General features: G+C 70.9%; 93 protein-coding genes, 1 pseudogene and 1 riboswitch (2 of these 95 only partly in view). Of the genes and pseudogenes, 45 read left to right on the top strand and 49 right to left on the bottom strand.

Annotated elements, in window-relative coordinates; genetic code table 11:
• On the top strand, positions 1–64 hold the 3' end of the coding sequence (locus O3597_RS04025) for a helix-turn-helix transcriptional regulator (protein ID WP_281604468.1). 164 nt of this gene lie to the left of the window's left edge; 64 of the gene's 228 nt are visible here — the last part of the coding sequence; its start codon lies beyond the left edge, outside the window; the stop codon is at positions 62–64.
• A 158-nt stretch (positions 65–222) separates the two neighbouring features.
• Here O3597_RS04025 and O3597_RS04030 read toward each other — a convergent pair whose 3' ends face one another.
• The 3 genes from O3597_RS04030 to O3597_RS04040 all read right to left on the bottom strand — a co-directional run bounded on the left by O3597_RS04030 (position 223) and on the right by O3597_RS04040 (position 2,999).
• The gene (locus O3597_RS04030) at positions 223–1,563 is read right to left on the bottom strand and encodes a hypothetical protein (RefSeq protein WP_281603283.1); all 1,341 of its coding nucleotides are present in this window, start codon (positions 1,561–1,563) and stop codon (positions 223–225) included.
• A gap of 128 nt (positions 1,564–1,691) precedes the next feature.
• The gene (locus O3597_RS04035) at positions 1,692–2,186 is read right to left on the bottom strand and encodes a hypothetical protein (protein ID WP_164449489.1); all 495 of its coding nucleotides are present in this window, start codon (positions 2,184–2,186) and stop codon (positions 1,692–1,694) included.
• A gap of 444 nt (positions 2,187–2,630) precedes the next feature.
• A complete protein-coding gene (locus O3597_RS04040) occupies positions 2,631–2,999 on the bottom strand; it encodes a hypothetical protein (RefSeq protein WP_164449490.1) in 369 nt (122 codons plus the stop codon).
• A gap of 176 nt (positions 3,000–3,175) precedes the next feature.
• Between O3597_RS04040 and O3597_RS04045 the strand changes: the two are divergent.
• Positions 3,176–3,337, top strand: a pseudogene (locus tag O3597_RS04045) (VapC toxin family PIN domain ribonuclease); the annotation flags it as partial.
• 232 nt (positions 3,338–3,569) lie between these two features.
• Here the strand turns inward: O3597_RS04045 and O3597_RS04050 are convergent.
• Both O3597_RS04050 and O3597_RS04055 read right to left on the bottom strand, forming a co-directional pair.
• Positions 3,570–4,664 (bottom strand): hypothetical protein, encoded by a 1,095-nt coding sequence (locus O3597_RS04050; protein ID WP_348650329.1) that lies wholly within the window; start codon positions 4,662–4,664, stop codon positions 3,570–3,572.
• 166 nt (positions 4,665–4,830) lie between these two features.
• A complete protein-coding gene (locus tag O3597_RS04055; protein WP_164449491.1) occupies positions 4,831–5,511 on the bottom strand; it encodes a hypothetical protein in 681 nt (226 codons plus the stop codon).
• Between the two features lie 125 nt (positions 5,512–5,636).
• On the opposite strand from O3597_RS04055, the gene O3597_RS04060 reads away from it, so the two are divergent.
• The 7 genes from O3597_RS04060 (at position 5,637) to O3597_RS04090 (ending at position 24,868) form a co-directional block, all read left to right on the top strand.
• Positions 5,637–6,125 carry a hypothetical protein gene (locus tag O3597_RS04060; RefSeq protein WP_164449492.1) on the top strand — a complete coding sequence of 163 codons (489 nt, stop codon included), beginning with the start codon at positions 5,637–5,639 and terminating at the stop codon, positions 6,123–6,125.
• Positions 6,126–6,128: 3 nt separating this feature from the next.
• Positions 6,129–14,840 (top strand): hypothetical protein, encoded by an 8,712-nt coding sequence (locus O3597_RS04065; protein ID WP_281603284.1) that lies wholly within the window; start codon positions 6,129–6,131, stop codon positions 14,838–14,840.
• 109 nt (positions 14,841–14,949) lie between these two features.
• On the top strand, positions 14,950–15,774 hold the full coding sequence (locus O3597_RS04070) for a hypothetical protein (RefSeq protein WP_164449494.1): 825 nt from the start codon (positions 14,950–14,952) through the stop codon (positions 15,772–15,774).
• A gap of 147 nt (positions 15,775–15,921) precedes the next feature.
• Positions 15,922–16,722: a hypothetical protein gene (locus O3597_RS04075; RefSeq protein WP_164449495.1), complete on the top strand. Its 801-nt coding sequence runs from the start codon at positions 15,922–15,924 to the stop codon at positions 16,720–16,722.
• Entirely contained in the window at positions 16,712–19,471 is a 2,760-nt protein-coding gene (locus O3597_RS04080; RefSeq protein ID WP_164449496.1) for a right-handed parallel beta-helix repeat-containing protein, read from the top strand. Before O3597_RS04075 ends, O3597_RS04080 begins: the two co-directional genes overlap by 11 nt.
• Positions 19,472–19,479: 8 nt before the next feature.
• Entirely contained in the window at positions 19,480–23,502 is a 4,023-nt protein-coding gene (gene eccCa, locus O3597_RS04085; RefSeq protein ID WP_281603285.1) for a type VII secretion protein EccCa, read from the top strand.
• Between the two features lie 7 nt (positions 23,503–23,509).
• Entirely contained in the window at positions 23,510–24,868 is a 1,359-nt protein-coding gene (locus tag O3597_RS04090; protein WP_281603286.1) for an EsaB/YukD family protein, read from the top strand.
• A gap of 18 nt (positions 24,869–24,886) precedes the next feature.
• Here the strand turns inward: O3597_RS04090 and O3597_RS04095 are convergent, their stop codons facing one another.
• On the bottom strand, positions 24,887–25,504 hold the full coding sequence (locus O3597_RS04095; protein ID WP_281603287.1) for a response regulator transcription factor: 618 nt from the start codon (positions 25,502–25,504) through the stop codon (positions 24,887–24,889).
• Between the two features lie 181 nt (positions 25,505–25,685).
• On the opposite strand from O3597_RS04095, the gene O3597_RS04100 reads away from it, so the two are divergent.
• The 6 genes from O3597_RS04100 (at position 25,686) to O3597_RS04125 (ending at position 40,061) form a co-directional block, all read left to right on the top strand.
• A complete protein-coding gene (locus O3597_RS04100; protein ID WP_281603288.1) occupies positions 25,686–28,919 on the top strand; it encodes a hypothetical protein in 3,234 nt (1,077 codons plus the stop codon).
• Between the two features lie 164 nt (positions 28,920–29,083).
• Complete coding sequence (locus O3597_RS04105) at positions 29,084–29,404, top strand: WXG100 family type VII secretion target (RefSeq protein ID WP_164449501.1); 321 nt, start codon at positions 29,084–29,086, stop codon at positions 29,402–29,404.
• 24 nt (positions 29,405–29,428) lie between these two features.
• The gene (locus tag O3597_RS04110) at positions 29,429–29,740 is read left to right on the top strand and encodes a WXG100 family type VII secretion target (RefSeq protein WP_164449502.1); all 312 of its coding nucleotides are present in this window, start codon (positions 29,429–29,431) and stop codon (positions 29,738–29,740) included.
• Between the two features lie 126 nt (positions 29,741–29,866).
• On the top strand, positions 29,867–30,181 hold the full coding sequence (locus O3597_RS04115; protein ID WP_164449503.1) for a YbaB/EbfC family nucleoid-associated protein: 315 nt from the start codon (positions 29,867–29,869) through the stop codon (positions 30,179–30,181).
• Positions 30,182–30,200: 19 nt separating this feature from the next.
• Positions 30,201–32,411: a hypothetical protein gene (locus O3597_RS04120; RefSeq protein WP_281603289.1), complete on the top strand. Its 2,211-nt coding sequence runs from the start codon at positions 30,201–30,203 to the stop codon at positions 32,409–32,411.
• 45 nt (positions 32,412–32,456) lie between these two features.
• Positions 32,457–40,061, top strand: coding sequence for a hypothetical protein (locus O3597_RS04125; RefSeq protein WP_281603290.1), 7,605 nt, complete (start codon positions 32,457–32,459; stop codon positions 40,059–40,061).
• 83 nt (positions 40,062–40,144) lie between these two features.
• Here O3597_RS04125 and O3597_RS04130 read toward each other — a convergent pair whose 3' ends face one another.
• Both O3597_RS04130 and O3597_RS04135 read right to left on the bottom strand, forming a co-directional pair.
• Entirely contained in the window at positions 40,145–40,588 is a 444-nt protein-coding gene (locus O3597_RS04130; RefSeq protein WP_216592951.1) for a hypothetical protein, read from the bottom strand.
• A gap of 1,117 nt (positions 40,589–41,705) precedes the next feature.
• The gene (locus tag O3597_RS04135) at positions 41,706–43,586 is read right to left on the bottom strand and encodes a S8 family serine peptidase (RefSeq protein ID WP_281603291.1); all 1,881 of its coding nucleotides are present in this window, start codon (positions 43,584–43,586) and stop codon (positions 41,706–41,708) included.
• 17 nt (positions 43,587–43,603) lie between these two features.
• Between O3597_RS04135 and O3597_RS04140 the strand changes: the two genes are divergently transcribed.
• Entirely contained in the window at positions 43,604–44,719 is a 1,116-nt protein-coding gene (locus tag O3597_RS04140; RefSeq protein ID WP_164449508.1) for a CE1758 family FMN-dependent luciferase-like monooxygenase, read from the top strand.
• Here O3597_RS04140 and O3597_RS04145 read toward each other — a convergent pair.
• A complete protein-coding gene (locus tag O3597_RS04145) occupies positions 44,671–45,408 on the bottom strand; it encodes a zf-HC2 domain-containing protein (RefSeq protein WP_281603292.1) in 738 nt (245 codons plus the stop codon). The two genes, O3597_RS04140 and O3597_RS04145, sit on opposite strands and share 49 nt — an antisense overlap.
• 69 nt (positions 45,409–45,477) lie before the next feature.
• Positions 45,478–46,092, bottom strand: a complete 615-nt coding sequence (locus O3597_RS04150; protein WP_281603293.1) for a sigma-70 family RNA polymerase sigma factor — start codon at positions 46,090–46,092, stop codon at positions 45,478–45,480.
• A gap of 495 nt (positions 46,093–46,587) precedes the next feature.
• Between O3597_RS04150 and O3597_RS04155 the strand changes: the two genes are divergently transcribed.
• From O3597_RS04155 to O3597_RS04190, 8 genes are all read left to right on the top strand, one after another.
• Entirely contained in the window at positions 46,588–48,402 is a 1,815-nt protein-coding gene (locus O3597_RS04155; RefSeq protein WP_164449511.1) for an RICIN domain-containing protein, read from the top strand.
• A gap of 237 nt (positions 48,403–48,639) precedes the next feature.
• On the top strand, positions 48,640–49,158 hold the full coding sequence (locus tag O3597_RS04160) for a 2'-5' RNA ligase family protein (protein ID WP_164449512.1): 519 nt from the start codon (positions 48,640–48,642) through the stop codon (positions 49,156–49,158).
• 281 nt (positions 49,159–49,439) lie between these two features.
• Positions 49,440–49,616: a 50S ribosomal protein L32 gene (gene rpmF / locus O3597_RS04165; protein WP_164449513.1), complete on the top strand. Its 177-nt coding sequence runs from the start codon at positions 49,440–49,442 to the stop codon at positions 49,614–49,616.
• A 267-nt stretch (positions 49,617–49,883) separates the two neighbouring features.
• Positions 49,884–50,108 (top strand): hypothetical protein, encoded by a 225-nt coding sequence (locus O3597_RS04170; RefSeq protein ID WP_235945087.1) that lies wholly within the window; start codon positions 49,884–49,886, stop codon positions 50,106–50,108.
• Positions 50,109–50,478: 370 nt separating this feature from the next.
• On the top strand, positions 50,479–50,826 hold the full coding sequence (locus O3597_RS04175) for a PadR family transcriptional regulator (RefSeq protein WP_164449514.1): 348 nt from the start codon (positions 50,479–50,481) through the stop codon (positions 50,824–50,826).
• Positions 50,827–50,828: 2 nt separating this feature from the next.
• Complete coding sequence (locus O3597_RS04180) at positions 50,829–51,209, top strand: DUF1048 domain-containing protein (RefSeq protein WP_164449515.1); 381 nt, start codon at positions 50,829–50,831, stop codon at positions 51,207–51,209.
• Positions 51,206–52,021, top strand: coding sequence for an ABC transporter ATP-binding protein (locus O3597_RS04185; protein WP_164449516.1), 816 nt, complete (start codon positions 51,206–51,208; stop codon positions 52,019–52,021). Before O3597_RS04180 ends, O3597_RS04185 begins: the two co-directional genes overlap by 4 nt.
• Positions 52,018–52,782, top strand: a complete 765-nt coding sequence (locus tag O3597_RS04190; protein WP_281603294.1) for an ABC transporter permease — start codon at positions 52,018–52,020, stop codon at positions 52,780–52,782. The genes O3597_RS04185 and O3597_RS04190 overlap by 4 nt, the downstream gene beginning before the upstream one ends.
• On the opposite strand, the gene O3597_RS04195 is transcribed toward O3597_RS04190, so the two are convergent.
• The 5 genes from O3597_RS04195 to O3597_RS04215 all read right to left on the bottom strand — a co-directional run bounded on the left by O3597_RS04195 (position 52,779) and on the right by O3597_RS04215 (position 58,486).
• Positions 52,779–55,130, bottom strand: coding sequence for a phosphotransferase (locus O3597_RS04195; RefSeq protein WP_281603295.1), 2,352 nt, complete (start codon positions 55,128–55,130; stop codon positions 52,779–52,781). The genes O3597_RS04190 and O3597_RS04195 overlap by 4 nt on opposite strands.
• A 14-nt stretch (positions 55,131–55,144) precedes the next feature.
• Positions 55,145–55,723, bottom strand: coding sequence for a LemA family protein (locus O3597_RS04200; protein WP_281603296.1), 579 nt, complete (start codon positions 55,721–55,723; stop codon positions 55,145–55,147).
• Between the two features lie 208 nt (positions 55,724–55,931).
• Positions 55,932–57,077, bottom strand: coding sequence for a DUF6596 domain-containing protein (locus O3597_RS04205; RefSeq protein WP_164449519.1), 1,146 nt, complete (start codon positions 57,075–57,077; stop codon positions 55,932–55,934).
• A 6-nt stretch (positions 57,078–57,083) separates the two neighbouring features.
• Positions 57,084–57,491, bottom strand: coding sequence for a YciI family protein (locus tag O3597_RS04210; RefSeq protein WP_164449520.1), 408 nt, complete (start codon positions 57,489–57,491; stop codon positions 57,084–57,086).
• A gap of 116 nt (positions 57,492–57,607) precedes the next feature.
• A complete protein-coding gene (locus O3597_RS04215) occupies positions 57,608–58,486 on the bottom strand; it encodes a dihydrodipicolinate synthase family protein (protein WP_281603297.1) in 879 nt (292 codons plus the stop codon).
• A 70-nt stretch (positions 58,487–58,556) separates the two neighbouring features.
• Between O3597_RS04215 and O3597_RS04220 the strand changes: the two genes are divergently transcribed.
• Positions 58,557–59,465: a LysR family transcriptional regulator gene (locus O3597_RS04220; RefSeq protein WP_281603298.1), complete on the top strand. Its 909-nt coding sequence runs from the start codon at positions 58,557–58,559 to the stop codon at positions 59,463–59,465.
• Between the two features lie 65 nt (positions 59,466–59,530).
• On the opposite strand, the gene O3597_RS04225 is transcribed toward O3597_RS04220, so the two are convergent.
• Positions 59,531–60,616: a hypothetical protein gene (locus O3597_RS04225; protein ID WP_269737695.1), complete on the bottom strand. Its 1,086-nt coding sequence runs from the start codon at positions 60,614–60,616 to the stop codon at positions 59,531–59,533.
• A 187-nt stretch (positions 60,617–60,803) separates the two neighbouring features.
• On the opposite strand from O3597_RS04225, the gene O3597_RS04230 reads away from it, so the two are divergent.
• Both O3597_RS04230 and O3597_RS04235 read left to right on the top strand, forming a co-directional pair.
• Positions 60,804–61,700: an aminoglycoside phosphotransferase family protein gene (locus O3597_RS04230; protein ID WP_281604470.1), complete on the top strand. Its 897-nt coding sequence runs from the start codon at positions 60,804–60,806 to the stop codon at positions 61,698–61,700.
• Between the two features lie 42 nt (positions 61,701–61,742).
• A complete protein-coding gene (locus O3597_RS04235) occupies positions 61,743–62,981 on the top strand; it encodes an acyl-CoA thioesterase/bile acid-CoA:amino acid N-acyltransferase family protein (protein ID WP_164449521.1) in 1,239 nt (412 codons plus the stop codon).
• Positions 62,982–63,006: 25 nt separating this feature from the next.
• Here O3597_RS04235 and O3597_RS04240 read toward each other — a convergent pair whose 3' ends face one another.
• The 3 genes from O3597_RS04240 to O3597_RS04250 all read right to left on the bottom strand — a co-directional run bounded on the left by O3597_RS04240 (position 63,007) and on the right by O3597_RS04250 (position 65,410).
• Positions 63,007–63,696, bottom strand: coding sequence for a dihydrofolate reductase family protein (locus tag O3597_RS04240; RefSeq protein ID WP_164449522.1), 690 nt, complete (start codon positions 63,694–63,696; stop codon positions 63,007–63,009).
• 77 nt (positions 63,697–63,773) lie between these two features.
• Positions 63,774–65,051 (bottom strand): DUF6596 domain-containing protein, encoded by a 1,278-nt coding sequence (locus O3597_RS04245; protein ID WP_281604471.1) that lies wholly within the window; start codon positions 65,049–65,051, stop codon positions 63,774–63,776.
• The gene (locus O3597_RS04250) at positions 65,048–65,410 is read right to left on the bottom strand and encodes a YciI family protein (protein ID WP_164449523.1); all 363 of its coding nucleotides are present in this window, start codon (positions 65,408–65,410) and stop codon (positions 65,048–65,050) included. Before O3597_RS04250 ends, O3597_RS04245 begins: the two co-directional genes overlap by 4 nt.
• 269 nt (positions 65,411–65,679) lie before the next feature.
• On the opposite strand from O3597_RS04250, the gene O3597_RS04255 reads away from it, so the two are divergent.
• Positions 65,680–65,949 (top strand): hypothetical protein, encoded by a 270-nt coding sequence (locus O3597_RS04255; protein WP_164449524.1) that lies wholly within the window; start codon positions 65,680–65,682, stop codon positions 65,947–65,949.
• A complete protein-coding gene (locus tag O3597_RS04260) occupies positions 65,949–66,986 on the top strand; it encodes a hypothetical protein (RefSeq protein WP_281603299.1) in 1,038 nt (345 codons plus the stop codon). Before O3597_RS04255 ends, O3597_RS04260 begins: the two co-directional genes overlap by 1 nt.
• A gap of 96 nt (positions 66,987–67,082) precedes the next feature.
• On the opposite strand, the gene O3597_RS04265 is transcribed toward O3597_RS04260, so the two are convergent.
• Complete coding sequence (locus O3597_RS04265; RefSeq protein ID WP_281603300.1) at positions 67,083–68,246, bottom strand: hypothetical protein; 1,164 nt, start codon at positions 68,244–68,246, stop codon at positions 67,083–67,085.
• A complete protein-coding gene (locus tag O3597_RS04270) occupies positions 68,243–68,770 on the bottom strand; it encodes a SigE family RNA polymerase sigma factor (protein ID WP_281603301.1) in 528 nt (175 codons plus the stop codon). The genes O3597_RS04265 and O3597_RS04270 overlap by 4 nt, the downstream gene beginning before the upstream one ends.
• A gap of 137 nt (positions 68,771–68,907) precedes the next feature.
• On the opposite strand from O3597_RS04270, the gene O3597_RS04275 reads away from it, so the two are divergent.
• From O3597_RS04275 to O3597_RS04290, 4 genes are all read left to right on the top strand, one after another.
• On the top strand, positions 68,908–69,282 hold the full coding sequence (locus tag O3597_RS04275) for a GntR family transcriptional regulator (protein ID WP_235945090.1): 375 nt from the start codon (positions 68,908–68,910) through the stop codon (positions 69,280–69,282).
• Positions 69,279–70,199 carry an ABC transporter ATP-binding protein gene (locus O3597_RS04280; RefSeq protein WP_164449527.1) on the top strand — a complete coding sequence of 307 codons (921 nt, stop codon included), beginning with the start codon at positions 69,279–69,281 and terminating at the stop codon, positions 70,197–70,199. Before O3597_RS04275 ends, O3597_RS04280 begins: the two co-directional genes overlap by 4 nt.
• The gene (locus tag O3597_RS04285; protein WP_164449528.1) at positions 70,196–70,891 is read left to right on the top strand and encodes a hypothetical protein; all 696 of its coding nucleotides are present in this window, start codon (positions 70,196–70,198) and stop codon (positions 70,889–70,891) included. Before O3597_RS04280 ends, O3597_RS04285 begins: the two co-directional genes overlap by 4 nt.
• A gap of 99 nt (positions 70,892–70,990) precedes the next feature.
• Positions 70,991–71,920, top strand: a complete 930-nt coding sequence (locus O3597_RS04290) for an LLM class F420-dependent oxidoreductase (protein WP_281603302.1) — start codon at positions 70,991–70,993, stop codon at positions 71,918–71,920.
• Positions 71,921–72,159: 239 nt separating this feature from the next.
• On the opposite strand, the gene O3597_RS04295 is transcribed toward O3597_RS04290, so the two are convergent.
• Positions 72,160–72,588, bottom strand: coding sequence for a hypothetical protein (locus tag O3597_RS04295; RefSeq protein WP_164449530.1), 429 nt, complete (start codon positions 72,586–72,588; stop codon positions 72,160–72,162).
• Between the two features lie 59 nt (positions 72,589–72,647).
• On the opposite strand from O3597_RS04295, the gene O3597_RS04300 reads away from it, so the two are divergent.
• Positions 72,648–73,883 carry a D-arabinono-1,4-lactone oxidase gene (locus tag O3597_RS04300; protein ID WP_164449531.1) on the top strand — a complete coding sequence of 412 codons (1,236 nt, stop codon included), beginning with the start codon at positions 72,648–72,650 and terminating at the stop codon, positions 73,881–73,883.
• 162 nt (positions 73,884–74,045) lie between these two features.
• On the opposite strand, the gene O3597_RS04305 is transcribed toward O3597_RS04300, so the two are convergent.
• Positions 74,046–75,185, bottom strand: a complete 1,140-nt coding sequence (locus O3597_RS04305; protein ID WP_164449532.1) for a site-2 protease family protein — start codon at positions 75,183–75,185, stop codon at positions 74,046–74,048.
• An 80-nt stretch (positions 75,186–75,265) separates the two neighbouring features.
• Positions 75,266–75,466, bottom strand: a complete 201-nt coding sequence (locus O3597_RS04310) for a hypothetical protein (RefSeq protein ID WP_281603303.1) — start codon at positions 75,464–75,466, stop codon at positions 75,266–75,268.
• Positions 75,467–75,539: 73 nt separating this feature from the next.
• Here O3597_RS04310 and O3597_RS04315 point away from each other — a divergent pair, with 73 nt between their 5' ends.
• Complete coding sequence (locus tag O3597_RS04315; protein ID WP_281603304.1) at positions 75,540–77,648, top strand: prolyl oligopeptidase family serine peptidase; 2,109 nt, start codon at positions 75,540–75,542, stop codon at positions 77,646–77,648.
• Between the two features lie 87 nt (positions 77,649–77,735).
• Here O3597_RS04315 and O3597_RS04320 read toward each other — a convergent pair whose 3' ends face one another.
• Both O3597_RS04320 and O3597_RS04325 read right to left on the bottom strand, forming a co-directional pair.
• Entirely contained in the window at positions 77,736–78,590 is an 855-nt protein-coding gene (locus O3597_RS04320; protein WP_281603305.1) for a L,D-transpeptidase family protein, read from the bottom strand.
• A 254-nt stretch (positions 78,591–78,844) separates the two neighbouring features.
• Positions 78,845–80,293 (bottom strand): alpha-amylase family protein, encoded by a 1,449-nt coding sequence (locus tag O3597_RS04325; RefSeq protein ID WP_164449536.1) that lies wholly within the window; start codon positions 80,291–80,293, stop codon positions 78,845–78,847.
• A gap of 254 nt (positions 80,294–80,547) precedes the next feature.
• Here O3597_RS04325 and O3597_RS04330 point away from each other — a divergent pair, with 254 nt between their 5' ends.
• The 3 genes from O3597_RS04330 (at position 80,548) to O3597_RS04340 (ending at position 84,448) form a co-directional block, all read left to right on the top strand.
• Complete coding sequence (locus tag O3597_RS04330) at positions 80,548–82,335, top strand: ferric reductase-like transmembrane domain-containing protein (RefSeq protein ID WP_281603306.1); 1,788 nt, start codon at positions 80,548–80,550, stop codon at positions 82,333–82,335.
• On the top strand, positions 82,332–83,798 hold the full coding sequence (locus O3597_RS04335; protein ID WP_281603307.1) for an NADH-quinone oxidoreductase subunit NuoF family protein: 1,467 nt from the start codon (positions 82,332–82,334) through the stop codon (positions 83,796–83,798). The genes O3597_RS04330 and O3597_RS04335 overlap by 4 nt, the downstream gene beginning before the upstream one ends.
• A gap of 62 nt (positions 83,799–83,860) precedes the next feature.
• Positions 83,861–84,448 (top strand): redoxin family protein, encoded by a 588-nt coding sequence (locus tag O3597_RS04340; protein ID WP_164449538.1) that lies wholly within the window; start codon positions 83,861–83,863, stop codon positions 84,446–84,448.
• A 125-nt stretch (positions 84,449–84,573) separates the two neighbouring features.
• Here the strand turns inward: O3597_RS04340 and serS are convergent, their stop codons facing one another.
• The 5 genes from serS to O3597_RS04365 form a co-directional block, all read right to left on the bottom strand.
• Complete coding sequence (gene serS / locus O3597_RS04345) at positions 84,574–85,851, bottom strand: serine--tRNA ligase (RefSeq protein ID WP_164449539.1); 1,278 nt, start codon at positions 85,849–85,851, stop codon at positions 84,574–84,576.
• A gap of 101 nt (positions 85,852–85,952) precedes the next feature.
• Entirely contained in the window at positions 85,953–87,044 is a 1,092-nt protein-coding gene (locus O3597_RS04350; RefSeq protein WP_281603308.1) for a MerR family DNA-binding transcriptional regulator, read from the bottom strand.
• Between the two features lie 67 nt (positions 87,045–87,111).
• A complete protein-coding gene (locus O3597_RS04355; RefSeq protein WP_269737669.1) occupies positions 87,112–88,302 on the bottom strand; it encodes a saccharopine dehydrogenase NADP-binding domain-containing protein in 1,191 nt (396 codons plus the stop codon).
• Between the two features lie 43 nt (positions 88,303–88,345).
• The gene (locus O3597_RS04360) at positions 88,346–89,500 is read right to left on the bottom strand and encodes an alcohol dehydrogenase catalytic domain-containing protein (protein ID WP_164449540.1); all 1,155 of its coding nucleotides are present in this window, start codon (positions 89,498–89,500) and stop codon (positions 88,346–88,348) included.
• Entirely contained in the window at positions 89,497–89,916 is a 420-nt protein-coding gene (locus tag O3597_RS04365) for a hypothetical protein (RefSeq protein ID WP_281604472.1), read from the bottom strand. The genes O3597_RS04360 and O3597_RS04365 overlap by 4 nt, the downstream gene beginning before the upstream one ends.
• Before the next feature lie 265 nt (positions 89,917–90,181).
• Here O3597_RS04365 and O3597_RS04370 point away from each other — a divergent pair, with 265 nt between their 5' ends.
• Positions 90,182–93,103: a LuxR C-terminal-related transcriptional regulator gene (locus tag O3597_RS04370; protein ID WP_281603309.1), complete on the top strand. Its 2,922-nt coding sequence runs from the start codon at positions 90,182–90,184 to the stop codon at positions 93,101–93,103.
• Between the two features lie 106 nt (positions 93,104–93,209).
• On the opposite strand, the gene O3597_RS04375 is transcribed toward O3597_RS04370, so the two are convergent.
• From O3597_RS04375 to O3597_RS04390, 4 genes are all read right to left on the bottom strand, one after another.
• Positions 93,210–93,758 carry a thioredoxin domain-containing protein gene (locus O3597_RS04375; protein WP_164449373.1) on the bottom strand — a complete coding sequence of 183 codons (549 nt, stop codon included), beginning with the start codon at positions 93,756–93,758 and terminating at the stop codon, positions 93,210–93,212.
• Positions 93,759–93,835: 77 nt separating this feature from the next.
• A complete protein-coding gene (locus O3597_RS04380) occupies positions 93,836–94,525 on the bottom strand; it encodes a BON domain-containing protein (RefSeq protein WP_164449347.1) in 690 nt (229 codons plus the stop codon).
• A gap of 434 nt (positions 94,526–94,959) precedes the next feature.
• Positions 94,960–95,373 (bottom strand): hypothetical protein, encoded by a 414-nt coding sequence (locus O3597_RS04385; RefSeq protein WP_164449346.1) that lies wholly within the window; start codon positions 95,371–95,373, stop codon positions 94,960–94,962.
• 196 nt (positions 95,374–95,569) lie between these two features.
• A complete protein-coding gene (locus O3597_RS04390; RefSeq protein ID WP_281581970.1) occupies positions 95,570–95,716 on the bottom strand; it encodes a hypothetical protein in 147 nt (48 codons plus the stop codon).
• 335 nt (positions 95,717–96,051) lie between these two features.
• On the opposite strand from O3597_RS04390, the gene O3597_RS04395 reads away from it, so the two are divergent.
• The gene (locus O3597_RS04395) at positions 96,052–96,417 is read left to right on the top strand and encodes an STAS domain-containing protein (protein WP_164449344.1); all 366 of its coding nucleotides are present in this window, start codon (positions 96,052–96,054) and stop codon (positions 96,415–96,417) included.
• Positions 96,418–96,445: 28 nt separating this feature from the next.
• Here the strand turns inward: O3597_RS04395 and O3597_RS04400 are convergent, their stop codons facing one another.
• The 6 genes from O3597_RS04400 to O3597_RS04425 form a co-directional block, all read right to left on the bottom strand.
• Entirely contained in the window at positions 96,446–97,270 is an 825-nt protein-coding gene (locus tag O3597_RS04400) for a 5'/3'-nucleotidase SurE (RefSeq protein WP_281581969.1), read from the bottom strand.
• Positions 97,267–98,247 carry a PfkB family carbohydrate kinase gene (locus tag O3597_RS04405; protein ID WP_208021003.1) on the bottom strand — a complete coding sequence of 327 codons (981 nt, stop codon included), beginning with the start codon at positions 98,245–98,247 and terminating at the stop codon, positions 97,267–97,269. The genes O3597_RS04400 and O3597_RS04405 overlap by 4 nt, the downstream gene beginning before the upstream one ends.
• A 216-nt stretch (positions 98,248–98,463) precedes the next feature.
• Entirely contained in the window at positions 98,464–99,567 is a 1,104-nt protein-coding gene (locus tag O3597_RS04410) for a hypothetical protein (RefSeq protein WP_164449342.1), read from the bottom strand.
• A gap of 4 nt (positions 99,568–99,571) precedes the next feature.
• Positions 99,572–99,703: riboswitch (cyclic di-AMP (ydaO/yuaA leader) on the bottom strand.
• A gap of 152 nt (positions 99,704–99,855) precedes the next feature.
• On the bottom strand, positions 99,856–100,773 hold the full coding sequence (locus tag O3597_RS04415) for a cation diffusion facilitator family transporter (protein ID WP_281603310.1): 918 nt from the start codon (positions 100,771–100,773) through the stop codon (positions 99,856–99,858).
• 80 nt (positions 100,774–100,853) lie between these two features.
• Positions 100,854–102,968: an AAA family ATPase gene (locus O3597_RS04420; protein WP_281603311.1), complete on the bottom strand. Its 2,115-nt coding sequence runs from the start codon at positions 102,966–102,968 to the stop codon at positions 100,854–100,856.
• A 97-nt stretch (positions 102,969–103,065) separates the two neighbouring features.
• Complete coding sequence (locus O3597_RS04425) at positions 103,066–103,989, bottom strand: alpha/beta hydrolase (RefSeq protein WP_164449339.1); 924 nt, start codon at positions 103,987–103,989, stop codon at positions 103,066–103,068.
• Positions 103,990–104,139: 150 nt separating this feature from the next.
• On the opposite strand from O3597_RS04425, the gene O3597_RS04430 reads away from it, so the two are divergent.
• A complete protein-coding gene (locus tag O3597_RS04430; RefSeq protein WP_281603312.1) occupies positions 104,140–104,796 on the top strand; it encodes a carbonic anhydrase in 657 nt (218 codons plus the stop codon).
• A 77-nt stretch (positions 104,797–104,873) separates the two neighbouring features.
• On the opposite strand, the gene O3597_RS04435 is transcribed toward O3597_RS04430, so the two are convergent.
• Positions 104,874–105,203, bottom strand: a complete 330-nt coding sequence (locus tag O3597_RS04435) for a hypothetical protein (RefSeq protein WP_111245442.1) — start codon at positions 105,201–105,203, stop codon at positions 104,874–104,876.
• A gap of 304 nt (positions 105,204–105,507) precedes the next feature.
• On the opposite strand from O3597_RS04435, the gene O3597_RS04440 reads away from it, so the two are divergent.
• Both O3597_RS04440 and O3597_RS04445 read left to right on the top strand, forming a co-directional pair.
• A complete protein-coding gene (locus O3597_RS04440; RefSeq protein WP_164449338.1) occupies positions 105,508–105,999 on the top strand; it encodes a DUF3145 domain-containing protein in 492 nt (163 codons plus the stop codon).
• Between the two features lie 50 nt (positions 106,000–106,049).
• On the top strand, positions 106,050–107,783 hold the full coding sequence (locus O3597_RS04445; protein ID WP_281603313.1) for a glycoside hydrolase family 3 N-terminal domain-containing protein: 1,734 nt from the start codon (positions 106,050–106,052) through the stop codon (positions 107,781–107,783).
• 7 nt (positions 107,784–107,790) lie between these two features.
• Here the strand turns inward: O3597_RS04445 and O3597_RS04450 are convergent, their stop codons facing one another.
• The 6 genes from O3597_RS04450 to O3597_RS04475 form a co-directional block, all read right to left on the bottom strand.
• Complete coding sequence (locus tag O3597_RS04450; protein WP_281603314.1) at positions 107,791–108,423, bottom strand: lipoprotein; 633 nt, start codon at positions 108,421–108,423, stop codon at positions 107,791–107,793.
• 136 nt (positions 108,424–108,559) lie between these two features.
• Positions 108,560–109,786 (bottom strand): beta-ketoacyl-ACP synthase II, encoded by a 1,227-nt coding sequence (gene fabF, locus O3597_RS04455; protein ID WP_164449335.1) that lies wholly within the window; start codon positions 109,784–109,786, stop codon positions 108,560–108,562.
• A 2-nt stretch (positions 109,787–109,788) separates the two neighbouring features.
• Positions 109,789–110,028: an acyl carrier protein gene (locus O3597_RS04460; protein WP_007072348.1), complete on the bottom strand. Its 240-nt coding sequence runs from the start codon at positions 110,026–110,028 to the stop codon at positions 109,789–109,791.
• 83 nt (positions 110,029–110,111) lie between these two features.
• Positions 110,112–111,056: a beta-ketoacyl-ACP synthase III gene (locus O3597_RS04465; RefSeq protein WP_281603315.1), complete on the bottom strand. Its 945-nt coding sequence runs from the start codon at positions 111,054–111,056 to the stop codon at positions 110,112–110,114.
• Complete coding sequence (locus O3597_RS04470; protein WP_281603316.1) at positions 111,053–112,033, bottom strand: ACP S-malonyltransferase; 981 nt, start codon at positions 112,031–112,033, stop codon at positions 111,053–111,055. Before O3597_RS04470 ends, O3597_RS04465 begins: the two co-directional genes overlap by 4 nt.
• 78 nt (positions 112,034–112,111) lie before the next feature.
• A complete protein-coding gene (locus tag O3597_RS04475; protein WP_281604473.1) occupies positions 112,112–113,446 on the bottom strand; it encodes a helix-turn-helix domain-containing protein in 1,335 nt (444 codons plus the stop codon).
• Positions 113,447–113,517: 71 nt separating this feature from the next.
• On the opposite strand from O3597_RS04475, the gene O3597_RS04480 reads away from it, so the two are divergent.
• A complete protein-coding gene (locus O3597_RS04480) occupies positions 113,518–113,883 on the top strand; it encodes a hypothetical protein (RefSeq protein ID WP_164449332.1) in 366 nt (121 codons plus the stop codon).
• A 69-nt stretch (positions 113,884–113,952) separates the two neighbouring features.
• Here O3597_RS04480 and O3597_RS04485 read toward each other — a convergent pair whose 3' ends face one another.
• Positions 113,953–114,600, bottom strand: a complete 648-nt coding sequence (locus O3597_RS04485; protein WP_281603317.1) for a hypothetical protein — start codon at positions 114,598–114,600, stop codon at positions 113,953–113,955.
• Between the two features lie 243 nt (positions 114,601–114,843).
• Here O3597_RS04485 and O3597_RS04490 point away from each other — a divergent pair, with 243 nt between their 5' ends.
• Positions 114,844–115,343 carry the 5' portion of a copper resistance CopC family protein gene (locus tag O3597_RS04490; RefSeq protein WP_281603318.1) on the top strand. Its footprint extends 91 nt past the window's final position, so 500 of the gene's 591 nt are visible here — the first part of the coding sequence; it begins with the start codon at positions 114,844–114,846; its stop codon lies beyond the right edge, outside the window.

The following is a 115,343-nucleotide window of genomic DNA, read 5'->3' on the forward strand; positions in this document are numbered from 1 at the left end:
CGAGTCGAGGGCGGGCTGGACGAAGGGTGGCCGCCCCCGCAAGGGTTCGGAACCTGCCGGTTAGGGGTAGTTTGCCCCGGGTGGATCGGGAGCATTGGCGCACGCTCGCGGCCCGGCACGGTCGGTGTGATGACGAGCCGCGCCGCTGCCGGGACTGCGCCGCACTGTGGCCTTGCGGTTACCGGCAGCGCGCGGACCGGGAACTTGACCCCGGCCGGTGGCTCACTGCCGTGCCATCGGTTTGACACCCGGCCAACGAACCTCGTGCCGTCGCTGGTCGACCGGCAGCACCCGCAGCGGACGCCCCGCCGCCGCATCCTCCGGCGCATCCTTCGCCCAGAGGGCACGCCGCCCGGGGATCGGCGGACACACCAGCAGCAGCGCCACGAACAACCACACCACCGACGACACCCTGTTCGCCGTGGTCGTGGGCAAACCCGCCGACCCGACAGTCACCACCAGCAGCAGCCCGGCGCCGAACCGCACCGCAGCCGGGTCCGCCCACCGCCGCACATCAAGCCAGCACCACACCATCACCGCCAGGATGGCGGCCTGCGCCGCCACTCCGACAATGCCAGCCATGACGAGGGCCTCCACCCATGCGCTGTCGTAGGCGACCCGCAGCCCACCCAACCCGAACCCGAACCACGGCGAGTGGGTCAAAACGATGCCGGCAGTGTCGGCGAGGGTGGACTGTTCGCCGAACCGTGACGCCGTATACAGAGACAGGAGGCCTCCGCCCCGGTCTCCCGGGTTGAGCCACGCCCCGAGCAGCACACCACCGATCGGTGAATCGGGCTGCCGGGCCTGGTGGTCGAACAACGCCATCACCCCGCCGACGGCGAGCACCGTACCGGCACGGGTGTGCCACGACGACCCCATCCACGTCTGCCACAACGCGACAGGCAACCCGATCAGCAGGAAGATTTTGGATGCAGTGAGAAGCCCACCGACGGTGAGCGCGACACCGGCGGCGGCGAGGATCATGGGTTGGCGGCGCAGCGCGTACACGGCGGCGATCAGCCCCAGCGAGTAGGCGACCCCGGCCTCGGCGGGCTGGTTGAAGATCCCCGAGTAGCGGCCCATCGTCGCGGCACGCTCCGCTGTGGATACCCCACCATCGCCGGTCCACCAGGCGGACATCAGTTGGTCATAGTCGCCGGGGCTCACCAACATCAGGTAGGACACGGCCGCGTTGACGGCGAGCGCCGCCACCAAGGTCAGTGCGGTGATCCGTAGGAGGCGCCGCCGGTCAGGGTGGCCGGCGGCGATCAGGTAGCCGGCGGTGAGAGTGACAATCGGTAGGAGCAGGTTGTCGAGGCCGGCAAGGAAGCCGACGGGTCCGTAACCGGTGGCTTGGCTGGTGGGGCCGACCGCGGCGAATGCGGCCACGGTCAGATAGGTTGCCATCGCTGCGATTGCCAGCATTGCCCGTGAGGGAGTTTCGCGGAGGTGATGTGCGCCGGCCAGCAGCGCCAGCCCTGCAACAGCACAGACGGCGGCCTGTTCGGTGCGTATGCCGGCCGCAAGGTAGGGGCCGAAGGCGGCCAGCACAAGGATCATGATGGCGGTTTCGGATGTGCGTTGGTGCGCGATTACACGATTCCTGTGCGCCGCCATGATCGACCCCCACTGTCGCCCCCCGCGCCGGGGGAATTCCCCTTTTGTACCAAATGACCGGGGTGGGATGGTTACAGATCGGCGACGGCGGCTGCGACCTTCGCCGCTCGTGACGGCTTGACCAGCCCTGACACCCGCACCAGCACCCGGCCGGCGTCGGCCCGGTAGTGGTACTCGGCCGGAAGCAGCGGCATCCCTTTCGTGACCGTCTGGATGTACTCGGCCCGCCGGTCCGCGTCGTCGGCGGTCGGGAACACCTCGACGACCAGGCCGCGGTTGATGGAGTGCACCGGCTCGTCGCGTCGCCCGCCGGGCAGGTCAGCGGACGCACGCGAGGTGTAGCCGCCGGGTCGGCCGAGCAGGTTGTTCGGGTCGGTATTCTCGTCCTGGATGGTGCCGCCGGTGACGCCGACGTCGGCGGCCTTGAGTTTCGTGAGCACCCGCCGTGCGTCGAGTGGTTTCGCGGCAGGTGTCGCCGGGGCTGGTTCGGGTGTGCTGGTGGTGTCGGGTCCGCAGCCGGCGAGCAGCATCAGCACGGCGGCGGCGAGAATGTGTCGGGTCCGCATCCGGCGATGGTGACGACCGTAGCCGGCCGGTTGCGGGACGTAATGGTGTCGGGTCGGCGACATCCATGCCCGGGGTACGACGAAACTCCCCGCCCACCTGTGAAGGTGGACGGGGAGTCCGGCTGCTCTCTGCCCGAGCAGCGGGGCACCGATCCCACCGCCGGCACGGCTGGCGCGGGCTTGCGTGGTGGCCCTGGTGCGCCGGTGGCCCGCGTCCACGCCGGGGCCCTGCGGTGATCATTTGGGAGCTGCGGCGGATGGCCCTTCGTCGCCCGGTGCACCGGTGATGTCTCGGCATCGCACCCGCACTAACAGCGTAAACGACGGAAGCGCCCCCCTTCCCGGCATGTCCGGGAAGGGGGGCGTTGCAGGCTGGTCGGTGCCTGACCGAGACGTCACCGGCGGCACCGCGCCGACGATCCTACCGAGACGGTGCGACGTGGATCAGGGCTCGGCGTGCCGGGGCCGATCGTTGACGATGCCGCCCCGTACCGCCGCCTGCTGAACGGGGGTGCCCTTCAACAATCCGAGGTACATGGCGACGGCGAGCCCGAACGTGACGAGCGCTGAGTACAGGGTGGTGACGTGATTGAACGCCACTGCGTCGTTGACGGCGAGTAGCCACGCTTCCACGTAGCTCTTGACCGTGGCCAAGGCGAGCAGCACGAAACCCTTACGCCACGCCGACCAGGACGCCCGCATCAGCAGGGCCGCCAGGATCGGCAGGATGATCGTCAACACCAGGGACAGCAGGCCGGCGAGCGTCGGCGAGAACGCGTAGGTGGGCAGTGCAGGCAGAATGATCGGGTCCATGGACCCTCCTCAACGGGTCGAAAATCAGGATTGGTGGGGCGTACGATCGCCGGATGCCCGGTCAGCCGCAGGTCCGCGAACACGCGTGGCTGTACCTGGACGACAGCGGAATCCCGGCAGCGTCGGTGCGCGTGGAGGAACACCGGGACGGCACCGGCCGGTGGGCGGTGCTGCACCTCGGTGGGAAGCTGGGCCTTGCTCGGGCTTAGGAGGCGATCGATACCCTACCGTCGTTGGTCATCGACGAGGTTGGCGTCGCGATGCTGCTTGACCGGATATGGCAGTTGCGGGGCAGTGTCACCGCGCATGACGCAGCCTACGTCGCGGCGGCGGAGCTGAAGGCTGCCCACTCGGTGCTCGATGGCCACCTGCGGTAACCGGCTGAAAGCCCGCCGGCACTACCGCAGGATACGGACGGAACCCTGACCGGGCCGGGGCCGGCCTACGACGGCGATCTTCGTCAGATCCCTGATCCGGCGGGAAGGCTCGACCAGTGCAGGATGTGCTCCGGGCCGGAAGGCCACGGCGAGCGGCACGACAGCCCCGGTGCAGAGCCGCCGGAACGCCCCACTAACCGACGGTAGCCGGTAGGACTGCCGATGGCCTGAACAGCGCCGCGAGTGCCCGGTGTGTACCGATCTCGTCCGTCTGCGGCGGACTGAAGCTAACACTCCGCATGTGATCCAAGAGGTCTTGATCGGGAGCGACCGCGTGGGTCTGGAGGTAGTAGACGACCGCGTCGGTCCATACCCATTGGCCATCTGTCCGGTAAGACATGGGCACGACGGGCTCATCGGATCCGGTCACGATGTCGGCCGTTCGCTGGGTGATCGCCAGAACGAGTTGACCGACGGAGAGATAGGCGATCGCCTGGTCACGGATCGGACCCTCCAGTCGGGGGTGGTCTGGAGCGAACCAGGGCCCGGTCTCCGGGTCTGCGCCGTCGAAAACCCGGGCGATGGTTACCCGGCGCGGTTCCGCCGCAGTCCACAGCAGTGCACCTCCCTCCAACGCCTGCTGCTGGTACGGTGCCAGTTCCTGCCCCAGGATGAACGCCTCGACCAGCGTCTCGTCAGCGTCCGCCAGAATCAGCTTCTCTTGCAGTAGCGCCGTTGCCACGGGGAGTTCGTCCTCCGGCAGATCGGTGGCCAGAACGAAGACTCGCGCGAACAGGTCTGTCGAGCCGCCGTAGCCGCCAGCGCGCCAGGCCCGCCACAACGCAACCGCACCGGGTATCCCGTCCACCGCCGCCACCGCGCCCTCGTCGATGTCATCGGTGACGCTTTCAACGAACGCATCCGGGGCGTCGGTGAGATCGAGTATCGGCGGGGCAGGTTCAGGAGCAAAAACCTCATCCTCTTCCGGATGAGTCGGAAAGAACTCGATCGACGGCAACGGCCATTCGCCCGGTTGTATGTCGAGGAGTTCGGCGCTGGCCTCCGGCGCAGCCGTCACGAGCAATGCGATTTCCGCATCGGTAGGCCGCAGCCCGGCAGCGGAGGCAACGCGGCAGATCGCCCTAGCTGTGTCGGCTAGACGCCCCTCCGCGAGTGCCGACCGTGCTTCGGCGAACACGGCGTCCGGGGCATAGCCGACTACCCGCGACAACAATCGGTGAAATTCGGCCCCTTGGTCAACTCTGCGGAAGCCTGACATATTCGTCATTCGGGTACAATATCAGCCGATCGTAGCGGTTTCGCGTTTCGACAGTGCCACTTTCGATGACCGGCTTGCGCTGGCCGAGAGCCGCGGCGATGGGCTGGGCGGGCGCGGTCGCGCACATGCCGGCCGTCTCCGACGTGAGCCTCTGGAGGTCGGCCCGGTGAGGGGTTCAGTCGGTGGGAGGCGCGGAGTTGATGTCGGCCGCGGCGTAGATCTGCGCGGTGTTATTGAGTTTGGCGACGTACTGGCCGACCAGTTCGAGTACGCCACCCACGGATTGCAGCAGCTGATACTGGTTGTACTGAATCTGCTCGGTCTGCTCCGGGTGCGGGTCCTTGACACTCGCGTAGTACTCGTCCGGGCCGTCGCTCCACGCGGCGTAGTGGTTGCCCTGTATCCGATCACCGCTGTGTCTGGAAACCTGGGTGTCCGCATAGTTCTCGGCGTAGAAGATCCAGCTGGCCCGCTGCATGACACTGTCGCGGAAGCTTTCGAACTGGTCGATCTCGGTCTTGGTCAACGTGAGGATCCGGTCCTCGGCGTCACGGATATCACCGGTGCTGACCTTCCAGTCGCCCAGATCCGGCGCGGGGATCGAACCGTCGGCGGCGGGCAGTGGCGCGCCTTCCTCGGTGACGGGTTCGCCCTCGTGGTTGACCCAGCCGCCGTTGCCGTCGGGCTGTGGGATGTCCCGCCCGAACTCGTCAACCGGGTTGCCGTCGTTGTCGACGTAGCCACCGTGGCCGTCGGACTCAGGCGGCGTGAAGACGATCGACGAGTCCTCGCCGTCGACGTTGCGGGCCTCGTCCCAGGTTTGGGTGAGATCGACGGGCACGGCGTTGGTTTCCATAATGCACCCTTACGCGCGAGCACAGACGGCGACAACGTCCCCGAAGTGGGGGCTCGAAGCTCCACCGGTCGCCCGGCTAGTGTCCCGTCGACGAGGTGGACCGGGACCGCGGCAGGGGTGACGAGATGCCCGACTACAACCTGGCGTCGACCGAGATCTACGTGTCGCCGCAGACGATGCACCGCTACGCCGCGGAGCACATGAAGGTCATCATGACCGACCTCATCGGATGTTGGGAGACCATCGGCCAAACCTGGGAGAGCATCAAGATCGGCTGGATCGGTGAGAGCGCCGACGCCGCCGACGAGTTCAACACCCGGCTCAAGGACATCCAGGAACGGCTCTTCGGCGTGCCGACCGCCGACGGGGAGGGCGTCGAAACGCCCGGCCTGTTGGACAAGGTCCGCAGCGGTGTGGTCGTCGCCGCCGCGAACTACAACAACGCCGAGCATTCCGTTACCGACATGTGGGACGCCTTCTGCGCGCAGATGGAGCAGGAGCCCGAGGCCAGCGACGGCAGCCCGCCGCCGGCCAATGAGGACACCACCCTCGACCCGATCAAGGCGGACTACTCCGACAACCCCTATCCCTGGCACAAGCCCGAAGAGAGCTGATCCGTGGGTGCTCCGCAGGACGGCCGTCCGGATCCCGCGGCACTGCGTCAACTCGCCGCAGACTGGCGGGCCCAGGGTGATCGCCTGGAGCTGCTGGGCGACAACATGATGGCCGCCTACAACGACATCACCTGGTTCGGCCTGGCCCACCACTCGGCGGACACCGCGACGAACCTCGTCGACCTCAAGCTGCGCAAGGTGCAGCAGGCCGCCCACGAGTTCGCGAAGTTCCTAGACGACTACGCCGACAAGGTCCAGGAGGCGATCGACAAGGAGAAGGCCCGCACGATCATCGAGATCGTGCTGGCCCTCTTCGGCCTGCTCACCATCGGACTCGCTGCGGTCCTCGGCCCGATGCTGGCTGCTCTCGGCCGCCTGCTGGCCGGCCTGCTCTCCGCCATGAGCCAGCTCGCCGGCAAGATCGTCACCGCGGTCATCGACGTCGCTATCGGCATCATCGTGTGGGGCACCCTGCAGGTGGCCATGGAGTTCGGCACCACCGCGGTGGTCTCCGCCATCGTGGGCGTACCCGCCGACTACACCGCCAGCATCGCCATCAGCGTCGTCATCGCCGCTGTCATGGGTGGCCTCTTCTCCATTCGCGGCGTCAACAACGTCCCGGTCAAGGGGGTGGGCACCGGTGGCAGACCGGGTGACATACCGAACCCCGCATCCACCCCCGTCGGCGGTTCCAGCACCGACGTCACCACCAACGGCGCGTTGGTCGACAAACCCCAGCCCTACCAGGGTGGCACGGTGGAGAACGTGCCCACCGTCGGCGTCGACGGGACCGCCTTCAGCGCCACCGACGTCCCGCCGGTCCTCCCGGGCGCGGGCCGTGCCGCACCCACCAGCGCGGTGGGGGACCAGCGGGTCTACTCCGGCGCCGGGTCGGTGGGCAACGCCGGGCGTGCGGCGGAGCACGCCGCCCCGCAGACCGTCCCGCGTACCTCGGAGAACATCGTCACCCCGGCGATGCCGACGCTCCAGTCCGCCGTCGCCACCCCCGGGGGACACATCGGCGGCAAGGGCATCAGTGGGCCGCCGGGCCCGAGGGAGGTCGGTACCCTAAACGTCGACACCACCCCACCGGGCGGCACCGTCGCCAACCGGGCGCCGACGGTGCCGACCGGTGACACCCCGCCGGTCGCCAACCTCGACCGGGGCGTCGGGGTCGGCCAGCCTCCGCGCGTCTCCGCCGGCGGAGACGTCTCCCCGGTGTCGTCGGTGGGTGGCCGAGGCAGCACGGACATCGGCGACATCTCGCCGCTCACCCCCACGCCGTCCCATCGTGGCAGCTTCGACATCGCCGCCACCGTCGCGGGACGTGGCGACCTGGTCGCTCAACCGCCACCCCAGACGGCCCTCAGCGGCGCGGACACCGCCGCCTCCATGGCCAACACGCACGGAACGGGCCGCGTCGTCACCCCGGACAGCGCCTCGACGGGCACTGTCGGCGCCCGCGGAACGGTGTCCGATCTGCACGCCACCTCGACCGGCGGGCACGTCACCAACCCGGCCGTACGCCCCGGCCCCGGTGGCACCGCCGCTGCCCCGCCGTACCTGGGTGAGCACCTGCCCACGAACGTCATCCGGCCCGGCGGTGGCGCTCCGGTCACGACCGCACCGCCCGGCCTCGGTGAGCATGTCCCCACGAACGGGGTACGCCCCGGCGGTGCCACGACGGGCTCCCCGCCGAACCTGGCCGAGCACGCACCGAGCAATGTGGCCAGGCAGGGTACGCCGTCGCCGCACCTCGGCGACAACGTACCGGCCAGCACGGCGCGACCGGGCGCGGTCAACTCCGTGCCGCCTTCGGTCGAGCACGCGCCGGTGAACGCCTCCTCTGCGCACGGCACGCCGAGGGCCGAGGTACCGGCCGCCGGGCAGGGCCGCGGGATGCACCACACCGTCACGAGCGGCCCCGCGCCCGTGCCGCACGGCGTGAATCTGCCGCCCGCGATGCGTCCCGGCGGACTCGCTGATCTGCCCACCGGCGTGCACGTCACCTGGCCCCCGTCCCGGGCGGTCGGAGTCGAGCACCTGGCACCGACCGCCCCCGGTCGGGTGGTCGCCCCGGAGGTGCCGGTCACGCCGGTTCGGGCGGTCGCTCCGGAGGTGCCAACCATCGGAGCCACCACGGCTCCCACGCGTACCGTCGGCGGGATCGTGCCGTCACGGGATGCGGTGTCGTCGACGCCGGTGAGCGCCGCGGGCACGAACGCCGGTCACCCGAGCGCACCGCCGCGCGAGACCGGCGTGTCCGGGTCCGGTGCCGTGCAGCCCGGCGCAGCCCCGGTGCGCGACATCCCCAATGGTGCCGGCACGCCGCATCCGGTGCCCGTGGTGGAGACGCCCAGGCCGGTCGGGCGTCCCATCGAGCCGCCGTCGCGGACCGACACGCCCGAGGCGCGTACGGGAACAACGCGCCATCCGGCGGTGGAAACCACCCCGGTGCCGGCCAAGGTGCCGACCGACGCCTCGCAGAGCCCGGTCCTCGGGGTGCGGGATGGCCGGAACCCCGACATGAAGAGCAGCGGCAAGACCGCCGACGCAGCCCTTCAGGAGCGGCTTGACCGGTTGACCGACGGTGCCGCCGTCCGATGGAGCGACGACCTGGTCGACGGCGTCGAGACGCCACGATCGCTGTTTGACCGGATCACAGGATCCCGAGTTCCTGAATTCCCGGAGGTGCCGGCACGAGACCCTGGCGCCGGACAGGGCAGTGGTGGCAGGGACGTGTCCTCGGCGGGAAATCTGGTCGAAGGACGATCCCTCGGAGAGTTGCCGGAGCCACCGAAGGGCAAACCCGGTGCGCCGAAGCCCGAGGAGGTGGCGGAGTTCCCGGCCGTGCCGACGGGCCTGGAACGTCCCAGGGCGATGATCGAGGACTTCGGCGCTGCGGCAGGGCTGCCCCGGCGCGAGCTCGACGAGCTGCTGGACGGCCTCGGCCCCGATGCGGTGCTGGGTAAGGGCACCGAGGCGGCCGTGACCCGCGAACTGATCGAGGGCATCGGTGCGCGGGCGGGCATGGATGCGAGCGTGGCCCGTGGCTTCGCGGAACGGGTGACCTCGCCGAACACCGCGACCGCGCAGGTCGCCCGCACCGAGTTCCAGGCCGAACTCCAGGCTTTCGCCGACGACAACCGCATGATCGAGCGGTTGGTGAACCTGCGCATCGGTCACGCCGAGGACGCTGGCGTCCCGATGACGGGGAGCATCCGCAAGGAGTTGACCCAGGCCTTGCGTTCCGGCGACGCGACGAGCCTCGACAAGATCACCCGCGACCTCGACCAGGCCATCGACACCCGGGAAGCCGCGAAGAACACAGCTGGCGAGAAGTCCCTGGCCGCCATGGAGGACCAGGTGGCCCGGCTCAAGCAGTGGAAAGCGGACCGGGACGCCGTCGCCGCCTCGGACGCCGCCGCGGAGAAGGCCGCCCGCGACAAGTTCGTGCACGACTTCCGCGACGGGCCGCTCGCCGAGTTCAAGAAGCGGGTCGGCGCCGAGGACGCAGCGGGCGCGGCGAGGGCCATGGGCCTCAGGACACCCGTGGAGCCGACCCGGGTCGAGCCGCCGGCGGGGCAGCGCCACGACGACATCGTGGCCTCCGAGAAGGAGTGGGCGCACCACCAGAGTGAGACGGCCGACGCGGTGAAGCGACTCGAGGCGCTCCCGCAGCTGCGCCCGAAGGAACTCGACGAGCTGCTGGGCTCGGCGGACCATCTTGGTGGCCGTGCCGGACTCTCACCCAAGGAGATCGTCGAGATCCGGGCAGAGGTCGAGGCGCGGTGGGGCGGGACGCTCTCGCTGGACGAGGCGAAGCGGACGCTGCTGGAGAACATCGCCGTCCGGGCGGGCATGGACCCGGAGCGGGCCGCGACGCTGGCCAGCCGGGACATCAACGGCGGTATCAGCGGCCGCCACGCGCGCCAGGTCTACGGCGACGAACTGGACTCGCGGGGCCGGACCAACCGGTTGATTGATCGGCAGGTACGGCTCACCGACGACTTCGAGCGCCACGGACTGCCGTTCGACGACACGGCGCGGGAACGGCTGACGCTCGCGTACCGGCAAGGGGACGTCGCTGTCATCGACGAGATCACCGGCCCGCTGAACGAGGCGCGGGCTCTTGCGAACAGTCGGGCCGCCAGGGCCGGGTTCGAGGCTGACCAGGAACTCGCGAGGCGGCTGGCGGAGTTGCGCAAGCCGATCGACCCGCCGGGGTCGACGGTGACGGCGGCCGAGCCGACGCCTGCCCCGGCCGGGGCGCGTACGCCTGAGGAACTCGCCGCCCGGGATCGGATCCAGGAGGCTTTCCGCCGGGACGTGCTGCCCGAGCTGCACACGAAGGCCCCGCTCAAGCCCACGCCCGGGCAGCGGGTGGAGCCGTCCGTCTCGGAGCGTATGGGCCGCACCGACGACGTGGCGGATCAGTCACGGGCCGAGGAGGTCGCCCGCCGGCTCGACGAACTGGACGTCCCGAAGGGCCAGCCGCCGCACGACGAGCTACCGGCGATGCCGAACGTACCGGCGAGCACTGCGAGTTTCGACGCGCTACGGACCTTCGGCAAGGGCCTGGCCGGGGACGCGGGGCTGGACGACGCCGCCACCGCGCAACTGCTCAGGGGCATCGACGATCGCTGGGGTTCCGAGATCCTGAGCGACACCAGGGGCGTCGCGGCACGCAGGACCCTCGTCGAGGAGATGTACGCCCGGTTCGAGGTGCCGCCGAACAAGGTGCGCACCGAGGATCTCGCAGGCAGCGACGCCGAACTGCAGCAGCTGGCCCGGGCCGGTTTCCGGGCCGAGCTGAGCGAGGCGCGGCAGATGAAAGACATCGGCGGCCGGCTCGCCGATCTGACGATGCCGTCCGGCTACGACCTCGCCGACGACGTCGTCAACGGCGCCCGGAACAGGCTGGCGGAGGCGTACCGCAAGGGCGACTTCGACAGCGTCGACCAGACGCGCCTGGAGATCGGCGAGCAGATTTCCATCATCACCGCGAGGCAGCACGCCGACGAACTGGCGGTGCGGGAGGCCGAGCAGACCGCGGCGAACAGGAGCACCTTCGGCCGGGTGATGGACGACCTCGCCACCCGGATGCGGACGGATGACGCCAAGCTGTTGCCCGGCACGCAGAACCGTCCCGAGGGGATTCTGCCGGCCGGGCCGGGCGAGGCGCTGCTCATGGCGAAGCCGCAGCCGCGCGATCCGATCTCGACACCGTCCACGGTCACCCGCGCCGATCCGCTACCCGACCCGCCGCCGCGTACGGCGGCTCAGTCGACGCCGCTGGAGCAGGCCGAGAAGGACATCGCGGACCGTACCGTTGGGGCCGTTACGGCCGAGCGTGACCTGCACGCGGCCGGGTTGGACGCGGACAGCCGGTTCCGGGCCGGGATCGCCGAGTTCCGGATGTCGAGCCCGGGGACGCGCCTGGACCTGGAGGCGGTCCGGGCCGAGTACGACGCGCGCATCGCCGCGTCGTGGCGGGACCGGCCGGATAGCGCCTCGTGGCCCGCCTATGTCGCCGCCGCAGCCGCCGCCCTGCCGCAGATCATCGAGCAGGCCGTCGCCAGGGACGTCCCCGCAGCGACCACCGATGTGAACGACCCGGTCACCTCGGTGACCGACGAGGAGTTCCGGACCGAGCTGAGCCGGATGCGGGATCCGGAGTCGATCCCGCCGGTGCTCCACGACCTGCTGCGCCACCGGTGGATCGACGACTCCGTCCGGTTCGCTCAGGAGTTCGAGGCGGCCGAACTCGCCGATGACCTCTTCACCCGGGCCGTCGGCGTGGTCGACTACGACCACGGCTTGGACCTGCCCGCCGCAGTGCAGGACCGGATGCGCCGTACGTTCGTCGCGGACGTCCTGCACAACCACGACGTCATCCGCTACCAGGGGGACGAGGCGCGCTTCGCCGAGGACGGCGGCCGGGACGCGGTGTGGCGGGCGTACACGGATCGGCTTTTCCGGAGCGTCGAAGTCGACCTGAGGATGGCGCAGACGGCTTGGACGGCGGCGCAGAGCGCTGCGACGCAGTTCCACGGGCTGGTCGATGCCGGGCGGGCGGACGCGCTGGACCAGAACCTCTCCGACCTGTCGGTGCGTGTCCTCGGAGAGCTGTTCGCCGCCGAGCAGCTCGCCCTGCGGACGAAGCGCTTCTACGGTTTGGAGGACCTGCAGCGCCAGGCGTTCCAGGATCAACTGGACGCGTTGCGCCGGCCGGTGGACGAGATCGCCGCGCTCACCGATGCCGAGCGGGCGAAGGGCTGGCAGCAGCAGACGAACGTCCTGTTGGCAGACCACGCCCGTCGGCTAGAAACCGCGACGCTCGCCGAGCGGCACCGTCCCGACCTGGTTCGCGACTTCGACACCGCGGTCGCCGAGGCCACCGCGCACACCGGGCACACGGGCATCCAGACGCTCGACGGCCTGCCTGCGGCGGCGCGCGACGCGCTTCGCGCGGACTTCGTCACCACCGGCCGACGGTGGTTCGGGGAGGTGTTCGCCCCGGCGATCACGGCGGCGGTACGGGCCTACGACTCGCTCTTCGTCGACGCCGAGGCCCAGTGGCGTCACCAGTACGAGCACCTGCGCACCAGCATTCGCCGGGACGCCTTCGTCCACCTGCAGGCACACCGGCACGACGAGGCGGTGGCCGCCGCGGTGGCAGCGCACCGGCACGTGTCCGAGGAGCACGGCTGGGACGAGCCGCCAGAGTCGGCGTACGCCCTGGCTCAACAGGAGTTCTTCGCCGCCGCCGCGGAGAAGCTCCGCGCGTCGGTGAAGGAGAAGCTCGACCCGTTCGCGAAGATTCAGGCCGCGCACTGGGAAGACCTCGCCGCCGAGATCGAGCGCAGCATCACCCACTACTTCAACGACGACAGGCTGCGCGAGTACGCCGCCCGTGCCCAGGCCACCGCCGCCAGCGCCGGCACGGCCGGGGCCGAGCCGCTGGCGGAGCCGCCGACCGCGTACGAGCAGGCGGCGCGACCGATCCTCGACGCTGTCCGTGCCGAGATCTCCGTGGGCTTGCACCGCGATGGGCGTGAGGTCACCGTCGACGTGCGTAACCGCATCGCCCGGGAGGTCGAGGCGGTGCTGCGCGAGGCGGACACGGCGGCCCGGGCTCGCGCGGCGCGGGGCGGCAACACGGAGATCGCGATCGCGGCGGCCACCGCGGAACTGGCCGACCGGGTGGCCGGGCTCGCCGGATCAGTGCCTGCCCGCCTGTTGCACCAGGAGCAGCTCACCACCGAACTGCACCGCGCCGAACGCGCCTTCGAGGGCCTGCTGGCTGCCCGTGACACGCTGCCACCGACGCCGGTGGCCGGCATGCTGTCGGTCGCCTTCGCTCACGACTGGTTGGTCGGCTACGACCGGTACTTCCGGGGCAGGCCGACCGCGGCGGAGGCCGGTGCGGTCGCGACCGGTCTACGCGAGGTCGCCGACCGGGCGAGCGTCGAACTGCCCGGCCACGATGTGCTCAGCACCGATGCCCTGCGCAAGGCGCTGCACGATGCGGCGGCGACGCTGCCGGGCGGTTTCGCGGTGGTAGCTTCCGGTCTGCTGCTGCGCACGCCCGGTGCCCCGCCGACGGACGCGATGGCCACGATCGCGGACTCGTTCGTTCCGATCGCCGGGGGGCAGCGAGTCATCGTGGCACCCGGCGCGGATCTGGCCGGCTTCCTCACCGAGGTCACCAACCAGATCAGCGACCCGGTGCAGCGTTCCCGGATCGTCGTGCACGCCCCGCTGACACCGCAGCCTGTGCTCCGGACGCTGGGTGACCGCTACGGTGTCACGGTCTCCTACACCGAGCCGCCCGTCGACGCACGACAGTCTCGTCGGGCCGTGCCGGTCACCGCGGACGGCACTCCGACCCTGCGGCGCTGGGCGGAGCACTGGCTGGTGCGCCCGACCGTCGTCCGGCCGGAGACGCCGTACGGGCTGCGGCCCGGCGGCCGGGCCGGCCTGTTCGAGCTGCCGGCGGGCTGGATCATGGAGGACCTGCCGTGGGGGCTGTGGGCGCGGCCCGCCGGGACTCCCGATCTGGACCTCGCCACCCGGGTTCGTTCGGGCATCGAGGCCGGCGACGCCCTCATCGTGGTGGGCGAGCCGGGTGTGACGGTCCCGGAGGCGGTAGTAGGTGCCGGTCTCGATCTGGTGGAGCGGATGCCGGTCGAGTCGGGGCAGTCGGCATTCCACTGGCTCAGCCCGCTGCCCGAGCCGCCGAGCGAGGTCCGGCCGGCGGCCGGCCTGGACACGTCCTCAGGCGGGCTGTCCGACGTGCGGGCCGCCGAGCTGGATCCCGGCTCGGCCCGCGACGCCGTGGACACTCTCTGGTTCGCCGGGCACGGTGAAGCCGTCGCGGCGTTCCTGGCTGAGCCGGACCCGGCGGCGCGCGACCGGCTGCTGCTCGGGTTGTTCGGCGCTGGCGAGGCGGTCCGTGGTGCCCTGCCGGAGTTGTATCTCGCGCTGGAAGGCCCGGTCGGCTCCGACGCGGCGCTGGCGAGCGTTCTCCGGTATGCCCAGTCGGCGCTACGCGGCGGTCCTCTCTCGGCCACCGACGTGCTGGCGGCGGCGAAGGGCCTACTGCGGACGACGAAACCGGAGCTGATCAACGTCCTGCTGTCGTCCGTGAGCCCGTCGAACGAGAACCGGGCGGTGATGACCAGCTTCGCGGAGCTGGTCTACGACTGCTGAGGCAGGTGCCCGCCGTGTCCCCTCTTCGTGGGGGTTGGCCGTGCCCCGCGCACCGGGTGATGATGCGCGGTGTCCGGTCACCGGACCTCATCTGAGGGGAACGAGCAGCATGGACAGCACCAGCGACGACGCCTCCGTCCATCGCGCGCTGCGAGTGGACGTCCCGGATCTGGGTGATGTGATGCCGCCTGTGCTCGATCTCACCGTCGCGGACCGGCGGCTGTGGACTGCCGCCACGAACGACTACGACGAGGCAGCGCTGGCGGCGGTGCGGGCCACCGTGGGTACGCGCGCGTTGTGGCGTTCGTGGCGCTTCGCCGCCGCGACCGGCAGTTCGGCCACCCGTGTCTACGTGCTGGAGGCGGACGACCCGGAAATCGCAACCGCTGCGGTACGTGCCGCCCTGACCGAGACCGGCCCGGACGCCACCCTGGTGATCGGCGTGGCGACCGATGATCCGGCACCACCGGCGGCCGGCGCGGCGCTCGCCTCCTCGGCGCTGCTCTGGGCGCTGGACGCCACGGAGCCGGTGCGCGTGGCGCAGGTGTTCGACGGCGTCGACCGGGACGCGGGACCGTATTTCCACGAGTGGCACCCACGGCTGGCGGAGGACGAGCGCGCCGCGGTGCTCGGTTTCCTCGACGGTGGCCGGACTTTCGTGATCACCCCCCAGACACAGCAGGACGTTCTGGATCCGCAGCGCGGCCGGGCCGTGCCGATGAACTATCGCACCGACGGCTCGTGGGTGTGGACCGACACTGTCGCCTACTACCTGCGCGAGCACGGTGTCGCGCCGGACGGGCAACTGCTCGCGCACGTCCGGGCGGCCGGTTTCGTGGCGGCCGAGCCGAATCTGGTCGATCTGCACCGCGCGCTGTCGTGCCTGTTCGTGCCGGGGGACGTCGATCCGGCCTCGGACGTCGTCGCCGCCTGACGGTGCTCGCCCATATGCAGGCGGTCACGGCACGGGCCGCAGGAGCGGCGAAGGAATTCGGGCAGCCGTGAACCGCTGCGGGCTGCGGGCCGTTCTAGTGCGTCACGGACGGAGCGGGGAGCGCGGAAGACCAACATGACTGGACCTGTGAGCACGGATACCACGGCCGGGCAGCCGGTGCGCCGGCCGGTGGTGGCAGCTCCGCCGGCTCCGGAGCACCGCGCGTCGGCCGAGGTCAGCCAGCGCCGCGAGTTCGTCCGGGCGTTCGTGGAACATGCGGCGGAGCGGCCTGCGAGCGAGCGGGTGGCCGTCCGGATGCCCACCCTGATCACGGTGACCGCCGCGGTGGCGGTCGGCGCGGTGGTTGTCGGCGTGTTCTGGAACCTCATCAAGCCGATGACACCGGAACAGGAGGCTGCCGCGAAGGGCATCACGGTCGTGCCGAGCGTGCGGCCGACGGTGGTGTTCGACGCGGTCACCGGCTGGGACTGTGCGGCCGCCGCCGGTCGGGGGTTCGATGCCCGTGGTCGTACCGCACAGTGGCGGACGGCCGGCACGGGCGGCTGGCCACAGGACGGCTGCAAGGGCACCGCCGTGACGCTGCCGCAACCCGGCGACGAGGGCGGCCGTCCGGTCACCGGCCAGTCAGCGACCTGGTGGTTCACCCCGGGAGAGCAGATCAACTCCTGCTCTCTCAGCGTCTTCGTGCCAAAGACCGGATCGGAGCTGGTCGGCGCGGCGAAGTACGCGGTCACGGCAGGCACGGCCGGAACCTCGTACGCGAGCTTCACCATCGACCAGCAGGCGAACGCCGGCACCTGGTTCGACGCCGGCTCCTACCCGGTGCACCAGGGCCAGATCGCGGTCAGCCTCGATGCCTCGGCCGCCTCCGGAACCAGCCGGGCCCGCGTCGCGTTCGGTCAGGTGCGGGTGCACTGTGTCTCCTGAGTTCCTCGCCGCGGGTGCTCCCGCCGCCGCCCGTACCCCGCTCACCGGCAAGGTAGAGCGGGTGTCCACCAGGGCCTGGAGCCGGCACAAGACGATCGGCGCGGCGGCGCGTGCCGCCAAACCCGGCACGGTCGTCGTGGTCTCGCCCGGTACCTACCGGGAGTGTCTGGTGCTGGAACACGAGGTGACAATCGTTGCCGAGGACGAGTCCGGCCTGGTGGAGTTGGTTGCGCCGGACGGGCCTGCGGTGCAGGTGCGTGGCGGCTCGACAACCCTGCGCGGCATCACGGTGCGCGGCGGCGGGACCGGCGATGCCGCTGTGGTGGTCTCGGCCGGCTATCTCGAACTGGAATCCAGCCGGGTGACCGCGGGGTTCGTCCACGTCGGGGGCCGTTCGGAGGCCAGGCTCACCGGCTGTACGGTCGAGGAGACCGGGACGTGTGCACTCAGCGTGGCCGATGGCGCCCGGCTGGCGGCCGACAATTTGATCATCACGAAGATTGTCGGCGTCGCGGTGGCGGCGGGCGGCTCGTCGCACCTGACGCTTTCCGGCGCGGTGCTCAACGATGTGCGGGGGGTCGGTGTCCGGGTCGGCGACACCGCCACGGCCGTGCTCAGGACCTGTGACATCGGCTCGGCCGAGGACGCGGGCGTGGAGGTGCGCGAAACCGGCACCCTGCGCCTGCTCGACAGCCACGTCCACGACATCGGCGGCGACGGCGTACGCGTTCTCGGCAGCGCCGGCCTCGGTGCCGACTGGTGGCCCGCATTGCGCCCGGGGCGGCCCGACGACCTGGTGCCGGCAGAACCGGGCGAAACCGGCGGGGTCGTGGTGCGGCGGTGCGAGATCAGCCGCACCGGAGCCGCGGGCATCGTCACCGGTGGCGAGTCGATGACGCTGCTCGACGACAGCGTCATCGACCAGGCCGGCAGCGCGGGCATTCTGGCCGCGCACGACAGCCGGCTGGCGGTCCGCTCGACACGGGTGACCAACAGCACCCAGACCGCTGTGGCGCTGCGCGACAACACCCAGGTGCGCTGGCGTAACGGCGCACTGACCGGCTCGAAGGCCAACGGCGTCCTCGCGGTCGGCGACAGCCGGCTGCAACTGCACGACGCGGAGGTGCGCGAGAGCGGCTTCACCGCGGTCCATCTCACCGGGACCGCAGCGGTGACACTGCACGGCGTCACCATCACCGCGACCGCCGAGTTGGGCATTCGGGCCTCCGGCCGCTCGGTGCTGCACGCGAAGGACACCGTCGTCGAACACGCGGACCTCACGGGTGTGCAGGTCGACGACGCGGCCGACGCTGTCCTGCGCGAGGTGACCGTGACCAACTGCCGCAACGGGGTACGGGTGGACACCCCGCACCGGCCCTTGCTCGTCGACTGCACCGTGCGCGACATCGACCAGACCGGTGTGGAGATCGCAGCCGGCTCGGCACCCACCCTGCTCAGGAGCACCGTGGCGAGTTGCGGGGCGGCGGGTGTCTTCGTGGACTCCGACGCCGATCCGGTGCTCGACGACTGCGCGATCGAGGCGGTCGGGGGCAGCGGTCTCGCGGTGTGGACGGGCGCTCGGCCGGCGCTGCGTCGCGTGAGGATCGCCAACGTCAAGAAGAACGGCCTCTACTTCGGCCCGGGGGCGCACGGCGAGGCCGAGGAGGTGACCCTCTCCCGTACCGGGTATCCGGCGCTCTACGTCGGTGCGAAGGCGGACCCCGTGCTGCGTCGCTGCGCCGTACTCGACGCCGACGAGGATGTCAGCCTGGCAGCGGACGCCGAGCCGGTCGTCGAACAGTGTCACAGCGAGCGGGTCGGTTCGGCGATGTGGCCGGCAACCGCGGCGGTGGTGCCGGCCTCGTCGCACACCACGGCGAAGAACCCCGCGACCGGCGGTGAGGCGGAGACCGAGGCACCGGAGGACCCGCTACAGCCGCTCATCGATCAGCTGAACGGGCTCATCGGCCTGGTGAGCGTCAAACGGGACGTCGGCACGATGGTCAAACTGATGCACCTGGTGAAGCGTCGCCGGGAAGCCGGGCTGGCGCCGCCGCCCATGTCGCGCCACATGGTCTTCGCCGGCAACCCCGGCACCGGGAAGACGACCGTTGCGCGGCTCTACGGTCAACTGCTGGCGGCGCTCGGCGTGCTCGCCAGTGGGCACCTTGTCGAGGTCGACCGTGGCATGTTGGTCGGCGAGTACGTCGGTCACACCGCCCCCAAGACGCAGGCCGCGTTCCAGCGGGCGCTCGGCGGCGTCCTGTTCATCGACGAGGCGTACGCCCTCGTACCCGAGGGGCAGGGCAGCGACTTCGGCAACGAGGCCATCTCCACGCTCGTGAAGCTGATGGAGGACCACCGCGAGGAGGTCGTGGTCATCGTGGCCGGCTACCCCGACCAGATGGGCCGCTTCATCGGCGCCAACCCCGGCCTGTCCTCACGCTTCTCCCGGACGCTGACCTTCGCCGACTACAGCGCGACAGAACTTGTGCGGATCGTCGAGAAGCACGCCGAAGATCATGACTACCGGCTGTCCGAAAAGGCCAGTGCGCGACTGGCCGAATACTTCGCCACGGTCGATCGCGGCGAGGGCTTCGGCAACGGCCGCTTCGCCCGCAAGGTGTTCCAGGAGATGACCGAGAACCACGCCGGCCGCATCGCGGAGCTCGACGACCCGAGCGACGAGCAGCTGAGCACCCTGGAAGCCGTCGACCTGACCGACATCGCGTTCGACCTTCGAGGCTGAGGAGCCCGATGAGCCGTCTGGCGTTCCACCGGCCCGCGCGTCTACTGCTGCCGGAGCTTCCCTCGCAGGCGGTCACCCTCCCGAACCCGCCGGAGCCGCCCAAGGAGAACCCGTCGAACAACGCGTGGAGTGTCCTGCTTCCGTTGCTGTCCAGTGTGGGCATGGCCGCCTACATGGTGACCTTCGGTCGGCCCGCGTTGATCATCATCGGTGTGCTGTTCTTTCTGACCTCGACCGGCGCGGTCGTCGGCATGCGGATGGCGCAGCGCAGCACGAACAGCAAGCAGGCCCGCAGGGCCCGTGCCCGGTACCGCCGCCACCTCGCGCTCGCCCGCGACGAGGCGCGCGAGGTCGCGACCGCGCAGCGTACGGTCGCTGTCCTGGCGCACCCCGACCCGCACCGGCTCTGGTCGATCAGCGCCAATCGGCACCGGGTGTGGGAGCGGCGGCAGAGCGACAAGGACTTCCTCCGGGTACGGCTCGGCCACGGCGCGGTCCGGCTGGCCACCCCGCTTGGCATGGACCCAAACATGGACCCGCTCGGCGACTTCGACTGGGACTCGTTTCAGGCCGCGCACCGGCTCATCGACCGGATGGGCCACGTCGAGAAGCAGCCGATGGTCGTCGACGTGGGCCGGGCCGGCGTCATCAGCATCGTGGGCGACCCGCCGCGGACCGAAGTGCTCGCCCGTGCCCTGCTGATCCAGATCGGCGTGCTCCACGCGCCCGACGACGTCACCATCGCCGTCGAAACCTCCGGCACCGAGCAGTGGGAGTGGACCAAGTGGCTGCCGCACACCTTCGAGCCCGACGCCAAAGGTGACAGCGGCACCGTGTCGCTGGTCGCCGAGGACCCCGAGGTGCTCGGCGCGTTCCTCGCCGGTGAGTTGGCCAGACGCAACGAGCAGGTGATGAGCCGGCGCAACATGCTCAGTAGCGAGCGCCTCGCCGAGGTCAGGCAGCGCCGCCTCGTCGTCCTCTTCACCGGGTTTGCGCCGTTCTCCGACTGGGGTCGCTCCGATCTCATGAACGCGCTGCTGCAGGCCGCAGGTCACCAGCTCGGCATCACGCTGATCTTTCTCAGCGAGCAGGACCGCGACGAGCCGGGCCGCGTCGACCTGCGTATCCGTTTCGACGGCGAGGGCAACATCGTCACCGAGGGGGACCTCGATGCGATCGTCACGCCCGCGTACCGGTGCCAGCCCGACGAGATCAGCCAGCAACTCGCCGAGATCATCGCCCGCAACCTCGCCCCGCTGCGGCTCAGCGACGAGCGGGAGCAGGTGCTGACCCGCACTCGATCGCTCAGCGAGATGGTGCTGGGCAGCGATCCCGGCCGCGCCGATGTGACCAGCCGCTGGATCAGGGCGGGCGACCCGCGCCTGCTGCGCGTACCGATCGGCACCGACGGCGACGGCCAGACGGTGATCTTGGATATCAAGGAATCCGGTCAGGGCGGCTTCGGTCCCCACGGGCTCATCGTGGGCGCGACCGGCTCCGGCAAGTCGGAACTCCTGCGGACACTGGTCACCGGCCTGGCACTGACGCACTCGCCGGAACTGCTCTCCTTCGTCCTGATCGACTTCAAAGGCGGTGCGGCGTTCGCGCCGCTCAAGGACCTCCCGCACGTCGCGGGCTTGATCACCAACCTGGCCGACGACGCGGCGATGATCGACCGCGTCCTCGCCGCGCTCATGGGCGAGCAGCAGCGGCGTCAGCGCATCCTGCGCGACGCCGGAAACGTCGACACCGTACGCGAATACCAGAATCGGCACGCCGCAGGCGCCACCGGCCCCGACGGCGAACGCCTCGAACCCCTGCCCACGCTGCTCATCATCGTCGACGAGTTCGGCGAACTGCTCTCCGGACGCCCCGAGTTCGCCGAACTGTTCGTCCAGATCGGCCGGGTTGGTCGGTCACTGGGCATGCACCTGCTCATGGCGACCCAGCGGCTGGAGGAAGGCAAGCTGCGCGGCCTCGACTCGCACCTGTCGTACCGGATCTGCCTGCGTACGTTCTCGGCCGCCGAAAGCCGGACGGTGATCGGCACGACGGACGCGTACAAACTGCCCTCGATTCCCGGGTCCGCCTACTTGAAGGTGGACGAGTCGATCTACCAGAGGTTCCGTGTCGCCCATGTCTCCGCTCCGTACATCAGCCCGGCCGAACGCCTGGCCGGCGCGGGTGCGGGCGGGGGCGACATCACCATCGTGCCATTCGACCTGCGCACCGACGCCGTCGTCGTCGAACGCGACAGCGACGAACTCGCGGCACTGGCCGCCCGACCCGGTCCCACCGAGCTGCAGGTCCTCGCCGAACGACTGCAGTCCATCGCCAGCCCCGCACACCAGGTGTGGCTGCCACCGCTGCCCGCCGCACTGGCCCTCGACCACCTCATCGGCCGGCCGGCGCCCAAGGCCGGCCGCGGCTACGCCGCCCGCGTGTGGCCGCTCTCCGGCCGCCTTGCCGTCCCGATCGGCCTCATCGACCTGCCGCTCAAACAGGACCAGGAAACCCTGGTCATGGACTTCGGCGGCGTGCACGGGCACCTCGCTGCCGTCGGCGCCCCGCGCACCGGCCGCAGCACGTTCCTGCGTACCGTCATGATGTCCGGGATGCTCACCCACACCCCCGAGGAGCTGCAGTTCTACTGCATCGACTTCGGCGGCGGCACACTGCACCCGTACGCCGGAACGCCGCATGTCGGCAACGTCGCCGGGCGCAACGAGCCCGAGCTCGTCAACCGCATGTTCGCCGAGATCCGTACGCTGATCGTACGACGCGAGCGGGAAATGCGTGAGCTGGGCATCGAGTCCATCACCGAACTGCGCGAGCGCCGCCAGGCAGGGCTGTTACCGGACGGGCTACGGACAGCCGATGTCTTCCTGCTGATCGACAACTGGGGGGCGCTGCGGGCCGAGTTCGAGAGCGCGGAGGCGTACGTCACCGAGATCGCCGCCCGCGGTCTCGGCGTCGGTGTGCATCTCGTCCTGACCTCCGGACGCTGGAACGACATCCGCCCCGCCCTGCGCGACAGCATCGGCACCCGCATCGAGTTGCGGCTCAACGACAGCACCGAATCCGACGTCAACCGCCGGCTCGCCGCGCGAATCCCGTCCAACATGGCTGGCCGAGGCATCAGCGCACCCGGTGTCTTCTTCCATCTCGTGCTGCCCCGCCTCGACGGTGTCGACTCCGGCGACGGGCTGCGCGAGGCCCAGCAGGAAGCCCTCGCCAAGATTACCGAGCACTGGGCCGGCCCGGTCGCGTCACCAGTCCGGCTGCTACCGCAGCGTGTGCTGGTCGACGACCTGTCGCCGCTGCCCGGTGCGGCGGTACCGGTCGGCCTCGCCGAGCACGACCTCTCAACGGTCGGGCTCGACCTCATGGACGGCGACCCGCACTTCCTCGTCTACGGCGACGCCGGGGCGGGCAAGAGTTCGCTGCTGCGGACCTGGCTTGCCGGGCTCACCGCGCGCACCTCACCATACGACATGCGCGTCGTCCTCTTCGACTACCGGCACTCCCTCCTGGACGCCGTGCCGGAAGAGCACCTCGGCGCGTACGCCGGGGACGCGGGGACGGCCCAGGTGTACGTGCAGCAGGTGGTGGAGAAGCTCAAGGAACGCGTGCCACCGCCAGACATCACCCCCGCACAGCTCAAGGCGCGCGACTGGTGGGAGGGCACCGAGATCTACGTCGTTGTGGACGACTACGACCTGATTGTCGGCCCGCAGAGTGTCCTCGCACCCTTCCTGCCGTTCATCCCGCAGGCCCGCGAGGTCGGCCTGCACATGGTCCTCGCCCGCCGCGTCTCCGGGATGATCCGCACCGGGATGTCCGATGTGCTCACCACCCGCATCCGCGACATGGGCTGCGGTGGCCTGATTCTCTCCGGTGATCCTCGGGAGGGCGTCGTCCTCGGCGATGAACGGGCGGCACAACGGCCACCGGGCCGAGGTGTGCTTGTCCGCCGCGGCCAGCCCAACCGTCTCATTCAGACCGCTTTCATCGAAACCACCCAGGGGTGACCCCGTCATGGCCAACGAACAGACCCGTGTCACTGTGGTGGGTACCTACCGCAGCGCCGACATCGTCCTCCCGTCGCTGAGCCCCCTCGGCGAGTTCACCTGGCGGCTCGCCGAGGTGTGCGGCCAGGACAGCAACGACCAGCTCCCACCGGTATGGACGCTGTCCCGCCCGGATACCGGGCCGCTCGCTCTCGACACCAGCCTGCTGCAAGCCGGCGTTGTCGACGGCGAGGTGCTCTACCTCTACGACTTGGCCGGCAGCCCGGTGGTGGCGCCCATCGTCAAGGACATCGACGAGATCGTCGCCGAGGAGACCGAGGAGCTGCGGCTGCGCTCGGCACACCCCGGCCCCGTCGTCACCGGCGTCGGCCTGCTGTTCCTGCTGGCCGCAGCGCTGCTCGTCGGGCTACGACACAACGCCGACACCGGAGCGGCGATCGGGCTCACCGTCGGCGGCCTCGTACTGCTGGGAGTGGCATGGGGCATACGTCAGAAGGAGTCGGCCACCCCGCCGGTCCTCATTCAGCTCATGGCACTGACGGCTGTCCCTGCCCTGGGCACTGGGGGCGCACTCGTCGCCGAAGGGCTCGCCTTCTCCGGCTGGGCCGGTGCCGCCATCGGCGCCAACACCGCGATGCTCATGGCCATTGCGATGCTCGGGGACATCCTGCTCGTCGCGATCGAACTCTCGTTCGTCGCCGGCGGCGGCCTGGTCGCGCTGACCGCCAGCCTCGGTGCCGACCCCGTCGAATCCAGCGCGGTCGTCGCCGCCGTGGCGATCGGCATGCTGGCGATCTCACGTCGGCTCGCCGCCACCGTCACCGCCTGGGGCCAGAAACTGCCGCGCGGACGGCAATCTTTCGCCGAGGCCACCACCGGGCTCGTCCACAGCTCCGCCCGAACCACCGCAGTGGTCATGGGCGGGCCGACCGCCGCGCTCTGCGTCACCCTTCCGTTGCTGGCGCTCTCCGAACGGGCCCTCGCGGTGATCCTCTCGGGTGTATGTTGTCTGGCTCTGTTCGCCCGCATCCGGGGTGCGGCCTTCACCGCCGAATTGTGGATGCTCGGCGTCGCCACCGCCGCCGGACTGTTCGGTTTGCTGGCCACAGCCGTCACGGCGATGGGTGGTGCCGGCGCGTCGTCGCTGCTCGTAGGCACGGGGCTCGCCATCGTGCTGTTCGGCGTCGGCATGAGCGTGCTCATTCCGCCACGCAAGAAGCACACCGGCTCCGGACCGAAGCCACCGATCCGCCGCAGCCGCGCCGAATTCGTGGGTGCCGGGGCTGCCATGGCGATCGCGCCGCTGACGATCGGTGTCTTCGGTGCCTTCGGGCACCTGACAATGGTGGGCCGGACGCTGTTCTGAGGCGATGCTGGTCCCGGCTCAGCCTTCGACGGGCAGAAGGTGGCCCAGTTCGATGGCGCGACGGGTCAGCTCCGCCTTGTTGCCGGCGTTCAGCTTCGCGCGGATCCGCTTCGCGTACGTGTTTACCGTCGCCTGCGACAACCCCATCCGGGTCGCGATCTGCGAATGCGTGTACCCCGAGGCGATCCACCGCAGCGTCTCCACTTCGCGCGGAGCCAGCGCCCCCGGCTCCTCCGCAGGACCTCGCGAAAGCTCCTCCGGCAGCCGGTCCGCCAGGCGCCGGCACAGGTAGAAACCACCTTGGGCGGTCACCCGCATCGCTTCACGCACGGCATCCTGCTCCGCCTGCCGGCTCAAACAGCCGCGCACACCCGCGAGGATCGACTCCATCAGGCCGGTACGTCCCGGCCAGTCGGCGCTGACCAGCACCGGGCCGTGCGTAATCGTCCGCCTGATCAGGTCACTCACCGTCAGCTCCGGCCGGGCCACATCCAGCACGACCAGGTCGAAGCGGCCGGTCAGCTCACCGACGTCGCTCACCGCCGACGCCACCCGCAGATTCGGATCGTCCCCGGCCAGTTTCTCCAGACCGGCCCGCCAGGTCGGCTGCTCCGCCACCACCGCGACCGTGTACACAGGCTCCTCCAGACGGCTCCCACGCCGCAAGGGGAACCCATCTGAGACGTACGCGAGACCCCTTCGGTTCGACGGCGCCGCCAGGAAATCTCGGACGTCCCCGAACGGATGTCTTGTCTCCTTCTCGGGTCCCGCCCATACGCTCTGGTCGCTATCCCACGATCGAACGCAGGAGCGTGCCGTGCCCACCCAGAAACTTGCTGACGGCACCGTGGTCGACTACGACGCTGCCGGCCGCATCCTGCGCCAGCAACTCCCCGACGGCACGGTGTTCGACCAGTTCACGGCGGATGGCTGGCCCACCCGCGGCTCCATTCCGGGCTCCGGCCAGGTGTCGATCTCGTATGCCTCGGACGGTTCGAGCATCTGGTCGTACGCGGATGGGATGCAGGTTTTCCGTGACCCGGATGGTGATGTCGTCCGCCAGCAGACACCCGATGGCGCGGTCTTTGATCGTTTCACCGTCGACGGGCGGCCTACCCACGGGGTTCTGCCTGATGCGGACGGCGGTGCGCCGCAGGAGGTGTCGATCTCGTACGGTGGCGACGGCAACAGCACCTGGTCGTACGCCGACGGATCGATGGTCGATCGGGATGTGGCCGGTGGTGTTACGCGTCAGGTGACGTCTGATGGTGCGGTGTTCGATCGGTTCAACGGCGATGGCGCGCCCATCCACGGCACGGTGGGTGGCCAGTCGGTGGACATCGCCTACCAGGCTGACGGCGGCAGCGTCTGGTCGTACGGCGATGGCACCACCGTGACCCGCGACTCGGGTGGGGCGGTTGTCGGGGAGGTGACGTCTGATGGTGCTGTTTTTGATGCTTTTGATGGTGAGGGTCGTCCGACGCATGGTGTGATTGATGGCCAGTCGGTTGGTATTTCGTACGCGGTGGATGGTGCGAGTTCGTGGTCGTTTGCTGATGGCAGCGCGGTCGTGCGTGATGCCGAAGGGGATGTTGTTCGGCAGACGACTGCTGATGGTGCGGTGTTCGACGCGTTTGCTGTTGATGGTAGGCCGACGCGCGGAACGATTGATGGTCAGCAGGTCGATATTTCGTATGGTGGTGATGGTTCCAGCACCTATCGATTCTCGGATGGTGTGACGGTTGAGCGTGACGCCGTTGGTGATGTGGTGCGGATGGCCACCCCTGAGGGCGTGGTCTTCAATCGGTTTAACGGCGATGGCGCACCTACCCACGGCACGGTGAATGGCCAGTCGGTGGACATCGCCTACCAGGCTGACGGCGGCAGCGTCTGGTCGTACGGCGATGGCACCACCGTGACCCGCGACTTCGACGGGGTGGTTGTTCGGCAGGAGACGCCGGATGGCGCGGTGTTCGATGTTTTTGATGGTGAGGGTCGTCCGACGCATGGCATCGTCGGTGGGCAAGAGGTCGGCATTACCTATTCCGGTGCTGGCTCCAGCACCTGGTCGTACGCCGATGGCACGGTCACCGTGCAGAACGCCGATGGTGATCCGGTCCGGCAGACCACGGCGGATGGTGCAGTGTTCGACCGGTTCGATGGTCAGGGCCAGCCGACGCACGGCACCGTTGGTGGGCTATCGGTTGATATCTCGTACGCGGCAGACGGTGCGAGTACCTGGTCGTACGCTGATGGCAGCACGGTCGCGCGTAACGCCGAAGGGGATGTTGTTCGGCAGACGACAGCCGACGGTGCGGTGTTCGACGCGTTCACTACCGATGGTAGGCCGACGCGCGGAACGATCGATGGTCAGCAGGTCGATATCTCGTATGGCGGCGACGGGTCCAGCACCTATCGGTTCGCGGACGGCTCGATGGTGGAGCGCAACGCTGCCGGTGATCTGACCCGGCAGGGTACGGCCGACGGTGCGGTGTTCGACCGGTTCACTGCCGATGGCAGACCGACCCATGGCACTTTGCCGGGTGCGGGCGGAGGTGCGCCGCAGCAGGTCGATATCTCGTATGGCCGTGACGGTTCCAGCACCTACCGGTTTGCCGATGGCACGACGGTCGAGCGTGACGCCGATGGCGATGTGGTGCGGATGACCACCTCAGAGGGTGCGGTCTTCGATCGATTCAACGGCGATGGCGCGCCAACCCACGGCACGGTGAATGGCCAGTCGGTGAGCATCGCCTACCAGCCTGATGGTGGCAGTGTCTGGACGTTTGGGGATGGCACTGTTGTCGAGCGTGATGCGGGTGGGGTGGTTGTTCGGCAGGAGACGCCGGATGGTGCGGTGTTCGATGTTTTTGATGGTGAGGGTCGTCCGACGCATGGGGTGGTCGGGGGGCAGTCGGTTGGCATCGCGTACGGGGATGGTGGTGGCAGTGTCTGGACGTTTGGGGATGGCACTGTTGTCGAGCGTGATGCGGGTGGGGTGGTTGTTCGGCAGGAGACGCCGGATGGTGCGGTGTTCGATGTTTTTGATGGTGAGGGTCGTCCGACGCATGGGGTGGTCGGGGGGCAGTCGGTTGGCATCGCGTACGCGGACGATGGCAGCAGCATCTGGACGTACGACGGAGACGGGACCAGGGTCTACCGCACCCCCGACGGCAACGTCACCAAACAGGTCATGGCTGACGGGACGACGTACGACAGGTTCGACGCCGACGGACGCCCGACCCATGGCATGGTTCCGGCCCGTGACGGCCAGCCGGCGCAGGAGTTCTCGACCGTCTACGCGCCGGACGGTTCGAGCACCTGGAAGTACGGTGATGGCGCGGTTGTCCAGCGCAACGGCGCCGGTGACGTCGTCGCGATGCAGTCTGGTGGATGGACGTTCAACACGTTCGACGACCAGGGCCGGCCGACCGCGGGCAAGGAGGACGGCACCGGTACCACGGTGGCGGTCGTTTACGCGAATGATGGCAGCAGCGTCTGGACGTACAACGATGGCACGATCGTCACCCGCGACCCCGACGGTGACGTCGCCACCATGCAGTCGAACGGCTGGACGTACGACGAGTTCGATGGTCAGGGCCGGCCGATCCACGGCTTCGACGGCAACGGCAACACCGTCGACATCAGATACAGGTCCGACGGGATCATCGAGTCGAGGTTCGGTGACGGCACAGTGGTCGGTACCGACCGGGACGGCCGGCCAGTCTATCAAATCGTCGACGGGGAGTACGCGGAGTTCGCCGTCGAGATCCCGAAGCTCGGCGAGGCGATCAAGACGATCACGCGCGAGCGTGACGTGATCGAGGGCGACCTGAGGCTCATCAGGATGTGGTTCGAGGAAATGATCGGCATCGTCTGGGTGAGCCCGTCGGGAGCCAAATACCAGGAACTCGCCAGAGACATCAACAAGCTGGCGGACGACACCAAGGGGCTGCTCGATGACGCGATCCTGGCGATGCAAAAGTCGTACGACAACTACGTCGGTGCCGAGGGCACGAACACCGGCAACCTGACCAACACCAAGAATTGAACGCTTTCCAACCGGGTCGGGTAAGAGTTTGTGGGCCGACGCCGGTCCGTGCCGCCTCGGCCACGTCGGAGGTGGTTCAATGCGGATGTCCCCCAAAGAGGAGTCTCGCATCGGGGCGGTGGACACCGGGACCATGACAGGGACGAGTCGAGGGAGGAACGGCGATGGACCACATTCTCGTAACACCGGAGATGATCTCCGATGCGGCGGCGAGCTGTGACAACACCGCGACGCACATCGACGGTGAGCTGGCGGCGCTGCGGTCCTACGTGGTGAACCTCCAGGCGATCTGGCACGGCGTCGCGTCGGACCAGTTCAACATGCTGATGCACGACTTCGACGTCTTCGGCAAGATGCTGCACAGCTCACTCACGGACATCGCATCCGGCCTGCGTGGCAACTTCGTCAACTACGTCGACGCCGAGGAGGCCAACATCGCCAGTCTGGTCGCGGTCAACGGCGACATCCCCGGCGCCCGGCTCTAGCGGAATCAGGATCAGGAGCGAACCATGGCAGACCCCACCACGAGCAATCTGCGTGTTCCCGCAGAACTTGAGATCGCTGGCCAGCAGCTCAACACGAAGGCGACCGAGATCGTCGGCCAGTTGGAGGCGCTCATCGCCAAGCTGGCGCCCCTGCAGGACACCTGGGAGGGCCCTGCGCAGTCCTACTACCAGGGACTACAGAACCAGTGGAACATCGCGGCGGACGGACTTTTCGGTCCGACCGGTGTACTCGGGCAGATCGCCGCAGCGATGAACGTGTCGTGGAACAACTACGCCGACGGCGAGTGGGCGAACGTTCGTACCTGGAAGAGTTGAGCACAACCCCCGAGAAGCCGCCGCCGGATCCGGCGGCGGCTTCCGCACGTCCCCCTTCGGGGACCTGGCAGGTGATCCCGCATCCCATGGGAGCGTGTCGTGAACCCCTGCCGAAGGAGTAACGCGATGGCGTCCAACGATCTGAACCAAATGCTGGAGCGGGCGCGGATGGTCACGGAGCAGATGGCGGACATGCGGGACCGGCTCACCGCCAGTGAGGTCGTCGGCACCTCCCACGACGGCACGGTGGCTGTGACCATGACCGCGGACGCCGAGTTCCGCGACGTCCGACTCGACCCGGAACTGCTGGAACGCGCCCGCCCCGAGGAGGTCGAGGATCTCGTGCTGGAGGCCCTCAAGGACGCCGGTGCGCAACTGCGCCAGATGACCGAGCAGCGGATGGGGCAGCTGACCGAGGCGCTGTCAGCTTTCGGCCGGTAGCGGATAGGGGAGAACCGGCATGGGAGTGCTCGAAGACTGTCTCGAATTCCTGACCATGGCGGGTCAGGGCAAGGTTGTGCTGCGGACCGGCTCGGCAGCGGCACCGCTGGACGCCGGCCTCACCAGCCTGATCGAGACGACGGTCAGCTCAGGCGACGTGTCGGTCTTCCTGCCTATGGACCAGGCAGGCGCGGCCGGGCTGCGTGCCTACCTACGCGGCCTCGTCGACAAGGGTGTGGACGCGGTGGTCGCGCTGATCGACCCGGGCGCCACCACGCTGGTCACCGACCCGGAGAAGCTGCTGGCCGTGCAGCGCGACCTCGGCGTGGCGCTGCATGCACCGGTCGATGCCGTCGCGCCGGGCCTGCTACCGGAGGACCGGCTGTTCCCGGTCGGTGTGAACGGGCTGAAGGCTTCGGCGGACGCGGTGCCGGCGAGCTACCGGCTGGTGCCGGAGGGCCAGGCGGTCCAACGGGCCGCCCTCAGCGACCTCAAAACCTCACAGGTGCCGGCGTCGATCGAGCGGTTGAGAGGGTGGCTGACCGGCAGCCCCGCACGGGCCGGCTCCTGGCCGGGTGACCATTCCGCAGTGGCGGCCGTCCATCACGCGCTGTACGACACCCTGCCCGGTGGTGAGGTCGACAAGCTGCTCTCCTCGCCCCGCCCGGTCTCGCTCGGCACCCTTCAGGAACTCCTGCGGGGCCGGCTCGCGTCTCTGGACCCCGGCACGGTGTGGTCCGAGTTCTCCGCGGGGCGCGCAGCCGCGGCACTGATCCATGGCTGGCCGGACGGAGACGCCAACCCGCGTGCCTTCTGGCTCGTCCGTGATCCGGGTGACGGACGGATGTACTGGGCGGACCCCTTGGCGCACGGGGAGTTGCTGCCTGCGGATCTGGACGGCGCGCACGATGAACGCGCCGCGATCCTGGAACGGCAGAAGTCCACGGCTCTGCTGGTCGACGCATCCGGCAACCCGTACGTCCCGGCCGCCGGAACCGCCGTCGAGGCCGTGCCGCTGGTGTCGATGCACGCCCGGCCGCACGGGCAGTCGATGCTGGTCGGTGCCTGGCCGCAGGCCGCCCGATCCACCATCCGCAAGCAGATCCTCGATGTCGTTTCCGGCTTCGACAGCCCGGTCATCGCCGTGGACGTGCGTCGGGGTCAACCCCTCGACGGCCGCTCCACCATGGACGCCGAGCTGAAGGCGGCATTGAACGAGTCACTGAAGCGCGCCACCGGTGCCCCGGTCGTGGTCGCGACGGAGTACAACGACGACCTGATGTGGTTGGTCCGCAACCAGTACGGCGGGGCGACGGTGGTGCCCAGCACGGGCAATCTCGGCGGCCTCGAAGGCTGGGATGTGCACGGCCAGGGTCTGCCGGAGCGCTATTCGGTGCTCTCCGCCGACGTGCTCGTCTACGCGGGGCGGCAAGCGTCCCGGACCCCGGTGGTGCCGGCACCCCAGGTGCTGCGCGAATTCATCGCATCGCCGAGTTGGCCGGAGGCCGAGCAGTACTTCCGGGCGAACCGGGCCGAGCTGCTGACGCCCGAGTCGATCACCGCGGTGCGGGCGCTCGTCGATCAGTACCACGCCCGTGCCTCGACGCTCGGTCCGGACGGTCTCGCACACGAGGATCACCCGTTCTTCGCCCCCGACCGTGCGTTGCCGGCGTTCGGCGTCCTGCTGGAGGTGGCGTCGCGTACGGCCAACGATCCTCGCACCGAGCCGGTCGCCCCGAATGATCCCTCGCTGCTCGCCGACCGGGTGCCGTACACGGCGCTCGCTGACGAGTCTCTGTTTTTCGGCTACCTCAGCAACCGGCCGGTTCCCGGATCGGCGGGCGGTTTCCAGGACGGCCTGCTGTGGCTGCGCCAGCTGATTGGGGCGATGTTCGCCGAGCCCATAACCGGGGTCGGCCCGGCTGCCGTCGTGGACACGCTGGCCGCTAAAGGCGAGCTGGAGGGGGAACGCGCCGCGCGCAACCCGGGCTCGCCCGAGTTCTTCCGCGCGCACGCCACCGTCGCCGCCGCGCTCCTGCAGACCATCGACCCGGTTCGTTGGGGCGGCAGTGTCTCACCACATGCCCAGATCACGGCGATCGACTGCCTGACGGGCGAGGACCGCGTCGCCTGGCACTACATCATCAAGCAGGAAGTGCAGCCGATCGTGCCGCCGCCTACGCAGAACGAGCTGAGACTCCTCATCGAGGACATCGCCACCTGCTACTGACCCACGGTCCCGCACCCCGACGATTTTCTGGCAGGAGCACGCCTCATGGCTGGCAAGATTCCGGCGATCTGTCTCGAAGGCTGGACCCCGGTCGCCTCGGGCTTGTACCTCAGTGTGGATCCCACCGCCAGCGTGCCTGCGCGGGTGCTCGAAACGCCTGCGCGGCCCGGCATCGTGCAGGTGCATGTGGGCGAGGGCTCGCTGGGCGCGACCCGCATCGTTGATGCCCTGTCCCGGGAGCACGTGGCGACGATCGCCCGTATGGTGCAGATCCTCGCACCGGAGCGAACGGGGTCGATCACCCGCGCCGACGTGGGCTCGGGGCTCGGGCTCCCCGTCGACCTGCCCGGCCGCCTCGACCTTGTCGACCCTGCCGACCAGCGGGTCCTGCCGATCGACGACGGTGGCAGGGTGACGGATCCCCGGTCCGCGACAGGCGTGCGGGTGCTACCGGAGAAGCATCTCGTCGACATCCTGGCGACGGCGGTCGCCAGGGGGGTCGTCCCGGCCGCCTACCCCCCGATGTCGGGGCAGGTCCGCTTCCACGGCGACGGCGTCGAGATCGGTCTGCCCGCCGTGGTGGTGGACGCGCGCCACGGCGGCCTGGCTGAGGTTCGTCCCACCGGGATGACGACCCCGGTGCGTAGCCTTGGCGCGCTGCTCGTCCACCTTGACACGTTGCGGCCGGGAGAGCGGGCCGTCATCGACGTGACCGCATCGGCCGGCGCGCGGGCGGCGACCTATCACGTGCTGGCCGACCCGGACGGGTTGGCCATGCTGCGATTCTCCGCCGACACCGCCGCGTCCGCACGACTGCCCCAATTGTTCGACGCGATGACCATCACCATGCCGGGGCAGCTCGGTCGCTCGGCGGCGAGTCTGGCAACGATGGCTGCGCAACTGCCGCCGGTCGATCTCGACGACCTCGCCGCGTGCGTCACGGGAATACGCAACCTCGCCCGCGACCTGTACGGCAGTGTCCGTACCGGGCAGTCCGCCGACGACCTGGCCACCCTGCCCGGCAGACTGACCCGCTCCTCCGACCCGTCACCGGACCCGTTCGCCGCCGTCGCCGACGGGCAGTGGGGAGCCTTCGACTCGCTGTCGACCGTGTCGCAGGCGTTGCGCGGTGCTCCCGAGGGCACCCGGGGGGCAACGGTCTTCGCTCTGGTCGGACGCCCTGGCGCGATCGGTCACGCGGTGGCCTTCCGGCACACCGTCGACGGCCTGCGGGCCGTCGACTTTCGGGCAGGTGAGGCCGGCACGGTTCGTTCTCCGGAGACGGTTGCCGCCGAGCTGGCCGACGCGCGCATGCTGCTCGTGGACGGTAACGGATCGGTCACCGAGGTTGCGACCGCGGTGGAGTCGGCATCGGCGGTCCGTTCCCTGCTGGATGCCGGTGTCGCCGGCCCGGACGGTGCCCGCTATGCAGGTTTCTTCGACGGAAAGAAGCCTCGCCAGACCGACAAGAAGCCCTCGCTGACCTCGATTGTCGATGACATCGACAAGATGGTTCGGCAGTCAACGTATTCGCATCGGCTTGGGCAATACGGGCGAACCTCGGAAGAGATGCGTCTACGGTACGCCCGCGACAAGCAAGCTGAACTCGAGTCGCAAACTCTCGCCCATCTCAGCCTGCAACTGTTCGACTCGATCAATTCCTTGCGGGAAAGGTACGACCGCGGCATCTCCAGGGATCTTGAGGTGCAAGGTATGCTCATCAACGGGCGACTGCTCTTCGCGACGAACTACAATACGTCCGTCGACCTCGTTGAGGACTCGATCCGGAAGGGAAGGGTCGGAAGTAAGTTCAAGGATGTGCTGGCGCTGAGGTCGAAGGATTTGAGACTTCCGTCGACTACCGATGCGAATGAATACCGTGGCCGCCTGGACAGGAGCGACGACAAGATCGCTGCCGCCTTCGCCGGGGGGCGCGCATCTGTCGCGGCGGCCGCTATGCGTAACAACCCAAAAATGATGTTCGCTGAGGCCGCTCCGAGAGACAGCGGAGCACTCAAATCGCTGCTCACTGATCCGCAGTACCGCGGCTCGGTCGCCATGCTCCGACACGGCGCGAGTGGTGACGATTCCCTACATGCCGAGCAAAAACTGTTGCTCGCGATTGACGCCGCGCACCTGCGACCGGCTGATGTTCAGGGCCCTTTCGTCGTCATGGGAAAGTTCAGGCCGTGTCTCTGTTGCTGGGCTGCACTCAACCATTATCGAGATAGCGGATTTCCCCTCACCTTCAATCCGAACTACGGAGTGTATTACAAGGAGTCCCTGAAGTCGCTCGCCAGATACCTTCCTCGCACGTTCCGTGAACCGACCGGAGCCGACACGGTCTACCCGTACCGGCTCATCACGTGGGCACTTGATCGCAGGATGAGCGTTGCCGCACTTTCCCGGCAGCAGCCGCCGCAGGATGCCATCGACAACAACGGTCTAGAGGTAAATATCGATGCGCAAAACGCGCCGATTCGTGGCTATAACACGGCTTCAGACTCCGAAGTCGAATTTGAGGAGGATGGGCGTCCGTCGCGTGTTGCGAGAACCCTCGACCAGGCAAGCAACGAACTGCGTCACAGGACGCTGGGTGTAAACAAGGTGCAGCCGTTTGTTGCCAGGCCGCCACAGCGGGTGCTGCTCGACGAGGTCAGGGAGAGTGTGCGTCAAGCCTACGAGAGCGGCGATTCTGCTCGGTATGTCGCTGCGATGCAGGCGGCGCATGACAACGGGGCCAACTACGCTGAAATCGCGGAGGCGGCAGGCATCAGTGCCAGTCAGGCCAGCCGTTTGATCAACGGCCGGACCGGCCACGAGAAGCGGGACGGCCGAACGACCGCCGTCACGAAGCGGGTTGCCTCGCGCAGCGGAAGGGTCGAGGCGTCCTCGGTAACGTCGACCAAGACTGGACGGAATTTCAACAAGCGTCCAGATCTCGACGATTTCGGTAAGGAGACACTGAGGCAGGCGCTCGCACAAGCGGGTCTGTACAGTAGCTGGGAAAGCCAAGAAACACTTCAGCCGAGAAAGTTCCCGAACAGCTTCAGTGACACACTAAACTGGGCTCAACAGATATATGGCCGCACGAGCATTGCCGATTATCTGGGTGTGCCCCGAAAGACTCTGGCGAACCATCTCGACAAGCGCTTCGAGCAGCCCAACTGGAGTGCGACCAAGGCTGGAGCCGGTGCCAGCCGACTCGACGATGTCGACGAGGACATGCCCGACGTGGACGAAAGCGTGGCCGAAAGTGTGGCGGACACGGACGGTGGCTATTCGTTCGCCTACGAGGACGTTGAGATGGCAGCTGATTCGACGTCCTACTTCGACGAAAACCTTGGACGGCAGGTGGCCCTTCCGCCGGATCCGCTGCAGTACAGCCAGCCGTCCATCGCCGGGTCGTCGTCGGGGACCTACACGCAAGGCGGTGCAACGTACAGCTCCCTTCCTCGGAACTACGACGACCCTGGTCAAGACACGGCGAACATGACTCAGATCGCCACGGACGACCGGGATATGCCGATCTATGCCAACGCCAGCGGTCGGCAGTTCATCTATGATCCGCAGACTGGCTCCTACGTCTACTACGACGAAGATTGGCAGAGCTATCCCTACGATCGGAACGACCCACGGGGCGCCGGGAAGGGCAGGCACCTCGCCGCACCCGCCACGCCACTGAAGCCGCTGACCGGTGAGGCCGTCACGACGCCGATGACGCATGCCGACGGTGCCGTGTTCGGCACGCCCGGCTCTCAACTCGTCCGTGACCTCGCGGCGCTGCGGCTGCCGGCAGGCACCTTCGCCGTCCTGGGTGAGGGCTACCGGGCGGGCACCGGCGACACGGTCCGCGGCGGTATCCGCAGTGGTGTCGACACCTACGTCACCGCCGACGCTATCAGCGCGCGGATCCCGTCCGGCACGGCGACGGCCGACATCATCGCCTGCGAGGTCGTCAGCACCGGTACGCTGCGGGACCTGTTCCGGCTACGGCCCGAGATGACCGTCGTCGGTGCGGACAGCGAGGTTTTCGTCGTGCCGGGGCCCGGCGGCTCCACCGTGCCTGCGAAGATCTTCACCGCCGAGACGGTCTGGGTCGGTGGCCGGCCCGGGCTGGTACAGACCCCCGCTAACCAGTTCCGGGCGTACCGCCCCGGCATGCTGCCCGACGCGGAACCCGAGGCGCTCGGCCACTTCCTGCCGGGCACGGGCGTACCGACCCCGGCGGAGATGGCGCGTGCGGTCGAGGCCGTCGGCGCTTTCGACCGGTTGCGAACGGGCGGTGCCCGGCACCTGGGCCCGGTGGATTCTCCAATGGACCGGATCGTGAGCGCTCTTACGGAGACCTCACTCGACGACCCGAAACCCGGCATCAAGCGGGCCCGGCCCCTCGCCGACGTCGACAGCCTGTTCAACCACGAGATGCGCATGTTGCTGGAGCGCCAGATCGAGCAGGGCGAACAGCTTGAAAAGTCGCTGAAAAACCTGGGTAAGCAGGGCTACGTCACGTCAGCCCTGGGTGATCGCCTGCACGTGAAGAAGCATCTTCTCGAACTGCGGCGCGCGGTCCACCACCTGCACGGCGCGCTCGAAAGCATTCCCGGGCCCCGCATCGGGGTCCAGGTCACCCCGGACCGGCAGGTGGCCAAGGTACGCGAGGCCGTCGAGGACTATGCGCAGGTCGCCGAGCACACTGCGAAACACATGCGCGAACTCGTCAGCGACGCCGCGGTGAAGGCCGCGGTGCGGGACGACAAGAGTCGGGCGCAGAAAGTCCTGGAACAGACGGTCGGGCTGTTCGAGGGCGCACTCGGATGGACTGCGGGCGTCTTCGTGCCCACCGGCCTGGCGGCCGCTCCGGCACTTGTCAGCCTCGGCGGCAAAGGCGCCGGAATGGCCGCCTTGACGGCGTTCGAGAAGTACCAGGCCAGCGAATTCCAGAAGCAGAACAGCAGCACGAAGGCGCTCCTGCTGGCCGACATCAAGCCGGATCTCATGGCGCGATCGATCGCGATCTCGTACGGCAAGGGCTTCGACCTCTTCATGGCCGCAGCCGGTGTCGGCGGCGCATACGTACCGGGATGGCCGGTAGTCTCCGCCGGTATCACGAAGATCTTCAAGGGCTACCTCGACGAGCGTGTCACGGTACTGACGAAACAGATCGCCGACATCAGGGCCAAGGCCGCCCAGCAGGGCAAAGGTTCGATTCAGGAGAAGGAGATCTATGTCAAGGTCGGCGAACGGCTCTGGCAGGATCTGTTCAAGGAGTTGAAGGCCAAGCTCACCGACGTCAACACGCTCCAGCAGGTCGTCAACGCTGCGAAGGGTGAGCCGGAACTAATCGGCCTGATCGGCCTCGGTAGCGACTTCGCCGTCCAGCTCGGCCTCGGCGTGGTGCTTACCCTCTTCCCGCCGAAGCCCGCCACGAGGATCGACGGTGAGAGCCTGCGCCAGGTCATTATGGACGTCATCGGAAACCGGAACCCGGCCGCCGCGATCACGCCGTCGACCGTTCCGCACGTGGTTCCGGACGAGGCCGTTCCCGACACGGTGCCGCAGACCGACTCGCAGGGTCGGCAGATCCTCGGCTACAACGCCGCAAAGTCCGGGTCGGGGCCCTATGTCAAGATCAACCTGCACGGCACCCGGATCTGGGGCACCTTGACCGACGGGCGCTTCACGCCGGAGGAGCCCGACGCCGGCGCCTTCGTGCAGATGGAGAGGTGGCGGGACCGGGTGATCGGTGCCGACCATTACACCGAGACGGTGCGCGACCCTGCGACCGGCGACGTCGCCGAGGGTGTGCGAGTGGCCGGCACGTGGCACCGCCCGTGGGCGGATAAATATCATTTCCTGTTCGTCCATGACGAGGACGGGACGTGGGAGTGGGCGCGCGCCTTCTCACCGACCGGCCGGATGGACACTGACGAGTTCAATCTCAAGGCCGAGTTCGACCGCAACCCGCAATGGCTCAAGCCGTTCACGTTCGAGGCGCCGAAGGCGCTCGGTGTCGGCTTCGAGCCGCGCCGAACCGAGCCGGTACTGGACTTGTGGTCGCTGCGTCAGTTCGCCGACAACGTGGCCTGGAAGGCCGCCGAGCTGTCACGGACCCACGGGCCGAACATTCCGCTGCGGATCCGCGTCGAGGGCGGCGGCAACGGCCACAACGCGTTGCGCGCCGGGATCGACCGGTTCCACGGCGTGCCCGAGCAGGCCGTCCCGGTCGGTCTGGAACGCGCCGAGGCGGTGCGTACGCCGCTGGTCGCCATGCTGCAAGCCGCGCTAGATCGGTTCGCCTACAAGCACCCAGGTCAGGCCGACCGGCTGCCCCGGGCCGAAGATCTGGTCGCCCCGGCATCGTCCCGCGGCTCGCAACTGGACGCCTCGAGAATGCCCCACGACCTGCTGGTGCAGGACACCGGCATTGACGACGATGCCCTGCACCGGCAGACCCGGGTGTGGTTCGAGGAGCCAGTCGTCTCCGCCCCGGGCTCGCCAGCGTCGGCGCAGAGCAGCTTGGGCTCGTCGTTCCACCAGTCCGACCTGGACGCAAAGCCGAACTGGCTGGCCGACGCGCAGGAGCGGATGCCGCGCCCGCAGGCTGCCCCGATGAACCTGGTTAGCGACAAGGGCGCGCTGGTCGCCAACGGCGCGCCGCCCCGGGAACTGCTCAAACTCGCCGACGATAATCCGGGGCAGGTCTACTTCTGGCTGAGCACCCCGGCCCGGCAGGCACCGACGCCCGGGCAGCTCACCGAACTCAACGAGGTGCTCGAGCAGTTCGCTCAGGGCCAGAGCCAGGTGACGGTCTTCACCAGGGCAACCGTCAGCGATGCACTGCTCGACGTGATCGCCCCCTACGGCGGCGCGCTGGTCAACTCGGCCCCAGCCCGAGCCAGCGGGCTCACCGTCAGTTTGGACAACCCCTGGCACGCCCAGCCAGCGGATCGTACGGTGCCGCGAAGCCAGCGTCCTGAACAGCCCAGCAACAAAATCGACAAACAGCTTGCGGATGCCGTGGCGAGGATGCACCGGAACCCGGGTATCGTCCGCGCCGACGAGAACTTCGGTGAGCTCGTCTGGGGTGGCCTTACCATACGCGAGCAGTACGACCGTCTCCGGTTGGCTCCTGCCACCTATCTCACTCAGGGCAACCGGGAGTTGGCCGCGGGGATGGCCGAACGGGTCCGGCCCAGTATGCGCGCCGGCATCGTGAAGCCACTGCTGGACTTTGGCGCCGAGACCGACGTGGTGCCGCGCTACCACGAGTCGACGATGCAGGCTCGTCCGAAGGTGGTGATCTCGGCCGTCTACGAGCTGGCCGACGCCGGTGTGCGCAGCGACGTCCCGATTACCGCAAGATTCCAGTCGCTGGTCGAGGCCGTTGGCCGCGGGGCGACCGAGCCGACCGAGCGCAACCAGTTCGATTTCACGTCGGCGCTGCTCAAGGCGGTCGACCTGGCCCGCGCCGGCCAGTTCACCGATGTTTCGTCATGGGTCGCGGAGAACAAGCCGCGCCTGGATGCGGCGATGAAGGGCACCTGGGTCGACGCCCTCGGTGACGTCGTCACGGACCTGAAATCCGTCGGTAAGGGTGCCGAGGCAAATCAGCTCGAACGTGTCCTCGCAGCGGTCTACGACTGTTGACCGGCGGGCCCGGGCCCGCCGGCCCGGGCCCGGAGCATCGCCCTGGTCCAAAGTCCGCAGCCCGCCGTCCGGAGCCCGTCGTGTCAGCTGGAGGTCGGGCCGATGTTCACCGCATCACCGCGCGGCAGGTACACGGTCACCGCTGTGCTCCGATCACTGCGCAGCACCACGAAGTGTGAGATGCCCGAGATCCGGACGGGTGCTGTGCCGGTGACCTTCTGGATCTCGGCTGCGGTCGCGGTCCAGTTGACCACCGCCCATCGGGTGCCCCAGAAGTCGTAGCCATACAGGCGGTATCCGGCGCCCTTCCGCAGACCCGTCAGGGTCGCCCGCACCTGCACCGAACCGTCCACCTCGGTGAGCGACACCGCCATCCCGGCACCGCTCTCCACATCGGTCGCGGAGGCGGCCACGCTCACCACGCCAAGCCCCGGCGGGGCCGAGTCTTCATGGCCGCCGCGCAGTAGCGCGTTCGCGGAAAGGCCGCCCACGGCGAATGCGGCGGCGAGCATCCCGCTGGAAATCACCAACGCCCGGGTACGTCGCACCGGCCGTGGGCGTCCAGTCACCGCAGGCGTGGCAGCGAGCGGCTGCACGGCCGCCGGCGCCGGCTCGGCGGACGGAACCGGCCGGACGACGGGCTTGGTCCGCACCCCCGGTGCGACCCTCGGGACCGCAGGTGCGGCCTCCGGCGCTGGTCGGTCGGACCGCGGCATCTTCACCACGGGCGCGACTCGGTTGGTCGGTGGCGCCTGCCCGGTCGGGGCCCTACGCGGCACTGCCGGTGAGCCGACGGACGCGTTGCGTCCGACAGCGGCGGGCGGTGGGGTACGGGCCGCAGGCGGCTCAGCGGGCTCGACGGCCGGCAAAGCCACGGCCGTCGACGAGGTGGCGGGTGTTGCGGCAGTCGTGGCGTTCTGCGGCGAATTGGTGGCCGGCGGGGGACCGGCCGGCGTACCGGCGGGACGCTTCGCGGGCTCGGACGGCGGTGCGGAAGCAGACGACGCGGGCAAGGGTGGCGTGGTGGCGGGAGCGATGGTGACAGGTGTCACGGCCGGAGGGGTCGTGGCAGGAGAATCCGAAGCCTGTTTGCGGCCGAACCATCGGGGCCGGTGCGGCCAGGGCATGCCGCGCCGCTGGCCAGACCCGTCCTCCGGCTCCTCGACGGGCGCGAAGCGTTGCGGAAATGCCGGGGGCACCGACGTGCCGAGGGCCCCGTACTCATTGACGATCGCGTCTCGCTCGTCGGCCAGCAGGGCGAGCGCACCGAGCAGATCGCACACCTCGGCCGCCTCGTCGCGGCACGCCTCGCAGCTGTCGAGATGCGCACGCACCGCAGCGGCAGCCTCCGCGTCGAGTTCGTCGAGGTGATAGAGACCGAGCAGCTCCCCGACGTGCTCGGCATCGTCCGCCACGTGCATCAAATCCCCGGTCCGCTCGCTTCCAGTCGTGGGTCCCGATGGGGTCGTGATCCGTCTCTCGCCCATGCCGCACGCCGAGGGCTTCCGGGACTCAGCCGAGCATGCTGGGTCCATACCGGAATCTGAAGGTCCCTCAACAGGGACGTCCAGGGAGTGCCATGTCTGCCTGGAACACCTGCGGGGGCCAGGCACCGGGCCCAACCCCCGTGTGGCTGGGCTGTCGTCACTCCTTTGTCTGCGCCGACTTCGCCCCGACGGAGGCCTTGGGATCGGTCGCCGCAGTCGGCGGCGTAGCCGTGCCCGGCTCGGACGGAGCGGGTGCCGCCGGCACGCTTACCTGCTCCCCGGGGCGGGGAGACGCCGGCGTTTCCGGGGCATCATCGCCGGGCCGGACCCCGGGAGTGATGGCGGCCATCTCCCGCGATTCTCTCGGCCGGACCGTTGGCGGGCGGGTGGCAAGGGGCGGGGTGTCGTCTCCGGCGGGCGGCTCGGGCGTGTCCTCCTCGGGCATCGGTTCGCCGCGCAGCAGCCGGCGGATACGGAAGATCAGCAGGACGGCCGCAGCGAGAGCGACCAGCGTCACGACGACGAGCAGGGCTGACCGGCCGCCTGTTGATCCGGAGGTGAGCCGGGTGAAGCCCTGCTCATCGGCTTTGGCAGGTACGGCTTCCTCTGGCAGCACCTTCGTGACCGACCGGGCGGGGTTGATCAGGCCCCAGCCGAAGTTGGCGTTGGGCGCGGTGCCCGTGCCCATCTGGTCGGCGGTCACCTTGACCCGGTGGACGACCTGCTCAGCAGTCAGCTCGGGGTATGCGGACCGGACCAGCGCGGCGGTGCCGGCGACGAAGGCCACGGCATAGTGGGTGCCGCTGCCGGCGACCGAGCCGGTGCCGGTGATGCCGATGCTGCTGACGTTGACACCCGGCGCGACCACGTCGACGCCACCCAGAAGGTAATCGGCGGCGGCCTGACCGTCCACGCCGACCCCGCCCACGCGTAGGGTGCCGTCGCCGATTGCGGCCTCCGGGTTGATCGAGACGGATTTCGGCAGGGCACCGAGTACGACGACGATGTCGTGCTCAACCGCCTCGACGATGGCTTCCGCGACGGTCTCGTCGTTGCTGTCTACGTACGATCCCAGTGCGATGACGGTGGCGCCAGCGGAGACCGCCGCCTGGATTCCCGCAGCGGCGTCGGTGGCCCGCACCTCAGTGCTGGTCTCGGCGATCCGGACGGGCAGGATCGTGGAGTCAGGCGCGATGCCGGTCACACTGCCGCCGGAGCCGCCCTGCGCGGCAATGAGCCCCGCCATGGCGGTGCCGGTGCCGAGGCAGTCGGTGTCGCCCCGGCCACTGTCGGAGACGATGTCCGAGCCGACGGCAAGGTGGCCGGTGAGCTGCGGCAGGCTGCCGTCGACGCCGGAGTCGACCACGGCGACGAGTTGGCCCTTGCCCCGGCTCTGCGGCCATGCCTGGTCGGCGGCGAGTCGCAGCTCCGCCCAGCTGGGGGCGCTGTTGGACGCGGCCGCGGTCGCGCACCGGCCGCCCTTGCTTGTCGTGTTGCCGCTCGACGGGCTTTTCGTGGGCGCGGGTGCGGTGGTGCCGGTCCCGCCGGCCGACGGGACCGGCCCGGGGGAAGGCGACGCCGAGGGTGTATTCGGCTTCGGAGTCACGGCCGTCGTCGGTGACGTGTCGGGCAGGATGCCGTACTGCACACCGCCGCCGACGGCGTCCCACGGAAGGATCAACAACCAGCCGGGGTTGAGGCGCGCGGGGTCCACGAGCGCGCCGCCGTCGGGTTGTTTCCGGCCGGAGTTGAGATTGAACAGCTCGAAGGAGCGGGCCGAGTCGCCGAGGAAGCGTTCAGCGATCTCGCTGAGGTTCTCCTTCGCGCCGTTGTGGGAGGAGGTGACCGTGTAGTACTTCACGTAATCGTCGGCGTGTGCGGCCGTTGCGCCGAGCCCGAGCAGTGCTGTCACCGCGCTCACCGCCAAACCCGCACGAACTGCCGCTCGCGTGATCAAGGACATCCGTTCTTCACCTTCGTCGTAGCTGTCCAGGATTGAACCGGGCGGTGCGGCCGGACGTCTCAAGGACCAGCCCATTTCCCCGGGGAGTACTCATGCAGTTCGGCATCTACAGCATCGGCGACCGCACACCCGACGCCCGGACCGGTCACCGGCCGACCGACCGCCAACGGATCAAGGGCATCACGGCGGTCGCGGGCAAGGCCGAGGAGATCGGGCTCGACGTGTTCGCCATCGGCGAGCACCACACCGACGGGTATTCCGCCTCCTCGCCCGCCGCTCTGCTGGCCCACGTCGCGGCGAATACCGAGCGGCTGCTCCTGTCGACTGCAGCCACGCTGCTCACCACGAACGACCCGGTCCGCATCGCGGAGGAGTACGCGACGGTGCAGCATCTGGCGGACGGTCGGTTGGACGTCATGCTGGGCCGCGGGATCAGCGGTCGGGTGTACCCGTGGTTCGGCCGGGAGATCGCGGACAGCCGCGACCTCGCCGTGGAGAACTACGAACTGTTGCGCAGGTTGTGGCGTGAGGACAAGGTGACATGGTCCGGGCGGTTCCGTGCCCAACTGGACGACTTCACCTCGACGCCGCGTCCACTCGGCGGGGTGCCGCCGTTCGTCTGGCATGCTGTCACGCGCAGCACCGAGGGCGTCGACATGGCCGCACGCTACGGCGACGGACTGTTCGCGAACAACATCTTCTGGCCGCCGGAGCACACCCGCCGACTGGTGGACCACTATCGCGCGCGGTGCGCCGAGTCCGGCGTCGGTCAGGCCGTCGTCGGGCTCGGCGGGCAGGCCTTCATCCGGCACCGCAGCCAGGACGCGGTCGCGGAGTTCCGGCCGTACTTCGACGCCGCTCCGGTCTACGGCGGCGGGCCGTCGTTGGAGGAGTACCAGAGGTCGACACCGCTGGTGGTCGGCAGCCCACAGCAGGTGATCGACCGGGTCCTCGGGTTCCGGGAAATCGCTGGCGACTATCAGCGCCAGATGTTTCTCATCGACCATGCGGGCCTTCCCCTGAAAGTCGTTCTGGAACAGCTCGATCTGCTGGGCGAGCACGTAGTGCCGGTGCTACGTGCGGAAACGTCCGGGGTGGCAGGTCCACCGGCGCATCCCGCGTGTGCTCCCGCACCACCGTCACCGTCTGACCCGACGGCTCACCCGGTCTGTACGGGCGTCGGGGCGCCGGTGGCACCGGGCAGGTAGACGGACACCACCACCCCGCCCGCCTCCGGCGAGACGGTGAAGAACGACAGCTCATCGAGATGCACGCCGTCCAACTCGGCCGTCAACTCCCCGACGGCCGGGCCGCTGGTCCAGCGGTGCACCGGCCGACTCTGCCCGTCGATGGTGACGGCGTAGAGCACGTACGCGGTTCCGGAACGCAGCCCGTTGACGGTCGCGCGGATCGCGACACCGCTGTCGCCTCCGGTGACGAAGACGGATGCGGAGGCGCCGGACGTGGCATCGGTCGCCGTGGCGGCGACCGACACCACGTCCGGTCCGTCCGGCGGCGGCGGGTCGCGCACCACCGCAACGAGACCGAGGCTGGCGAGGATCAGCGCGAAGACCAGCAGACCACCCTCGCGGATCAGGCGTGCCCGGCGGGAGGCCCGCGGCCGGTCGGCCTGGCCGGGGTGGCCCGATGCCCGTCCGCCCGATGCCCGGCGGTCCGATGCCCGGCGTTTCGGCCGTCGCCGGGGCTGGGCGACGTCGGCACCGTCGCCGAGCAGGGCCAGCGCGGCCAGAGTCTCGACGAGTGCCTCCGCCAGGGCTCGACATGCGGCACATCCCGTCAGGTGACGATGGATGACATCGCTCTGTGCCGCGTCGAGTTCTCCCAGATAGTGCAGTCCGAGGAGGCGTTCCTCGACGTGATCGTCCGGCACCGTCATCCCTCCTCCGTGCGTCACTACTTGACCAGTGTCTGTGCGTCACGTAGATGGCTCGCGACCGCCGTGGGTTCACGACGCGGCGGGCTTTTTGGCGGCACCCGCGGCGACTGAGCCCTTTCCCGGGCGGACCGCGAATCCACGACTGGCCAGGGCCGTGTGCAGTGCCCGCAAGGCATAGAAGGTGCGTGACTTCACTGTCCCGGCCGGCACGTCGAGGATCTCGGCGACCTCGGCCACCGAACGTTCCTGGAAGTAGATTTCGACAAGAGTGATCCGTAACCGTTCGGGAAGCGAGTTGAGAGCCGCGCGGACCTCCTGCGCGTCCAGCCGCTGCTCGATCGGGTCCTCAATACGGGCATGCATGTCGATGTGCTCGTCCGAGAGTTCGGCAGGGCGTACTTCGGAGGCTCGGACCTGGTCGATGAAGATCCGCTTCGCGACGAGGAAGATCCAGGCGCGACTCCACCGCCCGTCCGCGTTGCGGGCCTCCGGGTTACGCCAGGCCCGCAGTAGAGCCTCCTGCACGATGTCCTCGGCCCGGTGCACGTCACCGTGCGTTAGCCTGGTCAGGAAGCTGAGCAGCACGGGACCATGGACCTGTTGCAAGTGACGCAGCGCGTCGGCGTCCGCATCGTGGGGCAACGATCTGGGCGGCAGGCGATGATGAGGGGCGCCGTCAACCACCCGTCCATTATTCACGCGGGGACGTGAGTCCAAAATGCGGGGACACGGGGTCAGGTGGCCGGACGGTGGTCGGGAGTGGCGTCCACGGGGGAGATCTGTTCGTGCGGGAGGGTGCCATCGACGTCCCTCTTGCGGGACAAGGCACCCGTCCCGGCAGGTCGGTGACTCGGCATGACCGACGGCGTGAGTGTCACAGCCTGACTTCATCCGATAACCCCGAAACGGGGTGACTACCCACAATGGACTCATTGGTACCCAAGCGGAAATATGAAGTTCACGCCTGTGGCATCCGTTACAGATCGTGAGCGGGTAGGTTTGTCCGATGTGGTCGTCGCACGAGCGTCGCGTCGAGGTACATGGTTGACGGTGATGTACCCCCGATGGTGGCGGGTAGTCCGCGCCGAGGCGCGTGAGGCATGCGGCGGCACACGTGACGATCCGCGTCTCGGGTCAGCCGGCCAGGGTCAGATTTTCCTCCTGGGTCGTTGAACCCTGATGTTGCCTCGTCCGTCTGAAGAGAGCCAGATTTCCCGATATGCAGCCCAGAGTGAGTCGATGACTGAAAAGAATGTCCTCAAGCGAGCGCGGTGGCGGCGTCAGCTGGCCACGACGCGGGCGCGAGTCGAGATCATGGCCCTGTTCCTGACGCTGATCCTCTTCGGAGCGGTGGCCTTCGCCGTTGTGCCGGCCGTCGCGAACGACGACAAGCTGGTCGGTGAGCCGGTGCCGGAGGACCTCGTCCCGGCGATCGTCGCTGCCGCCTTGTCCTGTCCCAGTCTGAACCCGCCGAGGCTCGCCGCTCAGATCATGGCCGCCTCCGGCTTCTCCGAGGGCGGGCCGCACGGCAACATCGCCGCGATGGATCCGGCCTCCTGGGCGGAGTGGCGGCCGACCTCGTCGGCCCGGGTCACCGATCGGGCCGCGGTCGTGACGGCGGTCGCACGCCGTACATGTCAGCTGGTCGGCCAGGTTCGAGCCGGCGGGCTCGACGGTGACCTGTGGCCGGCTGCGGTGGCCGCTGAAGAGGTCGGTGCCGCCGCCGTGGTGCAGGCCAAGGGAGTCCCGAAGGCACAGCAGCAGCGCGTCGACAGGGTCAGCGGATACGCGAGTTGGTACGCCGACCGCGACGAGTTGGCCACCAAACCGCGAGGGGGTGTCGGCGCGGCTGCGGAAACGACCGCTGTGCCGGTATCGGACGACCTGGTGCCGGCGATTCAGTCGGCGGGGGCGATCTGCTCCGGCATCACGCCGGTGCGAATCGCCGCGCAGCTACGTGCCCTGTCGAACTTCAACGTCAACCTCCGTTCAGCAGACGGTGCAGTGGGCATCGCCCAGTTCACTCCCGAGCTATGGCAGACGTATCGCGTCAGCAAGGACGCTTCGGCGTGGGATCCGCAGCATGCGGTCGTGTCGATGGGTAAGGCCATGTGCGGGCTGTCCCAGGAACTGAGACTGCTGAATGGCGGCGACCCGTACGTGCTGGCTCTCGGTGCCTATCAGTGGGGAGCTGCGGTGATCCGCCAGGCCGGTGGTCTGCCGCGGACCTCCGTCCCGCATCTCGCCGACCGGGTGATGGCGCACATGGCCGAGTACGAGAAGGACACCCGACTCACGGTTCCAGTCAAGGATAAGGTGCCGCAGAAGTCCGAGGATGCCAAGCCCACGTCTGCGCCGTCCGCGTCACCGTCCGGGGAGCCGGATGCGTCGCCGTCCGCACCATCGTCCGCGGCGGCGGACGAGGCGACCGGCAAGAAGACCGGGGGAGCGGCGACCGAGACCCCCAAGCGCGCCCAGCCACCGGTGAAGGCGCCCGACTCCGGCGGCTCGGCCGGCGGCTACGGCCCGTACTTCATCTTCAATCATCGTACGAAGCTGTGCGTCGACGAACCCGGCACCGGCGCGGGCAAGCGCGACGGACCGGTGAACCAGGACGTGTGTGTAAAGAAGGCCGCGGACAACCAGGAGTGGCAGTTCGTGCCGCGTGCCGTGGACAGCGAGGGCTACCAGCTCTACTGGATCCGCAACCCCGACGACGGCTATTGCATCGACCCGCCTGGCCTCGGCGCAGCTCCCAACGAGGCTCAGCTCAACGTGACCGGCTGTTACGACCAGGACAACCAGTACTTCCGGCTCGAACCGCGGCTCACCTCGGGCGGATGGCAGTACTACTGGCTGCGCAACGTCGCGTCGGACATGTGCATGGAGGTTCCCGGCGGGGGGACCGGAGGTTCGGGCGCTCGGCTCCAGATGGTCCCGTGCCTGACGAATGACGACCATGACTGGGCTCTCGTCGGTAAGGCGGAGTGGTAGTCACGACAATGTCCGGCTGAGGTTCCGGGGCGGCGGGCGCCGCGGCCCCGGAACTGGTCGGTGTGTCTGGCCCAGGTCGTCCTCCTGGCGGACGCTGCGAGATGCATTCTGGCGGACAGTCGATTCCCTGCCTTCGGTGGCGGGACGCGTTGCTGGTCCGGACGGTGCCACGGCCGAGGCTGATGGGTTCGTCTGAGGACGGGAACTGCTCCAGCACACCGCTGCTAACCTGGCGTCGTGCGGACGGTGGAACTGCTCTGCTCGGCGGAGCTCGATGCCGCCGTCCGGGCGGCCTGGGGCCGGCTCGCTGCGGCCGGTCTGCCGAGCCTGGCCCGTAACACCCATTCGTCGAATCGTCCGCACCTGACTCTCGCCGCGGTTGACGAGTTCCCGCCCGGGGCTGTTGCCCGCCTCGCCGCTCTGTTGGACGCGGCGCTTCCGCTGCCGGCGCGGCTCGGCGACGTGACGGTGCTCGATGGTAGTGCGTCGCTGGTCTGGCTGGTGGAGCCCGCCGCTGAACTGGTCGAGACGCACCGAGCGGTGTGGCGGGTGCTCGAAGACGGAGAAGGTCATAATCCGTGGCACCAGCCCGGCCGTTGGACGCCGCACCTCAGCCTCGCGCTTCGCTTCCGAGACGCCGACTGGACGCTGGTGCGCGCCGTGGTGGGAGCCGTGTCCGCCGGGTCGTTCGTGGCGGCCCGCAGTTACAACAGCGCCGACCGGTCGGTGCAGCCCTTGGCCGGTTACGGCGGTTGACCCGGGGAAGAGTTGCGGGTCAGCAAGGGTTGGGTTGTCGGCCGGACCGTACGCGACCGGAGCCCCACGGGGCGCGGCACGCCACCCTGCTCTGTACTATGAAAACCGTTTTCCCTAGACCTCGAAGACGAGGCCGCAGAAGCTGACCTCGCTTCTCGATCGCCGGCCCGCACGGATGCGGGGTCGGCGGGTGGTGGCCCGGTCCGGAGTGAGCTGGGGGCCCCGGTTCTGACCGGTCGCACGTCGCCGATCTTGTAACTGCTCAACCCGCAGGAGTTCCGATGGCTGTCCCGAAGCGGCGGATGTCTCGCAGCAATACCCGTCATCGTCGCGCTAACTGGAAGGCGGTGCCGGTCGACTTGGTGCCCATTCAGATCGGCAGCATGACCTACCGAGTTCCCCGGCGCCTCGTCCGCGCCGTACAGCTCGGCCACATCGATCCGAGCAGCTTGCGCTGAGCCGACGCCGCCCGGTCCGGGCACCGTCCCGGTCGGCTTGTGAGCGCTGGATCGTGGCTGTTTGCGGCGGATCGGGAGGACGTGACCGACCTGAGGGGCCGTCCGGGCAGCGCCGTGCCCGGGCTCGGCACCCCAGGTCGGGTTCCGGTCATCGCGCCCACCGCACTGGGCATCGGTCGCCTGACACCCCTACGGGCTGACGATGAGCGGCGAGGCGGGTAACTGGCTTGCCCGACACAGTTCCGCTGCCTGCGATACGGCCTACGAGTGGTCATCACCTGGGCTGCCGAGGACAGAGAACCTGAGACCGCACTCGAGCAGGCGCTGCACGATGAGCCGAACCCGGTCGAGGCGGCCGTCGGGATCGCCACGGTCTGTCGCCTGCTGGCCATCGAGCTGGCTGCGGCCACCGGAACAACCGAGACGGAGGTACTTCGCCGGCTGGATGTCACTGTCGACCGGTTGCAAGGCACCGGCCACAACGTGGGTTAGCGCGCTGCCGATCCGGATGTGGTGACGGTTCTTTGACCGCCCGGCGGATGCAGAATCTCCCTCGCTTCTGCACGGACGCGACCGTCGCCGCCTGTACCGCGAGGGCGTGGGCCCGCGCCGCAGCGTCAACCTCCGCCTGCCGTGCGGGATTGCCGAACTGTCGCTGCTTCTTCCTCGCCATGGCGCAGCCTACCGGTGACCTCGTGCTGTCCAACTGTGCGGCAGTCACGGTCGATCACCACGGCCCACGCGTGCAGGTCGCCGCTCGCACCGGTGGCGATCTCTGCGGTATTCACTGTTGCTATCTACTGGTACCCAGTGATACTGTCTACCAGTAGTTAGCGTCGCTGGGTAGCGAGGAGATGGGGACATGGGCAACCAACTGACCGAGATGCTGAAGGGCACCCTCGAAGGCATCGTCCTGGCGATCCTGGCCCGCAGGTCCGCGTACGGCTACGAGATCACCGCGTGGCTGCGCGACCGCGGGTTCTCGGACATCGCGGAAGGCACCATCTACGCACTGCTCGTCCGCGTAGAGCAACGGGGGTTCGTGGACGTGGAGAAGGTGCCTTCCGAGAAGGGGCCGCCGCGGAAGGTGTATTCGCTCAACGCGAAGGGGCGGGACCAACTCGCCGAGTTCTGGAGGACCTGGAGCGTCCTCACGGATCGCATCGAGCAACTCCGTCACAACGGCAACCAACACGAAAAGGGAGCATGAGCATGGCCGCGAAGTGGATCGAGACGCTCGTCGGATCGCTGGAGCAGAAGAAGCAGTACAAGCACCACATGGCCCGGATCGAGGCCCTGCCGGAGCCCTACCGTGGCGCGGCCAAGGCGCTGCACCGGTACTTCATGTACCACGGTGGCATCCTCGACGGCGACACGCTCACCACCATGTTCGGCGACTTCGTCGACCTCTGGGAGCGCGCTGTCGCCGACGGAACGCCGGTCCGCGCGATCGTCGGCGACGACCCGGTCGAGTTCGCGGAGACGTTCCTGCAGGCGTACGCCAGCAGGCAGTGGATTGACAGGGAGCGCGAGCGCCTGCGGAAGGCGATCGACGCTGCTGACCACAACAACGGTGAGGAGAAGAGCGAATGACCACCACGGCTCGCGAACCCGCGATCAGGGTGCAGGCCATCACCAAGTCCTTCAAGGACCTGCACGTGCTGCGGGGCGTCGACTTCGACGTGGCGGCGGGGAGCATCTTCGCGCTGCTCGGCTCGAACGGCGCCGGCAAGACCACGCTGGTGCGGATCCTGTCGACGTTGCTGAAGGCGGACAGCGGCACCGCCACCGTCCAGGGGTTCGACGTCTCCTCGGCTCCGGCCGAGGTACGCAAGTCGATCAGCCTGACCGGTCAGTTCGCCGCGGTGGACGAGGTGCTCACCGGCCGGGAGAATCTGATCCTGGTCGCGAAGCTCCGCCACCTGAAGGACCCGGGGGCGACCGCCGACGATCTGCTCGCCCGTTTCTCGCTCACCGATGCCGGCAACCGGAAGGCGGGAACGTACTCCGGCGGTATGCGCCGCCGGCTCGACATCGCGATGAGCCTGGTCGGCAACCCGCCGGTCGTCTTCCTCGACGAGCCGACCACCGGCCTCGACCCGCAGGCCCGCATCGAGGTCTGGCAGACGGTGAAGCAGCTCGCCCAAGGTGGCACGACCATCCTGCTGACCACGCAGTACCTCGACGAGGCCGAGCAACTCGCCGACCGGATCGCGATCCTGCACAAGGGCACGATCATCCAGAACGGCACCCTCACCGAGCTGAAGCAACTCCTCCCGGCCGCCAAGGTCGAGTACATCGAGAAGCAGCCGAGCCTCGAGGACGTCTTCCTCGCCCTCGTTGGCGAAACCAGTGACACCGCCGCCGACCAGCCGGCCACGCCCGCAGGAGAGGAATCCCGATGACCGCCCACGCTCTCAGCGACACCGGAACCCTCACCGGCCGCTCCCTGCGCCACATCCTGCGCAGCCCGGACACCATCATCACCACCGCGATCACCCCCATCGCGCTGCTGCTGCTCTTCGTGTACGTGCTGGGCGGAGCCATCAACACCGGCACCGGTGAGTCGTACATCAACTACATGCTTCCGGGCATCCTGCTCATCACCATCGCGTCCGGCATCGCCTACACCGCGTACCGTCTGTTCCTCGACATGCAGGGCGGCATCTTCGAGCGCTTCCAGTCGATGCCGATCTCGCGGCCCTCCGTACTCTGGGCGCATGTCCTGACCTCGCTCATCGCCAACCTGGCCTCGCTCGTGATCGTCATCGGCGTCGCGCTGATCATGGGATTCCGCACCGGCGCGTCAGTGGTCAACTGGCTGGCCGCCGCCGGCATCCTGATCCTGTTCACCCTCGCCCTCAGCTGGATCGCCGTGATGCCGGGCCTGACCGCCAAGACCATCGACGGCGCGAGCGGCTTCAGCTACCCCCTGATCTTCCTGCCCTTCATCAGCTCGGCGTTCGTCCCCACCGACTCGATGCCCGGTCCGGTCGCGTGGTTCGCCGAGAACCAGCCGGTCACGTCCATCGTGAACACTCTCCGCGCGCTGTTTGCCCAGGAACCCGTCGGCAACGACCTGTGGATCGCCCTCGGTTGGTGCGTCGGGCTGCTCGTGGTCGCGTACCTCGGCGCGACAGCGATCTACCGCAAGAAGATCAGCTAGCCGGTCGCAGCAAGGCGGCGCCGCGTCCCCTGTGGATGCGGGGCCGCCTTTTCTGCGTGGTCCGGCCAGCCGACGGTGAGTTCGGCCGAGTGGTCAGTGGTGGCCCGGCTGCCGATCCTCGCCACGGCGGCGGCCCTCGTCACGCAGGTCGCCCGATCGGCCGCGACGCAGGGCACGTTCGAAGACCAGGCGTTGCGCGCGTACGTACCTCGCGTCGTTGAGGTACTGGAGGTGGTGTCCGTCCGCGAGATGACCGGCGAAGGCGGCGTTGCCGGCGGCTGCCTGGGCGTGCATAAGTCGACAAGTGCGTGCAGCCGGGCCACCGTGACGTCGATCAGGTCGGCTCGCGCACTGTCGTCCAGCCCGTAGCGGTCGCAGAACGTGCGGAGCCGGGCGGCCTGTTCCTCCACGGTTCCGAAGCCGTCCGTGTTCTCCGGTGCGGTCATCGGCACCCAGCGGTAGGCCGCGTAGGCGACATCCCAGATCCGGGGTCCGGGCTGGGCATGGTCGAAGTCGATGATGCCGACGACGCGGTTTCCGTCGAGCACACAGTTGTGCGGTGCGTAGTCACCGTGACAGATGACCTCCACCGGTTCGGTCGCCGCCACCTGCCAGCCGTCGCGTGGCGCTCGCCGCGCGTACTCGGCTGTCGCGTCGTGGTACGCCCTCAGCAACGCGGCCGCACTCTCCAATGCCTCGACCGAGGCCGCGGCGGGGGTGAGTGGATAGTTCGACACCTCGCCCGGCAGGAAGTCGAGGAGCTCGAAGCCGGGCTCGCTGGTGTCGCGTACCCGGGGTGCCGCCGCGAAGCCCTGGGCGGCGAGATGCCGCAGTAGTTCATGGACCCGGGCAGACCAGGGTCCGGTGGGGCGGCGCACCGTGTCGCCGATCCGAACGACCTCGTTCACGCCGCCGCCGGTCAGGATCTCCCGCTCCACCAGCCGTCGGGAGCGGCTGTAACCGACGACCGCGAAGGCGACCACTCGCCTGGTCCACGGGCGGACCCGGATCGTGACGACGTCCCCGTCGCGGCAGTCGCCGGCCCACTGGCTGGGCAGGCCCCAGGCCGTGGTCCGGTCGCCGGTGCCGTCGTCCACCGCCAGGTAGTGCAGCCATGGTCGGGCCGGTCGGTCCTCACCCTGGTTCGTCGTGCGCCACACCTCCAGCCACAGCACCTCGCCGGTGACGGTCCGCTCCGTGACGAGGTCCGCGACGCCGCGCACCAGCGTGTGGCCACCAGACACCAGCAGCACCAGGCCCACGACGACGACGCCGGCGGTCACCATCGTAAAGATCTGCTCCGCCTGGTCGGCCGAGTTGGGCACGAGGTCGAAGTCGGGGCCGAAGACCTTCAGCAGGAACCCGCCCACCGCGATGCTGATCGCCGCGCGCGGCAGCAGCTTCGGCAGCGTCTGGCCGTACCGGGCGGAGAAGCGCGGGTAACGTACCCGGACCCGGTGCCACGTGCCACCGAGCGAGGACCAGACCAGTTTCCTGTTGCCCATGCCGAGGTCGAGGACCGTGCTGGTCAGTCGGGTGGCGCCGACGGCCGCGCCATAGCTCAGATAGCGGTCCCAGATCGCCACCGACGCCGGTGGTAGTTCGTCGAACTGCTCGTGTCCGCGTAGCCAGTCACGGACACCGAGCCAGTGTGCGGCCACCTGACGGCCGAGGGGTGTGTCGCGCTCGCCCGGTGACAGTCCCGCGATGGCGGTGAGCACGCCGAAGACGACGATTCCGCCCCCGACAACCGGGTTCCCCTCGGTACTGTGCCAGCTGCTGTAGTGCCACAACACGACAACGACGACCACCGCGACGACCCCGGCGGCGGCGGTCATCAGGCTGGTCACGGCGGGGCCGAAGCGCCGCCGGGACAGCCCGGCAGCCCGGGCGTCCGCGACGACCTGTGATCGCAGCCGTCTGTTCCACGCCTTTGCCTGCGCGGCGTCGCGGAAGCTCAGCGCGGTCAGGGGGACCACGCCGTCGACCGCCAGCCCGCGCACCCGGTTGCGCACGTGGCGTTCGTACGGCCGCAGCCCGCTGTCGTCGGGCGGGCTCGGCGGCAGGTGCAGCGTGGTCCGCATCGGATCGTCGTCCGGTTGACGCAACTCGAGGAAGCCACGGGCGGCCAGGTCGAGCAGAGTCGACTCGGCCGCGTCCTCGGTCACCGACCAGCGGTTGACCAGCAGGCTGACCACGGCGGGTGGTTCGGTCCCGAGTTCCATGGTGGCCGGCGCGGGCGTCGGACTGGCCGGCCGGGTGAACGCGCGGACCAGGCCGTACGCGCCGAACCAGGCCCCGAGTGCGACCGCGGTCGCCACCAGATCGAGAAGCAGTCGGGAATCCACAGGGCCCGTCCCGGTCAGGAACGCACCTGGACGGCGGCGCGTTCTCCGTCGAGGGCCTCGAAGTAGTCCGTCGATCGGAAACCGCCCAAGCCGGCGATGAGGTTGGTCGGGACGGACTGCACACTCGTGTTCAACGTCTGGACGGCGCTGTTGTAGAACTGTCGGGCGTAGGCGATCTTGTCCTCGGTGCGCGTCAGTTCGCTGTGCAGGGCCGCGAAGTTCTGGTTCGCCTTGAGGTCCGGGTACGCCTCCGCCAGCGCGAACAGCCGACCGAGCGTCTGGGTCAACACGTTCTCGGCGCCCGCGCGGACGGAGACCTCGGGCGCGACGGCGGCGGCCATCGCGCCGGTGCGGGCGGCCAGCACCGCCTCCAGCGTGCCGCGTTCGTGCGCCGCGTAACCCTTGACCGTCTCGACCAGGTTGGGCACGAGGTCGTACCGACGCTTGAGTTGGACGTCGATCTGAGCCCACGACGCCTGCACCTGGTTGCGCTGGCGGACCAGACGGTTGTAGGCGCTCAGCGCCCAGCCGATCATCAACACCGCCGCCAGGCAGAACAGCCCTGCGGCCCCGATGATGGAACCGGTCTCCACCCGAACTCCCCGAATCCCGTCGTGGACCACCTCGACGATCCGACGGCCCGTCGACGCTGAGCATGGGCACACCGGAAGCCGTCCGCAATCGGGCGAATGGCTGGCACCCTGCCGGCGGCGGCAGGAAACGTGGACGTCGCCCGGATCCTGACGGAACGATCGTGAAGAAGGCATTGTCCTCGGTGGCCCAATGCGGTGGATGCACCACCTACCGGCGCAGCAGCGCGTTGAGTCGGGCGGCCTGCCGCGTGAGGTGTTCGACTTCGGGCAGGCTGGGCGCCGATCGGGCGGCTTCGGCGTAGAGCCGTGCCGCGATCGGCAGGTCACCGTCCCGCTCGTGCAGGTACGCGGCGACCGCGGCGTACCGGGGCAGGGCGGGGTCGAGGCCCGCCAGGGCGGCCAGGCCGGCTCGTGGTCCGTCGGCCTCGCCGACGGCGACCGCCCGGTTGAGGCGGGCCACCGGGCTGTCGGTGAGGCGGACCAGCTCGTCGTACCATTCGACGATCTGCACCCAGTCGGTCTCCTCGGCCGTGCGGGCGTCGGCGTGCAGTGCGGCGATGGCAGCCTGCGCCTGGAATTCGCCCAGGCGGTCGCGGGCCAGGGCGTTCTGGAGCACCTGCACGCCCTCGGCGATCAGGCGGGTGTCCCAGCGGCTGCGGTCCTGCTCGGCCAGCGGCACCAGGCGGCCGTCGGCGGTGGTTCGCGCCGCCCGGCGGGCGTGGTGCAGCAGCATGAGCGCGAGCAGACCCGCCACCTCCGCGTGTCGGATCCTGGCCGCGAGCTGGCGGGTGAGTCGGATCGCCTCCGCGGCGAGGTCGACATCGCCGGAGTAGCCCTCGTTGAAGACCAGGTAGAGCACGCGCAGCACGGTGCCGACGTCGCCGGGCTGGTTGAACCGGACTCCACTGACGGTCCGCTTGGCCCGGCTGATCCGCTGCGCCATTGTCGTCTCCGGCACCAGGTAGGCCCGGGCGATCTGCCGGGTGGTCAGGCCGCCGACCGCCCGCAGCGTCAGCGCCACCGCCGAGGCCGGGGTCAACGACGGATGCGCGCACAGGAAGTACAGCGCGAGCGTGTCGTCGATCGGCTCGCTCGGTCCGGGCGCGGGCTCCACCTCCACCAGGGCCTCGCGCCGTCGCCGTGCGGTGTCCGCGCGGGCCACGTCGAGGAACTTTCGCCAGGACACGGCGACCAGCCAGCCCTTCGGGTCGCGCGGCGGGTCGGTCGGCCATGCCCGGACGGCCTCGACAAGCGCGTCCTGCACGGCGTCCTCGGCCGTCGCGAAGTCGACTCCGCGACGGACGAGGATGCCGATCACGGCGGGAGTAAGGGTCCGTAGGACGGCCTCATCCACCGTGCGTCACTCCGAGATGGTCGGCGGCTCGTTCAGGAACGGCCGCACCTCGAGCCACTCGTGCAGCGGCTTCCCGCCAGCACCCGGTGCCGCCGACAGTTCGCCGGCCAGCTCCAACGCCCGGTCGTAGGTGTCGACGTCGATCACCATCCAGCCGGCGATCAGATCCTTGGTCTCGGCGAACGGACCGTCGGTGACCGGCGGCCGCCCCTCGCCGTCGTAGCGGACGAACGTTCCCTCCGGGGAGAGCGCCTGCCCCTCGACGAACTCGCCGGTCTCTTCGAGCCGAGCCGCGAAGTCGCGCATGTACTGCACGTGGGCCGAGATCTCCTCGGGTGTCCACTGGTCCATCGGCACGTCGTACAGCGGGGTCGGGCCGCCACGGTAGTGCTTGAGCAGCAGGTACTTGGCCATCGGATGCTCCTTGTCAGGTACGGGCCATTGTGGCCGCGTTCGCACCGAGGACGGAGCCCGACCCGGCTTCTCGACATGCCGCCGGGAGATTTTTCGCTGAAGTTCGTCGGCGGCCCTCACGCCGGTTCGTCCGGCACCCCGGTCAGGCAGGTCAGCGCCCGGGCGGTGGCCGCCGGCGTGGCGGGCAGCAGCGGAGGGCGGACGAGCGGTGTCGGGATCCGCCCCTGGGCGTGCAGCACCGCCTTGACCACGGCGGGGTTGGGTTCGGCGAACAGCGCGGCCGAGAGGGCGGCGAGCCGGTGGCCGAGCGGCCGGGCCCGGGCGACGTCGCCGGATCGCCAGGCCGTGACCAGGTCGGCGTAGTCGGCGGTGGCGAGATGGGCGGAGGCGAGGATGCCGCCGGCCGCGCCGAGGGCGAGCAGCGGTGAGACGTACGCGTCCTCGCCGCAGAGCACCGCGAAGTCGGCGGGCGGGTCGGCCAGCAGGGCGATCGTGTCGGCGTCGATGCCGCCGACCGCGTGCTTGACGCCCACCAGGCCGGGCAGCCCGGCGAGGCGGCGCAGCGTGCCGACGCCAAGCTGCTGCCCGGTGCGGTACGGCACGTGGTACGCGACCAGCGGCACCGGTGACTCCTCGGCCAACCGGGTGTAGTGGGCGAGTACCGCCTCCTCGCCGGGGCGCAGGAACGGCGGGACCAGGCAGAGCGCCGCGGTGACCTCGGGCCGCCCGGCGAGTGCCCGCAGCTCCGGCGCGGCGTGCGCGCCGACCAGGAGACTGGCCCGGTGCTCCCGACAGACGGCGGCGATCGCGTCGACCACCGTCTGCTGCTCGGCGGCGCCGAGGGCGTGCGGCTCGGCGGTGGTGCCGAGGGCGACCAGACCGGCCGCGCCGGCGGTCAGCACCTCCTGGGCGAGTGCGCGCAGCGCGTCGAGTGCGATCGCGCCGCTCTCGTCGAACGGCGTGATCATCGGTACGTAGAGACCGGCTGGTGTCATGCCTCCAGCCTCCGACCGAAGAAGGTGAAGCACCAGCTCCGATTACTCACCGAATACGTAAGCTGAACTGATGCTTGACGTCCGTCGCCTGCGCCTGCTGCGGGATCTTTCCCACCTCGGCACCATCGCCGCCGTGGCCGAGGCGCACACCTACACGCCGTCCGCTGTGCCCCAGCAACTCGCCGCGCTGCAACGCCAGGCCGGCGTGACGCTGCTGGAGCGGGCCGGTCGGCGGGTCGCCCTGACCCCCACCGGGGTGGCGCTGGTCCGGCACGCCGAGGTCGTCCTCGCCGCGCTGGAGGCGGCCGACGCGACTCTCGTCGCCGCGCGGGGCGGGCTCTGCGGCACGGTACGCATCGGCGCGTACCCCAGTGCGGTGCGTACCCTGCTGCTGCCCGCCCTGGTCGCGCTCGGCCGTGACCATCCCGCGCTCGACCTGATGGTCACCGAGTTGGACCCGGTCGCGGTGCCCGACGCGCTGCGCGACCGCCGCCTCGACGTGGCGCTCGTGCACGACTACGACATCGTGCCCGTCGAGGCGGGCCCGGCCCTGGACTCGGTGCCACTGCTGGAGGAGACGGTCCACCTGGCCGTCGGGGCGGACCGGAACCTCACCGGCGACCCGATGCGCTCGGTACGCGACGCGGACTGGATCGTGGGCAGCCCGGGCACGCTCTGTCACTCGGTGACCCTGCACGCGTGTGAACTGGCCGGCTTCCGCCCGACGGTGCGTCACCACGCGGACGACTTCACCGCCGTGCTCGCCCTGGTCGCCGCCGGTCAGGGTGTCGGTCTGGTGCCGCAACTGGCTGTCGGGCGGCCGCCGGCCGGGGTGACTCTGGTCCCGCTCACCATCCGACGGCGTACCCGGATCGCCTACCGGCAGGGTGCGGGTGGCCATCCCGCGGTGGCCGCGAGCGTCGCCGCGCTGCGGGTCGCCGCCTCGGACCTGCCCGGCGAGCACCCGGCCGGGTCCTGAGACGCCGCCGCGTCGCACCCGCCGCCGGTCCCCGCCCAGCGTGCTCTGGGCGGGGACCGCCGGGCTCAGACGCTCGACGAGAAGGTCGAGCTGAACTCGCTGTCCTGCGGCCGGCCGGCGTTGCTGAAGCAGGAGACCGGCAGCACCGCGTCGCTGCCGAACTGCGCCCATCGGGACTGGATGGTGCAGTACGAGGGGTCGTCACCGATCGCGGTCACCTGCGCCGTGGTGCTCTTCTCGTGCAGGGCCGGGAACTTGACCGTGTAGGTGCCGAGACCCGTGGGACCGAAGCCGTTCGCGCCCACACCGAGCGGGTGGGAGTAGTTCGTCGGACCGACGAAGGGCGTCGCGAGGTACCCGAAGTACTTCGGTGGGCCGAACGACGCGTAGACCGAGCGCTCCCGATGGAACGAGGCGGTGAAGTCGCTGTTCATCAAAGCACCGGTGGCCGGATCGTGGCAGGCGACGTAGACCAGCACGTCCGGGCCGGTCGCGCCCCAGCGAAGGATCTTGCAGCGGCGTGGTTGGGCGTTCGGCTGCTGGGCGGTCACCTGCACGTTCCCGGAGAGCGTGCCGGCCGTGCCGACCGCCAGGAAGCGCAGCGCGTAGATGCCCACGCCGACGTTGGCGACGGTGACGGGTGCGCCGGCCGAGTTGTACGACTGCGCGAGGACGTTAGACAACACCTGCGCCGAGGCGTACGCCCCGACGCCGGCCGGCAGGACGCCGGAACTCACCGTCCACAACACCGTGAACGGGGTGTCGGTCGGGGTTCCGCCGGGTCGGAAGCACTGCACGTCGACGATCTCGTCGGCGCCCGAACTGCCCCACCGCACGAGCTGGCAGAACCGGCCGTCCCTGGCCACGGCGGTGACATGGGCGTTGCCACGGGCGCCCAGTCCGATGTTCGGAAACCGCACCAGGAAACGGCCGGGGGCGACCTTGCCGCCGGTGGCCACCGGGCCCGCAGCCCAACTGCCGAACTGGTACGCCGCGGGCAGCGGTGTCCAGACCGGCACGGTGGGATCGGCGACGTACGCGAATCCGAAGCGGTCGGCGGTGGCGGCGGCGGCCGGTGCGCCGGGGACCGCCAGCGTCGCGGCCAGCACCATGGCCAGGGCGGCGCAGAGGTGACGGAGTCGGAGAGACATGGGCCACTCCAATCGGTGGTAGTCGATGCTTTTTCCACTGTTCCGGGTATCGGTCAAGGTCACAGTCGGCTTGCCTACAACCGACGGGACGGGTGCCCGGCACCGGTCCGACCGGGTGGCCGGCGACGCCGCCCGCAGCGTCGAGAATTGGGTGGCCCACCCGCGCGTCCGGCGCGAGGATCTCGGTGTGCCGCTGCACCAGGGTGAGATTCCGGTCGACGAGGATGTCGTCAGTGCGTTGGTGACGCAGCAATGTCCACAGTGGGCGCATCTGCCGCTGTCCCTGGCGGGCGCGGGCACCGACAACACGATGTACCGCCTCGGCGCCGACCTGCTCGTACGGCTGCCGCGCACCGCCGAGAAGGCGCCGTCGCTGCGCAAGGAACAGCGCTGGCTGCCCCGGCTGGCCCCCCGGCTCGGCTTCCGGATCCCGGAACCGCTGCACACCGGCGTTCCCACCAGCGCCTTCCCGCTTCCCTGGTCGGTCTACCGGTGGATCGACGGCGAGGAGGCGGGGCCGCAGACCGTCTCGGACTGGGCGGCCTTCGGCACCGACCTGGCGGGGGTGGTGCGGGAGCTGCACGGCGTCGACCTCATGGGGGCGACCGGTACGGGCGACCTGAGCTGGTACCGGGGCGGACACCTGCGGCCCTGTGCCGACTGGATCGGCCGAGCCCTCGCCGACTGCCGGACCATCGTCGGCGCGCAGATCGACGTCGACACCCTGGAACGGATGTGGCAGGCGGGGCTCGCCCGGCCCGAACCGTCCGGACCGCAGGTGTGGCTGCACGGCGATCTCAGGCCCACGAACCTCCTGGTCCGACACGGCAGACTGCACGCGGTCATCGACTTCGGTGGCCTGTCGGTCGGCCTGCCCGACGCCGAGCACGCCCCGGTGTGGGATCTGCCGCCCGAGGCCCGCCACGCCTACCGCGACGCCGTCGACGTGGACGACTCCACCTGGCTACGCGCCCGCGCCTGGGCGATCGCCGTGGCCGCCAGCGGCATCGCGTACTACCAGCACAGCTACCCGGCGTTCGTGGCCGAATGCCGGGCCCGCCTCCGTGCGATCCTCGCCGAATAGCACCCGTCGTGGGGGTGGACAGCCGCACATACGGTGTGGTCGATGCCGCGTTGGTCGAGAACGTCCCGGATCCTGCCCGCCGTCCTGGTGGGGCTGGTGGTCGCGACCCTCCTCGTCGGCGATCGGGGCAGGGGCGGCGCGCCGCGCCTGCGGCTGGACGTGACGCCGGCCGTGGCGCTCGTCGACCAGCCGCTGCGGGTACGGGTGAGTGGGCTGGCCGCGAGGGAACGTGCCGAGATCGTCGCCGAGGCCCGGGATCACGCGGGGCGGCGGTGGCGCGCGGCGGCGACGTTCGTGGCCGACGCCGACGGTGTGGTGGACGTGTCGCGGGACGCACCGGTGCACGGCTCCTACTCGGGTGTCGACCCGATGGGTCTGTTCTGGTCGATGGATCCGCTGGACGGCGACGCCTCCTACTTCGCACCGGTCTGGCCGCACGTACGGCGTGACTTCCCGGTTCGGCTGTCGGCCTCGGGTGGCGGGCGGGCGCCCGCCACCGTCACCGTGCGACGGGACTGGACGGCGGGTCGGGTCTCCTTCACCGAGCTGACCCGGGCGGCCGACGGGGTTCACGGGTTGCTCGTCCTGCCGCCGCCGGACGTGCCGCGACGGCGCGGGGTGTTGTGGTTCGGTGGCTCGGAGGGCGGCGTCGGCGGGCTGTACGACGCGCCGCTGCTCGCCTCCCGCGGGCACCCGGTGCTGTGCCTGGGCTACTTCGGCGCGCCGGGGCTGCCGGACAGCCTGCACGACATCCCGCTGGAGTACTTCGTCACCGCCGCCGAACGTCTCGCCTCGCACTCCGGTGGCGAGGTGGCGGTGATGAGCTACTCGCGCGGCACCGAGGCCGCGTTGCTGCTGGCGCAACAGCGCCCTGACCTGGTAGGCGCCGTCGTCGCCTACGCCCCGAGCAGCATCGTCCACCTCGGCTACCCGTACACCGGAGCGCCCGCCTGGACCTACCGTGGCCGGCCGGTACCGAGCGGCCCGATACCCGTCGACCGGATCGACGGACCGGTACTGGCCATCGCCGGGGCGGACGACCTGCTCTGGGACGCGCCGACCTACGCCGCCGAGCTGGTGCTGGCCCTCGGTGGTCCACCCCACCGGGTGCTGCTCTACCCGGAGGCCGGTCACGGCGTGGGCACCTTCCCGTACCTGCCGTCGAAGACGGTGCACCAGGGCCGCACCGGCGAGCAGATCCACGGCGGCTCCCGGGCCGGTGACGCCGCCGCCCGCCGCGACGGGTGGTCCGAGGTGCTCAGCTTCCTCGCCACCCGCTGACGGCGCCACCGGCCGACGGCACGGCCTACGGGGTGCCGGTGCCGCGGCCGCGGTCGTCGAGGACCAGCGGGGCGCGACCCCGCACCGCGTACCGGACGTGGGTGACGTGCGGGCTGGCGAGTACCCGTTCGGGGGTCAGCTCGATCGCCTCGAAGTCGTCGAGAGCCAGGTCGTCGAAGAGTCGGAGCCCGGCACCGAGGACGACCGGCACCACGTGCAACTCCAGTTCGTCGAGCAGACCCGCCCGCAGCACCTGCCGGACCAGGCTGCCCCCGCCGGCCACCGCGACGTTCCGGTCACCGGCTGCGGCCCGGGCCTGGGCCACCGCACTGGCCAGCCCGTCGGTGACGTAGGTGAAGCTGGTGCCACCCTGGCGGTGCAACGTCGGGCGGGGCCGGTGGGTCACCACGAAGACCGGAGCGCGGAACGGTGGTTCGTCGCCCCACGGCACCTCGCCGCCGTCGGCCATCCGGCGACCCATCACGTACGCGCCGGCCGCGGCGAACGACTCGGCGATGATCTCGGAGTCGGCGTCGTGCCGGCCGCCGGCGAAACCCTGCCGTTCGCGCCACGCCATCGCCTCGGTGGCCCACCGGGTCACCCGGAAGAAGCCGTGGCTCTCCGCCGACCGCAGCCAGTCGCCAACGCCGTCGTGCTGCGGGCCGGCGTAGCAGCCGTCCAGCGACACCGACAGTTGGGCGGTCACCTTCGTCATGTGCTGTTCCTCCCGGGTGCGACGGCACCCACCGTGGGTGCCGATCCACCTGTGGATCGGAGCGGTACGGCACGCTTCTACCGACTCCGGAGGTGACCTGGTTCACATGGTGGACGGTCCGGGTCACTCGCGGTGGCGGCTCGGCGCAGCAGGTACCGCCGTTCGGGGTCGCTGCCGGCGTGCTGCGCCGCTGCCCGCCACTGTGCGGCGGCGGCGGGCCGGTCGTCGGCGAGTTCCAGCAGGTGGGCGCGGACGGCGTGCAGTCGGTGGTGCCCGGCCAACGGCCCCGACTCCACCTCGCAGAGCAGGGCCAGCCCGGCGACGGGCCCGTGCACCATGCCCACCGCCACCGCCCGGTTCAGCGTGACCACCGGGTTGGGTGCGAGGTGCTCCAGCACCTCGTACAGCGCGAGCACCTGGGGCCAGTCGGTGGCCTCGGCGCTCGGCGCCTCGGCGTGCACCGCCGCGATGGCGGCCTGGACCCGGTACGGCCCCGGTGGCGTGACGGCCAGACTCCGTTCGACAAGTGCGCAACCCTCGGCGATCGCCACCTGGTCCCACACCTGGCGGTCCTGCTCCGCCAGCGGCACCAGATCGCCGTTCCGGTCGACCCTGGCCGCCGCACGGGCCTCGGTGAGCAGCATCAACGCCAGCAGGCCGGTTGTCTCGGCGTCGTCGGGCAGTTGCTCGTGCAGCCGGCGCGTCAACCGCAGCGCCTGCCCGGTCAGGTCGGCGCGGCGCAGTTGAGGGCCGCTGCTTGCGCTGTATCCCTCGTTGAACATCAGGTACAGCACCTGGCGTACGACGGCCAGCCGGGCCTGGCGTTCCGCCGTCGGTGGCGGTGCGAATCGGGCACCCGCCTCCCGCAGGCGCAGTTTCGCCCGGGAGATCCGTTGCCCCATCGTCCGCTCCGACACCAGGAAGGCGGCGGCGACCTCGGCGGTGGTGAGCCCACCCACCGCACGCAGGGTCAGTGCCAGCTGCGCGGGCGCGGGCAGCACCGGATGACAGCAGAGCAGGAACAGCTCCAGCAGGTCGTCCCGGGGTGGCTCGGCGTCGGGCGGTGGGGCGACAAGCGTGTCGCGGGGGGTGAGGTCCAGCGCCGTACGCTCGCGGCGGGTGCGGGCGACCTCGGTGCGCACCAGGTCGACGTAGCGGCGGGCGGCGACGGTGTGCAGCCAGCCCGACGGTTGCTCGGGGACGCCGTCGAGCGGCCACCTCTCCACGGCGTCGACGAGCGCCTCCTGCACGGCGTCCTCGGCCCGACCGAAGTCGCCGTACCGACGCACGAGGGTGGCCAGCACCTGCGGCGCGAGCCGGCGCAGCAGGTCGACGGTGGCCTCGTCGAGGCTCAGTGGTCCGGCCCGGTCATCAGCGGCCAGATCTCCAGGCCGCCGCTGGCGGTGCCGAACCGCAGACCCGGATAGCCACGGGCAATCTCCACTGCCCGCTGCTCGTCTTCGACGTCCACCACGAGGTACGACCCGACGTACTCCTTGGCTTCCAGGTACGGCCCGTCGGTGACCACCGGAGTGTCGGCGACGATCCGCACCGACCGGGGACGTGTCTCCAACCCCTGCACGTCGACCAGCTCGCCGGAGGCACGCAGTGCCCCGGTGAAGGCGTCCACCTCACCGATCAATGTGGCCAGGTCGCCGTCCGGCAGGCTGCCCCAGATCTCCTCGTTGCCGTAGATCAACATCAGGTACTTCATGTCTCGCCTCCATAAGAGTCGATATGTCCGGAAACGGACAGGACGGCGCGGCCTGCCCCGACGCATTGTTGTAGCAGGTAGCGAGGCTGCGGATGGCGGGCCACATCCGATCCTCCGGCCGGGTCGGGGCCGTGACGTCCCGCCGGCCGCCAGCACGGAAACGCCGGGGCGCGCCGCCGCGCCGCCCGGCTCCGGCCCGCCGTCGCCGACCAGCCGCACCGAGGGTGTTGCACCACTGGTCGCGACGACCAAGCCAGGAAGGAGCTGCCATGGCCGCTCCCACCGCCAACGCCTCGATGAACCCCACCACCTACTCACCGGGCGAGCAGATGCTGCTGACGGTCAACTACGGCGACGCGGACCACCAGCGGCTCACCGTGACGGTCACGGTGGCCGACGCGCAGGGCAACCGCAGCGCCCCAGTCTCGGTGACCGCCGTGATCGACCCGCTCACCGTCACCGTCGCCGACGACTCGGGGCGTACCTGGTCCCGGGTCTCCGACGACGGCGCGGTGGCCGTCTTCCGGGCGGTGGCGTGATGCCACGGGTGACCGTCACCGTGCGCGACTCCGCCAGTCGGACCGCCACCGCCAGCGTCGCCTACACCGTGCTGCCGCCGGTGCTGGGCGGCTACTACCTCTCCGGTGGTGCGGATCCGACGGCCGACATCACCCGCGGCAACTTCCGGTCGCTGACCCAGTACCGCAGCTTCGCCGACGCCTACATCTTTCCCGGCTACGAGCGACCCTGGCTGATCACTCTGGGGCGGGCCGGGGTGCAGATCAACATGGTGCTCGAACTGAAGCACTACGGCGCGCCCGACACCGGGCCGCAGACCTTCACCGTGGACGGGGTGCGGTACACCGTGCCCGCTCCGGCGATGACCATCCAGCAGCGGCCCGGCGCGGTCTGGCCGAAGGCGTACGGCTACGGCCAGGTCATCGCCGGGCAGTGCGACGGGTTGTTCGCCCGGGCGCTGTCGCAGTACCGGACGATGGGCTTCGGGGTGAACATCCAGCTCGCCTCCGAGCTGGACACCGATCACGAGTTCGGCACCACGGAGGCCGGCAAGGCGTACACCTGGGCCGAGTCGGACGCCCGGGCGGTGCAGGCGGTGACGTACATCGTCAACTGGTTCCAGGCCAAGGGGCTGCCGCAGGGCAGCACCTTCTCGGTCGGGGTCGGCGGCTTCAACCGGGACTGCTTCCGGCGCACCCACCCGGAGGCGTTGATGACCCGGCTGGACTACCTCCAGTGGAACGTCTACGCCACACATGCCAGCCACACCGCGCTGGAACGGTTCCGGCGCACCAAGGACTGGGCGGTGGCCGATCTGGGTCCGGTCGCGTTGTCCCGTCCGGTGCTCATCGCCGAGTGGGGCGTACGGGTCATCGAGATTCCCGACCAGGCGGCCTGGATCGCCACCGTGCCGCCGGCCATCGCCCAGCTCAACGCCGAGCGCGGCCCGCTGATCGCCCGGACGAACTACTTCAACTCCGGCTGGGGCACCCTCAGCCCGAAGTCGGCCGGGCTGGCCGCGCTGCGGGCCGCGTACGCCCGGCCGCCGTACGGCTGAGTTCCGGTACGCCGGCCCGGTCCGGCGTGACTGCCGGACCGGGCCGGCGTACGCGGCGGGCCGACCCCCGTCAGGTCCGACCCGGATCGCACCGGCTCACCGCGACGGCGGCTGGCCGAGCAGGTCCGTGACGGCCGCCAGCAGTTGCGCGCTGAGCTGCCGGCTGGAGCTGTAGGCGTGGCGGGCGCTGCGGCACGGCTCGTGCCGGATCCAGAACTCGGCAGTCTCGCCGGTGGCGTCGGCCACGGTCAGCGTGTCGAAGACACTGGGCTCCTGGTAGTCCGGCCAGTCGCCGCAGTCGCTGCCCTTCGCCGACCTGTCGAACGCCTGGTTGAGTACGGCCCGTACCTCGTCCGCCCCGGCGCGCCGCCGCTGCTGCCCGACCAGCTCGCCGGTGTCGCCGCGCACCTCGTACCGGCAGGCGGTGACCTCGATCAGTCGGGTCGGCAGGATCGGGTACGTGGCGCTGTTGTTCAGCCTGATCCGATCCGGCGGGTAGTCCTCGGAGTTCTTCCGCATCCGCTCGATGGGAAAGGTGTCCACGCAGGCCGGGGTGGTGACGGTGGCCGGGTCGGTGGTCGTGGCCAGTTGCGCCCGGTACCTGTCGAGGAACGCCCTGAGCACCCCGAAGTCCGCTCCCCGGCCGTGGGTGGCGGTGACCGCGACTCCGCAGTTGGCGTCCGTCCAGACCGTGACCGGGTCCCGGTCCGGGTAGCGCAGCACCAGGACGGTCTCCTCGTAGCGCGCCATCAGGGCACACGCGAAGTCGCCGTCCGGTCGAGGTCGACCTCGACCGTCCTGCTGGGTCGGTGGCTGGGCGTTGAGCAGCCGGACGATCTCGTCGACGCCGGTGGTGAGGGTCCGGGGGCCGATCCGGTCCGCCGGGCGGAGTCCGCCACCGACCGGAACCTGGCAGCTGGTGATCTCCACCGCGCCGGTCGGCACCAGCGGCTCGTCGTCGCCGTAGCGTACGGACGCCAGGTCCGGACGCCCGACGAGGTCGGTCGGGCAGTTGGCGTCACCGCGCGGGCCGGGGGTGACGAGTGGGATGACGTCGTCGCGTCCGGGACCGGCCACAAGCGCCGGCAGGCCCACGCCCAGGCCGACGGTCAGCGCGACCGCCGCCGCCGCGCCGCCGGCCATCCGGCGGCGGTGCCGGCGTACCCGGACGCCGACCTCGGCCACCCGGTCCGGCGGTGCGGCCAGCGGTGGTACGGCCCCGGCGAGCAGTCCTCGGATGTCTTCGTCGTCGCGGGTCACGGTACGACCTCCCGGTTGGTGAACAGGCTCAGGTCCGGATCGGTACGCAGGCTGCGCAGGGCGCGCGACGACTGCACCTTCACCGTGTTCGGCGAACAGCCCAGCACCTGGGCGGTCCGTTCCACGGAGAGGTCCTCGACGTAGCGCAGCACCACGATCGCCCGCTGCTGGCGGCTGAGCCGGGCCAGCGCCCGGCGGACCGCGTCCCGGTCGGCGGACTCGCGGGCCAGGTCACCGGGTCCGGTGTCCTCCGGTGGCGTGGCGGCCGGGAACTCGGCCCGCCACCGGCGCCGCCACCAGGAGACGTAGGTGGTGAACAGGGCCCGCCGCAGGTACGCCTCGGGGTGCCCGGCCGCGACCACGGTCGACCAGCGTCGCCACGCCCCGGCCAGCACGGTCTGGAGCAGGTCCTCGGCGCGGCCGGCGTCTCCGGTGAGCAGCCAGGCGGAGCGCAGCAGCGCGGCGGACCGGGCCGTCACGAAGTCGGCGAAGCCCTCCGGTGGTGCCGGGTACCTGTCGGTCATGCGTACCTCCCGACAGGTAGACGCGTCGGTCGGGCCGGAAGGTTAACGCCGTCACCCGTCCCTTGACAGCGACGCCGTTCAGGTTGCATGGTTAATTACATGAGTAATGAACCAGCCAACCAGTGTGGCGACTGGGGATGGTGGAGGACGTGATGGAGGACGGCCGGCCGATCTTCCTCCAGATCGCGGAGCTGCTGGAGAACTCGATCCTGGACGGGACGCTCGCCGAGGAGAGCCAGGTGCCCTCGACCAACGAGCTGGCCGCCTTCCACCGGATCAACCCCGCGACCGCCGCCAAGGGGGTCAACAAGCTGGTCGACGACGGAACTCTCTACAAGAAGCGAGGAATCGGCATGTTCGTCTCTCCCGGCGCCCGGGCGAAGCTCCGCGGCCGGCGCCGCGACGAGTTCGCCCGACAGTACGTCCGGCCGCTGCTGACCGAGGCGCGCAAGCTCGGCATCGAACCGGCCGAACTCAAGAGCATGATCGACACTTGGGAGGAGGGCCGATGAGCGCGGTCGTCACCGTCACCGAGCTGACCAAGCGGTACCGGGGAGTCACCGCGCTGGACGGGGTCAGCTTCTCCCTTGCCGAGCATCGGATCCACGGCCTGCTGGGACGCAACGGGGCCGGCAAGACCACCCTGATGCAGATCCTCACCGCGCAGAACTTCGCCACCAGCGGCGAGGTCAGCGTCTTCGGGCAGCACCCGTACGAGAACGAACAGGTGCTCTCCCGGATCTCCTTCATCAAGGAGAGCCAGACCTACCCGTCGCACCTGCGGGTCACGCACGTCCTGCGGGCGGCCCGCCTGGTGTATCCAGGCTGGGACGAGGAACTCGCCCAGCGGCTGGTCGACGTGTTCCAGTTGCCGCGCGGGCGCAACGTCCGCAAGCTCTCCCGAGGCATGCTCTCCGCGCTCGGCATCGTCGTCGGGCTCGCCTCACGCGCCCCACTCACCTTCTTCGACGAGCCCTACCTGGGCCTGGACGCCGTGGCCCGGCAACTCTTCTACGACCACCTGCTGGCCGACTACGCCGAACATCCGCGCACCATCGTGCTGTCGACCCATCTCATCGACGAGGTCAGCGACCTGATCGAGCACGTCCTGCTGATCGACCAGGGCCGGCTCCTGCTCGACGTCGAGGCGGAGGCCCTGCGCGGCCAGGTGGTCACCGTCTCCGGCCCGGTCGCGGCGGTGGACGAGTTCACCCGTACCGGCACCGAACTGCACCGGGCCTCGCTCGGCGGCACGGCTCGGGCCACCGTACGCGGCGACTTCGGCCCGGCCGCGCACGACCGCGCCCGGTCGCTGGGTCTCGACCTCGAAGCGTCCTCGCTCCAGGACATCGTCGTACGCCTGACCACCTCGCACAACGGACACGCGGCCGGTAGCACCGCCGCGGCCGACAAGGAGGCCGTCCGATGAACCGCGCCCTGACCGTGGCCCGTCTACAGTTCGTCGGCTGGCGCAGTGTGGTCGGCTGGCCCTGGGGGATCCTCGCGCTCAGTTTCTCCATCAACCTGGCGCTGTTCAGCGCGATGAACGAGAACGACGACTTCGAGCCGACCACCGGTGGGCTGATGAGCATCTACGTCGTGATGTTCGTCGCCAGCATCAACGCGATCACCCAGGAGTTCCCGTTCGCGCTCGGGCTCGGCGTCTCCCGCCGCAGCTTCTACCTCGGCAACGTGATCCACTTCGCCGGGCAGGCGATCAGCTACGCGGCGGTGCTCTACCTGCTCGCAGTGATCGAAGAAGCCACCGACGGGTGGGGCGTCAACCTGCGCTTCTTCGGCGTGCCCTTCCCGCTGGTCGAGCATCCGGTGCTGCGGTTCCTCGCCTTCGCGATCCCGTTCCTGCTGCTCGGCTTCATCGGCATCGCGATCGCGCTGGTCTTCAAGCGCTGGGGCGTCAACGGCCTGCTGATGCTGAGCACCGTCGCGTTGGCCGCAATCGGCGGGCTCGTCGTGCTCGCCACCTGGCGGGGCTGGTGGTCGGCGATCGGCGGCTGGTTCGCCGACCAGCCCGGGTGGGCCCTGCTGGTCGGCTGGCCGGCGCTGCTCACCCTGCTGCTCGCCGGTCTCAGCTACCTGACCATCCGACGCGCGACCCCCTGACCGTCGACCGGCCGGCGTCCGAGGCGGGGCGGACGTCGGCCGTCGACGCACCATGGCACGAGGTAAGCGGCACACCTGCCGCTTACCTATGCTCGAACCATGGAACTGCGGATCTTCACCGAACCTCAGCAGGGTGCCAGCTACGACGACCTGCTCGCCGTGGCCCGTCGTGCCGAGGAGACCGGCTTCGGCGCCTTCTTCCGCTCGGACCACTACCTGAAGATGGGGTCGGTGAGCGGCGAGCCCGGACCCACCGACGCCTGGACGACGCTGGCCGGGCTGGCCCGGGACACCCGGTCCATCCGGCTCGGCACGCTGATGAGCGCCGCGACGTTCCGGCTGCCCGGCCCGCTCGCGATCACCGTCGCGCAGGTTGACCAGATGAGCGGCGGGCGGGTCGAGCTGGGCATCGGCACCGGCTGGTACGACGCCGAGCACCAGGCGTACGGGATCCCGTTCCCGCCGCTGGGGGAGCGGTTCGACCGGCTGGACGAGCAGCTCGCGGTGATCACCGGTCTGTGGCGCACCCCGTCGGGCGAGACGTTCGACTTCACCGGCCGCCACTACCAGGTGATCGACTCGCCCGCGCTGCCCAAGCCGGTGCAGCGCCCGCACCCGCCGATCCTGCTCGGTGGCAAGGGCGCGAAGCGTACGCCGCAGCTCGCCGCCCGCTACGCCGACGAGTTCAATCTGCCGTTCGTCTCGATCGACGAGACGGTGGCCCAGTTCGCGCGGGTCCGCGCCGCCTGCGCCGACATCGGCCGCGACCCGGCCGAGCTGACCTGGTCCAACGCGTTGGTCCTCTGCTGTGGCAAGGACGACGCCGAGGTGGCGCGACGGGCCGCCGCGATCGGCCGGGAACCGGACGAGTTGCGCGCCAACGGCCTCGCCGGCACGCCCGCCGAGGTCGTCGACACCATCGGCCGGTACGCGGAGATCGGCAGCCAGCGCCTCTACCTCCAGGTCCTCGACCTGACCGACCTGGACCACCTGGACCTGGTCGCCACCGAGGTGATGCGGCAGCTCTGACCGGGCCGACGCGGGCGACTCCGTGGGACACGGCCGACTCCGTGCGTGCGGGGCGGCTCGGAGCGTGCGGGCGGCTCGGAGCGGGCGGGGCGGCTCCGATTGCGGCAAGCCGGGGTGTCAGCCGCCTTGGAGACACCGGCATGCCGCAACCGGAGTCGATCTCGTCCAGATGCCGCCCGCCCGGGCGAGCCGGGGCGAGCCTGCGGGCCGGGCCCGCCGGGCACCGGGACGGCGGCGGGTCAGACCCGGTGCTCCTCGCGCAGCACGGTGTCGAGCTGGCCGTCCCGGTCGCGGTCGAGGTACGTGACGTCCGGGAGCCCGTCGCCGTCGAGGTCGAACTGCACCTGGTCGGCCACGCCGTCGCCGTCGAAATCGGTGACCACCTGGACCGAACCGTCCATGTGCCGGGTCACGATCGACCGGGCGCCGGCGTCGACCCGGGGCGGTGGTCCGGGGGCGGGCGGCGGCTCCGGCACCGGCTCCGGGGTGGGGCTGGGCTGTGGGTCCGGCTGGCTCGCCCACGGCCCGGCAGCGGACCAGGTGACCGCGGAGCCGTCGACGGTGCCGGCGGGACCGGTGGCCGGCTCCACGCCGTTGCCGGCCGGGTCGATCTCCTCCTCGGAGGGGTACACGTCGCCACGAGGGGCGGGATCACGGTAGCTGCTCATCGGCGTAGGGTTCCCCGACGGAGCCGGCGGTAACCGCCGGCGGGCAGAGGGGGTCGGAAGTGTCGACGCACCGCAACTGGGCCGGCAACGTCGAGTACGCAGCCCGTGCGTTCCATCGGCCGTCGTCCGTGGACGAGCTGCGGGAACTGGTCGCCGGCAGCGACCGGCTGCGGGCGGTGGGCAGCGGACACTCCTTCAACCGGCTCGGCGACACCACCGGAGACCTGGTCACGCTGGCCGGACTGCCGGCGAACCCGCAACTGGACGAGCAGCGGCGGGTGGTGCACGTACCGGCCGCGCTGCGCTACGGCGACCTGGCCACCTGGCTGTACGAGCGGGGTTACGCGCTGGCCAACCTCGCCTCGCTGCCGCACATCTCGGTGGCCGGCGCGGTCGCCACCGGCACCCACGGCTCCGGCGAAACCGTCGGCAACCTGGCCACCGCAGTCGCCGGGCTGGAACTGGTCACCGGCGCCGGTGAGCTGCGCACCGTGGACCGTACCGACCCCGAGTTCGCCGGCATGGTGGTCTCCCTCGGCGCGCTGGGCATCGTCACCCGGCTCACCCTGGACGTGGTGCCCACCTTCGAGATACGCCAGTACGTCCGCCTTGACCTGCCCCGCGAGGCGCTGGACGAGGCGCTCGCCTCGGCGTACAGCGTCAGTGTCTTCACCGACTGGCGCTCCACCCGCGGCACCCAGGTCTGGTGCAAGCAGCTCGCGGACCAGCCGGAGCCCCCGGCGGACTGGCTCGGCACCACGGCGGCCGACCGGCCCTGGCATCCGGTGCCCGGCATGCCGGTGGTCAACTGCACCCAGCAGCTCGGCGTGCCCGGTCCCTGGCACGAGCGGCTGCCGCACTTCCGGCTCGGCTTCACGCCGAGCAACGGCGACGAGTTGCAGTCCGAGTACCACCTGCCCCGCGCGCTGGCCGGCGAGGCGCTCGCCGCGCTGGACCAGGTGGCGCACCTGATCGCCCCGGTCGCGCAGACCAGCGAGCTGCGCACCGTCGCCGCCGACGAGCTGTGGCTCAGCCCGCAGTACGACCGCGACAGCCTGGCGGTGCACTTCACCTGGATCGCCGACGCCGCGGCGGTACTACCGGTCCTCGCCGAGGTCGAGCGGGCGCTGGCCCCGTTCGCGCCCCGGCCGCACTGGGGCAAGGTCTTCACCATGCCGACCGGGAAGATCGCCGCGACCTATCCCCGCTGGGCCGACTTCGCCGCGCTGGTGGCCCGCCTCGACCCCGAGGGCACGTTCCGCACCGAGGAACTCGACCACCTGTTCCCCCGCTGACCACGACCCGTCGTACCGGCGCGGCGCGGCCCGGTGGACGTGCCCGGACATCGAACTAGGGTGTGCCCAGGAGCGCTGAGGCCGTCGGCATGCACATGCCCGCCGTCGTGACGCTGGCGGTGGCTGACGTCGCGCTCGTGACTGAGTCAGCGCAGTCGGCGGTCAGCGGCCGGTGGTGAGCTGGTCGCGCATGCTGCTGCGCTGCACGGCGCGGCTGATGTCGCTGGGGGAGACGATGCCGACCAGGCGGCCGTCGGTGACCACCAGCGCCCGGCCGTCGGCGCACTCGCTGAGCCGGGGCAGCAGGTCGGTCAGCGGCTCGTCGGGGGAGGCGAGCACCAGGTCGTCGGCGCGGCAGGCCACCGCCGCCAGGGTGGTGCTGCCCCGCTCGCCGGACGGCACGCCGCGTACCCGGTCGAGGGTGACCAGCCCGACGGGCCGGCCGTCCTCGATCAGCGGCAGCGCCGTGTGCCGGTACGCGAAGAGGTAGTTGTCCACGAAGTCGGCCACCGTCAGCTCGCCCGACGCGGTCTGCGGCTGCGGGGTCATCACGTCGGCGACCCGGACGCCGCGCAGCGCGTCGCCCACCCTGGCCTGCCGCTCCTCCATGGTGGCCGCGCCGATCAGGAACCAGCCGATCAACGCCAGCCACAACCCGCCGACACCGGTGCCGGTGAGGAACCGCCACAGCCCGAACCCGATGAGTGCCAGGCCGAGGATCCAGCCGGCCCGGGCCGCCACCACCGTGGCGCGGGTCCGGTCGCCGGTGGCCTTCCAGACGGCCGCCCGCAGCAGCCGCCCGCCGTCCAGTGGTGCCGCCGGCAGGATGTTGAACACGGCCAGCAGCAGGTTGATGCCGCCGAGCCAGGCCATCACGCCCAGCAGCAACCCCTGCACCCCGGCCAGCGCGAGCAGCGTCGCGATGGCACCGAAGAAGACGCCGATGATCAGACTGACCAGCGGGCCGATCCCGGAGATGCGCAGCTCGGCACCGGGGGAGCGGGCCTCGCCGCGCAGCTCGGCGACCCCGCCGAACAGCCACAGGGTGATCCCCTGCACGCCCAGGCCGTTGCGCTTGGCCACCACCGCGTGGGACACCTCGTGGGCGAGCAGGCCGAGGAAGAAGACCACCGCGGCGGTCAGCCCGGCCAGCAGGTACGCGACCACGGACCGATCCGGGTACGACTCGGGGAACAGATTCGCCGACAGCCCCCACCAGATCAGCGCGAAGATGACCAGGACACTCCAGTTGACCCCCACCGGTACGCCCACGATCCGGCCGAGCCGGAAACTCGCCCTCATGTGTCGGTCATACCCCGGCAGCCCGTGCCCATGCCAGGGCCGAACGTCACCGATCCGCTGCGTCGTCCATTTCCGTGCCGTCAGCGCGAGCGGGTGGCTGCCTCCGGCCGGCGGCTGAGCCGCTCAGTCGGCGGTGCCGGGCGACTCACGCGGCGTCCGGTCTGGTGTTCGGCCTGGCCGGTGAGATCCGGCAGGCCGCCGCTCTTGAGCCAGCCGGCGAACTCACGTCGCTTCTCCCGGTCGACCGCGGCCTTCAGCGCGGCGTTGACCGTTCTGGACATGGTCGCTTGGGAGTCGCCATGTCGACAGCAGGGCGGGTCGGGTACCGCGTCGTGGTTCGGCGATAGTTCGAGGGTGGCGATCTCGACCGACGACAACGATGACTCGTACCTCTGGTTGGAGGACCTGGACGGCCCGGAGGCTGCGACGTGGGTCCGGCAGCGCAATGCCGAGACCGTCGCGGCGCTGACCGCCGGCCCGCAGTTCGCCGCCCGTCAGGCCGAGATCCGGCAGGTGCTCGACGCGGACGACCGCATTCCGTACCCGGCGTGGCGCGGCGACGGCTTCTACTACGACCTGTGGCGCGACGCCGCCCATCCACGCGGGCTGTGGCGGCGTACGACGCTCGACCAGTACCGCCGCTGTGAGCCGGAGTGGGACGTCCTGCTCGACCTGGACGCGCTGGCCGAACGGGAGGGCGAGAACTGGGTCTGGGGTGGTGTGGCGACCCTGCCGCCGCAGCACCGACGCTGCCTGGTCAGGCTGTCCCGGGGCGGCGCGGACGCGGTGGTGGTACGCGAGTACGACCTGATTGATCGGACCTTCGTCGACGGCGGGTTCACGGTCGCCGAGGCGAAGACCGATGTCTGCTGGATCGACGCCGACCACATCTGGATCGGCACCGACCTCGGCCCGGGTTCGCTCACCGACTCCGGGTATCCACGGGTGGTGCGCCGGTGGCGGCGCGGCACGCCGCTGACCGAGGCCGACATCGTCTACGAGGCGTCCACCACCGACATCGGGGCGTACGGCTGGCGTGACCTGACGCCCGGGTTCGAGCGTGACTTCGTCACGCGCACCGTGGATTTCTACCGGTCGGAGAGCTATCTGCTGACCGGGGCGGGGGAGCGGATCCGGATCCCGGTGCCCGAGGACGCCGACTGGGACGTACACCGGGAGTGGTTGCTGGTCCGACCGCGTACGCCGTGGCAGGTGGGCGACCGGACCCACCCGGCGGGTGGGCTGCTGGCGATGCGGTTCACCGGCTTTCTCGCGGGTGACCGGGATTTCGACGTGCTTTTCGAGCCGGACGATCGGACCTCGCTCAGTGGGTACACCTGGACCCGCAACCACCTGGTCCTGACCACCCTCACCGATGTCCGCAGCCGATTGGAACTGCTCACCCCCGATGAGGGCGGCTGGCGGCGTGAACCGCTGCCCGGGGTGCCGGTGGACCAGGAAAGTTGCGTCGTGGAGACGGATCCGGACCGGGACGATGCCTACCTGATCGCCTCGGAGGGTTTCCTCCAGCCGGCCACGCTGCGGCTCGGACGGGTCGGCGGCGGCGTCGAGACGCTCAAGCGGGCACCGGCGTTCTTCGACCCCGACGGCCTGGCGGTACGCCAGTTCTTCGCCACCTCCGCCGACGGCACCCGGGTGCCGTACTTCGTGGTCGGAGATCCGGCCGCGCCCGCCGGGCCGACGCTGCTGCACGGGTACGGCGGCTTCGAGGTGTCGCTGACCCCCGGCTACGACGGGATCGTCGGCCGGGGGTGGCTGGCCCACGGCGGCACCTACGTGGTCGCGAACATCCGGGGCGGCGGGGAGTACGGCCCGCGGTGGCACCGGGCCGCACTGCGAGCCGACCGAATCCGCGCCTTCGAGGACTTCGCGGCCGTGGCGACCGACCTGGTGAGCAGGGGCATCACCACGCCGGCCATGCTGGGCATCGAGGGCGGCAGCAACGGTGGCCTGCTGATGGGGGTGATGCTGACCCGCCATCCGGCGCTCGTCGGCGCCGTCGTCGCGAACGTCCCGCTGCTGGACATGCGTCGCTACCACCGGCTGCTGGCCGGCGCCTCCTGGATGGCCGAGTACGGCGACCCGGACGTCGCGGAGGACTGGGCCTTCCTGCGGGACTACTCGCCGTACCACAACGTGCGCAGTCCCGAGCGGTACCCGCCGGTCCTGTTCGTCACCTCGACCCGCGACGACCGGGTCCATCCCGGACACGCCCGGAAGATGACCGCCCGGCTGCGCGAGCACGGCCACGATGTGTCGTACTACGAGAACGTGGAGGGCGGGCACGGCGCGGCGGCCAACAACGAGCAGCGCGCCTTCATCGAGGCGCTGTCACTGGAGTTCCTGTGGCGGCGGCTGGCCCCGTCACCCGACGGATTACCGCGCCAACCGCTCCGACCGCACGAACAGACCTCGGTCCCGGACGGTCGACCGCGAGGCTGAAAGCTGGGCCAGCACAGTCGAGAGCCCTGGCAAACGCGTCGCGTACAGGTCGGCGGGAGCGGGACGGCACGCTAGCGGGGCGTGGGCTCAGGCGGTGGGTGGTGGGTCGGGCAGTTCGTCGATGACGACCACCGGCGTGCCCGGACGCAGCTTCTCCAGTAGCAGGCGCTGGCCGCTGGCGGTCAGTCGGATGCAACCGTTGGTGGTCTGCTGACCCAGCTCGCCGTCGTGGTACCAGGTGTGGATGCCGATGTGTGCGCCGCGCAGTCCGGCCGGCACCGAGTCCAGATCGTCGGGGATCGAGCCGAGGGCGTAGATGTCCACCCCGCCGTAGACCGACTCCGGCGGTGGGGTGCGGCCCAGCACGAAGGTCCGGCCGAGCGGGGTTTCCTGGCCGCGCTGGCCGAGACTGACCTGCCAGGAGCGCTGCGCGGCGCCGTCGCGGTACCAGGTGAGTCGGAACGGGGTTCGTTCCACCACGATCTGGTCGCGCAGCGCGACGGTACGGAAGCCGCCGGGTGGTAGCCAAGCCAGTTTGCGGTTGGCCGAGGGCAGCAGCACCGCTGTCCAGCCGGACTCGCGGCGGGCGATCGGCACGGTCAGTTCCACCTCGCTGATCGTCGGCATCAGAAACGCCAGCGGCCGCCCGCCGGGCGCGTCGTACGCCGCGATCCTGCGGGTCGGGTGCAGGCCCTGGGTCAGCGGTGCGGCGTCGAGGGCGTCCGGGTCGTCGGGAAAACCTGCGGGAGCGGGGTCGTAGTCGATCTCCGGCAGCCCGTCCGGTGCGGGCGCGGCGGGCAGCACCCGCTCGGCGTCCGTGGACGGCGGCACCTCCGCGGTCGGCAGCACCGCCCCGGCGGTTGGCCCGGCGACCGGCGTCGTCTCGGGGGCCGGAGTCAGCGCCCACCCGGTGTACGCGGCCCCACCCATCAGCACCGCCACGCCGACCCCGACAGCGACCCCACGCCGCCCCCGCGACCCCATAACCCCCAAAAACCCCACCCGCCCACCATACCCCCAAAACCCCCCAAACCTCCCCAAAAACCAACCCTCCCAGCACCCCCGCCTCCCGCCCCCGCCCGCCGCGTTGATCAAGAAGTTTGGGTCGGGATGCCGGCGCGAGGCGACCGAAACTTCTTGATCAACAGCGGTGGTCGGGCGGGGTGGGGGTGGGGGTGGGGGGTGGGTGGGGGGTGTTAGGGGAGGCGGGCGTTGAGGTGGAGGGCTATGGCGTCGTGGGCGGGGATGTTGGCGGCGAACCAGCCGTTGGCGTCGACGGTGATCACCGGGCCGGAGCAGGTGCCGTTGGTGAAGGTGCCGTGGATGACGTCGCAGTAGCGGCCGGCGGGCAGCCCCGTGTAGTAGGAGCGGCCGTTGATCGCGGAGCCCTCGTCGTTGATGGTGATGTAGCCGCGGCCGGTGCGGCTGAAGGCGATGTGGTTGTTGCCGTTGTCGTACCAGTTGCTGACCCCGGTGCCCTCGGTGGCGTTGCGGAAGCCGACCATGTTCGCGATCACCGGCCAGCGGTGCTCGCACTCCCACCCGGAGTAGCAGACCGTGTTGAGCGTCTTGTTGCCGCCATCCGAGGGCGGGCCGGCGTCGCGGCTGCTGAAGGTGTAGCTCGACATCACCGTCGGGGAGCCGTACGGCCAGGCCAGCATGAACGCGTTCGCGAGGGCGTAGATACCCCGGTCGCGGTAGGTGAGCACACCGCCGTCGTCGCGTTGGGTGTCGTGGTTGTCCACGAAGACCGAGGAGACGCCGGTGGGCAGGTGTCCCCAGCCCTCGCCGAAGTTGCGCAGGTACGCCAGCCGCTCGGAGCGGAACACCCGGGCCAGGTCCTTGCCGTAGCGGAACTCGTGCACGTCACCGTTGCCGGTGTACTCGTTCGGCGTGATCGGCTCGCCCGCGCCGTAGATGACCTCCTGCACGATGTACGCCGACCGGCTGAGCCGGCTGCGGATGTTGGCGATGTCGGCCGCCGGCATGTGCTTGCTGGCGTCCAGCCGGAAGCCGTCCACCCCGAGCGACAGCAGGTCGTTGAGGTACGCGGCCAGCCGGGAGCGGACGTAGTCGGACTCCGTCTTCAGGTCGGAGAGGTTGACCAGCTCGCAGTTCTGCACCTCGTAGCGGTCGTTGTAGTTGACGATGTCGTTGTTGCCGTTGCGCCCGCAGTAGTGGAAGTCCTGCGACTGGTAGATGCCGGGGTAGACGTGGTGCTGGTAGGACGAGCCGGCCCACCCGGTGCCGCCGCCCGTCTGGCCGGACATGTGGTTGATGACCGCGTCGACGATCACCTTCACGCCGGCCGCGTGGCAGGCGTCGACCATGGACTTGAACTGTGCGCGGGTGCCCTTGCGGGATTCGATCCGGTAGCTGACCGGCTGGTAGGCCACCCACCACTGGTTGCCGCGTACGTGCTCCTGCGGTGGTGAGACCTGGACGTAGCCGTAGCCCTTCGGGCCGAGGGTGCTGCCGCACTCGCTGGCGACGGAGGGCCAGTTCCACTCGAAGAGGTTGGCGATGACCTTCTTGCCGCCGCTCGGGGCGGCGACGGCCGGGGGTGCGGTCACCATGCCGGGGGCGAGGAGACCGGCGATCAGGGCGAGGGCGACGATCGCCGGGCGGAGTCGACGTCGATGCATCGGGTGCTCCAGGGGTGCCGGGGGACGGGGAGGTGGTGCGGGTTGCCCGGACCTTGCAACCGGGACTGAAAATTTCAGAAAGGTTACAAGCCGATTTCAACGCCTGTCAATGCACTGGTGTGGACGGTCGGCGCGGGGCCGTTATACGCGCCGGGCGGCGGGGCGGTTCGACAACTCGGCGAGATTTTTTCTTACGACACTGATCCGACCGGAGCCGCGCTGCGTACTGGAATGGGGAACAGGGTCGGCCGGCGGTGCGCCGCCGCGAGACGATCGAGGAGCAGATGGTCCGGGCTACGCAGAACGAGAAGGCAGCTGCCGTACGTACCAGCAGCAGCAGTCGAGGGATCCGCGTCCGGTCCCGCGGCCAGATCATGGCGCTCTCCGCGTCCGGGCTCGCCGCGTTGTGGGCGTTGACGATGCTCACCGGCGCGGGCCAGAAGATGTACGCGATGGGCTTCTTCTTTACCGAGTTCTTCGCCGGCGTGATCGCGCTTGTCGCGCTGAGCCTCACGGTGATGATGGGGCTGATCGCCACCGATCGGCTGGTGCTGCTCATCCGGCACCGGGTGCTGTTGCAGTCCGCGCACCGGGCGACCGGCATCCTCGGCGTGGCCGGACTGGCCTTCCACGTCATCACGAAGATCGCCAGCGGTCGGGCGGGGGTTACCGACGCCGCCGTGCCGTTCGTCGGTGGCCGAGGCCTCTACGTCGGGCTGGGCACCATCGCCGCGCTGCTCATGGTGGGTGTGCTCTGGACCGGGATCATCCGGGCCCGGTTCGCCGACGCCGGTCCGAAGTGGGTGTGGCGTGCCCTGCACTCCATGGCGTACGTCTCCTGGCCGTTCGCCATCTTCCACGGTCTGCTCGCCGGCCGTCCGCCCGCCACCTGGGTGGGCCTGAGCTACTTCGCCTGCGTGGTGCTGGTCGTGCTCGCCCTGATGGTCCGTCTCTCGGTCACCCTGCAACGGCGCAGCCGCGAGCAACAGCAGGCCGCGGTGCTGAACGAGGTCATGAGCGGGGCCAAGTCCACCGAGGAGACCCGGGGCAAGTCCCTGCTGGGCACCCTGACCGGCCGGCGCGAGGAAGCCGACGACGGCGGGGAGAAGCGGGTCCGCCGCGACACGAGCTGGGCCGACAGCACCTCCGGGACCTGGGCCAGCCCCACCATCCGGCGCAACGACCCGGAACGGTTCACCGTGCCGGTGGTCCCCGAGCCGGGCACGCTGCGCGAGCCCGTCCGGTCCGGCCGGGACCGTCGCGACGAGGAGTTCGAGCCGGTCGTCCGGCGTGCCTCCCGCCGCGAGGAGGAGGAACTGGAGCGCGTCGTACGCCGCGAGACCGAGGTGCTGGAACCGGTGGCGCGCCGGCGCCGCGACGCCGAGCCGGTCAGCCGGCGTGCCTCCCGCCGCGACGAGGAGCTGGAGACCAGCGGGCGGCGTACGGCGCGGGTCGAAGAGGACCTGGAGCCGGTGGTACGCCGGTCGCGGCGCGACGAGGAACCGACCGGCCGCCGGTCGCGGCGCGAGGAGGAGCGCGAGCCGGTGGGCCGCCGCGTGTCCCGTCGCGACGAGGATCTGATGGAGTACGAGGAGCCGGTGCGTCGCCGCCGCCGCGACTCCGACGACGAGGAGGAGTACGGCCGCTCCCGCCGCTCCCGGACCGACAGTCGGTACTCGGCACCACCGCAGCGCGTGGTCGACGAGCCGGAGGAGCCCTGGGACAGCCCTCGCCGGTGGGAGTCGAGCAACCCGATCTCGGCCGGCCCGATCTCCGGTGCACCCATCTCCGCCGAGCCGCGTAGCGGCGGAGGGCGACACAGCGCCGAGGACGACCTGCCGGAGGCGGAGACCGACTACTGGCGCCCGCCGGCGCGGTACGCCCCGGACGACGTGGCCGACGACGACACTCCCACCCTGGTCGACCTGGCCTCCCGGCGTGCCCGCCGGGCCTCGTCGGCGGAGAGCCGGCGCCGCCGCCGGGCCGATCCGGATTCGGTGGACGGCGCCTACTGGGCCGGGCTGCGGGGCGAGGCCAAGTGACGACGCGGACCACCGTTCCTCCGGTGGCCGCCGTCGGTGAGCCCCGGCTCACCGCGGGGTTCGCCGAGTTCGGCCGGCTCGACCTGCGCGCCCACGAGAAGGTGCACGGCCCGATCAGTCCGATGGAGCCGTCCAACCTGCTGCGTCTGGCCGAGGGCATCCAGCTCAAGGGCAAGGGCGGGGCCGGCTTCCCGTTCGCTCGCAAGCTGCGGGCGGTGTTGGAGTCCTGTGAACGCCAGGATCTGCCGCCCGTGGTGGTGGTCAACGCCACCGAGGGCGAGCCGGCCAGTTGGAAGGACAAGGTCCTGCTCACCCGGGCGCCGCACCTGATCCTCGACGGTGCCGCGCTCGCCGCGTTCGCGCTGGACGCCGAGGAGATCGTGCTCTGTGTGGCCGACGACATGGTCGGCCGGGACTCCCTGATGGAGGCCCTCGACGAGCGCCGGATGCCGGTGCCGACGAGCGTCGTGACGGTGCCGCACCGGTTCATCAGTGGTGAGGGCGGCGCGCTGGTGAACGGGATCAACGGGCTGCCGCACATCCCGCCCGGCACCAAGAAGCGTGCCAGCGACTCCGGTGTCGGTGGGCTGCCGACCCTGCTGTCGAACGCCGAGACGTACGCCCAGGTGGCGGTCGCCGCCCGGCTGGGCCCGTACGAGTACGCGGCGCTCGGCACCGACGACGAACCCGGCACGGTGCTGCTCAGCGTCACCGGCGCGGCGAAACGCCACGCGGTGGTGGAGTGCGCGGCCGGCACCCCGTTGGCCGAGATCCTCGAACTGTGCGAGGTGCCGGACGGCCCCGGCATCCTGATGGGCGGCTACCACGGCAAGTGGACCACCCGGGAGGCGGCCGAGCGGGCCGAGGTCTCCCGCAAGGGTCTCGCCGCGGTCGGTGGCACGCTCGGCGCCGGCATCATCGTCCCGCTCGCCGACGACACCTGCCCACTGGGCGAGGCAGCGCAGGTGGTGCGTTACCTGGCCGGGGAGTCCGCCGGGCAGTGCGGCCCGTGCAAGCGCGGGCTGCCCGACCTGGCCCGCGCCGTCGACCTGGCGGTTTCCGGCAGCGCGCCGGTGGAGGTCGTCCGGGCCGCCGCCGGCGACGTCAAGGGCCGTGGCGCGTGCAGCCACCCCGACGGTACGTCCCGATTCGCGCTCTCGGCGATGGAGGTCTTCGCCGAAGACCTGAAGAAGCACACCACCGGTGAGGGCTGCGGTCGGCGGGTCAAGGGCATGATGGGCCTGCCCGGCGCTCCCGATCCCGACCCGCAGAAGCTGGTCCTGGACTGGTCCCGGTGTGACGGGCACGGCCTCTGCGCCCATGTGGTGCCGGACTTCATCCGGCTCGACCAGAACGGATACCCCGCGTTCCCGCCCACCCCCGTACCGACCTGGTTGCGGGAGGGCGCGGTGAAGGCGGTGAAGGTCTGCCCGGCGTTGGCGCTGCGGCTGACCCAGGCCTGAGCCCGCCGACCGTGGCGGCTCCGCTGCCCGGCTGACGGGTGAGCGAATCGAGGGAGACGCGGATGGGGTCGCTTTCACCGACGGGGCGGTCAACCGGGGCGGCCACCGCCGTCCTGCTCGCCGCCGTGCTGGCCACCGCCGGATGCGGTGCCGGTCCGGACGCCGGGGCGGCCCCGCCGGCCGGTGGCCCGCCGGCCACCACCGTCGACACCGCGTCCCCGTCGACCGGGCCGACCGTGCCGGTACCGGACACCCTGCGGTTCACCGGCACCACCCTGGGCGGCGCGGCCTTCGACGCCGCCGCCCTGGCCGGCCTGCCGGTGGTGCTCTGGTTCTGGGCACCCTGGTGTGCCACCTGCGCCAGCCAGGCGTGGACGATCGCCGAGATCGAGCCCGGCTTCCGGGAGACCGTGCCGATCATCGGTGTCGCGGGACTCGGCGAACGCAAGGCGATGACCGACTTCGTCACCGAGTTCGAACTGGGCCCGATGCCGCAGATCGAGGACCGTGCGGGGACGATCTGGCGCCGCTTCGAGGTGGTCGAGCAGAGCACCTTCGTCATCATCGACCGCGACGGCCGAATCATCCACCAGGGCTGGCTCGACGGCGAAGACCTGACCCGCCGAGTAACCGCCCTAGCCGCCACCTGACCCCGGCCCCCACCCCAGGTCCCCCCCCCGCCCCTCCGCGTTGATCATGAGGTTGACGGCACTGTCGATCTCCAAAAGTGCCGCAAACCTCATGATCAACGTGAGTAGATCAAAGGGTCAGAGGGTCAGGGGGTCAGGCGGTCGGTGTTGAGGCGGGGGCGGAGGACTTCGGGGACCAGGACCGAGCCGTCGGGCTGCTGGAACTGTTCCAGGATGGCCGGGAGGAGGCGGCTGGTGGCCAGGGCCGAGCCGTTGAGGGTGTGCACGAAGCGGGTCTGCTTGCCCCCCGGCTCGCGGTAGCGGATCGCCGCCCGGCGGGCCTGGTAGTCACCGCCCCAGGAGACCGACGAGACCTCCTTGTACTTCCCGGTGCTGGGCATCCACACCTCGATGTCCAGCGTCTTACGCATCGAGGCGCTGGAATCGCCGGCCGCGAGCAGGCTGCGCTGGTAGTGCAGACCCAGCCCTTCGACCAGGCTCTCCGCATGGCTGACCATCTGCTCCAGCGCCGCGTCGGCCTGCTCGGGCAGGGTGAACTGGAAGATCTCCACCTTGTTGAACTGGTGGCCCCGCACGGTGCCCCGCTCGTCGGAGTGCGAGCCGGCCGCCTCGCGCCGGTAGCACGGGGTGTACGCGAACACCTTCAGCGGCAGCTTCGCGGTCTCCAGGATCTCGTCCTGGTACGCACCGAGGATCGCCGTCTCCGCCGTCGGCAGCAGGAACTGTCCGCGCGGCGCGGACTGCTTGTCCAGGTGGTACACGTCGTCGTAGAACTTGGGGAACTGGCCGGCGGCGAAACCGGCGCTGTCCAGCAGCAGGTGCGGCGGCAGGAGGAACTCGTACCCGGCCTCGATGTTCCGCTCGATCAGCCAGTTGACCAGCGCCCACTCCAACCGGGCACCCAGGCCGGTGTACATCCAGAAGCCGGAGCCGCCGAGCTTGACGCCGCGTTCGTGGTCGACCAGACCCAGCATCCGGCTCAACTCGACATGGTCGCGGACCTTCTCGATGGCCGGTGGCGCACCGAAGGTCTTCACCACCCGGTTGGCCTCCTTGCCGCCGGGCACCACGTCCTCGGCCGGCAGGTTGGGCAGCTCGCTCATGGTGGTGTGCAGCCGCGCCTGCACCTCGTCGAGTTCCGCCTCGAGTTCGGCGACCTGCTTCCGACCGGCCTCCGAGGTGACCTGCGGCTCGACACCGGCCCGTTTCGCCTGCGCGTACGCCCGGGCCTCGGCCTTGCGGCGCTGGCGTTCCCCGTCGATCTCCGTGATCAGCCGGCGGCGCTCCCGGTCGAGCTGCTGGATCTCCGCCAGCACCCGGTCGACCTCGGCGGCGTCCAGCCGCTTCGCCAGCGCGGCCGCCACCGCGTCGCGATCCTTCCGGATCAACTCCATGTCGAGCATGCTGCTCCGTACGCCTCCGTCCGGGCTCGGGTGGACCTCCAGATGCTACCGTCGCGCCCGAATCGCCCCGCCTCCCGCACCCGCTTCCCCGGATCCGGCGGTCAGAGCCGGATCGGCATCAGGACGGAGAAGGCGGCCGGATCGTCGGGGCGGCGGATGGCCAGCGGGGTGACCGGGCCGTCCAGTTCCAGCACCAGGCGCGGGCCACCCGCCGCGCGCAACGCGTCGAGCAGGTACTCCCCGTTGACGCCGACCCGCAGCTCCACCTCGGCCCGACCGGCACCGCTGTCGGCCAGTTCGTCCGGGCCGAGCAGGCGTAGCGGGTCCCGGCCACCCAGCCCCAGCACGGTCACCGGCAGCGGGCCGCCCGCGTGTTCACGGGTCACCGTGGGGGTGCCGGAGCGCAGTGCGGCGACCAGCCACGGCGCGTCGACCGGCACCCGGCGGGCCGGCGCGCCCGTCGTTCCCGGCAACAGGGCGTGGTAGTCGGGGAAGTCGTACGGCAGGGTCGTCACCCGCAACCGACGCCTGGCGACGTCGGCGACGACCTGCCGGCCGACCAGCGTCAGCCGCACCTCGCCGGTGGCCGCCTCGCCGGACAGCCGGCGCAACCGGTCGACGGCGGCCACCGGCAGCAGCGCCCGCACCGCCGGACCGCGTACCGCCGCACCGGCCGTCGCCACCGCCATCCGGTGCCGGTCGGTCGCCACCAGCCGGACACCCTCGTCGGTCACGTCGAGCAGCACACCGGCCAGTCCCGGCAGCGCCGGGTCGGTGCCGACCGCGAACCGCACGGCGTCCACGGCGGCGGACAGTTCCTGCCCGGCCAGGACGAGCCGGGTGACCTGCGGGGCATGGTCGGCGGTGAGCAGGCGACGGATCCGGGCGGCCTCGGCACGCGCCTCGGCCAGCCCGTCCGCCAGCCGCCCGAGGTGCGACTCGATCAGGCGGTGCACCACCGGAGGTTCCGCGCGTACCGCCCGGGCGATCTCGGCGACCGGCAGGCCGATCCGACGCAGCCCGGCCACCAGCTGGGCCGGTGCCACCTGGTCGTCGGCGTACCAGCGGTACCCGGTGACCGGATCGACCCGGACCGGGATCAGCACCCCGGCGGCGTCGTAGAACCGCAGCGCGCTCACCGTCAGCCCACTGGCCCGGGCCAGCTCTCCGATGCTGCGCAGGTCACTGTCCACGGCCCGATCCTGCCCCCTCGACCTGGTCGAGGGTCAAGCCCGACCGGCTCGCGGGGCCCGGCAGAGGTCAGGAAGGCGCCGTTCCTTCCTCCAACGTCCGGAAGGTGATGCCGGCGGCGGTGAGTCGGTGCAGCAGCGCGTCGCCCATCGCGGTGACCGGTGTGACCTGACCGGCGGTGGCCGGCAGGTCGTCGCAGGCCAGGCAGAGCGCCGACTCGGCGAGCATCTTCGCGGTCTCGTCGTAGCCGGGGTCGCCGCCGGCCACCTCCGTCACCACGCGGCGACCGCCGCCGACGCCGACGAACCGCACTCTGAACCACGACTTCGCCCGCTGCTCGGCGCTCGGTCCCTGCCCGGAGGCGAGCCGACCGAGCAGCCAGCGTCGGGTCGGCGGCAGCTTCACCAGCCCGACCACGGCACCGAGCCCCGCGCCGGCGGCCAGCACCGTCGGCAGCCGCCGCACCGCGGCGAAGTGCCGGTAGCGGAAGTCCGGACCGTACTCGGGGCGGGCCGCCGCCGAGCGGCGGACCACCTGCGGGTCGATCGTCGGCAGCGGCACCGCCCAGACCGGCAGGTCCCGCGAGCGGGCCAGCCGGCCCGGCACGGCCCGGACCCGGCGGTCGGTGGGGCGAGGCTCGGCGGCGCGGCGTTCGCGGGCCGCCCGCGACGCCTCGGCGGTACGGGAGAAGGCGGTCAGCGCCGAGTGGTACGTACCCGCGGAGAACCGCCCGCCCGCACGTACGTACCCGTCCACGGTTATCGCGGCGTCGGCGGGAAGCTGTTTGACGGTGAACCAGACACCGAGGTCGTGCGGGATCGAGTCGAAGCCGCAGGCGTGCACCAGCCGAGCGCCGGTGCGTACCGCCTCGGCGTGGTGGCGCAGGTACGTCCGATCGACGAACTCCGGCTCGCCGGTGATGTCGAGGTAGTCGGTGCCGGCGGCGGCGCAGGCGGCCACCAGCGGTTCACCGTGCTGGACGTACGGGCCGACGGTGCTGGCCACCACCCGGGCGTCGGTGGCCACGGCGCGCAGCGAGGCGGGGTCGGTGACGTCGGCGGTGAGCAGCGGCAACCCGGCCAGCGACGGATCGATCGCGGCCAGCTGGTCCCGGACCGTGGCCAGCTTGTCGGGATTGCGCCCGGCGATCGCCCAGCGCAACCCGGGCGGCGCGTGCCGGGCCAGGTAGCGTGCGGTGAGCCCGCCGGTGAACCCGGTCGCCCCGAACAGCACCACGTCGTACGACCGTTGGGCAGCCATCCCGCGATCATGCCATCGTCGCCGCCGGTCCGCCCGTCGCCGGTCAGTGCGGGGTGAACACCGCGCGCACGCACTCCTGCGGCCGGTCCCGGAACAGGGCGTATCCCTCGGCGGCCCGGTCCAGCGGGAAATGGTGCGTGGCCAGGTACTCGGTACGCAGCTCGTCGCGGGCCATCCGGTCCAGCAGCATCGGGATGTGTCGCTGGCCGTGCTGGCGTCCGCCGCGCACGGCCAGCCCCTTGTGCACCACGGCGCCGGCCGGGAACGCGTCGACATGACGGACACCGCCGTTGAGCACGAAGACGCGGCCACCCTTGCGGCAGGCGTACACCGCCTCCCGGACCGCCTCCGGCACCCGGGCGCGGCCGGTGAACCGGTCGGCGAGCGATCGGTGTTCCCCGGCGGGCCCGCCGACCGCCTCGACGCACACGTCAGGTCCCCGGCCACCGCTGAGCTCCCGCAGCTGTGCCGTGACATCGGCGTTCCGCCGGTCGATGGTCTCGGCACCGACGTGCTGCCGCGCCATCAGCAGCCGCGCGGGGTGCCGGTCGACGACGACCACCCGCTCGGCGCCCAGCAGCCAGGCCGCCCGGGCGGCGAGCTGACCGACCGCGCCCGCTCCCCACACCGCCACCACGTCACCGGGCCGCACCTCGCCCGCCTCGGCGCCCAACCAGCCGGCCGGTGCGGCGTCCGAGGCGAACAGGGCCCGGTCGTCACCGACGGACTCCGGCACCGGGAACGCCCCGACATCGGCGTAGGGCACCCGTACGTACTCGGCGTGGCTGCCGGCGAAGCCACCTGCGGCTCGAGGCTGGCCGAAACAGCCCGCCACCGGATGACCCCACTCCGCCTCGCTCGTGCTCGGATCGGTGCTGCCGTTGTCGCAGCACGACGGTAGCCCCTGCCGGCAGTACCAGCAGGCACCGCAGGCCACCGAGGCGCAGACCACGACCCGGTCGCCGATCCGGTGCCGGCGTACCGCGGCGCCCACTTCGACCACGTCGCCGAGGAACTCGTGGCCGAGCACGTCACCGGCGGCCAGGCCGGGCGCCTGGCCGGTGAGCAGCGGCAGGTCGGCGCCGCAGGTGGCGCTGCGCCGCACCCGGACGATCACGTCGTGGTCGTTGCGCAGCTCCGGATCGGGGACCTGGCGTACGGCCAACTCGCCGTCGGCGGTCCAGCACAGCGCTCTCACCGTGACCGCCCGTCCGTCGGCGGTGGGGAGGTGCCGACCGGCACCACCGGCCCGCGCTCGCCCGGCATGCGGTCGGCACGCAGCACCTCACCGGTCTCGGCGAGCTGCTTGACCTGCCACAGCGTCCGTCGTACCAGCAGGCCGGGATCGTCGCCCACCAGGTGCGCGGCGAGCCCGGGCCAGGCCGCGTGCGGCCGTGGCCGGGCCGCCAGTTCGGTGCCCCGGCCGCCCGGCGCCCGCCGCACCGCGACCTCGACGGCCCCGTCGAGGCGGCGCAGCGGCTCCGGCCAGACCGCGGCGGGCAGCACCTGCTCCGGCGGCCGGTCGATCGTCGCCACCTGCCAGCCTGCCGAGCGCCGGGCGGGCCGGGCCCGCTGCCGGGTGACGGCGGTACGCGCGGCCCGGGCCGCCGCCACGCCGAGAGCGCCGGCCACCGCGACAACTGTCCCGAACCGTCCCACTCGTACCTCCGACTCCCGCCTGCGGCCGTGTCGTGCCGTCGCGCCGAGCGGCGTCGGCGGTCGATCCGGTGGGATCCGCGACGCGTCCGCCCAGCTCATCGCGAGCGTCGCCGGGTTCCGGGTGAACCCGGTTCCCCCGAAAGGGGTGAACCGTCGCGGGTCGGGTAACCGCCCGCCGCAGGACCTGGGGAGGAAACACGCGTCCGTGGGGGTGGGCCGGATGCCGGATGACCGCAGCACCGTCCGGGCCGACACGGCGGTCCGAGCACCGGGCGGCCCACCCCTGCTGGCCTCCCGGCTGGCACCCGCCGTGCCGGGAGAACCGACGGTCCTGCGGCCCCGGCTGGCCCGGTTGCTCGACGAGGCGGTGAGCCGCCCGGTCACCCTGCTCCGGGCACCCGCCGGGTGGGGCAAGACCACGCTGCTCGCCACCTGGCGGCGGACCCGGCAGGAGGCTGACCCGGACGCCCCGGTGCCGGCCTGGGTGTCGGTCGAGGCGGGTGACGACCCGGACCGCCTCTGGTCGTACCTCGGTGCGGCGCTGCGTTCCGTCGTGGATCCGGCGGAAACGCCGCTGCCGGACCGGGCGCCGCGCCCGGACGAGTTGGAGATCCTCGCCGCCGCCCTTGCCGCCCGGGAACGGTCGGTGGTGCTGATCGTGGACGACCTGCACCGGATCACCGAACCGGCGGCGCTGGCCGGCCTGGAGTTCCTGCTGCGCCACAGTGAGCAGCGGCTGCGGTTGGTGGCGGCCGGACGGAGCGGTCCGCCGCTGGCGGTGCACCGGCTGCGGCTGGCCGGGGAACTGACCGAGATCGGTCCGGACGACCTGGCTTTCACCGGCGACGAGATCGCCGACCTGCTCACCGCGCACGGGGTGGCCGTACCGGCCGCCGCCGTGGCCCGGCTGCGGCAGCGGACCGGGGGATGGGCGGCCGTACTGCGGATCGCCGCACTCGCCCTGCGCGACCGACCGGACCCGGAGCGGTGGATCAGCGAACTCGGCGCCGACCAGCCGGAGATCGCCGGATATCTACGGGCGGAGCCGTTGGCCGGGTTGGCGCCGACGGACCGTGAACTGCTGCGCCGAGCGGCGATCGTCGACGCCGTCTGCGCGGATCTGGCCGCCGCGCTCAGCGGTGCCACCGACGCCGAGGAACGCCTGAGCACGCTGGCCGACGACAGCGGTCTGCTGCACCACGACGGCGGCCGGCCGGCCTGGTACCGGTGCCATCCGCTCCTGGCCGACCTGCTGCACCGCGAACTGGCCCGGTTGCCGGTGGATGAGCTGCGCGACCTGCACCTGCGGGCGGCCGGCTGGTATGCCGGCAACGCCCGGCCCGCCGCCGCGTTGCGGCACGCGCTCGCCGCCGGTGACTGGACGGCAGCCACCGATCTGTTCGTGATCCAGTGGCCGGAGCTGGTGCCCTACGGGCGACCGGCCGGTGTCGGGCCGGCGCCCTCGCCACCCCCGCCGGAAGCGGTGCAGCGTGACCCCGAACTCGCGCTGGCCTGCGCCGCCGAACGCGCCCTCGACGGCGATGCCGCAGCGGCCGTGGCATACCTGCGGCAGGCCGGCGGGCACACCCGGCGGCTGCCGCAACCACGTCGAACCCGGTTCGATCGGCTGGTCGCCGCGATCGAACTCACCCTGGCCCGGCTGGCCGGCGACCCGCAGGCGACACGGTCCGCCGCCGCCCGTCTGCTCGCCACCGACGAGGGACACCCGGCCGGCGACCCGCCGACCGTACGCGCCGTCGCGTCCTCCGCCACGCGGGCGGTCAAGAGTGGCGACGCCCCAGCGGCGCCGGCCGGCCTGGGGATGCCCTCGACCGAGGGCGCCGACCCGGCGACGCCGACGGTCGGCGCCGAGCCGCCGCCGGCCGACGTTGCTGGACCGGCGGCGGTGGTGGCCGGCAGCGGTGTCGCGGCGATGCGGGGACACGCCGGTGAGGACGCCGACGTGCGGGCGGTGGCCGGCACCGCGTTGGCCCTGCTCGCCCTGGACGAGGGCGATCTGGCCGGGGCGGCCACCGGCTTCGCGCAAGCGCTGGCGGCCGCCCGGGCAGCGGCACGCCCGCGCACCGAGCTGGTCTGCGCCAGCCGGTGGTCACTGGTGACGGCGCTGATGGGGGAGTTGCGGGCCGCCGAGGAGGTGGCCCGGTCGGCGCTGGCCCTGCCACCGTGCCAGGGTTGGGCGGCGCTGCTCGACTGCGGGTACGCGCAGCTGGCGCTGGCGGTCGTGGCGCTGCACCGGGACCAACCGGCGGAGGCTGAGGCCCACCTGGGGCTGGCCGCACCGGCCGGTGGTGAACCGGTGCCCGGCGCGGTCGCCGGCTGGTGCCGCGCGTGGCTGCGTCACGACGAGGGTGAGCTGAGCGTCGGTCACCGGCTGCTGGTGGAGGCCCGCGCCGGGTGGGGTGCGCGCGGTGGTGAGCTGGGCTCGTTGTTGCGCGCGGCCGAACTGGATCTGCACAGCGCGCGGGGTGACGTGCAGACCGCCCGGGAACTGGCCGGCGACCGGACGACCGAGCCGGCGACCGGCGCGTCAGCGGCGCTGGCCGTCGCCGCGGCCCGGACCGAGCTGCGGGCCGGCGACCCACGTGCCGCCGACCGGCTGCTGCCGGACTGGACCGCCGCACCGGCGGCCGACTGGCCGCTGCCGGTGCGCCTCGACGCCGCGCTGCTGGCCACGGTGCTGGCCGTCCGGGCCGGTGACGACCGTCGGGCGGGTCGGATGTTGGAGCAGGCGCTGGACCTGGCCGCACCGGACGATCACCGTCGCCCGTTCCTGCGGGCCGAGCCGGGAGTGCGGGAGCTGCTCGCCGTCCATCTCGACTCCGGCACCGCCCACTGGTCTCTGGTGAGCGACCTGGTACGCGCCGCCGACACCCCGGCCGCGCCGACGGGCGGCACCGGCACCGCCGACGCGGTGGTGGCACCGCTGGACGAGCCGCTCACCGAGCGGGAGCTGACGATCCTGCGTTACCTGCAGAGCATCCTCTCCAACGTGGAGATCGCGGCGGAGCTGTCGGTCTCGGTCAACACCGTCAAGACCCACGTCCGCAACATCTACCGCAAGCTCGACGCGACCCGCCGCCGCGACGCCGTCCGCCGCGCCCGCCAACTCCGTCTCATCTGACCCGCCCCACCCTGACCCGCCCCACCCCGCGACCGTCTCGTCGATCATGAGGTTGTTGTCCCCGCCGTTCGGCGTGGCGCGACAACAACCTCATGATCAATCTGGGTCAGGGGGCGGCGGCGGCGTCGACGGCGGCGAGCAGGGTGGCCGGGGCGAAGTCGGCGTCGTGGCGGATGTCGTTGACGAAGAGGGTGGGGGTGGCGTCCACGCCGCTGCGAATGGCGCCGACGAAGTCGTGCCGGATCCGGTCGCCGTGTGCGTGGCGTCCGATCTCCGCCTCCACCTCGTCGACGGGCAGGCCGAGCTGCTCGACGCCGAGCGTCAGGTGCACCGGATCCAACTGGTCCTGGTGGTCGTAGAGCCAGTCGTGCATCTGCCAGAACCTGCCCCGCCGCCCGGCGGCCTCGGCGGCCTCGGCGGCCCGCTCGGCGTACGGGTGCACGTTGGTGATCGGGAAGTGGCGGTAGACGTGCCGGACGGTGTCGGCGCGCTGCCGCAACACCTCCGTCAGGTTGGCGTGGGCCAGGCCGCAGAAGGGGCACTGGAAGTCGCCGTACTGGACGATCGTCACCGGTGCGCTGTGCGGACCACGGATGTGGTCGTGCTCCGTGACGGGGGTGCGCAGTCGCGCGGTGACCTGCAGGGGCGTGGTCAGCTGGTCGGTCATATCCCCCAGCCTCGGGCCCGGTCGGGTGAGCGCGGCTCACCCGACCCGGGTGGTTCCGCCACGGCTCAGCGCAGCACCGGGGCGACCGCGATGTGGTTCTGCACCTCACGGATGCCGGGAGCGGACCAGACGACCCGTTCCACCTCGGCGCGTTCCGGCATCGAGTGCACCAGCCCGCCCAGCAGCACCGTGTCGCCGTGCACGCGTACCGTCACCTGCTCGGCGTCGGTGGCACGGTTGCGGGCCAGCGCGTCGACGATGCGCCGGGCCAGGAGGGCACCGTCCGGGCGTACCGGCGGCCGTACGGTCATGCCGTCGCTGACCCCGCGTACGCCGTTCAGTTGGCCGACGGCCCGCTCGGCGGCGCGGCGCTGGTACTCCCACTCGACCTCGCCGTGCAGGGTGACCCAGCCCTGGGAAACCGTCACGTCGAGCGCGTCGACCGGCACGAACGCCTGCCACTGCAGGGCGTGCTGGACCGCGGCGGCGATCTCCGGGTCGGTGCGTTCGGCACCGGTCACCAGTCGCACCGCGAGGTCGTTGGCCACCGCCCGCACCTGCGTGACCCGGTGCGCGGCACGCTCGGCCGCCCACTTCTTGGCGTAGCTGTCCACCCGCCCGGTCAGCGTCACCACGCCCTCGGTGACGGCCACCCCGATCTCGTGCGGCCGTACCCGGGGCTCCCAGCCGAGTTCGTCGAGCACCGCGGACTGGATGTCCTGATCGGTGCGGTTGATCGTCGAGATGCTGGCCATCGGTCACTCCCTTCTCCGCAGGGGTGGGCGCGGATCGCGCGGCAGGGCCGCCGCGGAACGCACGCCACCGTGGCGCGGTGCGGCGCCACCACCCACGCGCTGCTGACCCGCGCCGGGTCCGGCGCAGGCAGGCCTGGGCGCAGAACCCGCACCGGGTCCGGCCCAGGCAGGCCCCGGCGCTCAACCCGTGTCGGGCTCGGCAGGCCAGGTCCGCCACGACCGAGCCTGGTGGGTGTCCGGATGAGGCTGCCTCACCCGGATCGGACGAGGGACGGCGTCGACGCCCCTGCCGGCGGCCGAGACAGGTCCGGCGACACATGGTGCGCGGGCCGACGTCCGCGCTCCCCGGGGGCAAGAAGTGAGGGTGCCGGCCGGCAGCACGACGGGCCCCGCCCGGCCTGGTCGGTCGGCGGGGCCCGTTGTCACCGGATGCGTCAGTTGACGGGAGCGGTGGGGTCGGCGGGGGAGTCGGGGCGGTCCACGTCGACGAACTCGATGTCCTCCATGGCCCGGTCACGACTTCCGGCGGCGCGTGCGGCGGTGCCGGCCGCCCAGCCGACCGCCGCACCGACCAGGGCGGCGCCGATGAGCAACGTCCACGGCAGCGCCGGCCGCCGTCCGGCGAGCGCGTCGAAGGCGAGACTGGCGCGGTGCCGGGCCTCCTCGGCGGCCGACTCGACCAGGTCTCCGGCGTCACCGGCGAGACCGGCGGAGCTGTGGCGGGCGGTGCGGGCGGTGTCGCGGATGCTGTCGCCCGCGCTGTTCACCGCTGAGACGAGGTGTTGCCACGCCTGGTCCGCGATCCGCTCCGGCTTGCTACGGCGGTCCAGCAGATGTGTTCCGAACATGATGGTTCCCTCCTCGACAGAGCCGGAGCCGGTGCACGCATCAGCTGTCGGCGGCGTTGTCCGGCCGGTGGCGGTTCGCATCGGAGGCTGTGCCCCCACCGGCCCGGCCGCAAACCCTCAGCTGCTGGCGTCCGGCCCCGAGGAATCGGCGCGTGCTCCGGGCGTGCTCCGCGTGGGGCTCGCCGGCCGGGTGGGGTCAGCCGGTGACCACCGCCACCACCGCCGGTCGGGCGAAGTCGTCGTCGTCATCGTCGTCGTCACCGTCACCACCGCCGAAACCGCAGGCCAGCACGAGGGCGAGCAGGGCACCGACACCGGCGAGCGCGGCGAGTCTGCGAAGCATGATGGTCCTCCCGTCATAGGGGTCACCCGTGATGCTAGGCACACCGTGCCACCCTCGTCCGCCGCGCGCAGGTCAGACCGGTTCTCTCGGGGCACGCCGGCACCGATGGGAAACGACGGGAATGGCCTCGGCCCGCTACCCTGGTTCGGCGGCGTCGGCGTGGCCGAGCGCCAAGTGATAAAGCCAATAAAGTTCGGATATGGGCGATTTACCCTGCCCCTGTCCGTGAATTGCTCATCCCGAGGGGTGGCGACCGAGGTGGTTGAAGGAATACTGTCGGTCGCGGCCCGCGTACTGATGAGGCGCCCGTCGTACGGGCGAGTGGAGGTGCTCGCGTGAGCCTGTCGATCCTGCAGACGGTTCGGCCCGGTGGTGTCATCGAGATCGCCCCTCGGGGCGAGATCGACGTCGACACCGCGTACGAGGTGAAAGAGGCCATCGCCGAGGTGCTGGCCAAGGGGCGGCCGGCCCGGATCGAGCTCAACATGCGGCTGGTCACCTTCATCGACTCGGTCGGCATCAGCGCCATGGTCGCCGGTTTCCAGACCGCCGAGGTCAGCGGAGTGAAGCTGATCGTCACCGAGCCGAGCCGGTTCGTCCACCGGCAGCTCTGGGTGACCGGTCTGCTCGGTCTCTTCGGCGCGCCCGAGCCCTACTACGCCGGGGCCGCCACGGCCTCCGAGGCAGTCCCTGGGGCCTGACCCGCCCCGACTGGCCGACGGGAGCGGATCACTCCCCGTCGAGGCCGGACAGATCCACGTCAGCCACCTCGGTGACCGCCCGCACCGCGGTCACCGAGGCGTAGCCGTCGGCGAGCAGGGCCAGGTCCGTGCCGGGCTGTACCGCCTGGCCCGGCTCTTCCAACGACGTGCGGACGAAGCCGTGTCCGGACTCGGCGACGGTCATCTGCACCTGGCCGAAAGTGGCCAGGGTGGCCCGGCGTACCCCGCGCAGCCGACCCAGCGGTAGATCCGGCGAGTTGACGTTCAGGACGCTCTCCGTCGGCGCTGCGGTCAGCCGGGGCAGCAGGTCCAGAGCGACCCGGGCGGCGGTGGCCCAGTTCCGTTCGGCGTCGCGTACCCGGGCGGCGGCCGCCACCGCGGCACCGCCGCTGGCCGCAGTCGCCTCACCGGCCGAGAGCACGTCCAGCGAGACCGCCATTGCCCGGCAGCCGTTCGCGGCGGCGGTGAAGGCGGCTCCCACCGTGCCGGAGTGCAGCACCGCGCGCCCCGCGTTGGCGCCCCGGTTGATTCCTGACAGCAGCACCGACGGCGGCGGTCCGAAGGCACCGTGTACGGCGATGAGCGCGATGAACCCGGGTGAGCCACCGACGCCGAACGCCGGCACGCCGTCGAGTTCCGGCAGCGGATGCTCGCGGACCACCACCTGCCCGTCCTGCTCCACCGCGCTCATCGCGGCGCTGGTGCCGCTGGCCTCCTCCAACGGGGCGGCCACCACCACGTCCAGGCCCCGGTCGACGGCCGCCCGGGCCAGCGCCTGGATGCCCGGCGCGGCGATCCCGTCATCGTTGGTGATCAGGACCCGTAGCCTCACCGGCCACCCGCCCGTTGCGCCAGCTCGTCGGGGGTGGTCCGCTCCTGCGGACGGCTGCCCGCCGGTTCGAGTCGGACCCGGTCGACGAGGCCGTTGATCGAGTCGAGTCGGCCGGTGCCGAGGCCGTGCCGGGTGACGTTGAGTGCGCCGGCCGCCGCGCCGGTACGGATCGCCGTGCGCACATCGCCGCCCCGGGCCACCACGGCGGCGACCCCGGCGGTCATCGAGTCGCCCGCCCCGCGGGGGTCGGCCGCCTCCAGGCGCGGCATCCGCACCGTGAACACCTCGCCGTCGACGAGTGCCAACGCGGGCTTGTCGGCCCGGCTGACCACCACGTTCTCGGCACCGGAGGCGTGCAGGTCGTACATCGCGCGGGTGAGCTGTTCCTCGTCGTCGCCCTCGGCCCGCCCGTCGGCGATCAGCTCCTCGTGACTGACCTTGAGGAAGAAGACCCCGCTTTCCAGGACGGCCGTCAGGTGCTCGCCGCAGAGGTCCACCACCACCCGGCCGCCGTTGGCGCCGAGATCGGCGGCAAAACGCCGGTAGAGGTCGGCGGGGACCAGGGACGGATGGTTCGGGCCGCTCAACACGCTCACCGGCGCGCGCAGGCCCTCGCCGAGCGCGAGGTTGTACAGCTCGTCCAGCTCGTGCCGGCTCAACGGTTGGCCGATCACGTCGACGACCTCCCGACGGGTACCTTCGCGACGGTCGTGCACGTACCCGCCGGTGCCACCGGAGTCGCGGGCCACCACCTTGAGGTCGACCCCCTCGCTGACCAGCAACGGCTCCAGCACCTGCCCGACCTCGCCCCCGAGTGCCGCGCAGAGCACCACGTCGACGCCGAGGGACAGCACCATCCTGGCCTGCCACACCCCCTGCCCGCCCGGGTGCAGGTGCAGCTCCGGTGCGTCGCTCGGCTGGTCGATGGTGACGGTCAGCAGCGGGGTCGGCGCGAAGATCATGACGCGGCCGCTCATGAACGCACTCCGTGGTCCGTACCGTCGCCGGGCCTGGCGATTCGCTCGTCCATGGGCGTTCCTCCCGCTAGCGGACAAATACCGCTTACTGGTACGACGGTATCCAACGAGACGCGTCGACGCGCGCCGAAGGGACGGTGCCCGGCCGGCCGACGGAAAAACGCAACGCCGGGTGAACCGCTCGTGAAGAGCGGTTCACCCGGCGCGACGAGGAGGTCAGTACACCGACAGGTGAACGTGGTTGGTGTGGTCGCTGGACGGGTCACCGCGGGCACCGCTGTACGACTTCCAGCCGCTGCTGGGCAACCAGATCTGCCTGTACCAGATCACGTAGAGCACCGCGAGCCGGTCGGCGTTGTTGACGAAGTACGCCGCCAGGTTGTTGCCGTAGGTCCGGTCACCTCCGGTCGCGTCCCCGCCGAAGCCCTTCTTCTGGGCCGCGAAGTCGCAGGCCCGACCCTTCGGGTGCTCGCCCGAGCCGCCGGAGCGGTAGCAGGAGACGTACCGGGTGAAGCCAGCCGACTTGGCCTGCTTCAGCGCGTGCAGGGTGCGTGGGGTGATGCAGCCGTTGGCCGGGGTGGGGTCGTTGACGCTGCACGACTCCGAGGGCCACGACCCGTCGGAGTTACGCGGAGCGGGCTTGGCGGTGGGACTCGACCCGCCGCTACGCGACGGTGACCGGGCGGCCCGTTCGGCGGCCCTGGCCCGCTCGGCCGCCTCGTCCCGCTCGATGGCCACGGTCAACGCCCGCTCGGCCTGGTCCTTGCGCTTGGCCATCACGGCCACCTGCTTGCGCTGTTCCTGGATCTCCGCGTCCAGGGCCAGCTTGGTGGCGCTGACCTCGTCCCGGGCGGTCTGGAGTTCCCGCAGCGCACGGTCCTCATTGGCGGCCACCGCGTCCAGCGCCGCCGCCCGGTCCATGAAACCGGCCGGTGACCCGCTGTTGAGCAGCGCCGACGCGGCACCCAGCCGTCCGGTGCGGTACGCCTGCGCGGCGATCTCGGCGACCTTGGTACCGCGCTCGGCGACCTGGCTCTCGGTCGTCTTGAGCTGCTCGGCCAGCTTCTTCTGTCGCTTCACCGAGCGGTCGAGCGCCGTCTTGGCGTCGAGATAGCCCTTGCTGGCCGCCTCCAACTGGGCCCGTAGTGCCGGGGTGCCGCCCTCGTCGTCCACATCTCCCGGTGCCGCCGCGCGCAACGCCTGCGGTGCGGCGGTCGCTGGGGAGAAGGGAGCCAGCGCGACGCCGAGGGTGAGGGCGAGCGCGGCGGCGATCAGGGCCGCCGTACGGGCGGCCGGTCTTACCGTTGCCACTGCTGGCATGCACATGTCCTTCCGTCAGCCGCCGACCGGGTTAGCTGACGGGTTCGGGACGGAAGATCCCTACCGCTGGCGCGGATACACCCCAGGAACGTGGTTCCCCGGTTCGCCCTGGCGGGCGATTAGGCGGCGGCCGCCGCCGGCACCGGTGGGTGCCGCCTGGCGGTGGCCGGGTCAGAGCCTACCGGTGCGCACGTGACCGGTGCAGCTGCTGTTACTGCTGGTGTTCGGTTGTTGACTAGTAGACCAGAGCAAATCGGACAATAACCTACTTTTCTCCGATTGGCCTGGTCACCACCGCACCGACCCGCAACCCCCGGGGTCGGTACGCGGCTCGACCTGGAGGGTCGCGTGTTCGATCTGGAAGTCCTCGTGCAGCGCCGAGCGGGCCGCCGCCAGGACGGTGCCGACATCGGCGTCCGGACTGACGGTCAGGTGTGCGGAGGCGACCTCCATTCCGGAGGTCAACGTCCAGACGTGCAGGTCGTGGACGCCGGCCACGCCCGGTACCGCGGCCAGCCGGTCGTGCACCGCGGTGACCTGCAGGTGCTCCGGTGCGGCCTGGACCAGGATGCGTACCGCTGCCCGGCCCAGGCGCCAGGTGCGGGGCAGGATGAACACGGCGATCGCGACCGCCACCAGCGGATCGGCCCACCACCAGTCGGTCACGGCGATCAGCAGGGCGGCCGCGATCACGCCCAGCGAGCCCAGCAGGTCCGCCAGCACCTCCAGGTAGGCCCCCCGCAGGTTGATGCTCTCCCGCGCCCCCGGGCGCAACAGCGCGAACGCGGCGACGTTGGCGAGCAGGCCGAGCGCCGCCACCACCAGAACCGGGCCGGCGAGCACCTCGGGCGGATCCCCGAATCGACGTACCGCCTCGATCAGCACGTACACCGCGACGCCGGAGAGCAGTACGGCGTTGGCCAGGGCCGCGAGCACCTCCAGCCGGTAGAGCCCGAAGGTGCGTTGTGGGTCGGTGTCGGCCCGCCGGGTGGCGGCCACGGCCGCGAGGGCCATGCCGATGCCCAGCACATCGGTGAACATGTGCCCGGCGTCGGAGAGCAGGGCCAGCGAACCGGTCCGTAAAGCGGTGCCTGCCTCGATCAGCATCAGGGCGCTGAGCAGGGCGAACGCCGCCCACAGCCGGCCGGAGTGGCGGTGTGCGGCGGTTGAGACCGCAGCGTGGTGGTGGTCATGGCCGGCGCCCACCCAGACACCTTGCGTCGTCAGGCGGGCCGGGGACGGACCTATGCCAACATCGCTATGAGTGCAATCGTCGGCTCGCGATCTCAACCGGTCGCCTCGACGGTGGTCAACCGCTGGGTGGCCCGGGACAGCGCGACGTAGAGAGTACGGACACCGGCGCCGGGCTCCGCCCGGATCTCCGCCGGGGCGACCAGCACCACCCCGTCGTACTCCATGCCCTTGGCCTCCAGGCTGGTCACCACCTGCAACCGATCGCCGCCATGGGCTCCCAGCCAGGCCGCGACCTGGTCCCGTCGCGGCACCGGCGTGATCACCCCGACGGTGCCCTCCACCTCGCCGAGCAGGGCGCTGGCGGCCGTCACGACGGTGGTCTCCAACTCGGGCGCCGGCACCACGAGCCGCACCGGATCGATCCCGGTGGAGCGGACCGCGGTGGGCAGCGCGAGATCGGGGTACGCCCGCCGGATCTCGGCCGCCGCCACCGCGAAGATCTCGGCCGAGTTGCGGTAGTTCGTGGTGAGCGTGAAGCGGTGCCGACGACGGCGCCCCAGCGCCTGGTCGCGGGCCCGGGCCAACTCCTGCGGATCCCCCGTCCACGCGGTCTGCGCCGGGTCGCCCACCACCGTCCAGGACGCCAACCGGCCGCGCCGGCCCACCATCCGCCACTGCATCGGTGAGACGTCCTGGGACTCGTCGACCACCAGGTGGGCGTAGTCGCGGTAATCCTCGGGGCGCTCCCGGGCGGCCTGCCGGGCGGCCCGCTGCCGGTCGGCGAACGTGCTCAGCTCGCGTACCCCACCGGCCAACTGGAACGGGTCCCGCTTCCGGCGGGCAGCGCGCATCGGCTTGCCGAGCAGCGCGTCCAGCTCGTCCAGCAGCGCGACGTCGGCGACGGTCAGACCATCCGTGGCCAACCCCCGGTAGGCCGAGCCGAGCAGCCGGATCTCGGCGCCGGAGAGCAGTCCCGCGCCGTACCGGCGCAACCGCTGCGGATCGGCCAACCAGGCGAGCACGTGCCGCGGATGCAGCCGGGGCCACCACGCCTTCAGGAAGTCGCGGAAATCGGTCCGGTCGATCAGCTCGTCCTCGAAGGCGCGCTGCTCGGGCAACCCGGCGATGCCCAGCCGGCGGGCCTGCGCCCAGAGCGCGGCGAGCACGCCGTCGAAGCCGGCCCGACGCACCTCGTTGCGGCGGGCGCCACGAGGCAGCGCCCGCTCCCGGATGGCGTCCAGCTCGGCCCGCTCCAGCCGCAGCAGCGTGCCCCGGTACAGCAGGCGCAGCTCGGGCGGGGCGTCGGGCACCGCGTCCCGGGCGGCCCGTTCCAGCACCCGGCGCATCCGCAGCGAACCCTTGACCGCCGCCACCTCGGGCGGGTCGGTGCGGGTGGCCACCACCCCGGGGAACAGGGTGCCCAGCGAGTGCAGGGTGGCGGTGTCCTCACCAAGCGACGGCAGCACCGAGGCGATGTACTCGACGAAGACCGAGGAGGGGCCGATCACCAGGATGCCGCCCCCGGCGTACCGGCTGCGGTCGGTGTAGAGCAGGTATGCCGCGCGATGCAGCGCCACCGCCGTCTTGCCGGTGCCCGGGCCACCGGAGACGATCGTGACGCCCGAGCCGGGGGAGCGGATCGCCTCGTCCTGCTCGCGCTGGATGGTGGCCACGATGTCCCGCATGCCGCGACCGGTGGTCCGGGACAGGGTGGCCAGCAGCGCGCCGTCGCCGACCACCGGCATGTCCGGTGGGGCGGCGTCCGGGTCCAGCAGGTCGTCCTCGATCCGGGTGACCCGCTCGCGGCTGGACTGGATCGTGCGGCGCCGGACGACGCCGAGCGGCTCGGCCGGCGTCGCCTGGTAAAAGGCGGCGGCGGCCGGGGCCCGCCAGTCCACCACCAGGGTGGTGGCGTCCTCGTCGCGAATACCGAGTCGCCCGACGTACAGGGTCTGCCCGTCACGCAGGTCGAGGCGGCCGAAGACCAGCCCCTCGTACTCGGCATCGAGCAGGTGGCGTCGCTGCGCGGCGTGGAAGACCATCGCGTCCCGCTCGACGAGCGCACCGAAGTTGCCGACCCGGGCGAGCCGATAGCCCTCCCGCTCCGCGCGGACGGCGGATCGGCGCAGCTCGGCCAGTCGCGCGTACACCCGGTCGAGATGCCGTTGCTCGGCGGCGATCTCCTGATCCAGGGTGCTCTGATCCACCGCTCGCTCTCCTCGTGACGCCGCCCGGCCAACCGCACGAGATTACGCCCCGCGTTCGACCTGGCCGGAAGGGCACCTCGGCCGAGGTGGTCGGCGGTCAGCCGGAGACGCGCCGTCCGGCCGGGAGATCATCCAGGACCCGGCGCAACACGCCGGCCAGGGCGGCGTTCACCTCCTCGGGCCGCTCCATCATCAGCATGTGTCCGGCACCGGGGCAGACGGTCAGGTCGGTGGCCGGCAGCGCGGCGGCGATCGACTCCGCGCACGGCGGCGGGGTGAGCCGGTCCCGGTCGCCGACCAGCGCCGCGGCCGGCAGGTGAGCCAGGGCGGTGAGCGTGTCCAGCCGGTGCTGGGTGCCGATGGAGGCCCGGAACCCGCCGATCGACCGCAGCGAGGCGCGGGCCACGGCCGAGGTGACCAGTCGAATGTCCGTGGGATCGCAGCGGTCCCCGAAGAGCATCCACCGGATGCTCGGGCGCAGCGCCCGCAGCAGTGCCCGAGGTGGTCGCCAGGCGCCGCAGCGGGCGAGGACTCCCGCTCCGGTGGTCTCGGCCAACCGGATGATCCGGGCGATCCGGGGCGAAAGACCGTAGACGGTGTGGGTGTGGCCCTCGGCGGTGGTGGAAACGAAGACCAGTCCGGCGGTGCGTCGGGAGAAGTGGTCCGGGTGACGGTGCGCGTACTCCATGATCGTCATGCCGCCCATCGAGTGGCCGACCAGCACCACCGGGCCGGTGGGCGCCACCGTGTCCAGCACCGCGGCCAGGTCGTCACCGAGTTGGGCCAGGGTGGCCGTGGGCAGGGCCATGCAGCTGGACCGGCCGTGCCCACGCGCGTCGTAAGTGACCACCCGGACCGAGCCGAACGCCTCGCGGACGGCGGCCAGCTGCCGGTGCCAACTGCGTCCGTCCAGGGTCCAGCCGTGCAGCAGCACGGCGGTAACCTCGGCGTCGGTCGGGCCGGCGGTTTCCACGTGCAGGCGTACGTCGTCGCCCAGCCGTACCTCGGTCGGCTCCGGCATCGCCACCTCCCCACGGCGCACGATCGCGTAACACCGGGGATACCCGGTGGTAACACCGGCTACCCGTCATGACAACACGCCAACCGGGGTGTTGAGAAGATCTCGTCGATCGGCTCTCGGCGGGGCGACGACCCGGCCAGGCTGAGAGGCATGGCAACCACGGGTGGCAACCCCGCCGGCTCCGCGCTCGCCGGCCAGGCCCGCGGGGGCACACCGCGCGCGGCCCTGACCGAGCTGCTCGCCGGCAACCGGCGGTTCGTCAGCGGGCAACCGGTGCACGGTCACGACGTGACCGCGGCGGCCGCGACCGCCTCGGGCGACCAGCAGCCGTACGCCGTGGTGCTGGGCTGCATCGACTCGCGGGTGCCGTTGGAGGCGATCTTCGACCAGACCTTCGGCTCGATCTGTGTCATCCGTACCGGGGCGCACGTGCTGGATCGGGCGGTGCTGGGCTCGATCGAGTACGTGGTCGAGGTGCTGGGCGTACCGCTGGTGATGGTGCTGGGTCACGAGCGGTGCGGGGCGGTGCAGGCGACCATCGACTCCCTGCGCACCGGTCGGCGTCCGGCCGGCGCGCTGGCCCATCTGGTCGACCGGATCGTGCCGGCGGTCACCGAGGTGGGGCTGGACGAGAAGGACCTGCTGCCGCTCGCCGTCCGCCGGCATGTGGTCCGTACCGTGGCCGCGCTGCGCGCCGACCCCAGGCTGACGCCGCCGGTCGCCGCCGGCCGGCTCGCCGTCACCGGAGCCGTCTACGACCTCGCCACCGGTGAGGTGGCCCTGCTGGACCCGCCGGAACGGGCATGAGACGGCGAACGCCCGCCGGGGGGACCCGACGGGCGTTCACAGGTGGTACGGAGCGGGCGCGGCGCGCCCTCGGCCGATCAGGCCTCGAAGACGCCGGCCTCGACCAGGCGCTTCTCGGTGGCGTCCCAGCCGTCGCCCGGGTGGGCGGCGTTGAGACCGTTGATCTCGGCGCGGATCTTGGCGGCGTGGCCGGCGGCGGCCAGCACCCGGATCTCCTCGACGAAGGCCTCGGAGTCGGTGCGCAGGTGCGCCGTCTTGCCGTTGGTGAGGTTCCGCACGTAGGCGTGCTTGCCGCCGTTGAGCGGGATGAGGTACTTGAACTCGCCCAGCACGCTGAGGGCGCCACCCTGGCCAGCCTGGCCGGCCCGGACTGACGCGCGCGCGGTCTTAGAGGTGTTGCTCGCCACGGAGGTACTCCTTGCAAGACGTACGGAGGACGGAACGTCCGGGGGCTGGTGCGGGCGCCGTCAAGGCGAGACCCGCGGAGGCTTACGCGGCACAGGCCGCCGATGGAACTGTACACGACCCACGATGCCGGCTGGTCATCGCGGCGTCAGGAGGTGGAACCCCGGTCACCTGTCCGGGTATTCCGGGCGGCGGATTTTCCGATTCCCTGGCGTACCATCCGTCACAGCAGTCATCATGTGTTCCACAAGCCCGGATCGGGCGAGGTCGTAGGGGAAGACGCACCTCGCACTCCGGGAGGTCACCGTGCCAACGCGTGGCGTCGTATACGTCCACTCGACCCCGCTCGCCGTGTGCTCGCACGTCGAGTGGGCGATCGCGCGCGTCCTCGCCGCGCCGGTCAACCTGCAGTGGACGGCCCAGCCCGTCGATCCCGGCGCCCGCCGGGCCGAGTGCGGGTGGTCCGGTCGCCCGGGAACGGGCGCCGAACTGGCCGCTGCCCTCCGGCAGTGGCCCATGATCCGTTTCGAGGTCACCGAGGAGCCCAGCCCGGGCGTCGACGGTGAGCGCTTCATGCACGTGCCGGGCCGCGGCCTGTTCCGGGCGACCGTGGGCGCCGCCGGGGACATCCAACTCGGCGAGGACCGGCTGCGCAGCATCATGGCGGGCGCGCGGGCGCCGGAGGCCCTGGCGCACGCCCTCGACAAGGCACTCGGCACCGCGTGGGACGCCGAACTGGAGCCGTACCGCCACGCCGGCGACGGTGCACCGGTGACCCTGCTCACCCGGGTGGGCTGACCGGGGCGCGAGCAGCGGTCAAGTTGCCCGGTACGCGGTGAACTGGTGGGATGGTCCGCGTGTCGACTACCCCTCGGCGCGTCGCCGCCGCGCTCGGCCTGGTGACCGCGCTGCTCGTCGCCGGCTGTTCCGGGGCCGGTCAACAACCCTCGGCGGGCCCTGCCTCGACAACGGCCCCGCAGCCCGCGCCGCCGTCGAGCACCCCGCCAGAGGATCCGGCCACCCTGGCCGCGACCCTGGTCGGCGAACTCGCCGACGAGGACCTGGTCGGCCAGGTGCTGATGCCGTACGCCTACGGCGACCACGCGACGAAGGTGTCGGCCGGTTCGGCGGCCGGCAACCGGGCACTGGCCGGGGTGGACACGCCCGCCGAGATGATCGAGAAGTACCGCCTCGGTGGGCTGATCCTGGTGGGTTTCAGCGCGGACGACCCCACCCAGGGCAACCAGGAGACCACGAACGTCGACGATCCGAAGCAGGTCCGCAACCTGACCACCGGATTGCGCGAGGCCGCCGGGCGGCTGCCCGCCGGCACGGCGCCCTTCCTGATCGGCACCGACCAGGAGTACGGCGTGGTCACCCGGATCACCGACGGGGTCACCATGCTGCCCAGCGCGCTCGGTGCCGGCGCCGCCGGTGACCCGGACCTGACCGAGGCCGCCTGGCGTGCCGCCGGCACCGAACTGACCGCCATGGGCATCAACGTGGACTTCGCGCCGGTCGCCGACGTGCTGGTGACCCGCAGCGCCGTGATCGGATCCCGGTCCTTCGGTTCGGATCCCCAGCGGGCGGCCGACCAGGTCGGCGGCGCGGTACGCGGACTGCAGTCCGCCGGGGTGGCCGCCACCCTCAAGCACTTCCCGGGGCACGGGCACAGCGCCGTCGACTCCCACACGGACCTGCCCCGGCTCCCGCAGTCCCGGGGCGAGCTGGCGGCCGAGGCGTGGCCGCCGTTCACCGCCGGCATCGAGGCCGGCGCGTTGGCCGTGATGTCGGCCCACCTCGACGTGCGCTCGATCGACCCGGGCGTGGCCGCCACCTTCTCGTACAAGCTGCTCACCGAGGTGCTGCGCGGGGAACTCGGCTTTGCGGGTGTGGTGATCACCGACGGTATGAACATGGCGCCGGCCCGTCGCTTCCCGCCGGGCGAGGCGGCGGTGCGGGCGCTGAAGGCCGGCAACGACCTGATCCTCATGCCCCCGCACGTCGGGCAGGCGTACGAGGGGCTGCTGACCGCGCTGCGCGACGGCACGCTGCCGCGCAGCCGGCTGGTCGAGGCGGCCACCCGCGTACTGACCATGAAGTTCACCCTGGGCGACACACCCACACCGGCGTTGTCCACGCTTGGTGCACCGGCACACCGCGAAGCGGCCGAGGCGTTGGCTGCCGGGGCGGTGACCGTGCTGCGCGGCCGGTGCGACACCACGGGCGTCCGTGGTCCGGTGACCGTCACCTCGTCTGGCGGGCGGGCGCACACCCGGGCGGCGCTGACCAAGGCACTGACCAAGGCCGGCGTGCAGGTGGTGCCCAAGGGCGGCACCGTGGTGCATCTGGTCGGCTACGGCGACGGCGCGCAGGACCTGCGGACCGGCGCGGCCGTCACCGTCGCCATGGACACCCCGTACGTGCTCGCCAAGGCGAAATCGGCCACCCTGCTGGCCACCTACTCGTCCAGCCGGGCATCGATGACCGCGCTCGCCGACGTTCTCGCCGGCAAGACCCGCCCGGCGGGCCGCGCCCCGGTCAAGGTGCCGGGGCTGCCCACCACCACCTGCGCGGACTGACCCCGGGTCAGGGCGTCGCGACGAGGGTGTCGCGGACCAGCCGGTACGCGGGCAGCACGTCGACCGGCTCACCGAGGCTGGTGCTGCTCGCTTCGACAAGCACCGTCCGGTCGGCCACCGTCACGGCCAGCGCCCACTCCCGCACGTCGGAGTCGGTGAGCGCCCGCCGGCTGAGCCAGGTCGCCTCCACCACGTCGAGGTCGCCGGTGCGGGTCTGGCGGTACTGCGGCCCGCTCGACTCCGGCTCGGCGGTGACGAACGCCTCCAGCGCCTGTCGCGCCGGCGTGCCGGCGTCGTCGGCCGTCCAGACCCGCAGGAAACCCGGCACCACCGCACGACCGTCCAGCTCGCAGCGCACTGTCGAACCGCCACGACGGGTCAGCGCCTCCGCCACGATGTCACCCAACTCGTCGCTGGCCGCCGGAGTCTCGATCGGCTCGGCCGCCCAGCCGTCGGCCAGCCCGAAGGTGACCGGCAGCGGGCAGGGCGCTCCGCCGCCGACCATGTCCACGGACGCCGCGGCGGTCACCTCGTCGTGCCATGGCTCGCCGGTCGCGCCGCCGGCATCCTCCCCGGTGCCGCCGCAGCCACCGAGCAGCCCGATGGTCAGCGTCGCCGCCGCGATGGTCAGTCGTCCCACGTCCCCAACCCCCGTCATTGATCGACAAGGGAGCCAGCAAAGCGGGGTGGCGGGCGGGCGTCAAGTCGTCGTGCCGCCGGTCCCGGAGTGTCGGGAAACGCCGCAGGTCACGGCGTTTCCCGACACTCAAGTCGGCTCAGGGGCGGGTGAAGACCAGCGCCACGTTGTGGCCGCCGAAGCCGAACGAGTTGTTGAGCGCGGCGGGCACGTCCATGTGCCGCGCCTTGTTGGCCGCCACGTCCAGGGTGAGACCGTCGTCCGGGTCGTCCAGGTTGATCGTCGGCGGCACCACCCCGTCGCGGATCGCCAGGATGGTGGCGATCGACTCCAGCGCCCCGGCCGCGCCGAGCAGGTGACCGGACATGGACTTGGTGGCGGTGAGCACCGGGTGGTCGCCCAGCGCGGCTCGCAACGCCGTGATCTCCGCGATGTCGCCCACCGGGGTCGAGGTGGCGTGCGCGTTGACGTGGACGATGTCGGACTTCGCCACGTCCGCGTCGGAGATCGCCTTCGCGATCGCCCGGATCGCGCCGGCACCCTCCGGGTGCGGCTGGACGATGTCGAAGCCGTCGGAGGTGATGCCCGCGCCGGCGAGCCGCGCGTACACCCGGGCGCCCCGGGCGGCGGCGTGGTCGGCCCGCTCCAGCACGATGACGCCGGCACCCTCGCCGAGCACGAAGCCGTCACGGCCCTTGTCCCACGGGCGGGAGGCCCGCTCCGGCTCGTCGTTGCGGGTCGACATCGCGCGCATCGAGGAGAAACCGGCGATCGGCAGCGGGTGGATCACCGCCTCGGTGCCGCCGGCCACCACCACGTCGGCGCGGCCGGCACGGATCATGTCCAGGCCGAGCGCGATCGCCTCCGCGCCGGTCGCGCAGGCACTGGCCACGGAATGCACCCCGGCGCGGGCGCCCAACTCCAGGCCGACCCAGGCGGCCGGGCCGTTCGGCATCAGCATCGGGATGGTGTGCGGGGAGACCCGCCGGGGACCGGACGCCTCCAGCACGTCGTCCTGGGCGAGCAGGGTCAGCGCCCCGCCGATGCCCGAGCCGACGCTGACGCCGAGCCGCTCCGGGTCGAGCCCGGAATCGGCCAGGCCGGCGTCCGACCAGGCCTGGTGGGCGGCGATCAGGGCGATCGCCTCGGAGCGGTCCAGCCGGCGTAGCTTCACCCGGTCCAGCAGACCGGCCGGATCGACCGCGAGCTGGGCGGCGATCCGGACCGGCAGTTGCGCGGACCACTCCTGGGCGAGCGAACTCACCCCGGAGCGGCCAGCGAGCATGGCGTCCCAGGTCGACGCGACGTCCCCGCCCAGCGGGGTGGTCGCGCCGAGCCCGGTGACGACGACGTCGATGCGACTCATGATCAGGACTGCGCCTCGATGTAGCTGACGGCGTCCCCGACGGTCTTGAGGTTCTGCACCTCGTTGTCAGGGATCTTGACGCCGAACTTCTCCTCGGCGGCGACCACGACCTCCACCATGGAGAGCGAGTCGACGTCCAGGTCGTCGGTGAAGGACTTCCCCTCGGCCACGTCGTCCGGGTTCACCCCGGCAACCTCTTCGAGGATCTCGGCGAGGCCGGCGGTGATCTCGTCACGGGTCATTGCGGTGGGTTCCTCTCATCGGGTTCTCTCGACGGGGCGGCGACGCCACCCGTCGCTCCTCGGCGCCGCGCGCCGTGGGGGTATCAGGGGCAGCGGACGACCTGACCGGCATAGGTGAGGCCGCCGCCGAAGCCGAACAGCAGCACCGGGGCGCCGGAGGGCACCTCGCGGCGCTCCACCAGCTTGGACAGGGCCAGCGGGATGCTGGCCGCGGAGGTGTTGCCGGACTCGACGATGTCCTTGGCGATGATCGCCTGGCCGATGTTCAGCCGCTTCGCGATGCCGTCGATGATCCGCGCGTTGGCCTGGTGCGGGACGAAGGCGGCCAGCTCCGACGGGTCGACACCGGCGCGTTCGCACGCCTGCAGGGCCAGCGGGGCCAGCGCCGTGGTGGCCCAGCGGAACACCGTCTGCCCCTCCTGGGCGACGTACGGCCGCCAACCCTCGATGCGCACCGCGTCGCCGCGCTCCGGCACGGAGCCCCAGACCACCGGGCCGACACCCGCCGGCTCGTCCTCCGCGGCGGCGGTGACCACGGCCGCGCCCGCGCCGTCACCGAAGATGATGCAGGTGGAGCGGTCGGTCCAGTCGGTGAAGTCGGACAGCTTCTCCGCACCGATCACCAAAGCGTTGCGGGACGCACCGGCACGGATCGCGTGGTCGACCGTGCCCAGCGCGTACGCGAAACCGGAGCACGCGGTGTTGACGTCGTACGCCCCCGGGGCGTTGATCCCCAGCTTGGCGGCGACCCGGCAGGCCACGTTCGGGCTGCGGTCGATCGAGGTGCAGGTGGCCACCACGACCAGGTCGATGTCGGCGGCGGTCAGGCCGGAGTTCGCCAGCGCCTTGTCGGCGGCGGCCGCGGCCATGTCGGCGACCGTCTCGTCACCGGCGATCCGGCGGGTCGCGATGCCGACCCGGTCGCGGATCCACTCGTCGTTGGTCTCCACCAGCTGGGCGATCTCGTCGTTGGTCACCACCCGGGACGGCTGGTAGTGCCCGAGGGACAGGATCCGGCTGCCCGTCATGACGAGGCCTCCCCAGCGTGGTTGTCGTCGCGAGACATGTGCGTACTGGTTTCGTCGACCGTGCCGTGCCGGGCGATGAGATCCCGGGCGGCGGGCAGGTCGTCCGGGGTCTTCACGGTGACGATCTCCGGTGCGTTCGCACCGGCGAGTTCCCGCTTGACCAGGCCGGCGAGCGTGCCGGCGGGCGGCAGCTCGAGCACGCCGGTCACCCCGAGGCGGGCGAGAGTGGCCATGCAGAGATCCCAGCGGACCGGGGCGGTGACCTGCCGGACCAGTCGGTCGAGCAACTCCCGGCCGGTGTCGACGGCCATCCCGTCGAGGTTGGACAGCAGGATGCGGTCCGGGTCGTTCGGGGTGGTCCCGGCGGCGACGGCGGCCAGCGCCGTCTCCGCCGGAGCCATGTACGGGGTGTGGAAGGCACCGGCCACCTGCAACCGGACGACCCGGACCCGCTGCGGGGGCTCGGCGGCCAACTTCTCCAACCCGTCGAGCGCACCGGCGGCGACGACCTGGCCCTTGCCGTTGCGGTTGGCGGGGTGCAGCCCGTGCGCGCTGATCGCGGCGAGCACCTCGTCCGGGTCGCCACCGAGCACCGCGGCCATGCCGGTCGGCTCCAGCGCGCAGGCGGCGGCCATCTCCCGGCCACGTACGCCGGCGAGGGTGATCGCCGCCTCCGCCGGCAGCGCCCCGGCCAGCGCCGCCGCGCCGAGCTCACCGACGCTGTGTCCCGCGGTCACCGCGACCTGGCGCATCGGCAGGTGCTCGGCGGCGAGCAGTGCCGCGGCGACCAGCAGCGGCTGGGTGCGGGCGGTGTCCCGGATCTCGTCGGCGTCGGCGGTGGTGCCCAGGTGCACCAGGTCGACGCCGGCCAGCTCGGACCACGAGCGCAGTCGGGACTCGGCGTCGGGCAGGTCGAGCCAGGGGGTCAGAAAGCCGGGTTTCTGGGAACCCTGGCCGGGGCAGAGTACGGCGAGCACGTCTATGACTCTCCTGGATACCCATGGGTTGCGCTGTGCCGGCTGGCACCAAACCGCACTAGGACAGTTGGAGGGATCCTACAAAGACTGACGCTGGTCATCACCATGCTGTGATCTTTTACTGACCGGTGGGGCCAATGTCTGGGTCGGTACCACCGGGTCGAGCCGGCCGACGGTCAGCGCGACCCGCAGCGCGAACGCGTCCCGGGGGGCCAGCGGGCTGAAGCCGGTCACCTCGGAGATCCGCCGCAGCCGGTAGCGCACGGTGTTCGGGTGCACGTACAGCGCCCGCGCGGCGCTCTCCAGCGTGCCACCGGCGGCGAAGAAGGCGTCCAGCGTCTCCAGCAGCTCACCGCCGGCGCGGACCAGCACCGCGTACACGTCGTGGCGCAGCCGCCGGCGGGCCTCGGCGTCGCCGGCCAGAGCCCGCTCGGGCAGCAGGTCACCGGCGTGCACCGGACGTGGTGCCGCCGGCCACGCCGGGGCGGCACGGTATCCGGCCAACGCCGCCCGCGCCGACTCGGTCGCCTCGTCCAGGCTCGGCACCGCCGGACCGACCACCACCGGCCCGTCGCCGAAGGCGGTGAGCAGCTTGCCGGTGGCCGCGACCGGGTCCGCCGCCCCACCGAGCACGATGACCAGGCGGTCGCCGTGCACCCCGCCGATCACCTCCACCCCGATCCGGCGGGCCTGCCGGTAGACGGTGTGCAGGACCGCGGCGACCTCGCCGCCCGGGGAGTGACCGACCGCCACCGCCACCGGCGGCGCATCCGTCCAGCCCAGCGCGGCGGCCCGGCTGGCCAGCACGTCCGGCGAGTCGCCGCGCAGCAGCGCGTCCACCAGCAGGGCCTGCAACCGGGCGTCCCAGGAACCGCGCGATTCGGCGGCCCGGGCGTAGACCCGGGCGGCGGCGAAGGCGATCTCCCGGGAGTACCGCAGCACCGCCTCCCGCAGCTGCGGCTCCTCACCGGGGGCGGCGAGGTCGCCGACCTGCTCCTCGACGACGTCGATCGTGACCTTGATCAGGGCGACGGTCTGCTGGAGGGTGATCGAGCGGGCCAGCGCCTGCGGCGCGGTGGCGAACACCTCGTCGGAAACCTCCTGGGTGCCCTCGGCGGCCCCGCCCCCGGAGCGCAACCACTGGACCAGGGAGCGGGCACCGGCCTGGGCCACCAGCATCACCCAGGAGCGCTGGTCGGCCGGTAGTTCCCGGAACCAGGGCAGGGTCTCGTCCATCCGGACCACGCTCGCGGTGGCCAGCGCGCCGGCCGCCCGCTCGATCCGGCGCAGCGTGGCCGACAGGTCCGTACCGCCCGACTCGCTCACCCGCTTAGCCTGACATGCGCTGAGCTGGACCTCGACGGCAGGCGTCGGCACCGGCGGTCGACCGGTACGCGCTGCGCGGCCGGTCAGAACCGGCCAGTACGGTGACAGGGCACGTCGGGTGGGCGCCGGCGGGTGAGGGCGAGCGTGAGGAGACGCCGATGGCGTACGGGGAGGCCGACCACGGCTGTGCCCAGGGTGAGCCGTGCCGACCCGGCCCGCACGAGCAGCCGGCCCTCGCCAAGCATCACCGCCGGCCGCCCGGCCTGGCCCATCCGGCCGAGCCGGTCACCGGTCGCGTGCCGGAACGTCCGGAGGACGATCCCACGACCAACCGGCAGCTCGGCGGCGAGTCGCCGGTGCCCCGTCAGCGCGGCGTCGAGCCGGCCACCGCCGGGCCGACCGATCCGGCGGCCGGTGGGTGCCGCAGTGACCTGCCCGGCTGGGCCGGGGCGCACCGACACGGGCCGGTTCGTCCGGCGCACCGCAACCTGCGGCGGGAGCGTCCGCCGGGTCGTTGGTGCTGAGCTGAGGGACAGGGCGAGCCCGGCCGGCGGCGTGCTCGCGGGCCGGCCGGACCTCGACCGCGCGGTGGCTCAGTGGGTACGGCGGCGGATCAGTAGCGCGATCCCGGCGAGTCCGAGGGTGATGACCAGCACCACCGCGACGTTCAGCAGGAGCAGGCGGCGCAGTTCGCTGAACGCCTCGTTGATGTCCTGCGCGGGGTTGAGCGCTTCCTCGGGGATGATGCGTTCACCTCCGCCGACCCCACCGCTGACCGCCTCGTAGGTCCGCTCCAGCGGCACACCGGCGGTGCGCAGCGTCTCGGACATGCTCACCCGGCCGAGATACCAGGCCGCGCTGACCTTGCGGTCGGGCTGCTTGGCGGGGCGGTAGACGCGCGGCCCGCCGACCGCCTTCGGGTACAGGTCGTAGGTCTGCTTCGGAGCGTCGCCGGCCAGCACCAGGACCGTGTACTTCGGACCGAGGTCGGCCTTCTTCGGGCCACCGGACTGGCGGACCAGGCCCTTGTGATTCACCTGCTCGATGACGGCGACGACATGCGCGGGGTGGGTTTCGGCACGCAACCGCAACGGCTCGGCGAGCCCGTGCCCGGTGATGTCCACGCCGGCCGGCGGCGTCTTCGGTGCCGCCCCGGCCGCCTCGGCGGAGGCGAGCGACAGCAACAGCGCCGCCACCGCACCCACCGTCGCTCCGGTCAATCGCCTCATCCGTCGGACCATGCCGCCTCCTCGCCCCGTTCGATGGTGGCCGTGCTGCAGGGGTCACACGTTGGCAGGCTGACGGTGGTGCCCCTGCCCGCAGGACAGGTACCCACTCAAAGACTCCGCGGAACGCCGATCGGTTGCAGCTGATGGAACACTAATTGGAACTATCTGCGATTGCGACTCGCTCGACGGCCAGGCGCGATGCAGCGGCCGGATTTTACCTTTGCGGAGGCCATGATGGTGGGCAGGATATCGCGCGTGTCGTGGTCCTGGGCAGTGGTGCTCGGCGTGGCGTTCGGTGTGTCGTTATTGATACCCGCGGTGCCGGCCGCCGCGCACAACCAGTTGACCGGCAGCAGCCCTCGCGAGGGTGCCCGGGTGGCCGAGGCTCCGGAGCGCGTGGAGCTGCGCTTCCTGGCCACGGTCGACGAGGACACGACGAAGGTCACGATCACCGGGCCGGACAATGTCGACGCGGCGGGCGGGCAGCCGCGGTTCGCCGGCAACCGGGTGAGCGTGCCGTTCGCGCCGGGTGCCGCAGGGCTGTACATCGTCGGCTACCGGCTGATGTCCGCCGACGGTCACCCGATCTCCGGCGAGGTGCGGTTCACGCTCACCACCGACACGCCCGCCGACCCGTCCCCGGCACCCACCACCGCCGATCCGACGGATCCTGGCACGGCGGAGAGCACCCCGGCACCGACCACTCCGGCGCTCGTCAGCCCGGTGCCCCGGTCGGACGAGTCCTCCGGCGGCGG

Source organism: Verrucosispora sp. WMMA2044, from assembly GCF_027497155.1.
GTDB classification, from domain to species: Bacteria; Actinomycetota; Actinomycetes; order Mycobacteriales; family Micromonosporaceae; genus Micromonospora; species Micromonospora palythoicola.

Excerpts from the sequence above, each read along its gene's own strand:
- O3597_RS04405 (WP_208021003.1), bottom strand. The coding sequence starts at position 98,247 with ATGAGCGGCCGCGTCATGATCTTCGCGCCGACCCCGCTGCTGACCGTC.
- O3597_RS04210 (WP_164449520.1), bottom strand. The coding sequence starts at position 57,491 with ATGGCCAAGTACCTGCTGCTCAAGCACTACCGTGGCGGCCCGACCCCG.
- O3597_RS04225 (WP_269737695.1), bottom strand. The coding sequence starts at position 60,616 with ATGTCTCTCCGACTCCGTCACCTCTGCGCCGCCCTGGCCATGGTGCTG.
- O3597_RS04460 (WP_007072348.1), bottom strand. The coding sequence starts at position 110,028 with ATGACCCGTGACGAGATCACCGCCGGCCTCGCCGAGATCCTCGAAGAG.
- O3597_RS04425 (WP_164449339.1), bottom strand. The coding sequence starts at position 103,989 with ATGCCGGAGCCGACCGAGGTACGGCTGGGCGACGACGTACGCCTGCAC.
- O3597_RS04285 (WP_164449528.1), top strand. The coding sequence starts at position 70,196 with ATGAACCGCGCCCTGACCGTGGCCCGTCTACAGTTCGTCGGCTGGCGC.
- O3597_RS04030 (WP_281603283.1), bottom strand. The coding sequence starts at position 1,563 with ATGATCCTTGTGCTGGCCGCCTTCGGCCCCTACCTTGCGGCCGGCATA.
- O3597_RS04240 (WP_164449522.1), bottom strand. The coding sequence starts at position 63,696 with ATGACGAAGGTGACCGCCCAACTGTCGGTGTCGCTGGACGGCTGCTAC.
- O3597_RS04115 (WP_164449503.1), top strand. The coding sequence starts at position 29,867 with ATGGCGTCCAACGATCTGAACCAAATGCTGGAGCGGGCGCGGATGGTC.
- rpmF (WP_164449513.1), top strand. The coding sequence starts at position 49,440 with ATGGCTGTCCCGAAGCGGCGGATGTCTCGCAGCAATACCCGTCATCGT.
- O3597_RS04325 (WP_164449536.1), bottom strand. The coding sequence starts at position 80,293 with ATGCATCGACGTCGACTCCGCCCGGCGATCGTCGCCCTCGCCCTGATC.
- O3597_RS04390 (WP_281581970.1), bottom strand. The coding sequence starts at position 95,716 with ATGCTTCGCAGACTCGCCGCGCTCGCCGGTGTCGGTGCCCTGCTCGCC.
- O3597_RS04050 (WP_348650329.1), bottom strand. The coding sequence starts at position 4,664 with ATGACGAATATGTCAGGCTTCCGCAGAGTTGACCAAGGGGCCGAATTT.
- O3597_RS04175 (WP_164449514.1), top strand. The coding sequence starts at position 50,479 with ATGGGCAACCAACTGACCGAGATGCTGAAGGGCACCCTCGAAGGCATC.
- O3597_RS04105 (WP_164449501.1), top strand. The coding sequence starts at position 29,084 with ATGGACCACATTCTCGTAACACCGGAGATGATCTCCGATGCGGCGGCG.
- O3597_RS04135 (WP_281603291.1), bottom strand. The coding sequence starts at position 43,586 with ATGGGCTGGTCCTTGAGACGTCCGGCCGCACCGCCCGGTTCAATCCTG.
- O3597_RS04155 (WP_164449511.1), top strand. The coding sequence starts at position 46,588 with ATGTTGCCTCGTCCGTCTGAAGAGAGCCAGATTTCCCGATATGCAGCC.
- O3597_RS04305 (WP_164449532.1), bottom strand. The coding sequence starts at position 75,185 with ATGAGGGCGAGTTTCCGGCTCGGCCGGATCGTGGGCGTACCGGTGGGG.
- O3597_RS04250 (WP_164449523.1), bottom strand. The coding sequence starts at position 65,410 with ATGAAGTACCTGATGTTGATCTACGGCAACGAGGAGATCTGGGGCAGC.
- O3597_RS04290 (WP_281603302.1), top strand. The coding sequence starts at position 70,991 with ATGGAACTGCGGATCTTCACCGAACCTCAGCAGGGTGCCAGCTACGAC.
- serS (WP_164449539.1), bottom strand. The coding sequence starts at position 85,851 with ATGCTCGACATGGAGTTGATCCGGAAGGATCGCGACGCGGTGGCGGCC.
- O3597_RS04430 (WP_281603312.1), top strand. The coding sequence starts at position 104,140 with ATGGCAACCACGGGTGGCAACCCCGCCGGCTCCGCGCTCGCCGGCCAG.
- O3597_RS04190 (WP_281603294.1), top strand. The coding sequence starts at position 52,018 with ATGACCGCCCACGCTCTCAGCGACACCGGAACCCTCACCGGCCGCTCC.
- O3597_RS04465 (WP_281603315.1), bottom strand. The coding sequence starts at position 111,056 with ATGACGGGCAGCCGGATCCTGTCCCTCGGGCACTACCAGCCGTCCCGG.
- O3597_RS04355 (WP_269737669.1), bottom strand. The coding sequence starts at position 88,302 with ATGGCTGCCCAACGGTCGTACGACGTGGTGCTGTTCGGGGCGACCGGG.
- O3597_RS04090 (WP_281603286.1), top strand. The coding sequence starts at position 23,510 with ATGGCCAACGAACAGACCCGTGTCACTGTGGTGGGTACCTACCGCAGC.
- O3597_RS04270 (WP_281603301.1), bottom strand. The coding sequence starts at position 68,770 with ATGACCGACAGGTACCCGGCACCACCGGAGGGCTTCGCCGACTTCGTG.
- O3597_RS04235 (WP_164449521.1), top strand. The coding sequence starts at position 61,743 with ATGCCGCGTTGGTCGAGAACGTCCCGGATCCTGCCCGCCGTCCTGGTG.
- O3597_RS04480 (WP_164449332.1), top strand. The coding sequence starts at position 113,518 with ATGGCGTACGGGGAGGCCGACCACGGCTGTGCCCAGGGTGAGCCGTGC.
- O3597_RS04280 (WP_164449527.1), top strand. The coding sequence starts at position 69,279 with ATGAGCGCGGTCGTCACCGTCACCGAGCTGACCAAGCGGTACCGGGGA.
- O3597_RS04295 (WP_164449530.1), bottom strand. The coding sequence starts at position 72,588 with ATGAGCAGCTACCGTGATCCCGCCCCTCGTGGCGACGTGTACCCCTCC.
- O3597_RS04485 (WP_281603317.1), bottom strand. The coding sequence starts at position 114,600 with ATGGTCCGACGGATGAGGCGATTGACCGGAGCGACGGTGGGTGCGGTG.
- O3597_RS04410 (WP_164449342.1), bottom strand. The coding sequence starts at position 99,567 with ATGCCAGCAGTGGCAACGGTAAGACCGGCCGCCCGTACGGCGGCCCTG.
- O3597_RS04180 (WP_164449515.1), top strand. The coding sequence starts at position 50,829 with ATGGCCGCGAAGTGGATCGAGACGCTCGTCGGATCGCTGGAGCAGAAG.
- O3597_RS04370 (WP_281603309.1), top strand. The coding sequence starts at position 90,182 with ATGCCGGATGACCGCAGCACCGTCCGGGCCGACACGGCGGTCCGAGCA.
- O3597_RS04070 (WP_164449494.1), top strand. The coding sequence starts at position 14,950 with ATGGACAGCACCAGCGACGACGCCTCCGTCCATCGCGCGCTGCGAGTG.
- O3597_RS04275 (WP_235945090.1), top strand. The coding sequence starts at position 68,908 with ATGGTGGAGGACGTGATGGAGGACGGCCGGCCGATCTTCCTCCAGATC.
- O3597_RS04145 (WP_281603292.1), bottom strand. The coding sequence starts at position 45,408 with ATGACGGTGCCGGACGATCACGTCGAGGAACGCCTCCTCGGACTGCAC.
- O3597_RS04110 (WP_164449502.1), top strand. The coding sequence starts at position 29,429 with ATGGCAGACCCCACCACGAGCAATCTGCGTGTTCCCGCAGAACTTGAG.
- O3597_RS04040 (WP_164449490.1), bottom strand. The coding sequence starts at position 2,999 with ATGGACCCGATCATTCTGCCTGCACTGCCCACCTACGCGTTCTCGCCG.
- O3597_RS04140 (WP_164449508.1), top strand. The coding sequence starts at position 43,604 with ATGCAGTTCGGCATCTACAGCATCGGCGACCGCACACCCGACGCCCGG.
- O3597_RS04385 (WP_164449346.1), bottom strand. The coding sequence starts at position 95,373 with ATGTTCGGAACACATCTGCTGGACCGCCGTAGCAAGCCGGAGCGGATC.
- O3597_RS04255 (WP_164449524.1), top strand. The coding sequence starts at position 65,680 with ATGGCCGCTCCCACCGCCAACGCCTCGATGAACCCCACCACCTACTCA.
- O3597_RS04260 (WP_281603299.1), top strand. The coding sequence starts at position 65,949 with ATGCCACGGGTGACCGTCACCGTGCGCGACTCCGCCAGTCGGACCGCC.
- O3597_RS04185 (WP_164449516.1), top strand. The coding sequence starts at position 51,206 with ATGACCACCACGGCTCGCGAACCCGCGATCAGGGTGCAGGCCATCACC.
- fabF (WP_164449335.1), bottom strand. The coding sequence starts at position 109,786 with ATGAGTCGCATCGACGTCGTCGTCACCGGGCTCGGCGCGACCACCCCG.
- O3597_RS04310 (WP_281603303.1), bottom strand. The coding sequence starts at position 75,466 with ATGTCCAGAACGGTCAACGCCGCGCTGAAGGCCGCGGTCGACCGGGAG.
- O3597_RS04060 (WP_164449492.1), top strand. The coding sequence starts at position 5,637 with ATGCCCGACTACAACCTGGCGTCGACCGAGATCTACGTGTCGCCGCAG.
- eccCa (WP_281603285.1), top strand. The coding sequence starts at position 19,480 with ATGAGCCGTCTGGCGTTCCACCGGCCCGCGCGTCTACTGCTGCCGGAG.
- O3597_RS04055 (WP_164449491.1), bottom strand. The coding sequence starts at position 5,511 with ATGGAAACCAACGCCGTGCCCGTCGATCTCACCCAAACCTGGGACGAG.
- O3597_RS04380 (WP_164449347.1), bottom strand. The coding sequence starts at position 94,525 with ATGGCCAGCATCTCGACGATCAACCGCACCGATCAGGACATCCAGTCC.
- O3597_RS04120 (WP_281603289.1), top strand. The coding sequence starts at position 30,201 with ATGGGAGTGCTCGAAGACTGTCTCGAATTCCTGACCATGGCGGGTCAG.
- O3597_RS04445 (WP_281603313.1), top strand. The coding sequence starts at position 106,050 with ATGGTCCGCGTGTCGACTACCCCTCGGCGCGTCGCCGCCGCGCTCGGC.
- O3597_RS04220 (WP_281603298.1), top strand. The coding sequence starts at position 58,557 with ATGCTTGACGTCCGTCGCCTGCGCCTGCTGCGGGATCTTTCCCACCTC.
- O3597_RS04035 (WP_164449489.1), bottom strand. The coding sequence starts at position 2,186 with ATGCGGACCCGACACATTCTCGCCGCCGCCGTGCTGATGCTGCTCGCC.
- O3597_RS04125 (WP_281603290.1), top strand. The coding sequence starts at position 32,457 with ATGGCTGGCAAGATTCCGGCGATCTGTCTCGAAGGCTGGACCCCGGTC.
- O3597_RS04340 (WP_164449538.1), top strand. The coding sequence starts at position 83,861 with ATGGGGTCGCTTTCACCGACGGGGCGGTCAACCGGGGCGGCCACCGCC.
- O3597_RS04215 (WP_281603297.1), bottom strand. The coding sequence starts at position 58,486 with ATGACACCAGCCGGTCTCTACGTACCGATGATCACGCCGTTCGACGAG.